This is a genomic window from Zestomonas ipomoeae (genome assembly GCF_057128665.1).
Map to the genome: position 1 here is coordinate 1 of NZ_JBSKHQ010000008.1, position 113447 is coordinate 113447.

The 113447-nt window shown below is 62.8% G+C and carries 100 protein-coding genes, 4 tRNA genes, 1 pseudogene and 1 riboswitch (1 of these 106 running past the window's edge); of the genes and pseudogenes, 55 read left to right on the plus strand and 50 right to left on the minus strand.

The window, feature by feature from the left end; genetic code table 11:
• Positions 1-43: 43 nt before the first annotated feature.
• The 7 genes from ACWKV7_RS10830 to ACWKV7_RS10860 all read right to left on the minus strand — a co-directional run bounded on the left by ACWKV7_RS10830 (position 44) and on the right by ACWKV7_RS10860 (position 8283).
• Positions 44-619, minus strand: coding sequence for a LysE family translocator (locus ACWKV7_RS10830; RefSeq protein ID WP_483857676.1), 576 nt, complete (start codon positions 617-619; stop codon positions 44-46).
• Positions 620-710: 91 nt separating this feature from the next.
• Positions 711-1547: an AraC family ligand binding domain-containing protein gene (locus ACWKV7_RS10835; protein WP_483857677.1), complete on the minus strand. Its 837-nt coding sequence runs from the start codon at positions 1545-1547 to the stop codon at positions 711-713.
• A gap of 94 nt (positions 1548-1641) precedes the next feature.
• The gene (locus tag ACWKV7_RS10840) at positions 1642-1854 is read right to left on the minus strand and encodes a VF530 family protein (RefSeq protein WP_483857678.1); all 213 of its coding nucleotides are present in this window, start codon (positions 1852-1854) and stop codon (positions 1642-1644) included.
• A gap of 40 nt (positions 1855-1894) precedes the next feature.
• Positions 1895-2824: a hypothetical protein gene (locus ACWKV7_RS10845; RefSeq protein WP_483857679.1), complete on the minus strand. Its 930-nt coding sequence runs from the start codon at positions 2822-2824 to the stop codon at positions 1895-1897.
• The gene (locus ACWKV7_RS10850; RefSeq protein WP_483857680.1) at positions 2821-4917 is read right to left on the minus strand and encodes an NACHT domain-containing protein; all 2097 of its coding nucleotides are present in this window, start codon (positions 4915-4917) and stop codon (positions 2821-2823) included. The genes ACWKV7_RS10845 and ACWKV7_RS10850 overlap by 4 nt, the downstream gene beginning before the upstream one ends.
• Before the next feature lie 702 nt (positions 4918-5619).
• Positions 5620-7515: a hypothetical protein gene (locus tag ACWKV7_RS10855; RefSeq protein WP_483857681.1), complete on the minus strand. Its 1896-nt coding sequence runs from the start codon at positions 7513-7515 to the stop codon at positions 5620-5622.
• Between the two features lie 330 nt (positions 7516-7845).
• Positions 7846-8283 (minus strand): Lrp/AsnC family transcriptional regulator, encoded by a 438-nt coding sequence (locus tag ACWKV7_RS10860; RefSeq protein WP_483857682.1) that lies wholly within the window; start codon positions 8281-8283, stop codon positions 7846-7848.
• Between the two features lie 133 nt (positions 8284-8416).
• On the opposite strand from ACWKV7_RS10860, the gene ACWKV7_RS10865 reads away from it, so the two are divergent.
• Entirely contained in the window at positions 8417-9319 is a 903-nt protein-coding gene (locus ACWKV7_RS10865) for a DMT family transporter (RefSeq protein WP_483857683.1), read from the plus strand.
• Positions 9320-9324: 5 nt separating this feature from the next.
• Here the strand turns inward: ACWKV7_RS10865 and ACWKV7_RS10870 are convergent, their stop codons facing one another.
• On the minus strand, positions 9325-10215 hold the full coding sequence (locus ACWKV7_RS10870; protein WP_483857684.1) for a LysR family transcriptional regulator: 891 nt from the start codon (positions 10213-10215) through the stop codon (positions 9325-9327).
• A 98-nt stretch (positions 10216-10313) separates the two neighbouring features.
• Between ACWKV7_RS10870 and ACWKV7_RS10875 the strand changes: the two genes are divergently transcribed.
• The 3 genes from ACWKV7_RS10875 (at position 10314) to ACWKV7_RS10885 (ending at position 14306) form a co-directional block, all read left to right on the plus strand.
• A complete protein-coding gene (locus ACWKV7_RS10875) occupies positions 10314-11195 on the plus strand; it encodes a pirin family protein (protein WP_483857685.1) in 882 nt (293 codons plus the stop codon).
• Between the two features lie 109 nt (positions 11196-11304).
• Positions 11305-11925, plus strand: coding sequence for an isochorismate family cysteine hydrolase YcaC (gene ycaC, locus ACWKV7_RS10880; protein ID WP_483857686.1), 621 nt, complete (start codon positions 11305-11307; stop codon positions 11923-11925).
• A 194-nt stretch (positions 11926-12119) separates the two neighbouring features.
• Positions 12120-14306, plus strand: coding sequence for a response regulator (locus ACWKV7_RS10885; RefSeq protein ID WP_483857687.1), 2187 nt, complete (start codon positions 12120-12122; stop codon positions 14304-14306).
• 103 nt (positions 14307-14409) lie between these two features.
• On the opposite strand, the gene ACWKV7_RS10890 is transcribed toward ACWKV7_RS10885, so the two are convergent.
• Positions 14410-14901, minus strand: a complete 492-nt coding sequence (locus tag ACWKV7_RS10890; RefSeq protein ID WP_483857688.1) for a GNAT family N-acetyltransferase — start codon at positions 14899-14901, stop codon at positions 14410-14412.
• A 275-nt stretch (positions 14902-15176) separates the two neighbouring features.
• On the opposite strand from ACWKV7_RS10890, the gene ACWKV7_RS10895 reads away from it, so the two are divergent.
• Positions 15177-15539, plus strand: coding sequence for a YgaP family membrane protein (locus ACWKV7_RS10895; RefSeq protein WP_483857689.1), 363 nt, complete (start codon positions 15177-15179; stop codon positions 15537-15539).
• Positions 15540-15612: 73 nt separating this feature from the next.
• Here the strand turns inward: ACWKV7_RS10895 and ACWKV7_RS10900 are convergent, their stop codons facing one another.
• From ACWKV7_RS10900 to ACWKV7_RS10920, 5 genes are all read right to left on the minus strand, one after another.
• Positions 15613-16692 (minus strand): ABC transporter permease, encoded by a 1080-nt coding sequence (locus tag ACWKV7_RS10900; RefSeq protein WP_483857690.1) that lies wholly within the window; start codon positions 16690-16692, stop codon positions 15613-15615.
• Positions 16689-17627, minus strand: a complete 939-nt coding sequence (locus ACWKV7_RS10905) for an ABC transporter ATP-binding protein (protein ID WP_483857691.1) — start codon at positions 17625-17627, stop codon at positions 16689-16691. The genes ACWKV7_RS10900 and ACWKV7_RS10905 overlap by 4 nt, the downstream gene beginning before the upstream one ends.
• Positions 17617-18573: an HlyD family secretion protein gene (locus tag ACWKV7_RS10910; RefSeq protein WP_483857692.1), complete on the minus strand. Its 957-nt coding sequence runs from the start codon at positions 18571-18573 to the stop codon at positions 17617-17619. Before ACWKV7_RS10910 ends, ACWKV7_RS10905 begins: the two co-directional genes overlap by 11 nt.
• 1 nt (position 18574) lies before the next feature.
• Positions 18575-19219, minus strand: a complete 645-nt coding sequence (locus ACWKV7_RS10915; RefSeq protein ID WP_483857693.1) for a TetR/AcrR family transcriptional regulator — start codon at positions 19217-19219, stop codon at positions 18575-18577.
• A 105-nt stretch (positions 19220-19324) separates the two neighbouring features.
• Positions 19325-21178, minus strand: coding sequence for a sigma-54-dependent Fis family transcriptional regulator (locus ACWKV7_RS10920; protein ID WP_483857694.1), 1854 nt, complete (start codon positions 21176-21178; stop codon positions 19325-19327).
• A 308-nt stretch (positions 21179-21486) separates the two neighbouring features.
• Here ACWKV7_RS10920 and ACWKV7_RS10925 point away from each other — a divergent pair, with 308 nt between their 5' ends.
• From ACWKV7_RS10925 to ACWKV7_RS10950, 6 genes are all read left to right on the plus strand, one after another.
• Positions 21487-22569: an ABC transporter ATP-binding protein gene (locus ACWKV7_RS10925; protein WP_483857695.1), complete on the plus strand. Its 1083-nt coding sequence runs from the start codon at positions 21487-21489 to the stop codon at positions 22567-22569.
• A 10-nt stretch (positions 22570-22579) separates the two neighbouring features.
• On the plus strand, positions 22580-23677 hold the full coding sequence (locus tag ACWKV7_RS10930; RefSeq protein ID WP_483857696.1) for an ABC transporter ATP-binding protein: 1098 nt from the start codon (positions 22580-22582) through the stop codon (positions 23675-23677).
• Positions 23674-24540 (plus strand): carbohydrate ABC transporter permease, encoded by an 867-nt coding sequence (locus tag ACWKV7_RS10935; RefSeq protein WP_483857697.1) that lies wholly within the window; start codon positions 23674-23676, stop codon positions 24538-24540. The genes ACWKV7_RS10930 and ACWKV7_RS10935 overlap by 4 nt, the downstream gene beginning before the upstream one ends.
• Positions 24541-24548: 8 nt before the next feature.
• Entirely contained in the window at positions 24549-25349 is an 801-nt protein-coding gene (locus ACWKV7_RS10940) for a carbohydrate ABC transporter permease (RefSeq protein WP_483857698.1), read from the plus strand.
• A gap of 10 nt (positions 25350-25359) precedes the next feature.
• Positions 25360-25632, plus strand: a complete 273-nt coding sequence (locus ACWKV7_RS10945; protein ID WP_483857699.1) for a DUF2160 domain-containing protein — start codon at positions 25360-25362, stop codon at positions 25630-25632.
• A gap of 78 nt (positions 25633-25710) precedes the next feature.
• Complete coding sequence (locus tag ACWKV7_RS10950) at positions 25711-27453, plus strand: ABC transporter substrate-binding protein (RefSeq protein ID WP_483857700.1); 1743 nt, start codon at positions 25711-25713, stop codon at positions 27451-27453.
• Positions 27454-27512: 59 nt separating this feature from the next.
• Here ACWKV7_RS10950 and folD read toward each other — a convergent pair whose 3' ends face one another.
• Positions 27513-28367 carry a bifunctional methylenetetrahydrofolate dehydrogenase/methenyltetrahydrofolate cyclohydrolase FolD gene (gene folD / locus ACWKV7_RS10955; RefSeq protein WP_483857701.1) on the minus strand — a complete coding sequence of 285 codons (855 nt, stop codon included), beginning with the start codon at positions 28365-28367 and terminating at the stop codon, positions 27513-27515.
• Between the two features lie 268 nt (positions 28368-28635).
• Between folD and ACWKV7_RS10960 the strand changes: the two genes are divergently transcribed.
• The 10 genes from ACWKV7_RS10960 (at position 28636) to ACWKV7_RS11005 (ending at position 37550) form a co-directional block, all read left to right on the plus strand.
• A tRNA-Arg gene (locus ACWKV7_RS10960) sits at positions 28636-28712 on the plus strand.
• Between the two features lie 29 nt (positions 28713-28741).
• Positions 28742-28817, plus strand: a tRNA-His gene (locus ACWKV7_RS10965).
• Positions 28818-28872: 55 nt separating this feature from the next.
• A tRNA-Leu gene (locus tag ACWKV7_RS10970) sits at positions 28873-28957 on the plus strand.
• A gap of 126 nt (positions 28958-29083) precedes the next feature.
• Entirely contained in the window at positions 29084-30394 is a 1311-nt protein-coding gene (tig, locus tag ACWKV7_RS10975) for a trigger factor (RefSeq protein ID WP_483857702.1), read from the plus strand.
• 90 nt (positions 30395-30484) lie between these two features.
• Positions 30485-31123, plus strand: a complete 639-nt coding sequence (gene clpP / locus ACWKV7_RS10980) for an ATP-dependent Clp endopeptidase proteolytic subunit ClpP (RefSeq protein WP_483857703.1) — start codon at positions 30485-30487, stop codon at positions 31121-31123.
• Positions 31124-31231: 108 nt separating this feature from the next.
• Entirely contained in the window at positions 31232-32512 is a 1281-nt protein-coding gene (clpX, locus tag ACWKV7_RS10985) for an ATP-dependent Clp protease ATP-binding subunit ClpX (protein WP_483857704.1), read from the plus strand.
• A 144-nt stretch (positions 32513-32656) separates the two neighbouring features.
• Positions 32657-35053, plus strand: a complete 2397-nt coding sequence (gene lon, locus ACWKV7_RS10990) for an endopeptidase La (protein WP_483857705.1) — start codon at positions 32657-32659, stop codon at positions 35051-35053.
• Between the two features lie 135 nt (positions 35054-35188).
• On the plus strand, positions 35189-35461 hold the full coding sequence (hupB, locus tag ACWKV7_RS10995) for a nucleoid-associated protein HU-beta (protein WP_003282502.1): 273 nt from the start codon (positions 35189-35191) through the stop codon (positions 35459-35461).
• Between the two features lie 53 nt (positions 35462-35514).
• Positions 35515-35591 (plus strand) — tRNA-Asp (locus tag ACWKV7_RS11000).
• A 99-nt stretch (positions 35592-35690) separates the two neighbouring features.
• Positions 35691-37550, plus strand: coding sequence for a SurA N-terminal domain-containing protein (locus tag ACWKV7_RS11005; RefSeq protein ID WP_483857706.1), 1860 nt, complete (start codon positions 35691-35693; stop codon positions 37548-37550).
• Between the two features lie 66 nt (positions 37551-37616).
• Here ACWKV7_RS11005 and fabI read toward each other — a convergent pair whose 3' ends face one another.
• The 6 genes from fabI to ACWKV7_RS11035 are packed head-to-tail and all read right to left on the minus strand — an operon-like array spanning position 37617 to position 46142.
• Entirely contained in the window at positions 37617-38411 is a 795-nt protein-coding gene (gene fabI, locus ACWKV7_RS11010) for an enoyl-ACP reductase FabI (protein ID WP_483857707.1), read from the minus strand.
• A 21-nt stretch (positions 38412-38432) separates the two neighbouring features.
• Complete coding sequence (locus tag ACWKV7_RS11015; RefSeq protein WP_483857708.1) at positions 38433-40040, minus strand: ABC transporter ATP-binding protein; 1608 nt, start codon at positions 40038-40040, stop codon at positions 38433-38435.
• A gap of 1 nt (position 40041) precedes the next feature.
• The gene (locus tag ACWKV7_RS11020) at positions 40042-41061 is read right to left on the minus strand and encodes an ABC transporter permease (RefSeq protein ID WP_483857709.1); all 1020 of its coding nucleotides are present in this window, start codon (positions 41059-41061) and stop codon (positions 40042-40044) included.
• A gap of 2 nt (positions 41062-41063) precedes the next feature.
• Positions 41064-42152 carry a microcin C ABC transporter permease YejB gene (locus tag ACWKV7_RS11025; RefSeq protein WP_483857710.1) on the minus strand — a complete coding sequence of 363 codons (1089 nt, stop codon included), beginning with the start codon at positions 42150-42152 and terminating at the stop codon, positions 41064-41066.
• A 1-nt stretch (position 42153) separates the two neighbouring features.
• On the minus strand, positions 42154-44316 hold the full coding sequence (locus ACWKV7_RS11030; RefSeq protein ID WP_483857711.1) for an extracellular solute-binding protein: 2163 nt from the start codon (positions 44314-44316) through the stop codon (positions 42154-42156).
• Positions 44313-46142 carry an extracellular solute-binding protein gene (locus ACWKV7_RS11035; protein WP_483857712.1) on the minus strand — a complete coding sequence of 610 codons (1830 nt, stop codon included), beginning with the start codon at positions 46140-46142 and terminating at the stop codon, positions 44313-44315. The genes ACWKV7_RS11030 and ACWKV7_RS11035 overlap by 4 nt, the downstream gene beginning before the upstream one ends.
• Before the next feature lie 179 nt (positions 46143-46321).
• Between ACWKV7_RS11035 and ACWKV7_RS11040 the strand changes: the two genes are divergently transcribed.
• Positions 46322-47764, plus strand: coding sequence for an HDOD domain-containing protein (locus tag ACWKV7_RS11040; protein ID WP_483857713.1), 1443 nt, complete (start codon positions 46322-46324; stop codon positions 47762-47764).
• 10 nt (positions 47765-47774) lie between these two features.
• Here ACWKV7_RS11040 and ACWKV7_RS11045 read toward each other — a convergent pair whose 3' ends face one another.
• Positions 47775-49346: a LysM peptidoglycan-binding domain-containing protein gene (locus ACWKV7_RS11045; protein ID WP_483857714.1), complete on the minus strand. Its 1572-nt coding sequence runs from the start codon at positions 49344-49346 to the stop codon at positions 47775-47777.
• Positions 49347-49447: 101 nt separating this feature from the next.
• Positions 49448-50227 (minus strand): hydroxyacylglutathione hydrolase, encoded by a 780-nt coding sequence (gloB, locus tag ACWKV7_RS11050; protein ID WP_483857715.1) that lies wholly within the window; start codon positions 50225-50227, stop codon positions 49448-49450.
• A gap of 83 nt (positions 50228-50310) precedes the next feature.
• Here gloB and ACWKV7_RS11055 point away from each other — a divergent pair, with 83 nt between their 5' ends.
• From ACWKV7_RS11055 to nudC, 7 genes are all read left to right on the plus strand, one after another.
• A complete protein-coding gene (locus ACWKV7_RS11055; RefSeq protein WP_483857716.1) occupies positions 50311-51069 on the plus strand; it encodes a class I SAM-dependent methyltransferase in 759 nt (252 codons plus the stop codon).
• 5 nt (positions 51070-51074) lie between these two features.
• A complete protein-coding gene (rnhA, locus tag ACWKV7_RS11060; protein ID WP_483857717.1) occupies positions 51075-51524 on the plus strand; it encodes a ribonuclease HI in 450 nt (149 codons plus the stop codon).
• Between the two features lie 15 nt (positions 51525-51539).
• The gene (dnaQ, locus tag ACWKV7_RS11065) at positions 51540-52286 is read left to right on the plus strand and encodes a DNA polymerase III subunit epsilon (RefSeq protein WP_483857718.1); all 747 of its coding nucleotides are present in this window, start codon (positions 51540-51542) and stop codon (positions 52284-52286) included.
• 117 nt (positions 52287-52403) lie between these two features.
• The gene (locus ACWKV7_RS11070; protein ID WP_483857719.1) at positions 52404-54656 is read left to right on the plus strand and encodes an Orn/Lys/Arg family decarboxylase; all 2253 of its coding nucleotides are present in this window, start codon (positions 52404-52406) and stop codon (positions 54654-54656) included.
• A gap of 297 nt (positions 54657-54953) precedes the next feature.
• A complete protein-coding gene (locus ACWKV7_RS11075; protein ID WP_483857720.1) occupies positions 54954-55766 on the plus strand; it encodes a crotonase/enoyl-CoA hydratase family protein in 813 nt (270 codons plus the stop codon).
• 37 nt (positions 55767-55803) lie between these two features.
• Complete coding sequence (locus tag ACWKV7_RS11080; RefSeq protein WP_483857721.1) at positions 55804-57483, plus strand: FimL-related protein; 1680 nt, start codon at positions 55804-55806, stop codon at positions 57481-57483.
• On the plus strand, positions 57483-58307 hold the full coding sequence (nudC, locus tag ACWKV7_RS11085) for an NAD(+) diphosphatase (protein ID WP_483857722.1): 825 nt from the start codon (positions 57483-57485) through the stop codon (positions 58305-58307). The genes ACWKV7_RS11080 and nudC overlap by 1 nt, the downstream gene beginning before the upstream one ends.
• Here the strand turns inward: nudC and ACWKV7_RS11090 are convergent.
• The gene (locus tag ACWKV7_RS11090) at positions 58275-59060 is read right to left on the minus strand and encodes a TSUP family transporter (RefSeq protein ID WP_483857723.1); all 786 of its coding nucleotides are present in this window, start codon (positions 59058-59060) and stop codon (positions 58275-58277) included. The genes nudC and ACWKV7_RS11090 overlap by 33 nt on opposite strands.
• Before the next feature lie 101 nt (positions 59061-59161).
• Between ACWKV7_RS11090 and ACWKV7_RS11095 the strand changes: the two genes are divergently transcribed.
• Entirely contained in the window at positions 59162-59812 is a 651-nt protein-coding gene (locus ACWKV7_RS11095; RefSeq protein WP_483857724.1) for a hypothetical protein, read from the plus strand.
• 61 nt (positions 59813-59873) lie between these two features.
• Here ACWKV7_RS11095 and ACWKV7_RS11100 read toward each other — a convergent pair whose 3' ends face one another.
• From ACWKV7_RS11100 to ACWKV7_RS11115, 4 genes are all read right to left on the minus strand, one after another.
• Entirely contained in the window at positions 59874-60641 is a 768-nt protein-coding gene (locus ACWKV7_RS11100) for an SDR family oxidoreductase (RefSeq protein ID WP_483857725.1), read from the minus strand.
• Between the two features lie 26 nt (positions 60642-60667).
• The gene (locus tag ACWKV7_RS11105; protein WP_483857726.1) at positions 60668-61735 is read right to left on the minus strand and encodes a phosphotransferase family protein; all 1068 of its coding nucleotides are present in this window, start codon (positions 61733-61735) and stop codon (positions 60668-60670) included.
• Positions 61736-62047: 312 nt separating this feature from the next.
• A complete protein-coding gene (locus tag ACWKV7_RS11110) occupies positions 62048-62362 on the minus strand; it encodes an SCP2 sterol-binding domain-containing protein (RefSeq protein WP_483857727.1) in 315 nt (104 codons plus the stop codon).
• Positions 62363-62421: 59 nt separating this feature from the next.
• On the minus strand, positions 62422-63132 hold the full coding sequence (locus ACWKV7_RS11115; RefSeq protein WP_483857728.1) for a histidine phosphatase family protein: 711 nt from the start codon (positions 63130-63132) through the stop codon (positions 62422-62424).
• 256 nt (positions 63133-63388) lie between these two features.
• Between ACWKV7_RS11115 and sohB the strand changes: the two genes are divergently transcribed.
• Positions 63389-64414, plus strand: coding sequence for a protease SohB (gene sohB / locus ACWKV7_RS11120; RefSeq protein ID WP_483857729.1), 1026 nt, complete (start codon positions 63389-63391; stop codon positions 64412-64414).
• 9 nt (positions 64415-64423) lie between these two features.
• Positions 64424-65416, plus strand: a complete 993-nt coding sequence (locus tag ACWKV7_RS11125; protein WP_483857730.1) for a YhdH/YhfP family quinone oxidoreductase — start codon at positions 64424-64426, stop codon at positions 65414-65416.
• Here ACWKV7_RS11125 and ACWKV7_RS11130 read toward each other — a convergent pair whose 3' ends face one another.
• Together ACWKV7_RS11130 and ACWKV7_RS11135 are read right to left on the minus strand one after the other, a co-directional pair.
• Positions 65417-66271 carry an alpha/beta hydrolase family protein gene (locus ACWKV7_RS11130; protein ID WP_483857731.1) on the minus strand — a complete coding sequence of 285 codons (855 nt, stop codon included), beginning with the start codon at positions 66269-66271 and terminating at the stop codon, positions 65417-65419. It abuts the gene before it with no gap.
• Between the two features lie 42 nt (positions 66272-66313).
• Positions 66314-66751, minus strand: a complete 438-nt coding sequence (locus ACWKV7_RS11135; protein WP_483857732.1) for a hotdog fold domain-containing protein — start codon at positions 66749-66751, stop codon at positions 66314-66316.
• A 264-nt stretch (positions 66752-67015) separates the two neighbouring features.
• Here ACWKV7_RS11135 and ACWKV7_RS11140 point away from each other — a divergent pair, with 264 nt between their 5' ends.
• Complete coding sequence (locus tag ACWKV7_RS11140; protein ID WP_483857733.1) at positions 67016-67597, plus strand: TetR/AcrR family transcriptional regulator; 582 nt, start codon at positions 67016-67018, stop codon at positions 67595-67597.
• A gap of 125 nt (positions 67598-67722) precedes the next feature.
• On the opposite strand, the gene ACWKV7_RS11145 is transcribed toward ACWKV7_RS11140, so the two are convergent.
• From ACWKV7_RS11145 to ACWKV7_RS11160, 4 genes are all read right to left on the minus strand, one after another.
• Positions 67723-68223: a DUF934 domain-containing protein gene (locus tag ACWKV7_RS11145; protein WP_483857734.1), complete on the minus strand. Its 501-nt coding sequence runs from the start codon at positions 68221-68223 to the stop codon at positions 67723-67725.
• Positions 68207-69865 carry a nitrite/sulfite reductase gene (locus ACWKV7_RS11150; RefSeq protein WP_483857735.1) on the minus strand — a complete coding sequence of 553 codons (1659 nt, stop codon included), beginning with the start codon at positions 69863-69865 and terminating at the stop codon, positions 68207-68209. Before ACWKV7_RS11150 ends, ACWKV7_RS11145 begins: the two co-directional genes overlap by 17 nt.
• 406 nt (positions 69866-70271) lie before the next feature.
• Positions 70272-70502: a DUF2970 domain-containing protein gene (locus tag ACWKV7_RS11155; protein WP_483857736.1), complete on the minus strand. Its 231-nt coding sequence runs from the start codon at positions 70500-70502 to the stop codon at positions 70272-70274.
• Between the two features lie 42 nt (positions 70503-70544).
• A complete protein-coding gene (locus ACWKV7_RS11160) occupies positions 70545-71870 on the minus strand; it encodes an MATE family efflux transporter (RefSeq protein ID WP_483857737.1) in 1326 nt (441 codons plus the stop codon).
• Between the two features lie 200 nt (positions 71871-72070).
• A riboswitch (cobalamin riboswitch) is annotated at positions 72071-72204 on the plus strand.
• A gap of 96 nt (positions 72205-72300) precedes the next feature.
• Here ACWKV7_RS11160 and ACWKV7_RS11165 point away from each other — a divergent pair.
• The 8 genes from ACWKV7_RS11165 to ACWKV7_RS11200 all read left to right on the plus strand — a co-directional run bounded on the left by ACWKV7_RS11165 (position 72301) and on the right by ACWKV7_RS11200 (position 81726).
• Positions 72301-76581, plus strand: a complete 4281-nt coding sequence (locus tag ACWKV7_RS11165) for a cobaltochelatase subunit CobN (RefSeq protein ID WP_483857738.1) — start codon at positions 72301-72303, stop codon at positions 76579-76581.
• A complete protein-coding gene (locus ACWKV7_RS11170; protein ID WP_483857739.1) occupies positions 76571-77047 on the plus strand; it encodes a MotA/TolQ/ExbB proton channel family protein in 477 nt (158 codons plus the stop codon). Before ACWKV7_RS11165 ends, ACWKV7_RS11170 begins: the two co-directional genes overlap by 11 nt.
• Positions 77025-77324: a DUF2149 domain-containing protein gene (locus ACWKV7_RS11175; RefSeq protein WP_483857740.1), complete on the plus strand. Its 300-nt coding sequence runs from the start codon at positions 77025-77027 to the stop codon at positions 77322-77324. The genes ACWKV7_RS11170 and ACWKV7_RS11175 overlap by 23 nt, the downstream gene beginning before the upstream one ends.
• Positions 77325-77711: 387 nt before the next feature.
• The gene (locus ACWKV7_RS11180; RefSeq protein ID WP_483857741.1) at positions 77712-78743 is read left to right on the plus strand and encodes a potassium channel family protein; all 1032 of its coding nucleotides are present in this window, start codon (positions 77712-77714) and stop codon (positions 78741-78743) included.
• Positions 78740-79393, plus strand: coding sequence for a DUF2491 family protein (locus tag ACWKV7_RS11185; protein WP_483857742.1), 654 nt, complete (start codon positions 78740-78742; stop codon positions 79391-79393). Before ACWKV7_RS11180 ends, ACWKV7_RS11185 begins: the two co-directional genes overlap by 4 nt.
• 16 nt (positions 79394-79409) lie before the next feature.
• Positions 79410-79832: a DUF350 domain-containing protein gene (locus tag ACWKV7_RS11190; RefSeq protein WP_483857743.1), complete on the plus strand. Its 423-nt coding sequence runs from the start codon at positions 79410-79412 to the stop codon at positions 79830-79832.
• A gap of 10 nt (positions 79833-79842) precedes the next feature.
• Positions 79843-80553: a DUF1190 domain-containing protein gene (locus tag ACWKV7_RS11195; RefSeq protein WP_483857744.1), complete on the plus strand. Its 711-nt coding sequence runs from the start codon at positions 79843-79845 to the stop codon at positions 80551-80553.
• Between the two features lie 9 nt (positions 80554-80562).
• Entirely contained in the window at positions 80563-81726 is a 1164-nt protein-coding gene (locus ACWKV7_RS11200) for a glutathionylspermidine synthase family protein (protein WP_483857745.1), read from the plus strand.
• Between the two features lie 47 nt (positions 81727-81773).
• Here ACWKV7_RS11200 and ACWKV7_RS11205 read toward each other — a convergent pair whose 3' ends face one another.
• The 5 genes and pseudogenes from ACWKV7_RS11205 to ACWKV7_RS11225 form a co-directional block, all read right to left on the minus strand.
• Positions 81774-84641: a M48 family metallopeptidase gene (locus tag ACWKV7_RS11205; protein ID WP_483857746.1), complete on the minus strand. Its 2868-nt coding sequence runs from the start codon at positions 84639-84641 to the stop codon at positions 81774-81776.
• Positions 84642-84810: 169 nt separating this feature from the next.
• Positions 84811-85137, minus strand: coding sequence for a thioredoxin family protein (locus ACWKV7_RS11210; RefSeq protein ID WP_483857747.1), 327 nt, complete (start codon positions 85135-85137; stop codon positions 84811-84813).
• Between the two features lie 30 nt (positions 85138-85167).
• On the minus strand, positions 85168-86121 hold the full coding sequence (locus ACWKV7_RS11215) for an endonuclease/exonuclease/phosphatase family protein (protein WP_483857748.1): 954 nt from the start codon (positions 86119-86121) through the stop codon (positions 85168-85170).
• A 51-nt stretch (positions 86122-86172) separates the two neighbouring features.
• Positions 86173-87210, minus strand: a complete 1038-nt coding sequence (locus tag ACWKV7_RS11220; protein WP_483857749.1) for an RNA methyltransferase — start codon at positions 87208-87210, stop codon at positions 86173-86175.
• A 43-nt stretch (positions 87211-87253) separates the two neighbouring features.
• A pseudogene (locus tag ACWKV7_RS11225) lies at positions 87254-87397 on the minus strand (IS3 family transposase); the annotation flags it as partial.
• A 159-nt stretch (positions 87398-87556) separates the two neighbouring features.
• Between ACWKV7_RS11225 and ACWKV7_RS11230 the strand changes: the two are divergent.
• A complete protein-coding gene (locus tag ACWKV7_RS11230) occupies positions 87557-87859 on the plus strand; it encodes a DUF1883 domain-containing protein (protein WP_483857750.1) in 303 nt (100 codons plus the stop codon).
• Here the strand turns inward: ACWKV7_RS11230 and ACWKV7_RS11235 are convergent.
• The 3 genes from ACWKV7_RS11235 to metH all read right to left on the minus strand — a co-directional run bounded on the left by ACWKV7_RS11235 (position 87822) and on the right by metH (position 92651).
• Positions 87822-88376, minus strand: coding sequence for a DUF421 domain-containing protein (locus ACWKV7_RS11235; RefSeq protein ID WP_483857751.1), 555 nt, complete (start codon positions 88374-88376; stop codon positions 87822-87824). The two genes, ACWKV7_RS11230 and ACWKV7_RS11235, sit on opposite strands and share 38 nt — an antisense overlap.
• 133 nt (positions 88377-88509) lie before the next feature.
• A complete protein-coding gene (locus ACWKV7_RS11240) occupies positions 88510-88845 on the minus strand; it encodes a DUF5629 family protein (RefSeq protein WP_483857752.1) in 336 nt (111 codons plus the stop codon).
• A gap of 95 nt (positions 88846-88940) precedes the next feature.
• Complete coding sequence (gene metH, locus ACWKV7_RS11245; protein ID WP_483857753.1) at positions 88941-92651, minus strand: methionine synthase; 3711 nt, start codon at positions 92649-92651, stop codon at positions 88941-88943.
• Positions 92652-92815: 164 nt separating this feature from the next.
• Here metH and ACWKV7_RS11250 point away from each other — a divergent pair, with 164 nt between their 5' ends.
• The 4 genes from ACWKV7_RS11250 to ACWKV7_RS11265 all read left to right on the plus strand — a co-directional run bounded on the left by ACWKV7_RS11250 (position 92816) and on the right by ACWKV7_RS11265 (position 98123).
• The gene (locus tag ACWKV7_RS11250) at positions 92816-95095 is read left to right on the plus strand and encodes a fatty acid cis/trans isomerase (protein WP_483857754.1); all 2280 of its coding nucleotides are present in this window, start codon (positions 92816-92818) and stop codon (positions 95093-95095) included.
• Positions 95096-95184: 89 nt separating this feature from the next.
• Entirely contained in the window at positions 95185-95769 is a 585-nt protein-coding gene (gene nfuA / locus ACWKV7_RS11255) for a Fe-S biogenesis protein NfuA (protein ID WP_483857755.1), read from the plus strand.
• 393 nt (positions 95770-96162) lie between these two features.
• On the plus strand, positions 96163-97161 hold the full coding sequence (locus ACWKV7_RS11260) for a response regulator (protein ID WP_483857756.1): 999 nt from the start codon (positions 96163-96165) through the stop codon (positions 97159-97161).
• Between the two features lie 2 nt (positions 97162-97163).
• Positions 97164-98123: a sensor domain-containing diguanylate cyclase gene (locus ACWKV7_RS11265; RefSeq protein WP_483857757.1), complete on the plus strand. Its 960-nt coding sequence runs from the start codon at positions 97164-97166 to the stop codon at positions 98121-98123.
• Between the two features lie 730 nt (positions 98124-98853).
• Here ACWKV7_RS11265 and sph read toward each other — a convergent pair.
• Together sph and ACWKV7_RS11275 are read right to left on the minus strand one after the other, a co-directional pair.
• The gene (gene sph / locus ACWKV7_RS11270; protein ID WP_483857758.1) at positions 98854-100365 is read right to left on the minus strand and encodes a sphingomyelin phosphodiesterase; all 1512 of its coding nucleotides are present in this window, start codon (positions 100363-100365) and stop codon (positions 98854-98856) included.
• A 152-nt stretch (positions 100366-100517) separates the two neighbouring features.
• On the minus strand, positions 100518-100796 hold the full coding sequence (locus ACWKV7_RS11275; RefSeq protein WP_483857759.1) for a peptidylprolyl isomerase: 279 nt from the start codon (positions 100794-100796) through the stop codon (positions 100518-100520).
• Positions 100797-100884: 88 nt separating this feature from the next.
• Here ACWKV7_RS11275 and ACWKV7_RS11280 point away from each other — a divergent pair, with 88 nt between their 5' ends.
• Positions 100885-102078, plus strand: coding sequence for a PilT/PilU family type 4a pilus ATPase (locus ACWKV7_RS11280; RefSeq protein WP_483857760.1), 1194 nt, complete (start codon positions 100885-100887; stop codon positions 102076-102078).
• Between the two features lie 178 nt (positions 102079-102256).
• Here the strand turns inward: ACWKV7_RS11280 and ACWKV7_RS11285 are convergent, their stop codons facing one another.
• The 5 genes from ACWKV7_RS11285 to cadR form a co-directional block, all read right to left on the minus strand.
• The gene (locus ACWKV7_RS11285) at positions 102257-102832 is read right to left on the minus strand and encodes a hypothetical protein (RefSeq protein WP_483857761.1); all 576 of its coding nucleotides are present in this window, start codon (positions 102830-102832) and stop codon (positions 102257-102259) included.
• Positions 102833-103035: 203 nt separating this feature from the next.
• Positions 103036-104325 carry a glycoside hydrolase family 3 N-terminal domain-containing protein gene (locus ACWKV7_RS11290; protein WP_483857762.1) on the minus strand — a complete coding sequence of 430 codons (1290 nt, stop codon included), beginning with the start codon at positions 104323-104325 and terminating at the stop codon, positions 103036-103038.
• Between the two features lie 83 nt (positions 104326-104408).
• Positions 104409-104612: a hypothetical protein gene (locus ACWKV7_RS11295; RefSeq protein ID WP_483857763.1), complete on the minus strand. Its 204-nt coding sequence runs from the start codon at positions 104610-104612 to the stop codon at positions 104409-104411.
• A gap of 103 nt (positions 104613-104715) precedes the next feature.
• Positions 104716-105066 (minus strand): hypothetical protein, encoded by a 351-nt coding sequence (locus tag ACWKV7_RS11300; protein WP_483857764.1) that lies wholly within the window; start codon positions 105064-105066, stop codon positions 104716-104718.
• 96 nt (positions 105067-105162) lie between these two features.
• The gene (gene cadR / locus ACWKV7_RS11305) at positions 105163-105576 is read right to left on the minus strand and encodes a Cd(II)/Pb(II)-responsive transcriptional regulator (RefSeq protein WP_483857765.1); all 414 of its coding nucleotides are present in this window, start codon (positions 105574-105576) and stop codon (positions 105163-105165) included.
• 100 nt (positions 105577-105676) lie between these two features.
• Here cadR and ACWKV7_RS11310 point away from each other — a divergent pair, with 100 nt between their 5' ends.
• From ACWKV7_RS11310 to ACWKV7_RS11345, 8 genes are all read left to right on the plus strand, one after another.
• Positions 105677-106297, plus strand: a complete 621-nt coding sequence (locus tag ACWKV7_RS11310) for a cation efflux transmembrane domain-containing protein (RefSeq protein WP_483857766.1) — start codon at positions 105677-105679, stop codon at positions 106295-106297.
• A 370-nt stretch (positions 106298-106667) separates the two neighbouring features.
• Complete coding sequence (locus ACWKV7_RS11315; RefSeq protein ID WP_483857767.1) at positions 106668-108206, plus strand: hypothetical protein; 1539 nt, start codon at positions 106668-106670, stop codon at positions 108204-108206.
• Between the two features lie 8 nt (positions 108207-108214).
• On the plus strand, positions 108215-109309 hold the full coding sequence (locus tag ACWKV7_RS11320) for a caspase family protein (RefSeq protein WP_483857768.1): 1095 nt from the start codon (positions 108215-108217) through the stop codon (positions 109307-109309).
• Between the two features lie 67 nt (positions 109310-109376).
• Positions 109377-110945, plus strand: a complete 1569-nt coding sequence (locus tag ACWKV7_RS11325; protein ID WP_483857769.1) for a hypothetical protein — start codon at positions 109377-109379, stop codon at positions 110943-110945.
• A 64-nt stretch (positions 110946-111009) separates the two neighbouring features.
• A complete protein-coding gene (locus ACWKV7_RS11330) occupies positions 111010-111552 on the plus strand; it encodes a hypothetical protein (protein WP_483857770.1) in 543 nt (180 codons plus the stop codon).
• A 220-nt stretch (positions 111553-111772) separates the two neighbouring features.
• Positions 111773-112444 carry a phytanoyl-CoA dioxygenase family protein gene (locus ACWKV7_RS11335; RefSeq protein ID WP_483857771.1) on the plus strand — a complete coding sequence of 224 codons (672 nt, stop codon included), beginning with the start codon at positions 111773-111775 and terminating at the stop codon, positions 112442-112444.
• 64 nt (positions 112445-112508) lie between these two features.
• Positions 112509-112901, plus strand: coding sequence for a GFA family protein (locus tag ACWKV7_RS11340; protein WP_483857772.1), 393 nt, complete (start codon positions 112509-112511; stop codon positions 112899-112901).
• 232 nt (positions 112902-113133) lie between these two features.
• Positions 113134-113343 (plus strand): cold-shock protein, encoded by a 210-nt coding sequence (locus tag ACWKV7_RS11345; protein WP_483857773.1) that lies wholly within the window; start codon positions 113134-113136, stop codon positions 113341-113343.
• Positions 113344-113412: 69 nt separating this feature from the next.
• On the opposite strand, the gene ACWKV7_RS11350 is transcribed toward ACWKV7_RS11345, so the two are convergent.
• A protein-coding gene (locus ACWKV7_RS11350; protein ID WP_483857774.1) for an acetoacetate--CoA ligase crosses the window boundary here: on the minus strand, positions 113413-113447 show its 3' portion. It continues 1921 nt past the right edge of the window; only the last 35 of its 1956 coding nucleotides appear in the window; its start codon lies off the right edge, out of view — the gene reads right to left on this strand; its stop codon occupies positions 113413-113415.

Sequence of the window (113447 nt, forward strand, 5' to 3'; positions counted from 1 at the left end):
GGTTGCTGGTCTTGCCATGGTTCACCTCGTTAGAGTTTATCGCTTAACGGGGTGTCCACGATTGCTGGGCAAGATCAAAGCGCTGCATGCGCCTGGGCGATTGCAGCAGGCGGGCGCTGCCTGTGCCGAGCAGGGCCCAGGCGCTCATGCAGGGCAGGGCCATGAGCAGGAAGATCAGCGACAGCTGCACCACCCGCGCCGTCTTGTCCGCGCTGTCGGCGGCGAACACGCTGATCACCGCGACCGCCATCATCCACACCTTGGGGTTCACCAGCTGCAGCGCCGCCGCACCCAGCGGGCCCAGCTCACGCGGGTTGGTCGCGCCGGTGTCCAGCGGCGCGGCCGCGCTGCGCAGCAACTGCCAGGCGAGCCAGCTCAGCCACAGGGCGCCGAGCCAGGCCATCGCTTGCTGCACACGCGGGTAGCGCAGCAACGTCTCGCCGAGGCCCAGGCCCACCAACAGCACGATCGACGCCGCCGCCAGGCAGGCGCCGAGCACCAGCGGCCAAGTGGCGCGCAGGCCGAAGCGCGCGCCGTGGCTGAGCACCAGGATATTGGTCGGCCCCGGCGTGATGCTGGCGACGAAGGCGAACAGCAGGAAGGGCAGCAGAGACTGCATGGCTCAGGCCCTCCCACCGCGGGTTCGAGGGAAATGACGCATGGCAGGGTTCTCCTGGGTTGGGAGGCCCATGCTGCGGCGCGGCGGCGGATCAGTCTGGAAGCTTTGAGCAGCGGCGACGGTAGTCGGCGGGGGTGAGCTGGTAGGCGCGGCGGAACCAGCGGCCCAGGTGGCTCTGGTCGGCGAAGCCCAGGGCGCTGGCCACATTGGCCGGGGTTTCGCCGCGGGCCAGCCGCTGGCGGGCCTTGGCCAGGCGCAGCTGGATCAGGTAGGCATGCGGCGCGATACCGAAGGCACTCTTGAAGGCGCGGCTGAGGCGGAAGCGATCCACCCCGCAGGCGGCCGCGATATCGTCCAGTCCGATGTCGCGGTCGAAGTGCATATGCAGGTAGTCGCGGGCACGCTGCGCCACCAGTGGCAGGCGCGGGTCCGGGTTCTCCCGTTTGCGCCATTGCAGCCGGCTGGTCATGGTGCCGAGCAGATCGTCGATGGCGGTCTGCCGCACGATGCGCAGGTCGCCCTCGTGCAGCGCCTGGAATGCGCGGAAGATGGCGCCGGCCAGGCGGCTGTCGGTGTTCAGGATATTGGCGAAGCTCGGCGTGCTGTCCGCCGGCGCATGCTCGAACAGCGCGTGCAGTTCGCGCTCCAGCCACTGCGGGTCGAGGTAGAGCATCGAGTAGGTGAAGCCTTCCTCGGTCGGCGCATGGCCGTCATGGATCTCGCCCGGCTCCAGCAGGATCACCTTGCCCGGCGTGCTCAGGTGCTTCTCGCGCCGGCAGTGGAACTGCTGCACGCCCTGTTCGGTAACACCCACCAGATAGCTCTCGTGCCAGTGCGGGTCGTAGGCGTGGCCCTTGAAATGGGCCCGGATCGACTCGATACCGGTGTCGGCATCCTGGGCGAGGTCGATCCAGTTACGTGTATCCACGGAGGCATCCCGGCGGGCGTGATGGGGCAGTGCAGACCTTAGCGTGTTTGCCCTGGCGGGTTTAGAAGATTTGTGCAAGGCGCCGGGCCGCGGCTCAGCGGTCGGCGATGTCCTTGATATACAGCGCCTCCACCTTCTCCCGCGCCCAGGGCGTCTTGCGCAGGAACTTGAGGCTGGAGTCGATGCTGGGCTCGTGCTGGAAGCAGCGGATGGCGATGAGCTGGCCAAGGCGCTCCCAGCCATGCTTGTCGACCAGGGCCTGGAGGATGGCTTTCAGGGTCAGGCCGTGGAGGGGGTCGTTGTTCATTGGTTGGGCTCAGGGCTTATTGAAGTCGGAGAAAAAGTTATTATTTTTTATCCCGTTCAGGGGGGGGCGGGACTGTGTGAGAGGAAACGATAAGGTACTCTGGAGTTGAGTCAAATAGTTGAAGTATCGGTGCGGGGATGTTGCTTTCGTCATAGGCTAATATGTTTTGGGTGATGCTTAATATCCAAAGTATGTTGTTCGCTGTAAGGGGGATTGATGAGTTTGATGAAATCAAGAACATTAATAGTTTTTTTCTGTTGCATCGAAGTATTTTTTTTAAAAATTCTTTATCTCTGCTGATTTCCGAAAAAGGTGAGTATATTTCGAGTGTTTGCAGTCGCAGCTTCATTTTGTTTAATATTAGCGACTGGATGTCAAGATTCCTATAAGAGTTATATGCCATGTCGTTTACAAGGTTCGATATTCCCCAGTCACACATCTCTAAAGTTGCAATTATGGAATTTAACCCGCGGGACTGGGCCGGATATTTTTCCCATTGCGCATGATTTTTGTATCGCAGATCATGCTCAATTTCATGCCAGCCTTCAGAGAATATCGTTCTAATCTGTACCTCGAAAGTGTTGTCTATTATTTCTGGGGCAGGGTTATTTAAGAATGAGTCTTTTGGAAAGTTGAATACTAAGTTATATTTCTTTGGTGAGAAGCTCGCTGTGTCAGGTGCGTCGACTGATTCCGAGTTGAAGGTGAAGAGGCTTTTTAGTGTTTGGGAAACAATACTTATATCCTCCTCAAAGTAGACGGTGACTCGAACGCCTAGGAAATCCTGCATTTTCTTGTCTAATTTCTCATATTCTGCTTTTTTCTTTGAGAGTTTTTGGTGAAGGGATTGAGGGGATTTTATGCGGGAGAATATTCTGAAAAATATGCCGAGGTTATTGAGCTTTAATTCAATTTTAGTCTGTATATCGCGTCGCGCCGTCTCAAAGGTTGTAGGGCTGTACGGGATCATTGCGCTCTCCCGAGGAGTTCTTTGATTAGTTTAATTTTTGAAAGATTTACCAAGATCGAAGTGTTTTCGATTTCAAGGATTTCTCTTTTTTTCAATGAAATAATTGCTTCTTCTACATAAGGTGCTTGGTCCGGTGCTATTCCCATCTTAATAGTTGTTATTGCTCTTCTAGAAAAAAGTCTGGCGGCTCCCGGAGGCCAGATTTTTGTTAATACGTGGCGTTCCCACTCTGAACATTGAAACTCTATGCCGCCTAGCACTTCGATAGTGGAGTCGAATCCGCTGCATCTATCCCAAGAGCATCCAAAAAAGATATCCCCATTAGTAAGATTGAGGGCTTGGCAGTCATAAAACTTGCAGCCTAGAAAATATGATTGGCTGATATTATTGAAGTTGAAGGTGCATGATCGAAAAATGCTATTAGAAAAGGAGGTTGTGGCTATTTCGCTGTTTTCTCCAAAATTGCAGTTGCTGAAATTTTCTTCTTCGAAAACCTCGTTGTGATAATTTCTCAGGATTTCTCCTCGTAAATAATAATCTGCCTGATACTTTCGTCTTGAAGAGAGCAGGTCGATGTAGAAGTTAAAGGTCTCCCAAAGAAGTTTTCTGGACTCTTGGCTCCTATTTCTGAATGAGGTTATTGCGTAATCTGCGAATCGTTCGTCTTCTACTATCCATTCCTTATTGTTGTTTGTTATTGCGCTTTCGCCAATAAAAAAGCCAAATACAAAATCGTTTACAAAGCCAATGGCTCCATTTGCCTTTCTATCCAGTAGCGCATGAAGAGACAGCTTCTCTACAATTTGTTCTTCAGTTGGTTTGGCTTCGGCGGGGTAACGCTGTCTAAGTGACTTTATTAGGTCGGAAGATCTGAAAGATATCTGCTGCTCAATGTTTTCTTTGGAGTCTGTCGTGGACTCTTGTTCTATAAGATGGTTTGCGAGCCCGATGAACACTGTTTTTTGTTCGTCGGGAGTGGCGGGGAGTTCTTGTCTGCCCTTTTCTCTTTCAAGGAGTTGCCTGAAATAGTTTTCTATTATTTTTTCTGTGTTTTGTATTATGGAGTCAAACTCTTCATCCTTTAGTCCTCGCAGCCAAGAAAGAAGTACTGGATTGGGGACGATTGATAGATCAAATCCTGCATCTAACAATTTAGATTTCCTTTCTTTTCCTACCCACTTCTCAATGTTTGGTTCTTGCAAGGTGAATCTGCGAACGTTGAATTGCAGTGAGTGATTTTCCTCCCAGCAATGGAATCCGTCTCCGGAGAATAATGCGGTTTTACGAGTGGTGAGAATAATTTTTGCGTTGTCATTTAATAGATGGCTGATCGTTTCAAGCATTGGTTCGGTGCTGTCGAGGAGCGCACTATCTTCACTGTTTTCAGTTTTTTTTAGGAGTTCATCGAAGCCGTCGATTATGAGGATGATGTTACCCTTTCTTATTTCATTTGTTATTATGCTTAGATTTAGGGTTGGGAATTGTCTGTTGATCTCATCAAGTAGAACGTATTTGAATATCTGGGCTTGTCTGTTTTTTGAGAGTTCGGCTAGAAACGGGATGGTCTTCTGGTTGCTGCTGGCGATTGTCTTTAGCACTTCATAGACAGTGGTTGTTTTACCAAAACCGGCAGCTGCTTCAACAACTATAAGGTGCGGTCCGGGTTGTTTGAGGATTTTGAATATTTCTTCCGTGACAGCTGTGTCGCCATCTGTGTCTTTGATAGCGGAATCTATAAAATCTCCTGGAATATAAATGTATTCAGCACCTGTGGTGAGCTTGTGCTTTTGGCAGTATTCTTTGTACTGATTGAGTAAGTTGCATTTTGTTTCATCTATTGCGAAAAAGCCATCAAATAGGGCGTCTTCGGCGTCGCTGTAGGAACGATATATTCTTATTTTGCTTGAATATCCAGCGGCCTCGAATTCTTTCTTTGCTTCTTCTGCTTCAAGTTCATTTTCGGGATCTGTAACAATGTCTGCATTGTGAAAATAACCTGTATCGTAAGTGTAAACACTGACGTGATTGTATTTTGTGGGGACCTTTTTGAAGCCGTAGGCCTGGTATGCTCTGTCAAATGCATTATTTTGCATATTGTTGTCTCTTGAAAGTGTGTGAACTTTGTTGCAACTTAAGCTTTTGCGGGGGCTTAAGTGTAGAGGTTTTGTTCTGTTGTCGTTGTTGTTGCGGAAAAGCCAGATGGGAATTGTGTGATGGAGTAATGATTGCACTTCGAATTCCCTCTCGAGTCATATAGCATGCGCGATGCAAGTTTTTCGCCGCTGTAGGGTGCTTACACTCTGTAATTCAGACGCCTCGAAGTTGTTGCTATTTCTAAGTCTCTCTTAAGCGTGGGCATTACCCCATCGGCGACAACCACCGTGCTATCGATGTCTTCTTGACGATGGCAGGATTGGTCTAAGCATAGCCGCTGTTTCGGTTGAGCAGTGTCAAGCTATTGCATTGACAGAACGTGCAGACCGGCGATGGGCGGTCTTCACCGATGACTTGTCGCATTTGCTGTATTCGGGACTGGCCTGGATCAGCCGTTGATCTCATGCGGCTTTGCCCGGTTGCGGCTGTACTGGGACGATGGCTTGCAGTTGGTGCCCAAAGTGGCGCGGATTGATCTCCAGCACGCTGTGCTCTTCCAGGCAGCACAGGCTTCGGCACCGCCCGCTGCTTTGCGCCAGTACCTTGGGCTCACGCCGAGTCTTCCTTTGGGGGGAGCCAGGGCGGATGTAGCCCTCCCGACGGCAGAAACCTGCCGTCGGGAGGGCACGGGTCAGGCTGTTTCAGCGCGTGCAGGGGCCTTGCAAGCTGAACTCTTCATCGACACTCAAGGCGGACCAGCCGAACCAGGCCGCGATGCCTAGCCAGGGGTCGGTACGCGCGACGATGTCCATGAAGTTCACGTTCAGCGTCTGTGTGAGGTCGTTCATCATGGCTTGGGTCGGGTAGCTTTTGATGGCGCCGCTGTCGTGCCAGATGATCGCGAACTCGTAGTACGGACCCTCGACATAGGTGCCGTCGGGCGCTTCGGGGATCGTAAGTCCGTCGTACTCGCCATACAGCGCCTGGTTGCCTTCGCTCCCTATAGGCGCTCCACAGCCGATCGCCCAGAACAGGGGCATCAGGGTCTGGTAGGTCTGCAGCATCAGGCCGTTCGCCATTGCGGTGGCAGTATCGCTGTCGGAGGCGGGGGCCGTGGGGTTGCTGGCGGGAATCGGCAGGTTGCCGCTGTCGGTGTAGATGTAGAAGGCGAGCAGGCGGCCGTGGTCGCTGGCGATGGTCTGGTAGAACTGGTCGAGTGCGTCGTAGCTGGACCCGAACGCCTTTGCGACGTTCTCCCAGTACTTACCGATGGTGACCGAGGAAGATGACCCACCGAGAGCACCGGTGACTATCTTGACGACATCGGTGACCGCCGTAACGGCGAGATTGGCCCACGCGGCGCCGGTACCGGAGAAGAACCACACCAGCGAGTAGCCGATGTCCTTGAGCATCTGACCGAAGTCCATCAGTACGCTGCTGCCGGTCTTGGCCTGCATGTTGAGGATGGCGCCGGTGATCAGCGAGTTCGCCGTGCTCTGCGCCGAGGTCAAGGTGCCCTTGGTATAGCTGTAGAGCGCCTGCAACTGCGCCACCGCATTCAGCTCCTGCCAGACGCTGTGAATGATCTGCAGCCAGTCGTCGGCATCGACGCCCGCCGGTGCGCTGGGGGCGGCAGGGGAGAGGCTGTAGTCGCCACTCGAATCGAACTGCAGCCACCCGCCGAGCAGGGCGTCGATGGTTCCCGAGGACCATAACGGAGACGCGGCCAGGCTACGCGGGTCGATGGATTGCCCTGAGCCGGGGGTGTTGTAGATGTTGCCCAGTACGCTACAGAGAGCGGAATAGGCATCGCCATAATCGGGCCAATCAACTGCCGGCTGATCCACGATGGCTTGCAGCAGGTCCATGGTCGGCTGCTGGGGCGCAAAACAAATGACGATATCGTGGGTGTAGTAGAACAGTTCATTCCCCTCGGAATCTCGATAGGGGCTGTAGCAGTAGCCGAAGGTGCCTGCGCCGCAGACCGCACCGTAGCGCATGGCCCAGCGATTGCCGGCCACGGCGAGGGTACGCATGTCGGTATCCATCAGGTTCGCATTGCCGGCGGGTTCGAGGATGCCGTCGATGATCTGGTCCATGAGCGCGGCGCGCCCGGCCTTGAGCACCTGGATGCCGCTGGTGGCGCTGAAGGCGAAGACGCCGCGGTAGGTCTGGCCTCCTTCGATAGCCATTTCCCAGCTCGGAATGCCGGCAATGTACGGGTTGCCGTTGGCGTCGGTCTGCGACACGGCGTAGGCGTGGGCAGCCGCGGCCCAGCGGCGTTCGTCGGGGTCGCCCGTTTGGCTGTCTGTCAGGGTCAGGGCAGGTTCGTTTCGATAGGCCGTGGCCAGTGCCGTGTTCAGTTCATCGTCGGTGGGTTGCAGCACGGTGACTTGAGTGCCCACCGGGAACAGGAAGGCGCCAACCACCGGATTGCCGTTGTCATCGAAGCCCGTCTCCCATGACGGGATGGCGAAGGCGTAGAGAGGGTTGCCGTTGTCGTCCTGCTGGCTGAGGGCCCAGCGGAGAACGCCGTTGGCCCAGTAGCGGTAGTCGATGAAGGGGCCGGTTTGCGGCACGTCGATACCTGCGAGCATTTGCAGGACTTCGCTTTGAAGAATGTTTGTCCAGGCGATCGCAACGTTGGCGTTCTGGATACTGCTCATAGCGGGAGGGGGCGAGGCAGGGCTGGTGGCGAGGGGGGATTGGTCCAGGCCGCTGACATGGGCAGGGTTGTACACGATAGATCTCCGTATCTTCATGGGTGATTAGGCGCGATGCTTTGCAGGTGCAAAGTCATAGCGCCTGGAGTTTAGCCAGGCGGGGTTGCCTTTCCACCGCCTGGGCTCTCCGTGCGGTGCTCACCGGGCAGGCGCCGGTTTCTGCCGCGCTCAACCATTCCACTCGGCATCGGCGTGTCCCGTCGCTCAGCCCATCGGCGGCAATCGCCGCGCTACCGAGGTTTTCTTGACGATGGCGGTGTTGGTCTCGGCGTAGCCGTTGATGCGGTCGAGCACTTCGTCCAGCTGTTCCATGGAGCGCACGTGCAGGCGGGCGATGAAGCAGTCTTCGCCGGTGACCTTGTCGCATTCGGTGAATTCGGGGGTGGCCTGGATCAGCCGTTCCACTTCGTGCAGCTTGCCCGGTAGCGGGCGTACCCGGACGATGGCTTGCAACTGGTAGCCGAAGTGGCGTGGGTCGATTTCCACGGTGTAGCCCTTGAGCACGCCGCGTTCTTCGAGGCGACGCAGGCGTTCGGCGACGCTGGGGGAGGAGAGGCCGCTGATCTGCGCCAGTGCCTTGAGCGAGCGGCGGGAGTCTTCCATCAGGGCGGCGATCAGGGCTTGGTCGATTTCGTCGGTCATTTTCAGGCTCGTTAGGTAAATTGCAGCGAATGCCTTTGCAATAAAGGCATCGGCCAGGTTTCGCCTAAGATTAGCCCTGGAGTGGCTGGGTGTGTATTCGAATAATGATGACTCCTCTCTCGGAGTCCGAATCATGGATAACGCACTCAAGCGCGGCTCGCTGGAAATGGTCGTGGCGATGCTGATTTCCGGCACCATCGGCTGGTTCGTGCTGGTTTCCGGCCAGGCGGTGGTGGATGTGGTGTTCTGGCGCTGCGCCATCGGCGCGGTGGTGCTGTTAGTGGTCTGCCGGGCGCTTGGCATGCTGCGGCGCGATCTGCTGGGGCGGCGCGTGCTGGCGCTGGCGGTGCTCAGCGGGGTGGCCATCGTCGGCAACTGGCTGTTGTTGTTCGCCTCTTATTCCAAGGCGTCCATCGCCATCAGCACGGCGGTGTACAACGTGCAGCCGTTCATGCTGGTGGGGCTGGCGGCGCTGTTCCTCGGCGAGCGGGTGACCCTGGTCAAGTTGGCCTGGCTGGGGCTGGCGTTTCTCGGCATGTTGGCCATCGTCAGTGCCCATGGTGGCGCGGGCAGTGGCGACAATTACCTGCTGGGCATTGCGCTGGCGCTGGGCGCGGCGCTGCTGTATGCGGTCGCGGCGCTGATCGTCAAGCGCCTGACTGGCACGCCGCCCCATGTGATTGCGCTGATCCAACTGCTGACCGGCACCCTGATGCTGGCGCCGCTGTCCAGCCTGGAGTTCCCCGAACAGCCGGTGGCCTGGGGCAGCCTGCTGGCGCTGGGCGTGCTGCATACCGGGGTGATGTACCTGCTGCTCTACGATGCGATCCAGAAGCTGCCGACCAGCCTGACCGGTACGCTGTCTTTCGTGTACCCGATTGCCGCGATCTTCGTCGACTGGCTGGCCTTCGATCACCGCCTGAGTCCGCTGCAATGGCTGGGCGTGGCGGCCATTCTGCTGGCGGTGGCTGGCATGCAGCGGGGCTGGAGCCTCGGCGGGCGCTGGCGTGCAGCACTGGTTGAGCGGGTCAGGTAGGGGGCTCACACCTCGATGTGCTCGGCCAGGTAGTCGATCAGCTTGCGCACGCTGGGAATCAGGCCGCGGCGCGAGGGAAACACGGCGTGCACGATGCCGCTGCGGGGCACCCAGTGGGGCAGGATGTCGATCAGCCGACCTTGGGCGAGGTCCTGGTCGACCACCATGTGCGGCAGTTGCACGATGCCGATGCCGCGCAAGGCGGCCTGGCGCAGCGCGGTCATGTCGTCGGTGATGTAGCGCGGTTTGTGCTGCACCCGGGCGCTGGCGCCGTCCGGGCCTTCCAGGCACCAGGCGTGGTCGCGCACCGGGCCCCAGTCGAGGCTGGGCAGCGTCGCGAGGTCCGCTGGCGAGAGGGGGCGTTCGAGGGTGCGCAGGATTTCCGGGCTGGCGACCAGGCGTTGCGGGCTCGGGCTGAGAATGCGCATCACCAGGTCGCTGTTTTCCAGGGGTGGGAAGCGTACCCGCAGGGCCAAGTCCAGCCCTTCGCTGATGACGTCCACCCGACGGTTGGTGGCTTCCAGCTGGATCTGCACCCTGGGGTGCTCGTCCATGAAGCGGCTGAGCAGGTCGCCGATGCGGTAGTGCAGCAGGGTGGTGGGGCAACTCATGCGCACCACGCCCTGCGGCTCTGCGCGGTGACGCTCGATCACCTCGCGTGCGGCTTCGGCTTCCACCAGCATGGCGACGCAGTGGCGGTAGTACTCCTGGCCCATTTCGGTGACCGAAAAGTGCCGGGTGGAGCGTTGCAGCAGGCGTACCCCCAGGCGTTCCTCGAGCAGGGCGATACGCCGGCTGAGTTTGGACTTGGGCATGTTCAGTGCCCGCCCGGCCGGGGAGAAACCACCGTGCTCGACAACGCGGGCGAAGAAGTAGAGGTCGTTCAGATCGTCCATCAGTGTTCACCAAATAGAACGCTGAGAGCAATTTAGCGCATCTACTGGCCTCTGCGATGCTGATTCATGATGGCTCCATGTCTTGGAGGAGCCATTCCATGAAACAGAGCCTCGGTGTTTACGGTGCCCCGCAGTCCCACTGGGTCGGCGATGGTTTCCCGGTGCGCACGCTGTTTTCCTACGACAGCCTGGGCAAGCACGTCAGCCCGTTCCTGTTGCTCGACTACGCCGGCCCGGCCGACTTCGGCCCGGCGCAGCGCCCGCGTGGTGTCGGGCAGCATCCGCACCGGGGGTTCGAGACGGTCACCATCGTTTACCAGGGCGAATTGCAGCACCGCGACTCGGCCGGCAATGGCGGGCTGATCGGTCCCGGGGATGTTCAGTGGATGACCGCGGGTGCCGGGATCTTGCATGAGGAGTTTCATTCCGAGGCGTTCACCCGCACGGGCGGCACCCTGGAGATGGTGCAGCTGTGGGTCAACCTGCCGGCCCGCGACAAATCGGCCGCGCCCGGTTATCAGACCCTGCTCGCGAGCGACATTCCGCAGCTACCGTTGGGGAACAACGCCGGCACGGTGCGCGTGATCGCTGGCGAATTCGCCGGGAGTCGCGGACCGGCCCGCACATTCACGCCCATGGACGTCTGGGACATGCGCCTGATCGCCGGCAAACAGGTGGCTCTCGACATTCGGGAGGGGCGCAATGCCGTCCTGCTGGTGTTGCGCGGCTCGGTGCGCATGGAGGGAGGCGCCCCGGTAGTGGCCGGCGAGTTCGCCTTGTTCGACCGCGCCGGTGCCGGGTTGCTACTGGAGGCGGACAGCGACGCCGTGGTGCTGCTGCTGAGCGGGGAGGCCATCGACGAGCCACTGGTCGGTCGCGGCCCTTTCGTGATGAACAGCGAGGCCGAACTCAGCCAGGCATTCCGTGATTACCGCAACGGCGCATTCGGCGAGATGGCCGGCCGGCCACACGACCTCTGACCCCCACAGCCCCGGCGCCGCGTGCATGTGGCCCTTCGGGGCGGTTTTCGAGACGTTTCCCCCGGTCTGGCCGCCCTTGGCCTGGCCTCAACCCGCAAGGAGATTCACCATGACTACCTATAAGCGCCTCGACAAGAACCAGGCCGCCGTCCTGCTGGTCGATCACCAGGCCGGTCTGTTGTCCCTGGTCCGGGACATCGAGCCGGATCGCTTCAAGAACAACGTGCTGGCGCTCGGCGATCTGGCCAAGTACTTCGACCTGCCGACCATCCTCACCACCAGCTTCGAGAACGGGCCCAACGGCCCGCTGGTGCCAGAGCTGAAAGAGCAGTTCCCCGCTGCGCCCTACATTGCCCGTCCCGGCCAGATCAATGCCTGGGACAACGAAGCGTTCGTCGAGGCGGTCAAGTCGACCGGCAGGAAGCAACTGATCATCGCCGGCGTGGTGACTGAGGTGTGCGTGGCTTTTCCGGCGCTATCGGCCTTGGAGGAAGGCTACGAGGTGTTCGTCGTCACCGACGCCTCCGGCACCTTCAACGCCCTTACCCGGGACGCGGCCTGGAACCGCATGGCCGCTGCCGGCGCGCAGTTGATGACTTGGTTCGGTGTCGCCTGCGAGCTGCACCGCGACTGGCGCAATGATGTAGAGGGCCTGGGCGCGCTGTTCTCCAATCACATTCCGGACTACCGCAATCTGATCACCAGCTACAGCACGCTCACCGCCGCCTGACCCTTCTGGCGCGGGCACGTCGGCGCTGCATCCAGGTCGTTGGCGCGCCCGCGCCGCGCCACCCGCTCTACCCCAAGCCCGCGCGCTGGCGAGCCAGCCTTCATGAATGCCGCAAAATCACGAAGGTTCGTGAAACGAAGCATGACGTTGCATACTCGAATGCCGCGACAAGCTGGCCGAAGGTATCGAGGCGCATGACGGATTGGCTGCAAGGCGAAGGAACGATGGTCGAGCAGGTTCGGCTGTACGATTGGGCTGGCACGCCCCTGGGGCCGATGCACAGCTGGCCCGACGTGCTGAAGACAACGGTGGCGCTAACGCTCGGTTCACGCTTCCCGCAGGCGATCGTCTGGGGAGAGGAACTGATCACCATTCACAACGACGCATTCGTTCCCATCCTCGGCAACAAACCTCCCGCGCTCGGCCGCTCCTTCAGCGATATATGGAAGGAAGCCTGGGAAGAAATCCGCCCCATCGCCGATGACACCTTTGCCGGCCAGGCGACCTATATCGAGGACTTTCCGCTGATCGTCGAGCGCGGCGGCCATCCGGAGCAGGCTTACTTCACCTTCTGCTACAGCCCGGTTCGCGACCATCACGGACGCGTCGTCGGCATGCTGGATACGGTGACCGAAACGACCAAGACCGTACTCGCCAACCGGCGCCTGGCGTTTCTCGATGCCCTTGGACGCGCGGTGGCCCATGCCACCAACGCCGACGCCATCATGGCGATGACCACGCGCATGGTCACCGAGCACCTGCACCTGGCGAACTGCGCCTATGCGGACATGGACGCCGACCAAGAGCACTTCACTGTCCGCGGCGACTGGGCGGAGACCGGTGCGGCGAGCATCGTCGGCCACTACCGCCTCCGCGATTTCGGCACCCGAATGGTCGATCAGTTGCGCGCCGGCCGGCCGCTGGTCATCGACGACACCCGGGTCGACCTGGCAGCTCCGGACGCCGCGGCGTTCCAGGCGATCGGCATGCGCGCCACGCTCTGCATCCCGCTGGTCAAGCAGGGCCACCTGACCGCGCTGATGGTGGTCTACGACAGCAAGCCCCGTCATTGGTCGAGCTACGAAGTGGCGCTGGTGCAGGAGGTGACAGAGCGCTCCTGGGCTCATATCGAGCGGGTGCGTGCCGATGCGGTGGTGCATGAGGCGGTCGATGCGCTTGCCGAGCTGAATGCCACCCTGGAAGCGCGGGTCGAGGAGCGCACGGCGCGCCTGGTGCAGACCGAGGCGGCGCTGCGCCAGTCGCAGAAGCTCGAAGCGATCGGCCAACTGACCGGAGGCGTGGCCCACGACTTCAACAACCTGCTGACGATCATCCGCTCGTCCGTCGACTTCTTGCAGCGGCCGGGCCTGTCCAGCGAGCGTCGAGAGCGCTATCTCACCGCGGTCTCCGATACCGTGGAGCGCGCCACCAAGCTGACCAGCCAGCTGCTTGCCTTCGCCAGGCGCCAGCCGCTCAAGCCGGAGGTCTTCGACGTGGGGCAACGGCTGGCGGGCATAGCCGACATCTTCGAGGCGGTGACGGGTGCCTGCGTTCGCGTGGCGCTCGATCTGTCCGAGCGGGCCTGCTACATCAAGGCGGACCTGAGCCAGTTCGAAACGTCGCTGATCAATATCGCGCTGAATGCTCGCGACGCCATGGGTGGCGAGGGCACGCTGACGTTGCGACTGCGTTGCGACGAGCCCCTGCCTCCCGTGCGTGGCCATGCCGGTTCCCAGGGGCCCTTCGTGGCCATATCGCTGAGCGATACCGGCACCGGCATTTCCCCGGAGATACTCGCCCGCATCTTCGAGCCGTTCTTCACCACCAAGGCGGTAGGCAAGGGCACCGGGCTCGGCCTGTCCCAGGCCTTTGGGTTCGCCAAACAGTCAGGCGGCAACATCGACGTTTCCAGCACTGTGGGCCAGGGCACCACTTTCACGCTCTATCTTCCCCAGGTGGCGCCGGGGCCCGAGCGCTGTGGGCCCTCGGAAGAGCCCGTAACGTTTTCCAGCGATGGCGCCAGGCGCCGGGTTCTGGTGGTGGAGGACAACCTGGAGGTCGGCCGGTTCGCCACCCAGATCCTGCAGGACCTCGGCTACGAGACGGCCTGGGCGACCAGCGCCGAAGAGGCGCTGGACCGGGTGGGCCGGGATGCGATGGAGTTCGATGCGGTGTTTTCGGATGTCATGATGCCCGGCATGGGTGGCCTCGACCTTGCCAAGGAGCTGCGCTGCCGGCGCCCGGAGCTACCTGTGATCCTGACCACCGGCTACAGCCATGCGCTGGCCCAGGAGGGTTACGAGGGCTTCGACTTCCTGCGCAAACCCTACTCGGCCGACCAGGTCTCGCACATCCTCAGCCGGGCGATGCGCAAGGACTGACCGGCGGTCACGCCCAGGCTAAGCCGGGAAAGAGCGGGGTGGGGCGCCCCACGTTAGGGGCTGTTGACGCGTCGGCGCCACCTCGGCGAAGCATCCACAGGCCCTAGTCAATCGACTTGGCCATTTCCGAGGTGGCAGTCCAGCCCAGCGCCTCGTACACCGGCTTGCCGGCCCGCGTCGCGTGCAGGATGGCAAAGCCCAGGCCGCGCCGGGCGAACTCGGCTTCCGCCCGCTTCATCAGCACCGAAGCCAGGCCTCGACGGCGATAGGCCGGCTCGACGAAAACATTGAGCACATAGCCGCGCTGGTCGAGGTCCGCATGGTTGGGGTGGGGTGGCCAGTCGATGCTCATCAGGCCAATCGCCGCCACCGGTTGGCTGTCGTCTATCAGGGCAAAGCCGTAGTAGCGGCCATCGGCCAGGCGCGGCTGCAACCAGGGCCGGAAGTGCTCGGTCATTACTCGCAGCTGCGCGGGGGCTGCCCCGGCTTCGAGGAACATGGCCTCGCGATGCCGACACACCATCTCCAGGTCGCCCGGAACCAGCCGGCGCACCGTCAAGCCTGAACAGTCGATTTCAGCGAGCGTTTCTTCCATCGCGAGGGTCTCGGGCGGAGCGGTCGATGCTAGGGCGCCCGCCCTGCAGGCCATAGATGCAGTCGACGGAAAAATGCGCCATACAGCACCGGATCGACGCCGACACGGCAGTGGGCCCGGCCGGGCCCTGCCTGCAGGGCGGCGCCGCACAATCGCGCGACGCCGTAAAACTCTCCGTGCCGTTGCCGGTCACTCTTCTATCCCGCCTTGATCGCCGCATGCTGCGGCGGCTGCCGAGAGGCGTGGCATCCGTCAGACATCCTGGAGATATCGCCATGAATCGATTGTTCAACCCCAGTGCCCCGCAAAATGTCCATGGCTGGGAGCGCGCCGCCTCGGTGGCCGGTGGCCTGATGATGCTGGGCAAGGGGATGCGCCGCGGAGGCGTGTTCGGCTTGCTCGAAGCCGCGGCCGGCGGCGCCGTGCTGCTGCGCGGGCTGACCGGGCGTTGCGAAGCCAAGCGCATCCTCGGCGAAATGCGCAGCGAGTCGCAGCCACTGTTGCCGGCGCGCTACAGCCACATGCCGCTGGACTCGGAGGTGCACAGCCCGGACTTCGAAAACCGCTCGGCCAAGATGCCGGATGCCACGCCCATGGGCCACGAAGCCCAGGCAGGGCAGGAAGATACCAAGCACTGAGCACGCCCGGGACGGTTCGGCAGGGCCCTGCCTGCCGCGCGCAAGCGGGCAGCACGAGCCGGGGGCGGTGCGTTCAGTCCAGGCGTTTCTGGATGCGCGTCACCGACAGCCCCAGCAGGATGACGCAGAACACCATGAGCACCAGTACCTCCGGCCAGAGTTCCAGCATGCCCGCCTGGCGCAGCATGATGCCGCGGGTGACGCGCAAGTAGTGGGTGAGCGGCAACAGTTCGGCGATCCACTGGGCGGCCTTGGGCATGCCGGCGAAAGGGAACATGAAACCCGACAGCAGGATCTGCGGCAGGAAGGTGAAGAACGCCATCTGCATGGCCTGGAACTGGGTGCTGGCCATGGTCGAAAGGAACACGCCAAGGGACAGGCTGGCGACGATGAACAGCAGCGAGGCGCCGTAGAGTTCCACTAGCGAACCGCGAACCGGTACCGCGAACAGCCAGTGGCCAACCAGCAGGATGACGGTGACCTGCACCAGGCCGATGCCTACGAAGGGCAACACCTTGCCGATGGTCAATTCCCAGGGCGAGACCGGGGTGGCGATCAGCAGCTCGAGATTGCCGCGCTCGCGTTCGCGCACCAGGGCGACGGCGGTGAACAGCACCATGGTCATGGTCAGGATCACCCCCAGCAGCCCCGGCACGGTATTCAGCGGCGCCAGGCGCTCCGGGTTGTAGAAGTTGACCACCTGTACCGCGGCGGGGCTGCCCCAACCAGGCAGCGGGTAGGCCGCCAACTGGCGGGCCGAGGCCTGCACGCTCTGGTCGGAGCCGTCGACGATCAGTTGCAGGGCGGCGCGGTCCTTGCGCTGCACACGTTGGTCGAAGTCCGCCGGGACGACCAGCGCGGCGCTGATTCGCCCCTCGCGCAGCAACCGCTCGATCTGCTGCGGGGCGTGCAGGCGATAGCGCAGGTCGATGACCTGGCTGGAGGCCAGTTCCGCGATCGCCTCCCGGGAGCTGGCGGTGTTGGCCTGGTCGAGTACCGCCGCCTCGATGCCGCGCACGTCCATGTTGATGGCGTAGCCGAACAGGATCAGTTGCAGCAGCGGGATGCCGGCGATCATGGCGAAGGTCAGCTTGTCCCGGCGCAGCTGGCGAAGCTCCTTGAGTACGATTGCCCCGAGCCGGCGCAGGTTCATGGTGTGTTCTCCACCGGCCGACGGGTGACGCTGACGAACACGTCCTCGAGGTTGGCCTCGCTGTCCTGCAGCTCTGCCGCGATACCGGCCCGCTGCAAGGTGGCGTAAAGGTCGTCGCGGGCACCGTCGTCGGCGCACAGGACCCGCAGCGCCGCGCCGATCTGCGCCATGGCCAGCACCTGCGGATGCCCTTCAAGGGCGTGCTGGGCCTGCCGTGGCTGCGCGCAGGTGATCAGCAGGGGGTGGCCGGGCAGGGCGTCCATCAGTTCGCGCGGGCTGCCGTCGGCCACCAGGCGACCGGCATCGAGAATGCCCAGGCGGGTGCAGCGCTCGGCTTCGTCCATGTAGTGGGTCGAGACGAGCAGGGTGGTGCCGGCATCGGCCAGTTCGAACAGCGAGCCCCAGAATTCCCGGCGCGATTGCGGGTCCACCGCGCTGGTGGGTTCGTCGAGCAACAGCAGGTCGGGCTTGTGCAAAACGGCGCCAGCCAGCGCCAGGCGCTGTTTTTGCCCACCGCTCATGGTGCCGGCCATCTGCGAGCGGCGGTCGGTGAGCCAGTAGCGCTCAAGCAGTTCCTCGATCCGCTGGCGCGTCTCCCGACGACCCAGTCCTTGCACGGCGGCGAGAAACTCCAGGTTCTCCTGGACGGTGAGGTCCTCGTAGAGCGAGAACTTCTGCGTCATGTAGCCGATGCGGCGCTTAAGCGCCTCGGCGTCGCGGGGGATCTGATAGCCCAGCACCTCGACGTCGCCCTCGCTGGGCTGCAGCAGCCCGCAAAGCATGCGAATGGTAGTGGACTTGCCGCAGCCATTGGGGCCGAGAAAGCCGAACACCTCGGCTTGACGGACGCTCAGGTCGAGGTGGTCGACGGCCGTCAGCTTGCCGAAGCGCTTGCTCAGCCCGCGTGCGCGGATCACCAGTTCGTCATTGCCCATCGCGCGGTCGCTCGGCTTGCAACGGCAGGCCCGCCGGTAGTTGTCGCGCCGCGCTCCCTTCCAGCACCAGCTCGGCGCGATAGGACAGCCGGCTGGCGTCGTCACCGGCGAGTGCATAGTAGGGCGTGAAGCTCGCTTCGCTGCGAAGGCTGCGGACATGCGCGGTGAACGGGCGCTCGATTCCCTCGACCGATACCTGCAGCCTGTCGCCGATGTGAAGCTGCGCGCGCTGGCTGGCGGGAACGAAAACCCGTGCATAGGGTGCTTCGCCCACCAGCAGGCGGACCAGCTCGGCTCCGTTGGGCGGCTGGTCGCCGGTCTTGAATGGCAGCGCGTCCACCACGCCGGCGCGCGGGGCGCGCACGGACAGGCGCTCCCGGCTGATCCGGAGCTGTTCCAGGTTGCTTCGCGCGGCTTCCAGGGCGGCGGCTGCCTGTTCGATGCGCTCCGGTCGGGTGCCGTTGGTCAATTCGAGCAGTTGTGCGTCGGCGCTGCGTACCGCTGCCCGGGCTTGGTCACGGGCGGTACGGGCTCGATCCAACTCGGCCGTGGCCACCTGCTTGCGTTGGTGTAGCGCGGCCATGCGTTGGAACTGGCGTTCAGCGTCTGTCTGTTCCGCCTGGCTTTTTGCCAGTGCCGCCCGTGCCGACTCGATGGTTTCAGTGCGAGCCCCGTTGCTGAGTTCCGCCAGCCGGGCGGATGCCTCGGTAACCTGGGCGCGGGCCTGGGCGAGTAGGGCCTCCTGGCGCCGCGGGTCCAGTTCCACCAGCAGTTGGCCGGCTTCCACACGATCGCCCTCGGCGACGCTCACCTGGAGGATCACCTCGGAAGCCTCGGCCGGAAGGCTGATGGTGTCCCATTCGAGAGTGCCGAGAAGTCTCTCTCGGTCCGCGTCGCAGGCGGGCAGGGCAAGCAGCAACAGGCTGACCAGCATCCAGCGCTTCATCTCAGGCCTCCAGTCCGCGTTCGAGCAACGCCAGGGTATGCGCAATCATGGCGTCGTCGCCGATCTGCGGGTTGGCGAACAGGTCGCGCCAGATGGGCGCCGCCGCGTAGGGCAGCATGGTCAATCCGATCAACGACACCACCAGCAGGCGCGGGTCGAGTGCCGGGTTGAGGGCCCCGCGCGCCTGGGCGGCGGCGAAGCGCTGGGCGAGTACCAGTGGCACCATCGGGGCGATGCGGGTCGTGAGCTGGGCGCGCAGCAGGCCGCCTTCGCAGAGGATTTCCCGCACCCACAAGGGCGGTATCCACGAATGGCGACTCACCATCTGGCTCATGCTGCGGACGAAGGTGCGGACCAGGGCCTGCGGTTCGTCGCCGGCCTGCTGGAGCTGCTCGGCGACTCCCCGGACCAGCGGCAGGAAGCGCTCCTCGACCATGGCTTCGACGAGCTGCTGCTTGTTGCCGAAGTAGTAGTTGAGCAAGGCGGGAGTGACCCCGGCCGCCTCGGCGATGGTGCGCAAGCTGCTGGCCTGGATGCCGGCGCTGGCGAATACCTGGGTCGCCACATCCAGGAGCTGGTCGCGCTGGACCTGCTTGTGCGCGGCGGGGCGGCCAGCGGCGCGGCGGGTGCGGGGCTTGTCGGTCATATTTAATTAACCGGGTAATTAATTAAATGCGATGACACCACGCTTTCGTGCCTCGGGCAAGTCCGGCGTGCGGAGGAGGCAAGGCCGCGCTTGGCGGCCTGCCGGTTACACCTTCAGGCCTTGCTCCCGCAACCGCTTGTAGAGCGTATTGCGACTGATACCCAGGCTGCGAGCCAGGTGCGAGATGTTGCCGCCGCAGGCGTGGTACTGGCCGGCCAGGTCGTTGCCGGGCTCGACGATGGCTTGGACGTCGGGCATCGGCTCGTCCCGGGTGTATTCCAGATCGGCGAAGAAGTCGTCAGGCAGGTGCTCGGGGCGGATCGGTTGGTCGTCGGCCATGGCCAGCGCCACTTGCAGCACGCTGCTCAGCTGGCGCAGGTTGCCCGGCCAGGGGTGGCGATGGAACAGCTGCAGTACCTCGTTGCTGATGCCGGCCCACTGGTGGGGCTCGCGGTGGTATTCCCAGATGCGCTGGAACATGGCGCTCTTGTCGGTGCGTTCGCGCAGGGGCGGCAGCTCCAGGTTCAGGCCGCTGATGCGGTAATAGAGGTCCTGGCGGAACTCGCCGCTTTCCACATCCTGGCGCAGCGAGCGGTTGGTGGCCGACACGAGGTGGATGTCTACCGGGTACAGGTCGGCGCTGCCCAGCGGCTGCACGCAGCGCTCCTGCAGCACGCGCAGCAGGCGTGCCTGGACCTTGAGCGGCATGTCGCCGATCTCGTCGAGGAACAGGATGCCTTTGTTGGCCTTGCGGATCAGGCCGATGCTGCCTTTCTGGCTGGCGCCGGTGAAGGCGCCTTTCTCGTAGCCGAACAGCTCCGATTCCACCAGCTCGGCGGGGATCGCCGCGCAGTTCACCGCCACCAGCGGCTGTCCGGCGCGGCTGCTGGAGCGGTGCAGGGCCTTGACGAAGACCTCCTTGCCGACGCCGGTCTCGCCGTGGATCAGGATCGGGATGTCCTTCTCCAGCAGTCGCTCGGCCTGGCGCACCGCCTTGTCGACCCGCGGGTCGCCGAGGTTGATCGACGCCAGGGTGAATTCCTCGGCCTTGGGCTTGCGTTCGCTGGGCGCCTGCGGGCGGAAGTCCCGTGGCTGGATGGTGACCTTCTGCGGGCGCTTGAGCAGGCCGTGGAAGCGATAGCGGCCGGACGCTCGCAGGGCGAAGGGCAGGCCCTCCGGCTGGCTGAGCAGTTGCAGCAGCGGCAGGTCGAACAGGCTTTCCACGTTGACCCGCGATAGGCCGACGCCGAGCAGGTTGTCCGCGCGGCGGTTGGCCGAGACGATCTGCCCGGTCTCGTCGAAGATCAGCAGCCCTGCCCACTGGCTGTCGAGGTTGTCCAGGCCGGTGTTGAAGGTCAGCTGGAAGTAATCGCCCTTGAACAGGCTGAGGATCAGCCGGTTCTCCACCGACTGGCTCATCATCTTGACCATGCCCAGGGTGTGGGTTGGCGGCAGGTAGCTGTCGCTGGAGACGTCGAGCACGCCGATCATCTGCCGGGTGGCGTCGAAGATCGGCGAGGCGGCGCCAGTCATGAAGCGGTTGGCCTTGAGGAAGTGCTCGTCGCGCTGGATGTGCACGGCTTGGCCGCAGGCCAGCGCGGTGCCGATGGCATTGGTGCCGGTCTGCCGCTCCAGCCAGCCAGCGCCTGGGGCGAAGCCGCGGGACTGCGCGGGATCGACGAAGCGCTGGTCGCCCCAGGACTGCAGCAGTTGCCCCTGGCTGTCCGCCAGCAGGATCAGGCAGTTGGAGTTGGAAAGAATGTTCTCGTAGTAGGGCAGCACTTCCTGCTGGGTGGTGCGCACCAGCAGGTGCTGGCTGTCGAGCAGCGCCGACACTTCGCCTTGCGGCGGCAGGCTGAAGGAGGGTTGGCTCTGGTGGGTCAGGCCGAAGTCCCGGCAGCGGGTCCAGGAGTCGCGAATGATGGTGTCGTGGGAGAGCACCTGGGCGGGTTCGGCCATGGCTGTGAAATCCACTCGTCGCTTCTTGTTTTTATCGCCCGTCCGGGCGATCGGGCGGGCTGATGAACAGCAAGAGTGTTGTTCATTACTGTTCAATGTCAACGGTCAAGGTGTTCAGTTGTTCATTCCGGACTGTTCATTTCTGACCACTGCCTGTGTTCAGCGGCATCCTTATAAAACAGTAAATCCCTTTATTATCAAATAGATGGATGGCTTGTAGGGCAATGTGACAGGCGTTGGCACGGTAATCGCTGTAGCAGGGAAACGGTTACGGCCGTAATGGCACACAACAATCACAAGGACACGCCATGTCGTTAACGCTGCAGCACGTCAGCCGCATCGTCGACAACCAGGTCTACATCGAGGATGCCTGCCTGAGCTTCGAGCCAGGTTCCTTCAATGTGCTGGTCGGTCGCACGCTATCCGGCAAGACTTCCCTCATGCGCCTGATGGCTGGGCTGGACAAGCCGAGCAGTGGGCGAATTCTGATGAACGGCGCCGATGTCACCCATGTCCCGGTGCGTCGCCGCAACGTCTCGATGGTCTACCAGCAGTTCATCAACTACCCGACCATGACGGTCTTCGACAACATCGCCTCGCCGCTTCGCCAGGCCGGCGTCGGCAAGGCGGAGATCGAGCGCCGGGTGCGCGAGACCGCCGAGATGTTGCACATCGAGGGCTTTCTCAAGCGCTACCCGCTGGAGTTGTCCGGCGGCCAGCAACAGCGCACGGCGATGGCCCGCGCGCTGGTCAAGGATGCCGACCTGATCCTGTTCGACGAGCCGCTGGTCAATCTCGACTACAAGCTGCGCGAAGAGCTGCGCCAGGAGATGCGCGAGCTGTTCAAGACGCGCAACACCATCGCCGTCTACGCCACCACCGAGCCCAACGAAGCGCTGGCCCTCGGCGGCACCTCCACCATCCTGCACGAAGGCCGGGTGATCCAGAGCGGCAAGACCGCCGAGGTCTACCACCGGCCGCAGCAGGTGCTGGCCGCCGAGCTGTTCTCCGAGCCGTCGATCAACCTGCTGCACGGGCGCATTAGCGGCAGCGAGGTGAGCTTCGAGGACTGCGTGCATTTCCCGCTCAATTCCGACCTGCGCAACTTGGCCGAGGGCGCCTACCGTTTCGGCGTGCGCCCCAGTCATATCGGACTGGTGCCGTCCAACGACGACGACCTCGAACTGGCGGTGACCGTGGAGTTGGCCGAGATCAGCGGCTCGGAAACCTTCCTGCATGTGTGCAACGAGCATTTCACGCTGGTGATGCACCTGCAGGGCGTGCACGAGTACGACGTGGACGCCCCGATCCGCATCTTCATCCCGACGCACAAGTTGTTCGTCTTCGATCCCCAAGGCAGCCTGGTCCAGGCGCCCAGTCGCCGGTTGTGAGGAGCGCGTAATGGCAGAGATACGCTTGCAGAACCTGGCGCACAGCTACAGCAGCCAGCCCAAGGGCCCGGACGACTACGCCATCCGCGCCATGACCCACGTCTGGGAGCAGGGCGGGGCCTATGCCTTGCTCGGCCCGTCCGGTTGCGGCAAGTCGACCTTGCTCAACATCATTTCGGGCTTGCTCAAGCCGTCCGAAGGGCAGGTGCTGTTCGACCTCAAGGAGGTCAACGAGCTGCCGCCGGAGAAACGCAACATCGCCCAGGTTTTCCAGTTCCCGGTCATCTACGACACCATGACGGTGTTCGACAACCTGGCCTTCCCGCTGCGCAACCAGGGTCTGCCCGAGGCCAAGGTAATGAGCAAGGTGCACGAGATCGCCGAGGTGCTCGACCTGCATCCGCTGCTGAAGAAGAAAGCGCGCAATCTGACCGCCGACGAGAAGCAGAAGGTCTCCATGGGGCGCGGTCTGGTGCGCGACGACGTGTCGGCGATCCTCTTCGACGAGCCGCTGACGGTGATCGACCCGCATCTGAAATGGAAGCTGCGACGCAAGCTCAAGCAGATCCATGAGCAGTTCAATATCACCATGGTCTACGTCACCCACGATCAGTTGGAGGCCTCCACCTTCGCCGACAAGATCGCGGTGATGTACGGCGGGCAGATCGTGCAGTTCGGCACGCCGCGCGAGCTGTTCGAGCGACCCAGCCACACCTTCGTCGGCTTTTTCATCGGCAGCCCCGGCATGAACCTGATCGACGTGGTGCCGGAGGCCGGTGGCGTGCGCTTCGGCGATACCCACCTGCCGTTGGAGCCCGCGCTCAACGAGCGCCTGTCGCAGATGCAGGGCAGCAGCCTGAAGGTGGGCATCCGCCCGGAGTTCGTCCACGTCTGGGATGCGCCGTACGCCGATGCGATGAAGGCCGAGGTGCTGCACCTCGAAGACCTGGGCACCTACAAGATCCTCACCCTGCGGCTGGATGGCCAGGTGATCAAGGCGCGCTTGCAGGAAGATCAACAGATACCGCAGAAGCAGGCCTACATCAGCTTCCCCGCGCAGTGGCTGATGGTCTATGCCGATGAATTCCTGGTGGAGGCGAACGCATGAACAAGGTGCAGAACAACAAGGCCTGGTGGCTGGTTCTCCCGGTCTTCCTGCTGGTGGCCTTCAGTGCCATCGTGCCGATGATGACGGTGGTCAACTACTCGGTGCAGGACATCTTCGACGCCTCGACGCGCACCTTCGTCGGCTTCGAGTGGTATCAGCAGGTGCTGCAGAACGAGCGCTTGCACGACTCGTTGCTGCGCCAGTTCATCTTCTCCGGCTGCGTGCTGCTGATCGAGATCCCACTGGGCATCGCCATCGCCCTGACCATGCCGACCAAGGGGCGCTGGACCTCGCTGTGCCTGATCGTCATGGCCATTCCGCTGCTGATCCCGTGGAACGTGGTGGGTACCATCTGGCAGATCTTCGGCCGAGCCGATATCGGCCTGCTGGGCTGGGCGCTGACCAAGCTGGGCATCAGCTACAACTATGCGTCGAACACCTCGGATGCCTGGGTGACCGTGCTGGTGATGGACGTCTGGCACTGGACTTCGCTGGTGGCGCTGCTGTGCTACTCGGGGTTGCGGGCGATCCCCGATGTGTACTACCAGGCGGCGCGCATCGACCGTGCCTCGGCCTGGGCGGTGTTCCGCTACATCCAGCTGCCGAAGATGAAGAGCGTGCTGCTGATCGCCGTGATGCTGCGCTTCATGGACAGCTTCATGATCTACACAGAGCCGTTCGTGCTCACCGGCGGCGGCCCTGGCAACTCCACCACCTTCCTCAGCCAGACGCTGACCAAGATGGCGGTCGGCCAGTTCGACCTGGGGCCGGCGGCGGCGTTCTCGCTGGTGTACTTCCTGATCATCCTGCTCGTGTCCTGGCTGTTCTACACCGCCATGACCCATGCCGATAAGACCCGTTGAGGCCGACCATGAGCAAACGCAAACTGCTGGTACTGGTGCTCTACGTGCTGTTCCTGCTGGTGCCGATCTACTGGCTGCTGAACATGTCGTTCAAGAGCAATACCGAGATCCTCGGCGGACTCTCGCTGTGGCCGCGGGATTTCACCCTGGCCAACTACAAGGTGATCTTCACCGACCCGAGCTGGTACCAGGGCTATCTCAACTCGATGTACTACGTGGTGCTGAACACGCTGATCTCGCTTTCGGTCGCGCTGCCGGCTGCCTATGCCTTCTCGCGCTACCGCTTTCTCGGCGACAAGCACCTGTTCTTCTGGCTGTTGACCAACCGCATGGCACCGCCGGCGGTGTTCCTGCTGCCCTTCTTCCAGCTGTATTCGTCGATCGGCCTGTTCGACACCCATATCGCCGTGGCGCTTGCGCATTGCCTGTTCAATGTGCCGCTGGCGGTGTGGATCCTCGAAGGATTCATGTCCGGCGTACCGAAGGAGATCGACGAAACCGCCTATATCGATGGCTACAGCTTCCCGAAATTCTTCGTGAAGATCTTCATCCCGCTGATCGGCTCCGGCATCGGCGTCACCGCGTTCTTCTGCTTCATGTTCTCCTGGGTCGAGCTGCTGCTGGCGCGCACGCTGACCTCGGTGGACGCCAAGCCGATCGCCGCCGTGATGACCCGTACCGTCTCGGCTTCCGGTATTGATTGGGGCGTGCTGGCGGCTGCCGGCGTGCTCACCATCCTGCCGGGCATGCTGGTGATCTGGTTCGTCCGCAACCACGTGGCCAAGGGCTTTGCCCTGGGCCGGGTATAAGGAGTACGACATGGATTGGATGGCTTGGACTCTGCCCACCGCCGTGTTCTTCGGTGCAATTGCCCTGATGCTCGCCGGCATGACGGTCTGGGAGATTCGCTCTCCTTGTGCCGAACGCAAGGGCTTCCTGCCGATCGCCACCACCCGCGGTGATCGGTTATTCATCGGCTTGCTCGGTAGCGCCTACCTGCACCTGCTGGTAGTGGGCGCCACCGACTGGAGCGTCTGGATCGCCTCAGGGCTGTCCTTCGTATGGTTGCTTGCGGTGATGCGTTGGGGTTGAGCGCGTTGGGGCGAGTTGAACTACGGTTTGGCTTGCCCACCCCCTTTGAAAAAACCAGAAAAAGAAAAGGAGATGTCTATGTTCGAGAATAACAATAAGACCCGACATGGCATGGCGCTGGCCGCCTTGCTGGCGTTGTCCGGTCTGAGCGGCGCGGCCTGGGCCGATGCCTACGAGGAGGCGGCGAAGAAGTGGGTCGAGTCCGAGTTCAACCCCTCGACGCTCTCCAAGGAGGAGCAGCTCAAGGAACTGAAATGGTTCATCAAGGCCGCCGAGCCTTTCCGTGGAATGGACATCAACGTCGCCTCGGAGACCATCGCCACCCACGAATACGAGTCCAAGGTGCTGGCCAAGGCCTTCAGCGAAATCACCGGGATCAACATCAAGCATGACCTGATCCAGGAAGGCGATGTGGTCGAGAAACTGCAGACCCAGATGCAGTCCGACAAGAACATCTACGACGGCTACATCAACGACTCCGACCTGATCGGCACCCACTTCCGCTATGGCAAGGTGGTGCCGATCAGCGACATGATCGCTGGCGACGGCAAGGACTATACCCTGCCGACCCTGGACCTGGATGACTTCATCGGCCTGTCCTTCACCACCGGTCCGGATGGCAAGCTCTATCAGCTGCCCGACCAGCAATTCGCCAACCTCTACTGGTTCCGTGCCGACTGGTTCGAGCGTCCGGAACTGAAGGCCAAGTTCAAGGAAATCTACGGCTATGAGCTGGGCGTGCCGGTGAATTGGTCCGCCTACGAGGACATCGCCGAGTTCTTCAGCAAGCACGTCAAGGAAATCGACGGCCAGCCGGTGTACGGCCATATGGACTACGGCAAGAAGGATCCGTCGCTCGGCTGGCGCTTCACCGACGCCTGGTTCTCCATGGCCGGTGCGGGCGACAAGGGTTTGCCCAACGGCTTGCCGGTGGATGAGTGGGGGATTCGAGTCGAAGGCTGCCGCCCGGTGGGTTCCAGTGTCGCCCGCGGCGGCGCCACCAACGGCCCGGCTGCGGTCTATGCCACCACCAAGTACGTCGACTGGCTGCGCGAGTACGCCCCGCGCGAAGCCCAGGGCATGACTTTCTCCGAGGCAGGTCCGGTACCGGCGCAGGGCAACATCGCCCAGCAGATCTTCTGGTACACCGCCTTCACCGCCGACATGACCAAGCCCGGCCTGCCGGTGGTCAACGCTGACGGCACGCCGAAGTGGCGCATGGCGCCGTCGCCGAAGGGGCCGTACTGGCAGGAAGGCATGAAGCTCGGTTACCAGGACGCCGGTTCCTGGACCTTCCTCAAGTCGACCCCGGAGCAGCGCCGTCTGGCCGCCTGGCTGTACGCGCAGTTCACCGTGTCGAAGACCGTTTCGCTGAAGAAGACCTTGGTTGGTCTGACGCCGATTCGCGAATCCGACATCAACTCGCAAGCCATGACCGATGCCGCGCCGAAGCTGGGTGGCCTGGTCGAGTTCTATCGCAGCCCGGCCCGGGTACAGTGGACCCCGACCGGTACCAACGTCCCGGACTATCCGCGCCTGGCGCAGCTCTGGTGGCAGTTCATCGCCGAGGCCGCAAGCGGCGACAAGACCCCGCAGGAAGCGCTGGACGGCCTCGCTGCCGCGCAGGACACCATGCTCGGCCGTATCGAGCGCTCTGGAGTGCAGGGAGAGTGCGGGCCGAAGCTGAACGAGCCGAAGGATCCGGAGTACTGGCTGAGCCAGCCGGGTGCGCCGAAGCCGAAGCTGGCCAACGAAAAGCCCAAGGGTGAAACGGTCAACTACAACGACCTGCTGAAATCCTGGGAGCAAGCGAAGAAATAACGCTGGCTGAGAAAGCGAAAACGGCACCCTCGGGTGCCGTTTTTCATTCCTGCATGGGCTCAGGCGTGCAGGTGTTCCGCTGCGTAGAGCGTGTTTTCCAGCAGGCAGGCACGGGTCATCGGGCCGACGCCGCCCGGCACGGGGGTGATCCAGCCAGCGCGGGGCAGGGCGGTCTCGTAGACCACATCGCCCACCAGCTTGCCGTCTTCCTGCCGGTTGATGCCGACGTCGATGACGATTGCACCGGGCTTGATCCACTCGCCCTTGACCAGGCCGGGCTTGCCGGCGGCGACCACGACCAGGTCCGCATTGCTCAGATGCGACGCCAGGTCCTTGGTGAACCGATGGGTGACTGTCACGGTGCAGCCCGCCAGCAGCAGCTCCAGCGCCATCGGCCGGCCGACGATGTTCGATGCCCCGACCACCACGGCGTGCAGTCCATATGGATCGACGCCGGTGCTGCGCAGCAGCGTCATGATGCCTTTGGGCGTGCAAGGGCGAAGCAAGGGGATGCGCTGGGCCAGGCGGCCGACGTTATAAGGATGGAAGCCGTCCACGTCCTTGTCCGGGCGAATGCGTTCCAACAACTGCGAGGCGTCCAGGTGCTCCGGGAGCGGCAGCTGCACCAGGATGCCATCGATGCTCGGCTCGTCATTGAGGCGGTCGATCAGTGCCAGGAGCTCTTCCTGGCTGGTGTCGGCCGGTAGATCGTAGGCTTGGGAAAGAAAGCCGACTTCCTCGCAATCCTTGCGTTTATGAGAGACATAGACCTGGGAGGCGGGATCGTTGCCCACCAGGATCACCGCTAGGCCGGGCGCGCGCAGGCCCTGTTGGCGACGCTCGGCGACCCGTTGGGCGACCTGCTGGCGGAGGCTGGCGGCGATCGCTTTGCCGTCGATCAGTTGTGCGGTCATGACGCTTGGTTAACCATCGGAAAGAGTGGGAAAAGAGCGTGCATTCTCGCATGGCAAGGCGAAGGGGCAAAGGCGCAAGCCCCGTATTTTCCCGTAACTCCTTTTCCCCACTGAATTTTTTCGATTTTGCTGTTGACGGTATTAAAACCTCTCTATAAGATTCGCCCCGCTTGTCGAGCACAGTCAGTCGCTGGGTAAGACGGCGCGGCGAGCCGCTAGTCGGTTCCGCCTAAGCCGAAGCTTTGAGTCTGCGCTCGCAGATGGATAAGCGCCCGTAGCTCAGCTGGATAGAGCATCCGCCTTCTAAGCGGATGGTCGCAGGTTCGAGTCCTGCCGGGCGTGCCACTTGGCGTTCGGCGCAAGCATGCAATATGGTGGGCGTAGCTCAGTTGGTAGAGCACAGGATTGTGGCTCCTGGTGTCGTGGGTTCGATTCCCATCGTCCACCCCATATTCCAGAACGCCAGGCCAAAAGCCTGGCGTTTTTGTTTTGAAGGTCTTGCCACGCGGACGTGGTGAAATTGGTAGACACGCTGGATTTAGGTTCCAGTGCCGCAAGGTGTGAGAGTTCGAGTCTCTCCGTCCGCACCATCTCTATTTCCCGCCGTATGCCGCCTGCGTTCAGTAGGGTGACTTCTCTTATTCGACCCTCTAGAATGCATGCCCTTGATTCTGGGGCCGGAACGGCCGGCTATGTCTGTGCAACGAGGAATATCCATGCAAGTTTCTGTTGAAAGCACCTCCGCTCTCGAGCGCCGCATGACTATCGGCGTACCGGCCGAGCGCATCGAGAACGAAGTCAACAAGCGTCTGCAGCAGACCGCCCGTCGCGCCAAGATCCCTGGCTTCCGCCCCGGCAAGGTGCCGATGAGCGTCATCCGCCAGCGTTACGAAGACGCGGCTCGCCAGGAAGCGCTGGGCGATGTGATCCAGGCCACCTTCTATGAAGCCGTGGTCGAGCAGAAGCTGAACCCGGCTGGTGCCCCGGCCGTCGAGCCGAAGGTGTTCGAGAAGGGCAAGGATCTGGAATACATCGCCACCTTCGAAGTATTCCCCGAGTTCCAGGTCGGCGGCTTCGAGAGCCTGGCTGTCGAGCGTCTGCAGGCTGAGGTGAGCGAAGCGGATGTCGACAACATGCTGGATATTCTGCGCAAGCAGAATACCCGCTTCGAGCAGGTCGAGCGCGAAGCGCAGAATGGCGACCAGCTCAACATCGACTTTGTCGGCAAGATCGACGGTGAGGCCTTTGCTGGCGGTTCCGCCAAGGGTACCGCCCTTGTGCTGGGCTCCGGTCGCATGATTCCGGGCTTCGAGGATGCGTTGGTGGGCGCCAAGGCGGGTGAAGAGCGTGTAATCAACCCGACCTTCCCCGAGGACTACCAGAACCTCGATCTGGCCGGCAAGACCGCCGAGTTCACCGTGACCGTGAATAGCGTTTCCGAGCCCAAGCTGCCTGAGCTGAACGAAGAGTTCTTTGCTCAGTTCGGCATCAAGGAAAGCGGACTGGAAGGTTTCCGCGCCGAAGTGAAGAAGAATATGGAGCGCGAGCTTCGCCAGGCCATCAAGTCCAAGGTGAAAAGCCAGGTAATGGACGGCCTGATCGAAAGCAACCCGGTCGAAGTGCCGAAAGCGCTGATCGACAGCGAGATCGATCGCCTGCGTGTCCAGGCTGTGCAGCAGTTCGGCGGCAACATCAAGCCGGACCAGTTGCCTGCGGAGCTGTTCACCGAGCAAGCCAAGCGTCGCGTAATGCTCGGCCTGATCGTTGCCGAGGTGGTCAAGCAGTTCGAGCTGAAGCCTGACGAGGCCCGTGTGCGTGAGCTGATCCAGGAAATGGCTTCGGCCTACCAGGAGCCGGAACAGGTCGTGGCTTGGTACTACAAGAACGACCAGCAGCTCAACGAGGTGCGTTCGGTTGTACTGGAAGAACAAGTTGTAGATACTGTCCTGCAGAAGGCCAAAGTGACCGACAAATCGGTCTCCTACGAAGAAGCGGTCAAGCCGGCGGAAGCTTCGCAAGCCGCCTGATTTCTTCACCTCGTTCGAGCACACCATAAGCCAGCCTTTGTGCTGGCTTATGCGTTTATGTGATATGACCATAGGGAGCGATCGCCGGACATGTCCCGCAATCCAATGATGCAAGTACCTGATATCCAAGCAGCCGGCGGCCTAGTGCCGGTAGTGATCGAGCAGTCCGCCCGCGGTGAGCGCGCCTACGACATCTACTCCCGCCTGTTGAAGGAACGGGTGATTTTTATGGTCGGCCAGGTCGAGGACTACATGGCCAACCTGATCGTGGCGCAGCTGCTGTTCCTTGAGGCTGAGAACCCGGACAAGGACATCCATCTGTATATCAACTCGCCGGGTGGTTCGGTGACTGCGGGCATGTCTATTTACGACACCATGCAGTTCATCAAGCCGGACGTGTCGACCATCTGTATCGGCCAGGCCTGCAGCATGGGCGCGCTGTTGCTGGCCGGTGGCGCGGCAGGCAAGCGCCATTGCCTGCCGCACTCGCGCATGATGATCCATCAGCCCCTCGGTGGCTTCCAGGGGCAGGCTTCGGACATCGAGATCCATGCCCGTGAAATTCTTACCATTCGCGAGCGTCTGAACAAGATATTGGCTGCTCATACCGGTCAGCCGATTGATGTGATTGCCCGCGACACAGATCGTGACAACTTCATGAGTGCCGAAGAAGCCGTCAAGTATGGCCTCATCGACCAGGTCCTCAGCCAGCGCCAACTGGCGGGTTGACGCGTTTCGTCTTGGCTGGCCGGGCGATGCCAGGCTAGACCGCGGGCTTGAAAATACCCGCATTTGCCTTCATCTTGTGTTGCAAGCCTACCGGATTGGATCGATCGAATGACTGACACCCGCAACGGCGAGGACAACGGCAAGCTGCTTTATTGCTCCTTCTGCGGCAAGAGCCAGCATGAAGTGCGCAAATTGATTGCCGGCCCCTCGGTTTTTATTTGTGACGAGTGCGTCGACCTGTGCAATGACATCATCCGCGAGGAGGTGCAGGAAGCCCAGGCCGAGAGCAGTGCGCACAAGCTGCCTGCACCGAAAGAGATCAGCACCATCCTCGACCAGTATGTGATCGGTCAGGAGCGTGCGAAAAAGGTGCTGGCGGTCGCTGTATACAACCACTACAAGCGCCTCAATCAACGTGACAAGAAAGACGATGTGGAGCTTGGCAAAAGCAACATCCTGCTGATCGGCCCCACCGGCTCCGGCAAGACCTTGCTGGCCGAGACGCTTGCGCGACTGCTCAATGTGCCGTTCACCATCGCCGATGCTACGACCCTGACCGAAGCCGGGTACGTGGGCGAAGACGTCGAGAACATCATCCAGAAGCTGCTGCAGAAGTGCGACTACGACGTCGAGAAGGCCCAGATGGGCATCGTCTATATCGATGAAATCGACAAGATCTCGCGCAAATCCGATAACCCGTCGATTACCCGCGACGTCTCGGGCGAGGGCGTACAGCAGGCACTGCTGAAACTCATCGAAGGCACCGTGGCCTCTGTTCCGCCGCAAGGCGGGCGCAAGCATCCGCAGCAGGAGTTCCTGCAAGTGGATACGCGCAACATCCTGTTCATCTGCGGCGGAGCATTCTCTGGTCTGGAGAAAGTCATTCAGAACCGTTCCACCAAAGGTGGCATTGGCTTCAGTGCGGAAGTGCGGAGCAAGGAGCTTGGCAAGCGCGTCGGCGAGGCGCTGCGCGAGGTGGAGCCGGATGATTTGGTCAAGTTTGGCCTGATTCCCGAGTTCGTTGGTCGCCTGCCGGTCATTGCCACGCTTGACGAGCTGGATGAGGCGGCACTGATGCAAATCCTCACCGAACCGAAGAACGCGCTGACCAAGCAGTACTACAAACTGTTCGAAATGGAAGGCGTGGACTTGGAGTTCCGTCCTGACGCCCTCAAGGCGGTTGCCCACCGTGCGCTGGAGCGCAAGACCGGTGCCCGCGGATTGCGTTCGATCCTCGAAGGCATTCTGCTCGATACCATGTATGAGATTCCGTCGCAGACGGAAGTCAGCAAGGTGGTTATCGATGAAGGCGTTATCGAAGGCACCTCAAAGCCGCTGTTGATCTACGAAAACAACGAGCCGCAAGCGAAGGCAGCGCCGGACGCTTGATCGTTTTGTGCGACACAGCAAGGGGCCTGCGGGCCCCTTTGCTTTTGCTGCCCTCAATGCTTGTTTTTTCCGGGAGCTACCCCCATCTTAGGGTGAAGGGTAATCCCATCTGTTTACGGTCGTATGGCCGCTAGAGCCGAAAACATGAAGACAACCATCGAATTGCCTCTCCTGCCGCTGCGCGACGTGGTGGTCTATCCGCATATGGTTATCCCGCTGTTCGTCGGGCGGGAAAAATCAATCGAAGCGCTTGAAGCTGCCATGACTGGCGACAAGCAAATTCTTCTGTTGGCACAAAAGAACCCCGCCGATGACGATCCGGGCGAGGATGCCCTTTATCGCATGGGCACCGTCGCGACCGTGTTGCAGTTGCTGAAGCTGCCTGATGGCACTGTGAAAGTGCTGGTGGAAGGCGAGCAGCGGGGCGATATCCAGCGTTTCATCGAAGTGGATGGACACTGTCGGGCCGAAGTCGCGCTGATCGTAGAGGTGGAAGCGGCCGATCGCGAGGCGGAGGTGTTTGTCCGCAGCCTGCTCAGCCAGTTCGAGCAATACGTGCAGCTCGGCAAGAAGGTTCCGGCCGAAGTACTGTCTTCGCTGAACAGCATCGATGAACCGAGCCGGTTGGTCGATACCATGGCTGCACATATGGCGCTGAAGATCGAGCAGAAGCAGGAAATCCTCGAGATTACCGATCTGGCGGCGCGTGTGGAGCACGTGCTGGCTTTGCTGGACGCTGAGATCGACCTGCTTCAGGTCGAGAAGCGGATTCGCGGGCGGGTCAAGAAGCAGATGGAGCGCAGCCAGCGTGAGTACTATCTGAATGAGCAGATGAAGGCCATTCAGAAGGAGTTGGGCGACATCGATGAGGGGCACAACGAACTCGATGACCTGAAAAAGCGCATCGAAAATGCGGGCCTCAGCAAAGAGGCGCATACCAAGGCTACCGCGGAGCTGAACAAGCTCAAGCAGATGTCACCGATGTCTGCCGAGGCGACGGTAGTGCGCTCGTATATCGACTGGCTGGTGAATGTGCCGTGGAAAGCCGAGAGCAAGGTTCGTCTCGACCTGGCGAAGGCGGAGGCCATACTCGACGCCGACCACTACGGTCTGGAAGAGGTCAAGGAGCGCATCCTCGAATATCTCGCCGTGCAAAAGCGAGTGAAGAAGATCAAGGGCCCGGTCCTTTGTCTGGTGGGTCCTCCCGGGGTCGGTAAGACTTCTCTCGCCGAGTCGATTGCCCATGCGACCAACCGCAAGTTCGTGCGCATGGCTCTCGGCGGTGTGCGTGACGAGGCCGAGATTCGTGGCCATCGGCGGACCTACATTGGCTCGATGCCCGGACGGCTGATCCAGCGCATGACCAAGGTCGGCGTGCGCAATCCGCTGTTCCTGTTGGACGAAATCGACAAGATGGGCAGCGATATGCGTGGCGATCCCGCGTCGGCCCTGCTCGAGGTCCTGGATCCGGAGCAGAACCACAATTTCAACGATCACTACCTTGAGGTCGACTACGATCTTTCCGATGTGATGTTCCTCTGTACGGCGAACTCGATGAACATTCCGGCACCACTGCTGGATCGCATGGAGGTCATCAGGCTCCCTGGCTACACCGAGGATGAAAAGGTCAATATCGCGGTCAAATATCTGGCCCCCAAGCAGACCCAGACCAATGGCCTGAAGAAGGGCGAGTTAGAGTTCGAAGAAGGCGCGATCCGCGACATGATTCGCTACTACACCCGTGAGGCCGGTGTGCGCGGGCTGGAGCGTCAGATTGCCAAGGTATGTCGTCGGGCAGTGAAGGAGCATGCGCGCGAGAAGCGGTTCAAGGTCATGGTGACGGCGGATTCGCTGGAGCACTTCCTTGGTGTACGCAAGTATCGCTACGGTCTGGCGGAACAGCAGGACCAGATCGGCCAGGTGACCGGGTTGGCCTGGACCGAGGTGGGTGGTGAATTGCTGACCATCGAGGCGGCGGTCGTGCCTGGCAAAGGGCAACTGACCAAGACCGGCTCCCTCGGCGACGTCATGGCGGAGTCCATTACCGCGGCGCTTACGGTGGTGCGCAGCCGAGCCAAGAGTCTGGGTATTCCTCTGGATTTCCATGAGAAGCGAGACATCCATATTCACATGCCCGAAGGGGCCACGCCCAAGGACGGCCCGAGTGCCGGGGTTGGCATGTGTACTGCGCTGGTGTCAGCACTGACGCAGATTCCAGTGCGTGCTGATGTGGCCATGACCGGGGAGATAACACTGCGTGGTCAGGTATTGGCCATTGGCGGCCTGAAGGAAAAATTATTGGCGGCTCACCGCGGTGGAATCAAAACCGTGATCATTCCCGAAGAGAATGTTCGTGATTTGAAAGAGATTCCTGAGAATATTAAGCAGGACCTGCAGATTAAACCGGTTAAATGGATTGACGAGATCCTGCAAATTGCGCTGCAATACGCGCCGGAGCCCTTGCCTGACGCGGCTCCGGAGATGGTTGCAAAGGATGACACGCGCGAGTCTGACTCCAAGGAGCGAATCAGCACGCATTAGCCGGGGGGCTTCCTTGACACATTTTTCGAGCCCTTGTTATAAAGCGGCTCTTTGTGTGTCGGCAGGCCAACCAGCACCCGCTTTGCTTACACCAAAAACTAAGAAACATACTCATCAGAAATAAGGGGACTTAGAGTGAACAAGTCGGAACTGATCGATGCAATCGCCGCATCTGCTGATATCCCGAAAGCTGTTGCCGGCCGTGCGCTGGACGCTGTGATCGAATCCGTCACTGGCGCTCTCAAGGCTGGTGATTCCGTGGTGCTGGTTGGCTTCGGTACTTTCGCCGTTAAAGAGCGCGCTGCGCGCACTGGTCGCAACCCGCAGACCGGCAAGCCGATCAACATCGCTGCTGCCAAGATCCCGGGCTTCAAAGCTGGCAAGGCCCTGAAAGACGCCGTTAACTAAGCGCCTTCCGGACCTTGTCCTACCAGGTCGGGCACCACGCCTGCCCTGGCTGCGGAGCGGTAGTTCAGTCGGTTAGAATACCGGCCTGTCACGCCGGGGGTCGCGGGTTCGAGTCCCGTCCGCTCCGCCAGTTACTAGAAGGCGCATCCAGTGGATGCGCCTTCTTCTTTTCAGACACTCTACCCGCGCTGCGCGGCCGTCAATTCCTACGGCCGTTTCTGGGGGACGCATGCTGCAGAACATCAGGGACAATTCACAGAGCTGGATTGCCAAGACCATCATCGGCGTTATCGTCGTGCTGCTGGCTTTTACCGGCTTCGATGCCATCTTCAAGGCCACCAGCAACAAGCAGAGCGCCGCTGAGGTAAATGGAGAGGAGATCAGCCTCAACGAACTGAGCCAGGCGGTGGATATGCAACGCCGGCAGTTGATGCAGCAGTTCGGCAAAGACTTCGACGCTTCGCTGCTGGATGACAAGCTGCTGCGCGAGGGCGCGCTGAAAGGGCTGATCGAGCGCCAGCTGCTGTTGCAGAGCGCCCACGAAGCCGGCTTTGGCTTTTCCCAGGCAGCAGTCGATCAGTTGATCCTGCAGACCCCTGAGTTCCAGGTCGACGGCAAGTTCAGCGCCGAACGCTTCGATCAGGTCATTCGCCAGATGGGCTACACCCGCATGCAGTTCCGCCGCATGCTCGAGCAAGAGATGCTGATGGGGCAGGTGCGTGCTGGTATCGCCGGCAGCGGCTTTGTCACCGATGAGGAGGTGGAAGCCTTCGCTCGCCTGGAACGGCAGACCCGCGATTTCGCCACCCTCAAGGTGCCGGCCGACACTGCGTCGGTCGAGGTAAGCGATGAGGACGTCAAGGCCTATTACGATAAGCATGCCGAGCAGTTCATGAGCCCGGAGCAGGTGGTCCTTGAGTATGTCGAACTGAAGAAGGACGCGTTCTTCGACAAGGTCGAGGTAGACGAGGCGGCCTTGAAGGAGATGTATCAGAACGAAGTCGCCAACCTGGCTGAACAGCGCCAGGCTGCTCACATCCTTATCGAAGTGGGTGACGACCTGAACGAGGACCAAGCCAAGGCAAAGATCGATGAGATCGCCAAACGGCTGGAGCAGGGTGAGGATTTCGCCGCGCTGGCCAAGGAGTTTTCCCAGGATACCGGTTCTGCTGCCGAAGGCGGCGATTTGGGTTTTGCCGGCCCTGGCGTCTACGACCCGGCGTTCGAAGAGACTCTGTATGCCCTGAAGCAGGATGAAGTATCGAAGCCAGTGCGCAGCGCCTATGGCTGGCATCTGATCAAGCTGCTGGGGGTTCAGGCGCCTGAGGTTCCGTCGTTTGCCAATATGCGTGACAAACTTGAGCGCGAGCTGAAGGCGCAGCAGGTCGAGCAACGCTTCGTAGAGGCTGCCAAGGACCTGGAGAACGCCGCTTTCGAAGCGTCCGATCTTGCCCAGCCGGCCCAGGAATTGGGGCTCGAGGTCAAGGTCAGCAAGGCATTCGGCCGCGAGGGCGGCGAAGGGCTTGCTGCTAATCGCCAGGTTCTGCAGGCTGCGTTCAGTCCGGAAGTGCTGGAAGACGGCGCCAACAGTGGCGCTATCGAACTCGACCCGGAAACCGTGGTGGTGGTTCGCGTGAAGGAGCATCACAAGCCAGAGCAGTTGCCGCTGGATCAGGTCGCGGCGAGCATTCGCGAACAGTTGGTGAAGCAGCGCGCGAGCGAGGCGGCCGAAGCCAAGGGAGAGGCGCTGCTGGCTGACCTGCGCAAGGGCGAGGAGCAAGGCAAGGATTGGCAGGTGGTTGAGGCGGCCACGCGCAACCAGGAAGGCCTGGAGCCTGTGGTGCTGCAAGAGCTTTTCCGCATGCCCAAGCCGGAGTCCGCCGAGCAGCCGAGCTATGCCGGGGTGGCCTTGGCCAATGGGGACTACGTGGTGATTCGTCTGAGCGGGGTCAGCGAGCCTGAGAAGGTTCTGGCCAGCGAGGAGGAGAAGATCATGTATCGTCGTTTCCTGGCTTCGCGCATGGGGCAGCAGGATTTTGCTGCCTTCCGCCGCTATCTGGAAGCCCACGCCGAGATCGAGCGCTTCTGATAAGCGCGCTGCCTCAAGCAATAAAAAACCCGCACTAGGCGGGTTTTTTATTATCTGCTTGCTGGATCAGTCGTTCAGTGCACCCATGGCGGTGGTGTTGAAGCCGCCATCGACGTAAAGAATCTCGCCGCTGATGCCAGAAGCCAGGTCGGAGCAGAGGAAGGCGCCAGCATTGCCGACTTCTTCGATGGTCACGTTCCGGCGCAGCGGAGTCTGCTGCTCGTTGGCGGCCAGCATTTTGCGGAAGCTCTTGATGCCCGAGGCCGCGAGTGTGCGAATGGGGCCTGCGGATATGGCGTTGACTCGAGTGCCCTCCGGTCCGAGGCTGCCTGCCAGGTAGCGCACGCCGGATTCCAGGCTGGCCTTGGCCATGCCCATTACGTTGTAGTTGGGCATGGTGCGCTCGGCGCCCAGGTAGGACAGCGTCAGCAGATTGCCGTTGCGGCCCTTCATCATGGGGCGGCCGGCCTTGGCCAGGGCTACGAAACTGTAGGCACTGATATCGTGGGCGATGCGGAAGCCCTCGCGGGTGGTCACCTCGGTGAAGTCACCATCGAGCTGGTCGCCCGGCGCGAAACCGACCGAGTGCACGATGATGTCCAGGCCGTCCCACTTCTTGCCCAGCTCCTCGAAGACCTTTGCGATCTCTTCATCGCTGGCGACGTCGCAGGGAAAACACAGCTCGGGCCCCGAGCCCCAGCCGGCGGCGAACTCTTCCACACGCCCCTTGAGCTTTTCATTCTGGTAGGTGAAGGCCAGTTCGGCGCCTTCCCGATGCATAGCCGCGGCGATGCCGGAGGCGATAGACAATTTGCTGGCGACGCCTACGATCAGCGCGCGCTTACCGGCGAGAAAACCCATGTGCGTTCCTTCCTCTTCTAGTTAATCGACAGCCCCTGGCGCCATGAAGGCGGCTTCCAGCAACTGCTGTGTATAGCTGTGCTGCGGCGCGGCGAATATCGCCTGGGCCGGCCCCTGTTCGACTGCCCGACCTTCCTTGACCACCAGCAATTGGTGGCTTAGTGCCCTGACCACCGCCAGGTCATGACTGATGAACAGGTAGGTCAGGTTGTACTTGGCCTGTAGGCCCCGCAGCAACTCCACTACTTGTCGCTGTACCGTGCGGTCGAGCGCCGAGGTGGGCTCGTCCAGCAGAATCAGCGCCGGTTTCAGTACCAATGCCCGGGCAATGGCAATTCGCTGCCGCTGCCCGCCGGAAAACTCATGGGGATAGCGGTGCCGGGTTTCCGGGTCCAGACCTACCTCCAGGAGCGCGTCGATGATTGCCTGTTCCTGCTCCGCTTTCGTACCCATGCGGTGGATGCGCAGACCTTCTCCGACGATCTCAGCCACTGACATGCGCGGGCTCAGACTGCCGTAGGGGTCCTGGAATACCACCTGCATTTGCCTGCGCAGCGGGCGCACCCGCCGCTGATCCAGGTTGTCCAGCGCCTGCCCCTGAAAACGGATGGCGCCCTTACTGCCAAGCAGTCGCAGGATCGCCAATCCCATGGTGGACTTGCCGGAGCCGCTTTCGCCAACGATGCCGAGGGTCTGGCCCTGGGGGAGGCTGAAGCGTATACCGTCCACCGCTTTCACGTAGTCGACGGTACGGCGGAGCAGACCCTTCTTGATGGGAAACCACACGCGTAGATCGTCGACTTCCAACAAGGGGTCACCCGGCGGGCTCGCCACCGGGTCACCGCTGGGTTCGGCACCGAGCAATTCCTGGGTGTAGGGATGCTGCGGTGCATGGAACAGTTCCTCACACGACGCTTGTTCGACGATGCGACCTTGCTGCATGACACATACGCGATGGGCAATTCGCCGGACGAGGTTCAGATCATGGGTGATCAGCAACAGCGCCATACCCATGCGGGCCTGCAAATCCTTCAATAGTTCGAGGATTTTCAGTTGCACGGTGACGTCCAGTGCGGTGGTGGGTTCATCGGCAATAAGAAGCTCGGGCTCGTTGGCCAGCGCCATGGCGATCATCACGCGTTGCCGTTGCCCGCCGGACAGTTCATGGGGATAGGCCCGGAGCCGCTTGCGCGGTTCGGGAATGCCCACCAGTTCGAGCAGCTCGAGGGTACGTTCGGTGGCGGCCTTGCCGGTCAGCCCCTTGTGCAGCGCCAGCACTTCGTTGATCTGCTTCTGAATGGTGTGCAGTGGATTCAGCGAGGTCATCGGTTCCTGGAAAACCATGGCGATGCGGTTGCCGCGGATAGCACGTAGTTGGGATTCATTGCCTCTGAGCAGGTCCTGGCCCTGGTAGACGATACTGCCGGACGGATGACGGGCCGCAGGGTAGGGCAATAGACGTAGAAAGGAATGGGCGGTAACCGACTTTCCCGAGCCGCTTTCCCCTACGAGGGCCAGTGTTTCGCCTTTGCGAATGTCGAAGCTGACGCTGTCCACCGCCCGCTGCACCTGCCCGCCGGCGACGAACTCGACCGACAGATCACGCACTTCGATCAGGTTTTCGCTCATTTCATTTCCTCGGATCGAAGGCGTCGCGTGTGGCTTCGCCGATGAACACCAGCAGCATCAGCATCAGTGCCAGCGCGGAGAAAGCGGTGATGCCCAGCCAGGGTGCCTGGAGGTTGGATTTGCCCTGATGGACCAGCTCGCCCAGGGAGGGGGCGCCGGCCGGCAAGCCGAACCCTAGGTAATCCAGGGAAGTAAGCGTGCCGATGGCGCCGGTCAGGATGAAAGGCATGAAGGTGATGGTCGAGACCATGGCATTGGGCAGGATGTGGCGGAACATGATCGCTCCGTTCTGCATGCCCAAGGCTCGCGCGGCCCTCACGTACTCCAGGTTGCGCCCGCGCAGGAACTCGGCACGCACCACATCCACCAGCGTCATCCAGGAGAACAACAGCATGATGCCGAGCAGCCACCAGAAGTTCGGCTGCACGAAGCTGGAAAGAATGATCAGCAGGAACAGCACCGGTAGCCCTGACCAGATTTCCATGAAGCGTTGCCCGGTCAGGTCGATCCAGCCGCCGTAGAAGCCCTGCAGCGCGCCCGCGAAGATGCCGATGATCGAACTGAAGAGCGTAAGGGTAAGGGCGAACAGGATGGATATGCGAAAGCCGTAGATCACCCGCGAGAGCACATCCCGCGCCTGGTCGTCGGTGCCCAGCCAGTTCTCCGCGGAAGGTGGTGCTGGGGCAGGCACTTTCAGCTCGTAGTTGATGCTGTCATAGCTGAAAGGTATGAGCGGCCAGTACATGGCGCCGCCTTTCTCGCTGATCAGCTCGCGGATGTAGGGGCTCTTGTAGTTGGCCTCGAGCGGAAACTCGCCGCCGAAGGTGGTCTCGGGGTAGCGCTGGAATACCGGAAAGTACCAATGACCGTCGTACCGGATGGCCAGCGGCTTGTCGTTGGCGATCAATTCGGCGCCGAGGCTCAGGGTGAATAGCAGGAGGAATAGCCATAGCGACCACCAGCCGCGCTTGTGGGCTTTGAAGCGGTCGAGGCGTCGACGATTGATGGGAGAGAGCGCCATGGTCAACCCTCCCGGCTTTCGAAGTCGATGCGTGGATCGACCAGTGTGTAGGAAAGGTCGCTGAGCAACTTGGTCAGCAATCCGATCAGGGAAAAGATGAAGAGCGTGCCGAACACCACCGGGTAGTCGCGATTGACGATCGACTCGAAGCCCAGCAATCCGAGACCATCGAGGGAGAAGATGACTTCGATCAGGATGGAGCCTGAAAAGAAGATACCGGTGAAGGCGGCGGGGAAGCCGGCAATGATGATCAGCATGGCGTTGCGAAACACGTGGCCGTAAAGCACACGATTTTCGGTGAGCCCCTTGGCTCGTGCCGTGACCACGTACTGCTTGTTGATCTCGTCGAGGAAGCTGTTCTTGGTCAGGAGGGTGAGGGTGGCGAAGTTGCCGATCACCAGGGCGGTGACCGGAAGCGCAAGGTGCCAGAAATAGTCGATGACTTTGCCGAAGAAGCTGAGCTCATCGAAATTATTCGACGTCAGGCCCTGGAGAGGAAATATGTTCCAGTAGCTGCCGCCCGCGAACAGCACGATCAGCAGGATGGCGAACAGGAACGCCGGAATGGCGTAGCCGACCACGATGGCTATGCTGCTCCAGACATCGAAGCGGCTGCCGTGCCGGGTGGCCTTGAGGATCCCCAGCGGAATGGACACCAGGTAGGTGATCAGCGTGCTCCACAGCCCCAGGGAAATCGACACCGGCATCTTTTCCAGGATCAGGTCGGTGACCTTGGCGTCGCGGAAGAAGCTTTTGCCGAAGTTCCAGTGCAGATAGTTCTTCAGCATGATCCAGAAGCGCTCTGGTGCCGGCTTGTCGAAGCCGTACATTTTTTCCAGCTCATCGATCATTGCCGGGTCCAGGCCCTGTGCGCCGCGGTAACTGGACGAGCCGGCGACGGAAACCTCTGCGCCGCCACCGGAGATCCTCCCGGTGGCACCGCCGGCGGCGGCGTCGAAGCCTTCCAGCTTGGCGATCATCTGTTCCACCGGGCCGCCGGGGGCGGCCTGGATGATCGCGAAGTTGATCAGCAGAATGCCGAGAATGGTGGGGATGATGAGAAACAGGCGACGGAGAATGTAGGACAGCATGTCAGTGCTCCGAGTCTGTCGCAGGGATCTCAGCCGGCTGCTCTACTGCGGCGGGCTTGCTCCACCAAGTCATCAGGCCGATATCGTACTGGGGCGACTGCGGTGGGCGCTGCAGGTGATCCCAGTAGGCCACGCGCCAGGTCTTGATATGCCAGTTCGGTACCACGTAGTGCCCCCAGAGCAGCACACGGTCGAGGGCGTGGGTATGGATCACCAGGCTGCCCCGTGAATCGGCGTTGATCAGCCCCTCGGCCAGTACGTCGATCGCCGGGTCCTTCAGGCCGATGTAGTTGCGGCTGCCCGGATTGTCGGCGCTGGAAGAGTGCCAGTATTCACGCTGCTCGTTGCCCGGTGAGTTCGACTGGCCGAAGCCAGAGACGATCATGTCGAAGTCCCGCGAGCGCAAGCGGGTGATGTACTGCGACACATCCACCCGGCGGATCTGCAGATCGATTCCCAACTCGCTCAGGTTGCGCTTGTACGGCAGGAGCACACGCTCGAACTCCGTCTGAGCCAAGAGGAACTCGATCACCACCGGTTTGCCTTGGCTGTCTACCATGCGGTCGGCTTCGATGCGCCAGCCGGCCTCCTGCAACAGCTGATAGGCGCGGCGCTTCTGCTCACGGATGATGCCGCTGCCGTCGCTGACCGGTACGCGGAATTCCTCGACGAAAACTTGTGGCGGAATCTGCTCGCGCAGCGGTTCGAGAAGTTTCAGCTCCTCCGGGTCCGGCAGGCCCGACGAAGCCAGTTCGGAGTTGTCGAAGTAGCTTTCGGTGCGCGTATAGGCGCCGTTAAAGAGCTGCCGATTGGTCCATTCGAAGTCGAACAGCAAACCCAGGGCCTCGCGAACCCGGCGGTCCTGGAACAGCGGACGGCGAATGTTGAAGATGAACCCCTGCATGCCGACCGGGTTGTGGTTGACGATTTCGTCCTTGATCAATCGGCCCTGCTGCACGGCCGGGGTTTCATAGGCGGTTGCCCAGTTCTTGGCGCTGGTCTCCAGCCAGTAGTCGAACTGGCCGGCCTTGAGGGCCTCGAGGGCCACGGTGTTGTCGCGGTAATAGTCGATGCGGATCTTGTCGAAGTTGTAGAAGCCGCGGGTGACCGGCAGGTCCTTGGCCCACCAGTCCTTGACTCGCTGGTAGCGGATCGAGCGGCCGGCCCTGACCTCGGCGATCTGGTAGGGGCCGCTACCCAGTGGGACTTCGAGGTTGGCGCTGTTGAACTTGCGCTTCTGCGGAAGCAAGCGAAGTTGCTTCAACGCGCCGAGCAGTTCTTCGTGGCCACTGCCGCGCAGCACCAGTTTCAACGTGTTCTCGCCGTCCTGGCGATAGTCCTCGATCAGTTTGAAGGGGGCGCTTGTCGCTTCTGCGGAGCGTGCCGCGGCCCGGAGGTTGAGTGCCAGCGCCTCGGCGGTAATCGGGTCTCCATCGTGGAACTGCGCCTCTTCGTCGAGCTTGATTGTCAGCTCCCTGTCTTCGCTCGCTTCGATGCTTTCGGCAACGCCGTCGTCGCCGAGCCGCGGTTGTTGTGCCGCGTGGCTGTCATCCAGCGCGGTCCACCAGTGCTGCGGCAGAATGGAGAGCTGTCCCAGGATCAGCGGTAGTTCGCGGTTGTCGGTGTGCTTGAAGTCGAAACGCACCCGGTGCTCATCCTCCGCGATGACCTTGGCGATGTCGGCATAGTAGGCGCGATACAGCGGGGCGCCATATTTCATCAGCATGTCGAAGGTGAACACCACGTCCTGTGCGGTCACCGGCTGGCCGTCATGGAAGCGGGCCTGGGGGCGGAGATAGAAGCGGACCCAGGTGTTGTCCGCTGCCTTCTCCATTTTTTCCGCGAGCAGGCCGTATTCGGTGAAGGGCTCGTCCGGGCTGTGGTAGGTCAGGGTGTCGTAGATCAGCCCGATATCGTCGGCGGCAACCCCCTTGTTGATGAACGGATTGAAGCTGTCGAAGCTGCCGAAACCCGCCTGGCGCAGGGTGCCGCCCTTTGGCGCGTCGGGATTGACGAAGCTGAAATGTTCGAAGTCGGCGGGATATTTCGGTGGCTCGTCGTAAAGAGTCAAAGCGTGCTTGGGCGCGGCCGCGGCCAGGCCGCTCAGGCACAGCAGCATGGCGGCGCTGCCGTTGAACAGAAAGGAGCGCAGGGGGCGGATCATCGAGTGTTCTCCGTGGGCTTCAGCCACCAGGCGCGCAGACCCAGCGTGTAGGGCGGCGTGGTAACGAAGGCGAACCGGTTGCGGTATGCCAGGCGGTGGTGATTGATGTACCAGTTGGGTATCGAGTAGTGCTGCCAGAGCAGTATTCGGTCCAGGGCGCGGGTGGCGGCCACCTGTTCGTCGCGGGTCTGTGCCGCCAGCAGTTTCTCCAGCATCGCATCGATCACCGGATGGGCGATGCCCGCATAGTTTTTGCCACCCTTGACGTTCGCCTGGCTGGAATGGAAATACAGCCATTGCTCCAGGCCCGGACTCAGCGATTGTGGCAGGGTCAGCAGAATCATGTCGAAATCGAACTGGTCGAGGCGCTGCTTGTACTGGGCGCGATCGACCGTGCGCAGGCTGACGTCTATGCCGATGCTCTCCAGGTTTTCCCGATACGGCTGGAGGATGCGCTCCAGGCTTGGGTTGACCAGCATGATCTCGAAATGCAGCGGCTGCCCACGCTCGTTCAGCAAGCGCTGACCGGATGGCTTCCAGCCGGCCTCGGCGAGCAGGGTCAAGGCGCGCCGCAGGGTTTCGCGCGGGATGCCCTTGCCGTTGGTTTCCGGCATGCTGAACGGCTCGTTGAACAGGCGTGTCGGCAATTGCTTGCGGTAGGGCGACAGCAGCAGCCATTCATGCCCCTCCGGCTTGCCGGCGGCAGAAAACTCGCTGTTCGGGTAATAGCTCTTGGCGCGGGTGTAGGCGCTGTTGAACAGAGTGCGATTGGTCCATTCGAAGTCGAACATCAGCCCCATCGCCTCGCGCACCTTGCGTTCCGCGAACAGGGGGCGGCGGGTATTCATGAACAGTGCCTGGGTCTGCGTGGGGATCTGGTGGGGAATTTCCGCCCGGATCACCTCGCCGCGGGTAACGGCCGGAAAGCGGTAGCCATTGGCCCAATTCTTCGCCTGATGCTCGATATAGAAATCGAACTCACCGGCTTTGAACGCCTCGAAGGCGACATGATTGTCGCGGTAGAACTCGACCTCGACCCGATCGAAATTGTACTTGCCGCGGTTGACCGGCAGATTCTCGCCCCACCAGTCCTTGACCCGCTCGTAGACCAGGCGGCGACCCGGTACCACCTCGATGATTCGATAGGGGCCGCTGCCCAGCGGCGGCTCGAAGGTGGTCGCCTTGAAATCGCGGCCCTGCCAGTAGTGCTGGGGCAGCACCGGCAGTTCGCCGAGGCGCAGGATCAGCAGGGCATTGTCCGCACGCTTGAAGACGAAGCGAATACGGTGGCGGCCGAGGATATCGACCCGCTTGACTTCCTGCAGGGTGGTGCGGAACTGCGGATGGCCGTCCTGCAAGAGCAGCCGGTAGGAAAAGGCAACGTCATAGGCGGTGATCGGTTGGCCGTCATGGAAGCGTGCCTCCGGCCGCAGGTTGAAGACCACCCAGCTCCGTTCGTCGCTGTATTCGATGCTGCCGGCAATCAGGCCGTAGCTGGACGCCGGCTCGTCGCCTGACGGATCGTATGAGCCGGTTCCCACCATCAGCGGTTCGTTGAAGCCGTTGACGCCGTATTGCAGGAAGTTGGCAGTCGCCTCCGGGCTGGTGCCCTTGAGCGTGTACGGATTGAGCGTATCGAAGGTGCCATAGCCCATGATGCGCAGGGTGCCGCCCTTGGGGGCGTCCGGGTTCACCCAGTCGAAGTGGGTGAAACTGGCCGGATATTTGAGCGTGCCGAACTGTGCATAGCCATGGCTCTCGCTAACCACGGCGAAGGTGGGAAAGCTGATGACCAGGCTGAGGAGCAGCAGGAACAGGGGACGCATCAGGCGGGAGATCCGGTCCGTGGCGGCTTTCGGGCTTCTATGCTGGTACAGTAACAGCTTGTATCGGCAGGAAAAAGCTTGGCTTGGGCGCGGCCCTGCCGTGCTTTCGCGAGCAAGGAGTTCCACAGCCATGGCGGCGATTTGACTACACTCGAACAAAACATGGCGAGGTTTATATTTTGGGCGAACGCAGTCATGGCTTGCAGGCCTGGATCGAACGATTGAACCAGGCCGAATTGCCCGCTTTGGCCGCAGTGGTGCAGGATTTGCACCGCCTTTCCCAGGAAGAGAAAGCTTCGGTGCATCAATTGGCCGATGTGTTGCTGCGAGACGCCTCGCTCACCTCGAAGGTGCTGCGGGTCGGCAATAGCGTGTATTACAACCCCTCCCAGGAGAACATCCGTACGATTTCCCGGGCCATCGTGCTGATCGGCTTCGAAAATGTGCGCCTGATCGGCTTGTCGGTCAGTCTGATCGACAGCCTGCTAGCCAATGCACCGCGGGAACAACTGCAGGAACTCCTGGCGCGCTCCTTTCATGCTGCCGTGCAGGCCCGCAATATCGCCGGCTACGTGCTTTCCAAGCACCAGGAAGAGGTGTTCATCGCGGCCTTGCTGCACAGTGTCGGCGAGCTGGCATTCTGGGGGTGCGGCGGCGACCAGGCCGACGAGCTGGTAAGTGCCCTGGCGCAGCCCGGCGTAATCGCGGAGGAGGCGGTGCGCGAAGTGCTCGGAACCAGCTTCCGCCAGCTGACCCAGGGTCTGGTGAAGAGCTGGAACCTCGGTGACATCGCCAGCCTGGCCCACAGCAGTAGCCTGGGCGACCCGGCGGTGCGTTCGGTGAGTCTTGGCGTGCGCATCAGCGAGGCGGCGCTGGATGGCTGGGACTCGCCTGAGATGGAGAGCCTGGTCGCGGAATTGGCCGAGTTCATCGGCGTCAGTCACGAGGATGCGATGCAGCAAGTGCTGGCCAGTGCCGACGAAACCGTGAAGGTTGCCACCACCTTTGGTGCCAGCAAGCTTTGCAAGCTGATACCCAATACCGACCCCGAGCAGGTTCGCTTGCAGCAGACTCAGCGCAAGGCGCGGTTGCTGCAACCCAATCTGCTGATATTGCAGCAGGCTCTGCAGGACCTGGGCATGATGGTCTCCAAGCGCGGCGACGTCACCATGATCCTCGATACGCTGCTCAAGGGTTTGCACCAGGGAGCTGGCCTCGAGCGGGTGATGCTCTGCGTGCTGGCCGACGGGCAGACGAGTTTTCGAGCCAAGCGGGTGGTGGGAGAGGGTACCGAGCAGTGGCTGGAGAATTTCGTCCTGCCCGCCGAGCAGGCCGAACAACCGCACATATTCAGCTATGTGCTGCGCGATAAAGAAGCGCTGTGGATGGGCGTGCCGGCCAGCTATAGCCTCAACGAGCTGGTGACCCAGCCGATGCGCCAGTTGCTGGGGCAGGGTATGTTCTTCATCGCGCCGCTGATCGCTGAACGAAGAAAGATCGGAGTGCTCTACGCCGACTGCCGGCTTTCCGGTCGGGCGCTCAAGCATGAGCAATTCGTGGCCTTCCAGCGTTTCACCCAACTGACCGGACGTTGCCTGGCGGCGTTGAGCAAGCGCGACTGACGCGACTGAATCACTCGCCGAGGTAGAGAGTCAGCGTTTGTCCTGGCTTGAGCAGGGTGCGGTTGCGCGGGTTCCAGCGCTGCAGCTTTTGCATGTCGACCTTGAAGCGCTTGGCGATCAGGTAGAGCGAGTCGCCTTTTTGCACTTTGTAGTAGGTCACTGCCTGGCGCTCCTCGGTATTGACGCTGGCGAGGCGGCCGGTGGCACCGTCGCCGTTCAGGCGCAATACCTGGCCGACCTTCAGGGCGTTGCCCGACAGCCGGTTCCAGCGCTTCAGGTTGTTGACGCTGACATTGTTGGCCTTGGCAATCTGCCAGAGATTGTCGCCGCTACGCACGCGATAGTTGTGCGGCTGCACAGCGCTTGCCCTGGCGATGTCCTGGGTCAACGTCTGCGGCTTGACGCCCGGTAAGGCCGGAATGCTCAACAACTGGCCCACCCGTAGGTTGTTGCTACGCAGCTTGTTGATTTCCTTGATGGTATTCACGGTCAGCTGGTAGCGGTTGGCGATGGCATGCAGGCTATCGCCTGGACGCACCTGGTATTCCTGCCAGTCGACCAGCTCCTGGGGTGACATCAGGGCGAGGTTGGCGGCCAGCAGTTCCGCCTTGTCGGTAGGGACCAGCAGGAATTGCGGCCCATCCAGGGTTATGCGTTTCTTGAAGGCGGGATTCAGCTGGTACAGTTCGTCCTCATCGACTTCCGCCATTTTCGCCGCTCTCGACAGGTCGAGGCTGTGTTTGACCTCGACGACTTCGAAATAGGGTTCGTTGGCTATCGGGTCGAGGTTCATGCCGTAGGCATCCGGCGCCATCACGATCTGCGAAAGGGCCAGCAGTTTGGGCACGTAGTCCTGGGTTTCCTTGGGAAGCGGCAGGTTCCAGTAGTCGGTGGGCAAGCCCAGTCGCTCGTTGCGCTCGATGGCGCGGCTGACCGTGCCTTCTCCGGCGTTGTAGGCGGCCAGGGCCAGCAGCCAGTCGCCATTGAACATGTCATGCAGGCGCGAGAGGTAGTTGAGGGCCGCGTTGGTCGAGGCGGTGACGTCGCGCCGGCCGTCGTACCAGTTGGTCTGCCGCAGGTTGAAATGGCGTCCCGTCGAAGGAATGAACTGCCAGAGGCCCACCGCGTTGGCGTGTGAATAGGCGAAGGGGTTGTAGGCGCTCTCGATCATCGGCAGCAGGGCCAGTTCGAGCGGCATGTCGCGCTCTTCCAGGCGTTCGACGATGTAGTGCATGTACAGGCTGCCGCGCTCGGAGGCCTTTTCGATGAAGCTGGGGTTGCTGACGAACCACAGCCGCTGGTGTTCGATGCGCGGGTTGATGCTGATTTCGTCTTGCAGCTTGAAGCCGCTGCGCATGCGCTCCCAGATATCTTCGGGGGCGTCTGGCTTGATCGGCAGGGTCAGCCACTCCGGTTGTTGATCGAGGCTGACGGCGAGGTCGGTCTCCTTGCCGGGTGGCTCCTGGTCAAGGCCGCCGAACCCCTGGCAACCGGCCAGGCTGACGGCTAGTGTCGCGACGAGAACTCTGCTGGCCCGTGTCAATGCGTCTCGGATAATGGCTTTTCTAGTTGGCGACGACATTGGCTGGGGAACTGCTCCAGACGTTAAAAGTCGGGCGATTCTAGGAACGCACCCCGGGGTGGTCAAGTTTTCGCCAGACTTACAGTGACCCGGCGCACGTTTTAAAAGTGGTCCTTCCATCGTCTCAGGCTGGCAAAAACCTCTTCGGCAGACTGCGGCGACTCGTCGAAATGCTCGGCTACCCGCTCCCGCACCGCCGGTACCTCCGTGCGCAGGAAGGGGTTGGTCGCCCGCTCCAGGGCCAGTTGCGAAGGCAGGCTCATCCGGCCTTCGGCGCGCCATGCGCCGACCTCGTCGAGGCGGCGCGCGATGGCCTGGTTCTGCGGCTCGACCGCCTGTGCAAAGCGCAGGTTGCTCAGGGTGTATTCGTGGGTACAGTAGATCAGTGTCGCATCGGGAAGCGCGGCCAGGCGACTCAGGGAACGGTGCATCTGCTGCGGGGCACCCTCGAACAGCCGGCCGCAGCCGGCGGCAAACAGTGTGTCGCCACAGAACAGCAAGGGGCGTTGCGAGTCATCAAGGTAGTAGGCGATGTGGCCGAGGGTATGCCCGGGCACTTCCATGATCTGGAACTGCAGGCCGAGCACGTCGATGTGATCGCCTTCGCCCAAGGCGATGTCGCGCACCGGGATATCTTCCCGCGCCGGACCGATGACCCGGGCGCCACAGGCGCTCTTCAACTGCCGTACCCCGCCGATGTGGTCCGGGTGATGGTGGGTGATCAGGATGTCCGACAATTGCCAGCCGTCATGCTCGGCGAGCCAGGCCAGTACCGGGCCGGCATCGCCGGGATCGACCACTGCGCAGCGCCGTGTTTCGCCGTCCTGCAACAGCCAGAGGTAGTTGTCGGTGAAGGCGGGCAGGGCGTCGATCTGTATCATGGCTTGGCTCCGTTGGTCGCTTACGCCACAAGAGCGTATCGCTAAGCTGTAATCAAAGGCACGTCGCACCTTGGAGATTTCTGATGAACGACAAGGCGTTTGCCCAGGCCGATCCGGAATGGCTGGCACTTATCGGTGCAGCCCGGGAGTGGTTTGCCGGCTCGCTCGGCCAGCAATTGCTGGCCGAGGAACGGATCATGCTGGAGGATGAACTGGGCAGCCACTTCGGCGGCTACCTGGTGCACTACGGATTGCCGACCGAGTTGCCGCCCGGCATCGGCCAGATACAGCGCGGGGTCTGCCTGGGTGCGCCGATCGCGGGAGTGGAAGTCGTCTGCGACGAGCAGGCCTGGCCGCTTGGCGAACACGCCGCGGACGTCGTGCTGCTGCAGCACGGCCTGGACTTCTGCCTTTCCCCGCACCGCCTGTTGCGTGAAGCGGCACGCAGTGTCCGTCCCGGCGGGCATCTGATCATTGTCGGAATCAACCCGCTGAGCAGTTGGGGACTCAGGCATTATTTCGCCCGCGATGTGCTGCGTCGGGCACGTTGCATCTCGCCGCGCCGGGTCGGCGACTGGCTGAACCTGCTCGGTTTCGCGCTGGAGAAACGCCGCTACGGATGCTATCGTCCGCCGCTTGCTTCCAGCGCCTGGCAGGCCCGCCTGGCGCGCATGGAAGCCTGGGGCGGTGCCTTCCAGCCACCGGGGGCGGGTTTCTATCTGCTGGTGGCGCGCAAGCTGGTGGTAGGCCTGCGTCCACTGCGCCAGACCCGTCGCGAGCCGGTCGGCAAGCTGGTGCCGATGCCCCTGGCCAAGGTCAGTAGAAGTAGACACGAGCATTGAATTGAATGGCTGATCAGGTCGAGATTTACACCGATGGCGCCTGCAAGGGCAATCCCGGTCCCGGTGGGTGGGGGGCCTTGCTGGTGTGCAAGGGCGTCGAACGCGAACTCTGGGGTGGCGAGGCCGAGACCACCAACAACCGCATGGAGCTGACCGCGGCGATCCGCGCCCTGGCGGAACTCAAGCGTCCTTGCGACGTGCAGCTGGTCACCGACTCCGAGTACGTCATGCGTGGCATCCAGGAATGGATGCCCAACTGGAAGAAGCGTGGCTGGAAGACCGCCGCCCGGCAGCCGGTGAAGAATGCCGATCTATGGATGGCCCTGGACGAGCAGGTGCAGCGTCATCAGGTGAAATGGCAGTGGGTGCGCGGGCATACCGGGCATCCCGGCAACGAGCGCGCCGACCTTCTGGCCAATCGCGGCGTGGTCGCGGCCAAACGTACCCCCGTATAGATACACAGGATTAGCATGCGCAGCGTCGTACTGGATACTGAAACCACCGGCATGCCGGTGACCGACGGTCACCGGATTATCGAAATCGGTTGTGTGGAGCTGATGGGGCGGCGCCTGACCGGGCGCCATTACCACGTGTACCTGCAGCCGGATCGGGAGGTCGACGAGGGCGCCATCGCGGTCCACGGCATCACCAACGAGTTCCTGCTCGACAAGCCGCGTTTCAAGGATGTCGCTGATGAATTCTTCGAGTTCATCAAGGGCGCCCAGTTGGTCATTCACAACGCGGCGTTCGACGTTGGCTTCATCAATAACGAATTCGCCTTGCTTGGCCAGCAGGATCGCTCCGATATCGTCGAGCACTGCAGTGTGCTCGACACCCTGCTGATGGCCCGTGAGCGCCATCCGGGCCAGCGCAACAACCTCGATGCACTGTGTAAGCGCTATGGCGTGGACAACTCCGGTCGCGACCTGCACGGCGCCTTGCTCGATGCCGAGATCCTCGCCGACGTCTATCTGGCGATGACCGGCGGGCAAACGCACCTGTCGTTGGCTGGAGAAGCGGGCGAGGGCGACAGCGGCGGCCGGGCACAGCCGAGTCCGATTCGTCGCCTGGCAGCCGATAGGCCGCGCACCCGCCTGGTCCGGGCGAGCGAGGCCGAGGTGGCGGCCCATGTCGCGCGCCTGGCCGCCATCGAGAAGGCCGCTGGCGGCGCATCGCTGTGGACGCAGTTGGAATCGCCCGTCGAAGCGGAAGCCTGAAGCCGTCTTTGCGACCTTTTCTTACAGCTTGCGGCACTGGGGGTTCCGCCCGTTCGGGCGAGACTCTACCCTGAGCGGATAGGTGGACCGGGGGTCCACCGCCTTCAGGACGCCACAATGTATAAAGATCTCAACTTCCCCGTCCTTATCGTTCACCGCGACATCAAGGCCGACACCGTGGCCGGCGATCGCGTGCGGGCCATTGCCGAAGAGTTGGCCAAGGACGGTTTCAGCATCCTTTCCACTGCCAGTTCTGCCGAAGGGCGCATCGTCGCTTCGACCCATCATGGTCTTGCCTGCATCCTGGTTGCTGCGGAGGGGGCGGGGGAAAACCGCCATTTGCTCCAGGACATGGTCGAGCTGATTCGCGTCGCCCGTGCGCGTGCGCCACAACTACCGATCTTCGCCCTCGGCGAGCAGGTGACCATCGAAAACGCGCCGGCCGAGGCCATGGCCGACCTCAATCAGTTGCGCGGCATCCTCTACCTGTTCGAAGATACCGTGCCGTTCCTTGCCCGGCAGGTTGCCCGGGCCGCGCGCAATTACCTCGACGGCTTGCTGCCGCCATTCTTCAAGGCCCTGGTGCAGCACACCGCGCAATCCAACTATTCCTGGCACACCCCCGGCCATGGCGGCGGCGTGGCTTATCGCAAGAGCCCGGTTGGGCAGGCTTTCCACCAGTTCTTCGGCGAAAACACCTTGCGCTCCGATCTCTCGGTCTCGGTGCCGGAGCTGGGATCGCTGCTCGATCACACCGGCCCGCTGGCCGAAGCCGAAGGCCGCGCCGCGCGCAATTTTGGCGCTGACCACACCTTCTTCGTGATCAATGGCACCTCGACGGCCAACAAGATCGTCTGGCACTCGATGGTCGGCCGCGATGACCTCGTGCTGGTCGATCGCAACTGCCACAAATCGATCCTGCATTCGATCATCATGACCGGGGCCATCCCGCTGTATCTCTCCCCCGAGCGCAACGAACTGGGCATCATCGGGCCGATCCCGCTGTCGGAGTTCTCCCGCGAGTCGATCCAGGCGAAGATCGATGCGAGCCCGCTGGCCAGGGGCAGGGCGCCCAAGGTCAAGCTCGCGGTGGTGACCAACTCCACCTATGACGGCCTCTGCTACAACGCGGAGCTGATCAAGCAGGCCCTGGGCGACAGCGTCGAGGTCCTGCACTTCGACGAGGCCTGGTATGCCTATGCGGCGTTCCATGAGTTCTACGAGGGGCGCTATGGCATGGGGACCAGTCGCGACGACAACGGCGCACTGGTGTTTTCCACCCATTCCACCCACAAGCTGCTGGCGGCCTTCAGCCAGGCCTCGATGATCCACGTGCAGGACGGCGGCGCTCGCCAGCTGGATCGGCACCGCTTCAACGAAGCCTTCATGATGCATATTTCCACATCGCCCCAGTACGGCATCCTGGCTTCGCTGGATGTGGCTTCCGCGATGATGGAGGGGCCCGCCGGGCGTTCGTTGATCCAGGAAACCTTCGATGAAGCCCTGAGCTTCCGCCGCGCCCTGGCCAATCTGCGGCAAAACCTGGCGGCGGACGACTGGTGGTTCGGCATCTGGCAGCCACCGCAGGCAGAAGGCGCGGACAGCGTCGCCACCGGCGACTGGTTGCTGCAGCCGCAGGCCGACTGGCATGGTTTCGGCGACGTGGCCGAGGACTACGTGCTGCTCGATCCGATCAAGGTGACCCTGACCATGCCGGGCCTGACGGCCGGCGGCAAGCTGGATGAGCGGGGCATTCCCGCCGCGGTGGTCAGCAAGTTCCTCTGGGAGCGTGGGTTGGTGGTGGAGAAGACCGGCCTGTACTCCTTCCTGGTGCTGTTTTCCATGGGCATCACCAAGGGCAAGTGGAGTACGCTGCTGACCGAATTGCTGGAGTTCAAGCGCCACTACGACGCCAACCTGCCGTTGACCGAGGCGCTGCCTTCCATTGCCCAGGCCGGCGGGGCGCGCTATGCGGGCATGGGCTTGCGCGACCTGTGCGACGAGCTGCATGGCTGCTACCGCGACAACGCCACGGCCAAGTCGATGAAGCGCATGTACACCGTGCTGCCGGAAGTCGCGATCAAGCCGGCCGACGCCTACGACAAGCTGGTGCGCGGCGAGGTCGAGGCCGTGCCCGTCGATCAGCTGCAGGGTCGCATCGCTGCGGTGATGCTGGTGCCGTATCCGCCGGGTATCCCGTTGATCATGCCGGGAGAGCGCTTCACCGAGGCGACCCGGTCGATCATCGACTATCTGGAGTTCGCCAATACCTTCGACCATGGCTTCCCTGGCTTCGACTCGGACGTGCACGGGCTGCAATACCAGGACGGCCCCGAGGGGCGGGTATATACCGTCGACTGCATCAAGTAGCTCGGCTGAGGCGGTCGTCGGGGCGCTTCTGTCGTATGCTAATGACATTTCGCCAGCCGCGTCTCGACATCGCCGCGTGGTAGAGCGCGGCGGCCTTATCGAACGAATACGGCTTGTCGGCTAGACTCCAGGCAGATCAAACGGTTAACGCTGCATATAAAAGTTGTACTGAAGTACAGCCCCGTGCCTTGCGTCACAATGGGTAGGTTCGACTTTTATGCCGTGCTTGTTATAGTTGACCGGTTATATAACTATAATCTTCGCGCCTATGCGCATCTGCTATCGAGGACGACTGCCGTGTCCGACTACAAAGCCTTTCGTGTCGAGTTGGCAGACAAGATCGCCCACGTGACGATCAATCGCCCGGAAAAGGTCAACGCCATGAACGCTGACTTCTGGTGCGAGATCATCGACATCTTCGCCTGGATCGATACCACCGATGAGGCGCGGGTCGTTGTACTGTCGGGCGCAGGCAAGCACTTCTCTTCAGGCATAGACCTGATGCTGCTGGCCCAGGCCGGTAGCCAGATGGGCAAGGACGTCGGCCGTAATGCCGACGCCTTGCGCCGCAAGATTCTTGAGTTGCAGGCTTCCTTCAACGCCGTTGATCGCTGCCGCAAGCCGGTGCTGGCGGCCATCCAGGGCTACTGCCTGGGTGGAGCCATCGACCTGGTCGCTGCCTGCGACATGCGCTATGCCACCCAGGATGCGCAGTTCTCCATCAAGGAGATCGACATGGGCATGGCGGCGGACGTCGGTACCTTGCAGCGCCTGCCGCGCATCATCGGCGACGGCATGATGCGCGAGCTGGCATTCACCGGGCGCACCATCGACGGCGAGGAAGCGCAACGCATCGGTCTGGTCAACCGCACCTACGCCGACCAGCAGGCGCTGCTCGACGGCGTCATGGGTATCGCCCGCGAGATTGCCGCCAAGTCGCCGATCGCCATACGTGGCACCAAGGAAATGATTCGCTATATGCGCGACCATCGCGTCGACGATGGTCTGGAGTACGTCGCCACCTGGAACGCGGCCATGCTGCAGTCGGCCGACCTGCGGGTTGCCATGGCGGCGCATATGAGCAAGCAGAAGCCGGAATTCGCCGACTGATGCAGGTCTTAAAACTAATGGATAACAGGCCCTAACTATGGCTACCGGAGCCACGTCTCTCAATCTGGTACGCGATGAGCTGTTCGCCACCATGGAGGAGGCCGAACAGAGCCTTGAGCAGTTCATCGCCGAGCGCAACAATGGCAGTCTGCTGCAGCAAGCAGTGGAAAACCTGCAACAGGTGCGCGGCACGCTCAACCTGATCGAACTGGCGGGCGCCGAATTGCTCGCTCAGGAAGTCTTGCAGCAGGCCACCGACATTCCTGCCGGCGCCGGGGAAGAGCGCGACGGGCAACTGGCTGCGCTGAGCAATGCGCTCTATGTGCTGCGCCGTTATCTGGAGAACGTCGACAACCATCGGCAGGAAATGCCCGAGTTGTTGCTTCCGGCCATCAACGACCTGCGCCAGGCCGGCGGCCAACCGCCATTGCCGGAGAGCTTCTTCTTCAGCGTGCGTCTCGACCAGGCGCGCCCGCGCACGGCCGCGCCGACGCTGGATGCTGCGGCGCGTGCCAGCGAAGCCCGGCGTCTGCGGCACATGTACCAGGTCGGCCTGCTGGGCTTCATTCGCGAGCAGAACCCCCATGCCAGCTTGAAGCTGATGGGGCGCGCACTCAGCCGCATGGATGGCCTGTTCGCCAACGATCCCCGCGGTCGCCTGTGCTGGATCGGCGCTGCAGCCGTCGAGGCGCAGGCGGATGGCCAACTGCTGTCCCGCAAGTCACGCAAGCAGCTGTTTTCGCGCATCGATCGCGAATTGAAGCAACTGATCAGCAACCCCCAATACGAAGCACCGCGCAGCTTGCTGAAGGAGCTGCTGTATCTGATCGCGCTGGCCGACAGCAACGGACCTCTGGCGACGCAGCTGCGCCAGGTATTCGGCCTCAACTCCATGCCGTTCACCGACCACCTGCTGGAAGAGGAATACCAGCGCCTGGCAGGTCCGGGACAGGCGGTGATGCGTTCGCTGTCCTCGGCGATCCGCGAGGAGCTGGCCAGTGTCAAGGACTCCCTCGACCTGATCGAGCGAGGCAATGTTCAGGCAGAGAGCCTGAGCGGTTTGCATGCCTTGCTCGGCAAGCTGTCGAAAACCCTGGGCATGGTAGGCCTGACCTCGGCGGGTAACGCGCTGCAGGCACAACTGCCGGTCATCGCCGGTTGGAGCGAGAGCCTACAAGTGGAGCCGCCAGCGCTGCACAGGCTGGCTGAGGCCGTGCTCTACGTGGAAAGCATGGTGGCCAGTCTGGAGCGCGACGGCGGACGCGAGAGCCGCCCGGCTGCCGCACAGCCTGGTCAGGAGGCGGAATCTTTCGCCAATCACCAGCTGACCGAGGCACGCATCGTGGTAATCGGCGAGGCGCAGGCGGGGCTGGCATTGGCCAAGCGCGCCATCACCGCCTACCTGGAATCCAATGGCGAGAAACTGCACCTGGCCAACGTACCGATCAGCCTGCAAGCGGTTCGCGGTGGGCTCTGGTTCCTCGGTCAGGAGCGGGCGGCGCTGCTGGTCGGCTCTTGCGCCGAATATATCGAGAAGCAAATGCTGGAAACCCAGCAGATGCCTTCCGAGCAGATGCTGGAAACCCTCGCCGATGCGCTGACCAGTCTGGAGTACTACTTGGAAGGCGGTGCGGTGCTGCGTCCGGAAACCCAGCCGAGCGTGCTCGATCTGGCCGCCGAGAGCGTGCGCGCCCTCGGTTTGCCGGTCGCTGCGTGATGCGCTGGCAGCCCGGTCCGAGCGATATCGCGCAGCCCGGTGGCTGGGTGTTGGCGCACTGCCGCCAGCAGTTCCTCGCCGACAGCAATGGCGTGCTCTTTCCGCGCGAATGGCTGAAGCGACAGGAGTTGCCGATCCTTGCCGAGCATGGGCTCGGCAGGTTCGATGGCGAGGCGGTCTACCTGCTCGAGCTGGAATATCCCGCCGAGGTACCGGGTGCGGCCTGGCAGGGGTTGCGGCAGTTCCTTCTGCAAGCGGATGCCGATACGTTCAAGATGCTTGGCTATGCCACTCAGATTGGTACCTGGGCCAGGCATCATCGCTTCTGTGGTAGTTGCGGTGGCGCCATGCAACTGTTGCCCGGCGAGCGGGCCATGCATTGCCCTCGTTGCGAGGTGCCGCACTATCCGCGCCTGTCGCCAAGCATGATCGTGCTGGTGACCCGGGGCGACGAAATCCTGTTGGCCCGTTCGCCACGCTTTGTCAGCGGCGTCTACAGCACCTTGGCCGGATTCGTCGAGCCGGGCGAGTCGGTGGAGGAGTGTGTTGCGCGGGAAGTACGTGAAGAGGTCAGTGTCGAAGTGCGCAACCTGCAATACATCGGCAGCCAGGGCTGGCCGTTCCCGCATTCGCTGATGCTTGGCTTTCACGCCGAATACGCGGGCGGAGACATCGTTCCGCAACCCGGTGAAATCGAGGATGCGCGATGGTTCTCCCTCGATGCCTTGCCGCCGTTGCCGGCACAGCGTTCCATCGCGCGCTACCTGATTGACCTCTATCTGGCTCGCCGCCTAGGCCATGCCGAACCAGTGCTGCCAAGCTAGGCGCGCGGTCAGGGTCAACACCACCAGGATAAATACCGGACGAATGAACTTGGCGCCGCCGCTGATGGCCGTGCGTGCGCCGAGGAACGCACCGGCCATCAATGCCAGCCCCATGCCGATACCGAGCAGCCAGGCCACATTGCCCGAGACGCTGAATACTGCCAGGGCCGCCGCGTTGCTGACGAAGTTCATGGTGCGTGCCACGCCGCTGGCCCGGACCAGGTCGAGCGGGTAGAGCAGCAGGCTGCTCACCGTCCAGAAGGCTCCGGTGCCGGGGCCTGCCACGCCGTCGTAGAAACCCAGCCCCAACCCCTGGGGCCATTGCCGGCCCTGCGCGACAGGCGCGTCGGCCAATAGCGGTGCCTCTGGTGTCTTGCCGAACAGCAGATAGAGGCCGCAGCCGAATACCACCGCTGGCAGCATTCGATTCAGCCACTCCGCTGGTAGCCACTGGGCCAATACGGCACCGAGCAGGGCGCCTATGCCGGTGGCCAGCAGTGCGTTTCGCCACTGCCGGGGATGGAACAGCTTGCGCTTGTAGAAGGTGTAGCTGGCGGTTGCCGAGCCGAAGGTGGCGCACAGCTTGTTGGTACCCAGCACCAGGTGCGGCGGTAAACCGGCGGTCAGGAGTGCGGGGATGGTCAGCAGGCCGCCGCCGCCGGCGATGGCGTCGATGAATCCGGCGAGAAAGGCCACCAGGGCAAGAATGAGCAGAACCGAGGGATCGACACCGAACTCTAGGGGAAAGGGCATGAAAAAAGACGACCTGTGTCCAATTGTGCAGCGCCACGACTGGCCGGCTGCGAGGCTGCTGAGCATAATGCCGGCATTTTTACGCATAAGGAATTGAGTTCATGCAGTATGACGGTCTGGCCTGGTTCATAGCGCTGCTGGCTCTGCTGGTGGCGCTGGTCGCGGCCCGTATCCTCTTGGGGCGCAACTGGCTGCTCGGTTGGTTGCGCGGCACACTGGGCCTGGCTTTCCTGGCGGTTGCCGGGCTCGGTGGGCTGGTTGCCTACGACCTGGCCAGCTACAAGCCATTGCCTGCGGCCGAACCGCTGGTGACCCTGAGTTTCCGCGCCGATGGTCCGCAGCGCTATAGCGTCAGCCTGACGGAAAAGGGCCGGGAGCGTACCGAGATTCTCGAAGGCGACCTGTGGCAACTGGACGTACGAATGCTGCAGTGGAAGGGGTTGGCCGCGCTGATCGGGCTGGAGCCGGGATATCGTCTGGAGCGGCTCTCGGGGCGCTTCCTGGCCATCGAACAGCAAGAGCTGGCCCAGCACACCCAGGTGAGCCTGGCTGAGAGCAAATACGGCGTCGACTTGTGGCGCTGGCTGCGGCTGAGCCAGCGTGACTTGTTCCTGTTCGATCCCCAGGCGCAACGCGTGACCTACCTGCCCACCGCCGATGGCGCGACCTATGCCGTCAGCCTGTCGCCCACCGGCCTGCTGGCGCAGCCGATGAATGCGGCGGCGACCAAGGCGCTGGAGGAATGGCAATAGCGCCTCTGTCGGAAACGAAAAAGGGAGCCAGCGGGCTCCCTTTCTCATGGGGTATGGCTACTCAGGAAAGGTAGCCACCGTCCACATTCAGCGACACGCCTGTGGTGTAGCTGGAGGCATCGCTGGCCAGGTACAACACGGCACCGGCCATCTCGCTCGGGTCGGCCACGCGCTTGAGCGGGATATGCTGCAGCGCGCTGTTGAGGATGGCGTCGTTCTTCACCAGGGCCGAGGCGAACTTGGTATCGGTCAGGCCGGGCAGCAGGGCGTTGCAGCGAATGCCGAACTGCGCGCATTCCTTGGCGAAGACCTTGGTCATGTTGATGACCGCAGCCTTGGTCACCGAGTAGATGCCTTGGAACATGCCCGGCGAGACGCCGTTGATCGAAGCGACATTGATGATGCTGCCGCCGCCGTGCTCGCGCATCAGCTTGCCGGCCTCGATGGACATGAAGAAGTAGCCGCGGATGTTCACGTCGACGGTCTTCTGGAAGGCAGACAGGTCGGTGTCCAGCACGTTGCCGAATTGCGGGTTGGTGGCGGCGTTGTTGACCAGGATGTCCAGGCGGCCGAATTGCTCGCGAATCTGCGCGAAGACCTGCTGGATCTGCTCCATCTCGCCGATATGGCAGGCAATCGCGGTGGCCTTGCCTCCAGCGGCGGTGATCGCGTCGGCGACGCCTTGGCAGCCATCGATCTTGCGGCTGGAGACGATGACATGGGCGCCTTGCTGGGCGAGCAGCTTGGCGATGGCTTCGCCGATGCCGCGGCTGGCGCCGGAAACGAAGGCGATCTTGCCGTCGAGGTCGAACAGGGTGGTTTTGGACATGGGAAATCCCCTTGTGATGAGCCGGTTTACAGCCGAGATTTGTCGATGACCTGCAGGGACATCATCTCCAGCAGCTTGTTCATCTGAACGAACTGGGCGAAGCGCTTGTCCTGGGTCTGGCCGTGGAAATAGCGGTAGTAGATCTGCTGCACGATGCCGGCCAGGCGGAACAGGCCGTAGGTGTAGTAGAAGTCGAAGTTGGCGATCTCGATGCCGGCGCGTTCGGCGTAGTAGTCGACGAACTCCTGGCGGGTCAGCATGCCCGGCGCGTTGCTCGGCTGGCGGCGCATCAGCTGTACCGGTGGCGGATCGTTGGCTTCGATCCAGTAGGCCAGGGTATTGCCCAGGTCCATCAGCGGGTCGCCGATGGTGGTCAGTTCCCAGTCCAGCACGCCGATGATTTCCATCGGGTTGTCGGGATTGAGGATGACGTTGTCGAAGCGATAGTCGTTGTGCACGATGCTGGGCTTGGTATGGTCGGCCGGCATCTTGTCCTTGAGCCAGGCTTTCACCGGCTCCCAGTTCGGCGCGTCGGGGGTCAGGGCTTTCTCGTAGCGATCGCTCCAGCCGCCGATCTGGCGCTGCACGTAGCCTTCCGGCTTGCCCAGGTCGGCCAGGCCGCAGGCCTGGTAGTCAACGTTGTGCAGGTCGACGAACTTGTCGATGAAGCTCTTGCACAGGGCGCGGGTGCTGGCTTCGTCCAGATTCAACTCGGCCGGCAGGTCGGCGCGCAGGATGATGCCATTGACCCGCTCCATGACGTAGAACTCGGCGCCGATCACTGACTCGTCCGTGCAGTGCATATAGGCCTTCGGACAGTAGGGAAAGCCGGCGTTGAGCTGGTTAAGGATGCGGAATTCGCGCCCCATGTCGTGGGCCGACTTGGCCTTGTGGCCGAACGGTGGGCGGCGCAGGACGAACTCCTGGCCGGGATACTGCAACAGATAGGTCAGGTTCGAGGCGCCGCCGGGAAACTGGCTGATGCGCGGGGTGCCTTCGAGGCCGGGGATATGGGCCTTGAGGTAGCGGTCGATGGTCTCGGCGTCGAGTTCCTCGCCTTCGCGGATGCGAATGGTCTGATCGGTAAGCGCCATGTTTATCCCTTCTGTTTATGATGGGGGCCCTAGACTATTGGCTAATCTAATGTGGCTGCCGGGTAGCCACAAGCATTGACAGCCGTTATAGGCTAGCGTGTTGCCTCATGATCAGGCTGCCTGATTCGGCTCGTGGCGTGATCCCGCGGCGGCCTGGTGATAGCTGTTTGCAGGCGGGACGAAGCCGGCGAACGCCTGCGCAGCACCGGGCTTCGGGCCTCATGCAGCAGGCTGCCAGTTGCTCCGGCCGGGCATAAAAAAACCGGAGCCCTGGGGCTCCGGTTTTCAGACAGGTTGGCATGTCGCCACGGCTTAGGCCGGGAACAGTTCGCCCAGCTTCATGGCCAGCATCATGTCGCCTTCAGCGCGCAGCTTGCCGCCCATGAAGGCCTGCATGCCGTCGGTCTCGCCGCTCATGATGCCCATCATGGTGTCGCTGCTCATGATCAGGGTGACGTTCGGGTTGGCCGCGTCGCCCTGCTGGATGTCGCAGGTGCCGTCCTTCACGGCCACGTAGTAGTTCTCGCCATCTTCGATGTTGAACTGGAACACCAGGTCCAGACCAGCTGCGGCGCTGGGGTTGAACTTGGCTTGCATGGTTTTGATGATTTCAGCAGCGGTGGTCATGGGTTTCTTCCTTTATTTTCAGAGTTTCTTACGGCTTGGACGCCGCAATGAGCCGGTTCTCAGCGATAGGTGATGAGTTCCGGGGCCTTCATCAGTTCCAGATGCACATGACTGTTGAAGGAAGCCAGGGCCACCTCGCGGCCGCGGAATTTAAGCAGGCTGAGCGAGGTGTTGACGATTTGCCAGTTGAGTTCGAATGCGCGTATGGCCGGCACCCCGATGATCAGCTGGAGTAGCGCGGTGATGGTGCCGCCAGAGGTGAAGATGGCGATGCGGTCTTTCTTGCCGGCCTGCGCAAGGACTCGCTGCAGGCCGCCTTCGACCCGTTCGCGAAAACTCTGCCAGCTTTCCAGGTCGTCCTTTTCGTGCTCGCCCGAAACCCAGCGGCCGATGATGAGGGAGAACAGGCGCTGAAATTCGGCACGATGGTCGGCGGCGTTGCGCAGGATATGCAGGGCCTCGGGTTCCAGTTTCAGCAGGTCAGGCAGGTGGGCTCGGATGACTTCGTCGGCCTCGAACTCGTTGAAGGCGGCGTCGATCTCGATATCCGGGGCATGCAGGCCGGCCTCGCGCAACTTGGCCAGGGTAGCCTGCCCGGTGTCTTGCTGGCGGCGCAGGTCGCCACTCAGGCAGCGGTCGAAGGCGATACCGAGATGGCCGAGATGCTGGCCCAATACTTCGGCCTGGCGAATTCCGAGCGGCGATAGCACATCGTAGTCGTCGGCGCCGAACGAGGCCTGGCCATGTCGAATCAGGTAGATGCTGCCCACGTTCGCTGTAACCCAGGGACGGTGAAAGTCAGGCGAGGGTATGAGCACAGGCGGTGAGCTGTCAACGAAAAAACATACGCTTGTTTGAATTCATAACTGCGATTGATCGGCTCGTCTGCCGCAGCTGGACTGCAAGCGGTCTCTGTCCATCCTCACCGTGCCAGATGGGTTCGCTGGCCCGCGAAGGGGGGCGTCGGTATGCTTGTCCGACATGGACGCCAGAGGTTGGCGTAGTTGAAGCGAAGGAGGGGATGGCGTGGAGTTTTTTGTCGAGTACGCAAGTTTTCTGGCCAAGACGGTCACCCTGCTGGTGGCCGTATTGGTGGTGCTGGCGGCGATCGTCGCGGCACGCAGCAAGGGGCGCGGCAAGGCCAGCGGCCATCTGGACGTGCACAAGCTCAATGACTTCTATAAGGAACTGCATGAGCGCCTGGAGCAGTCGGTGTTGGACAAGGACAGCCTGAAGGCCCAGCGCAAGGCCGAGGCGAAGGCGGCGAAGCAGGCGAAGAAGGCCGGGGAGAAGAAGCCCCGGGTTTTCGTGCTGGATTTCGACGGCGATATCAAGGCGTCGGCCAACGAGCACCTGCGTCATGAGGTCACCGCGCTGCTGGGCATGGCCAACCCTGAAGACGAGGTGGTCCTGCGCCTGGAAAGCGGCGGCGGCATGGTGCACAGCTACGGCCTGGCCTCGTCGCAACTGGCGCGTATCCGCCAGGCCGGTATTCCGTTGACCGTTTGCGTCGACAAGGTGGCCGCCAGTGGTGGCTACATGATGGCCTGCATCGGCGAGAAGATTCTCAGTGCGCCCTTTGCCATCCTCGGTTCTATCGGCGTGGTGGCGCAATTGCCCAATGTGCATCGGTTGTTGAAGAAGCACAGCATCGACTTCGAGGTGCTGACCGCTGGCGAGTACAAGCGCACCCTGACCGTGTTCGGCGAGAACACCGAGAAGGGCCGGGAAAAATTCCAGGAAGACCTGGAAACCACTCATCAGTTGTTCAAGGACTTCGTCGCCGGCTACCGTCCTCAACTGAACATGGAGGAGATCGCCACCGGGGAAGTCTGGCTGGGTGTCACCGCGCTCGAGAAGAAGCTGGTCGATGAACTGAAAACCAGCGATGAATACCTGGCCGAGCGGGCAAAGGGCGCCGAGCTGTTCCACCTGCGGTACGCCGAGAAGAAGAGCCTGCAAGAGCGCTTCGGCGTTGCGGCCAGCCTGGCGCTGGACCGTGTGCTGCTGACCTGGTGGGATCGTCTGAATCAGCAACGTTTCTGGCAGTAGGAGAAATCCATGAACACATTCAAGGCATTGCTAGTGAGCGAAGGCGCCGCTGGCGGTTTCGAGAGGAAGGTAATCGAGCGTGATGTCGCCGAGCTGCCCGCTGGCGAGGTCCTGATTCGCGTGCAATATTCCTCGCTGAACTACAAGGATGCGCTGTCGGCCAGCGGCAATCGTGGCGTTACCAAGCGCTACCCGCATACGCCGGGAATCGATGCAGCCGGTGTGGTCAGCGAATCGAGCGTCTCCGAATTCGCAGCCGGCGATGAGGTCATCGTTACTGGCTACGATCTGGGCATGAATACCGCAGGCGGTTTCGGCCAATACATCCGAGTGCCGGCTGCCTGGGTGATCAAGCGCCCCAAGGGCCTGTCCCTGCGCGAAGCCATGGTGCTCGGCACCGCCGGGCTGACCGCGGCGCTGTGCGTCGACAAGCTGGAGCAGGCCGGGCTCACGCCTTCGGCCGGTCCGGTATTGGTCACCGGCGCCACTGGTGGCGTGGGCAGCGTCGCCGTGGCCCTGCTGGCCAGCCTCGGTTATGAAGTGGCGGCGGCTACCGGCAAGGCGGAGCAGGGAGCATTCCTGCAAAAACTCGGCGCCAATCGCATCGTGCCTCGCGAGGAATTGCTGGAGGGCACCGAGAAGCCGCTGCTTAAGGAGCAGTGGGGCGCGGCGGTGGACTGTGTGGGAGGCGACATTCTCTTCAACGTGGTCAAGTCGCTGCGCTACGGCGCCAGTGTGGCCTGTTGCGGTCTGACGGCCGGCACCGCTTTCCAGGCCAATGTGCTGCCGTTCATCCTGCGCGGGGTCAACCTGCTTGGGGTCGATTCGGTGGAACTGCCGCTGGTGGTCAAGGCATCCATGTGGGATCGCCTGTCGCTGCAGTGGAAACTCGGCAACCTGCAGGATCTGGCGCAGGAAATAGGCCTGGACGAGCTGCCCCAGGCGATCGAGCGAATCCTTGCCGGCCGGCAGGTCGGGCGGATGCTGGTGAAGCTGGGCTGATCAACCCAGCTCGGGCAGCAGCAGATCGCGCCACAGCGATTCTTCGAAATGCGGTTTGAAGAAACCGAAGTGGCCGATGCGTTTCGCGCCGACCTGTTGCGGCGCGATGCGCTTGAAGGTTTTCGGCGCCTGCCTGTAGAAGCCGTGCAATGACTCGGTGTTGCGCCTGGACATCATCTCGTCGTCGGTAAACGAGATCGACACGATCGGCGTCGCCACCGCGGCATAGGCCTGGCGGGCATAGGAGCCCTCGGCGCCCACCGCATATTCCGGATCCAGGCACCAGCGCCGCCATTGCTCGATCACGCCCTTGGGCAGGTCGCCGACCATGCCCAGCCGCTTGCCGGGAAAGTAGCCCGCCAGCGGCGTCAGCAGCGGGGTGAGCAGATACCAGAACAACCAGACGTAGCGCCGTAGCTGCACGCTGTTTTCCCGCCAGTAGCCGCTGCCTGTGGCGATGGTCAGGACCTTGCTGATGCGCTCATGCCGCTCGACGAAGGGCAGGATCTGCCCGCCCAGGCTGTGGCCAAGCCAGTACAGTGGCTTGTTCCCGGCTTCGTTGGCTATGGCTCTGAGTGCCGCGCTGCAATCGAAGCGTGCCCAATCGAGGATATCCACCTCCAGCTCCCGTAACGGTCGGCTGCGCGACTGGCCCATGCCCAGGTAATCGAACGTGACGACCAGATAGCCTCGATCCGCCAGCCACTGGGCGAGCGGGGCGTAGTAGCGCTGCGGGACTCCCATGGCCGGCACGATCAGGACTGCCGAGTGGGCCTCCCCGGAGGGGCGGAACCAGGATGAGTGCAGGGTGTGGCCATTGCCGTTATCGATGGAGAGGACTTCAGGTTGGGTCATGATGCTCTGCTCGCTGTAAAGGGACTCGGCGGGCCAGTGCGGCTACGCCTGGCTGACGTACATGGTGATCTCGGCACGGAACACGGGCTTGTCGCCTACATACGCCATCACTGGCACTTTGATGTCTCCAGTCTGGCTCCAATCCAGTGCGGCGCCATCGGCCACGGCGCGGACGTCTCCGTCGGCCTTGGCCAGGTATTCCACGGCCATGCTGCGGGGAATCCACCGGCAGCCCTTGGCAATGGACGCATCGGTCATGGCACCGGCCGCCAGTTCGGCAGCGTTGCACAGGGCAATGGCATGCACGGTGCCGATATGGTTGAGCACCTCGCGACGCTTGGCGAAGGAAACCTCTGCATAGCCGGGCCGCAGTTCGACCATCTGCGGGGCAATGCTGGCGAAGTAGGGGGCGAATTGACCGATCATGGCGCTGAACTGGGTGGCGCCGACCTGGTTGAACATTTGCAGCATCTGACTCATGGGGAAGATTCCTGGCAGTGAGGGTTGAGCAAGCGTGCGCACCGGGCCAGTATACGAATGTTAGAAATTAATTCTAGAGAATTATTCTAGGTCGCATCGGGCATCGCGATCACGTCGTTCCTGCCAGTCAACGCCGGAACACGCGCTTCGCCAAGCTCGCCCTGCGCCGGGTTGCGTCGGTGCTTGTTCGGGGCAGCGAGACCCGGCAGACTTGCTCGCCGCGCAAGCCAGGTGTGCTTCCGTCACCGCTCACAAGGACGCCCCATGGGCCGTAATTCCCGCAAGCAAGAGATACTCCAGGCCGCATTGGCCTGCATTACCGAGGTGGGCGTGGATGCCACGACCATCGAAATGATCCGCGACCGCTCCGGCGCCAGCATCGGCAGCCTGTATCACCACTTCGGCAATAAGGAGCGCATCATCGGTGCGCTCTACCTGGCCGGAACCGCGGACTATGCCGAGCTGCTGGAGCGTGGATTCGCCGAGGCGAAGACGGCCGAGGCCTGTATCAGGCTGATGGTGACCAGCTATGTCGACTGGGTGGTGGCCCACCCGGATTGGGCACGCTTCATCCTGCACAGCCGCGGCCGGGTCGAGGCCAGCGAGCTGGGTGAGCAATTGCGCACTGCCAACCGCGAGCACTTCCGCCGACTGCTCGAGGTGCTGCGGGAATATCGCGAGGCAGGTGTGTTCAAGGCGATGCCCAACGATTGCTTCGCGTCTATCGTGATCGGACCGACCCAGGAGTTTGCCCGCAACTGGCTCGCGGGACGCACCCAGACCCATCTGGCCGACTGCCGGGACCTGTTGGCGCAGGTGGCGTGGGACAGCGTGCGGGCGCAGTGAGCTTCGCGCCGTTGAACCACCATGGGGCAGGGCGGCGGCCCAGCAGCTAGCACTGTCGCTGGCAGCGGGAATGCCAATATAAGAAAGCCCCGCGGTGCAGGGCTTTCGCTTCCAGGTCTACTGGCTCAGGCCGGGCGGCGGCGGAACAGCGGCAGCGGCTGGTCGGTGGCGGCCTGGTAGGTCTCGGAGAAGTCCTTCAGGCTTTCCAGCGCCTCATAGGGGTCGCGGTCGGCGCGAATGGCGTAGGCGTCGAAGCCACAGCGCTGCATGAAGAACAGCTGGTCGCGCAGTACGTCGCCGATGGCGCGCACTTCACCCTTGTAGCCGTAGCGCTCGCGCAGCAGGCGCGCACTGGAGAAGTGGCGGCCGTCGGTGAATACCGGGAAGTTCAGCGCGATGACCTGGAAGTACTGGAGGTCGTCGGCGATCTCTTCGACTTCCTCGTCGCTGTCCAGCCACACACCGAGGCCGCCATCGCGGGCTTTCAGCGCGTGGGCGTGGTCGCGCCACAAGGCCAGCGGCACGATCAGGTCGTCGCTGTTGGAGAGGCCATCGAGGGTTTCGTCCTTGGGTAGCAGGTGCCAGGTTTCGTCGACCACCTGGCCGTTCTTAATGATTCGCTGCATAGACGCGCTCCTTGAAGGGGGCGATGCCGATGCGGCGGAAGGTGTCGATAAACTGTTCATCTTCTGCGCGTTTCTCCACGTAAACGGCGATGACCTTTTCGATCACGTCGGGCATTGCATCCTGGGCGAAGGCTGGGCCGAGAATCTGGCCGATGCTGGCATCGCGACCGGCGCTGCCGCCGATGGATACCTGGTAGAACTCCTCGCCACGCTTGTCCACGCCAAGAATGCCGATGTGGCCGACGTGATGGTGGCCGCAGGCGTTCATGCAGCCGGAAATGTTCAGGTCCACTTCGCCGATATCGAACAGGTAGTCGAGATCATCGAAGCGGCGCTGGATGGCCTCCGCGATCGGAATCGACTTGGCATTGGCCAGGGAACAGAAATCGCCGCCGGGGCAGCAGATGATGTCGGTCAGCAGGCCGACGTTCGGCGTGGCGAAACCCAGTTCGCGCAGTTCCCCCCAGAGCGCGAACAGCTGTGCCTGCTCGACGTCGGCGAGAATGATGTTCTGCTCGTGGGAATTGCGCACTTCGCCGAAGCTGTAGCGGTCGGCGAGGTCGGCGATGGCATCGAGCTGCTTGTCGGTGACATCTCCCGGCGCGGTGCCGGTGGGTTTGAGCGACAGGGTGACCGCCGCATAGCCGGGCTTCTTGTGGGCGACCACGTTGCGCGCGCGCCAGCGGGCGAAGCCAGGGTGCTCGGCGTCCAGCTGGGCCAGGGCGCCGTCCTGGTCCTCCAGCGCCTTGTAGGCCGGGTCGACGAAGAAGCGAGCGACGCGCTGGACTTCCGCTTCGGTCAAGGTGGTCGGGCCATCCTTCAGGTGTGCCCATTCGGCGTTGACGCGCTCGGCGAAGACTTCCGGCGTCAGTGCCTTGACCAGGATCTTGATGCGCGCCTTGAACTTGTTGTCGCGGCGGCCATAGCGGTTGTACACGCGCAGGATGGCATCGAGGTAGCTCAGCAGGTGCTGCCAGGGCAGGAACTCGTTGATGAAGCTGCCGACGATCGGGGTACGGCCCAGGCCGCCGCCGACGGAAACGCGGAAGCCCAGTTCGTCGCGCTCGTTGCGTACTGCTTCGAGGCCGATGTCATGCACTTCGATGGCTGCGCGGTCGCTGACGGCGCCGTTGACGGCGATCTTGAACTTGCGCGGCAGGTGGGCGAACTCGGGATGGAAGGTCGACCACTGGCGGATGATCTCGCACCAGGGGCGCGGATCGACCAACTCGTCGCGGGCGACGCCGGCGAACTGGTCGGTGGTGGTGTTGCGAATGCAGTTGCCGCTGGTCTGGATCGCATGCATCTGCACGGTCGCCAGCTCGGCGAGGATGTCCGGCACGTCTTCCAGCTCCGGCCAGTTGAACTGCACGTTCTGGCGGGTACTGATATGGGCGTAGCCCTTGTCGTAGTCGCGGGCGATCTGCGCCAGCTTGCGCAGTTGGGTAGAAGCGAGCAGGCCGTAGGGCACGGCAATGCGCAGCATGGGTGCGTAACGCTGGATATACAGGCCGTTCTGCAGGCGCAGCGGGCGGAATTCTTCGCCCGTCAACTCGCCGGCCAGATAACGGCGGGTCTGATCGCGGAACTGCTTGACGCGGTCCTCGACGATCCGTTGATCGTACTCGTCGTATACGTACATAAATGTCCTGTCGTCAGGCTGCTTACAGCTTTATCTGCGCGCACGGCCGCGCACCCCTACGGAGTCGGGGGAAGATACCAGCTCATGGTTATGCGCAAAAGTGATGTTTGAGTATATGGTAAGAACGTTAAAGCCTAAGCAAACGGCAATGCATAACTCCCGGCTTGAGGGAGCGGCGGGCTTGGTCTTAACTGCTCAAGGACGTGCAACTCATAACCACAACAACAGGGGAAGCCATGAACGATCAGATCGAGCCGGACAACCGAGACAGCGTGGTCGATGCCTTTGCCATTCTGGCGTTGATCGTGTTGGTGGTGTCGACCGCGGTATTCTGGGTCAGCCAGCAGTAGCCACTATTCACGCCGAACGCCGGAGCGGTTACCCACCGCCTCCGGCGTTCCTGCGTCTACAGCCCGGATAAATGCAGGACCAGCTTGACCACGCCGAAGATCGTCAGCACGAACAGCCCGGTGAACAGTACACCGAGAATGACGAAATGGCTGGGTTTGCCGCGAGAGAAGTCCCGCGCGCGGTTCTTTCCGCTCTGCACGCCAAGGGCGGCGGCCAGCACGCTTTGCAGCATTTCCCCGAAGCTCAGTGGTTGGTCCTGATGGTCATTGTCGCGTTCTTCACTCATGGGTGCCTCCTGTAAGCCACCCTGAGCCTAGCTGCTCTTGGGCTAAAGCTCGATGTGAATCCAGCCGCGCTTCTGCCACATGAAGGCGAAAATAGCCGATGCCAGCCCACGCTGCAGGATCTGCAGGCTCCAGATCGCCAGCAAGCCATAGCCCAGCACCGGGCCGATCAGGTACGCCAGCGGCAAGAAGAACAGCCACTGATTGCCCAGGCTTACCGCCATCACCGTGCGGTTGGCCCCGGCACCGAGCAAGGCCTGGGTGAGCACCAGGGCGGTGGCGTCGATGACCATGCCCAGGCCGGTCAGGCGCAGGGGCCAGGTACCTAGTTCGAGCAGGTGCGGATCGCTGACGAACAGCCGCAGGATCAGGTCGGGAAACAGCCAGAACGGCGTGCCCAGCAGCGCCAGGCCCAGCGCTGCCACCTTGACCACGTCCCAACCCCAGCGATGCGCGGCGGCGAAGTCCCTCTCGCCCATGCTCTGGCTGACGAGGGTGGTGGCGGCCATGCCCAGGCCGATGCCGGGCAGGATCAGGAACAGCGCCAGGTTGATCAGCACATGGGCCACCGCCAGTTCGGCGGTACCGATCTGGCCGATGATCCAGAACAGCGTGGTGATGCCGGTGGCGAAGAAGAACTGCTGCAACGAGTTGGGCAGCGACAGGCGGAGCAGCACGCGCAGGTCGATTTCCTTCGGGCGACGACTGAGAAAACCCTGGTCGCGGGCGCTGCGCCAGGTCTGCATGGCGTAAATCAGCGAGCCCAGGTACAGCGCGATGCTGGTGCCCAGTCCGGAACCTGGCGCACCCATCGCCGGCAGGCCGAACAGACCGTGGATCAGGCTGTAGCTGATGCCGACGTTGGCCAGGTGCATGACCACCAGGGTGCGCATGTATACCCCGGAACGGTGGCTGCCGTTCCAGTAACCGCGAAAGGAGAAATTCAGCCCGACGGCGAAGATCGCCAGGGTGCGCCACTCGAAGTAATCGATGCCGATGCGAAGTACTTCTGGATCGTCGGACAGCACTCCAATGATGGCGGCGGCCTGCCACCAGCAGAACAGCGTCAGTGGCAGGGCCAGGCCGAGGGCGATCAGCAGGCCCGCGTTGAGCGGCGCTGCCAGTTCCGCGACGCGGCCTTCGCCGCGCCGGCGTGCCACCAGGGCTTGCACCCCGGCGCCGAGGCCCATCACCAGGGCGATGGCCATGAAGTTGGCATAGCTGCCGATGCCGACGCCGGCAAGGGATTTTTCCCCCAGGTGGCCAACCATGGCTGCGTCGATCAGGTTCAGCAGGCTTTGGCTTAGCATGCCGCCGATGATCGGCAGGCCGAGGGTGAGGATGTGCTTGAGTCGCTGTCGTTCGAACATCAAAACGGACCGGCAGTGAAGGAGTGGCGATCAGGTCGCACCGGGCTATTGGGCTCGACGAAAATGCCGGCGCCCGCTGCCGCCGGTACAGCGGGCCGGCCATCTTACCAGCCGGCAGGCGCTTCGTGCGGCTGCCATTCAAGGCTCGCTTGAACTTGGCATGGACGGCGCGTAAGGTGGCGCCCGGTCCAGCCCTGGCGGCTGGCGAATGGAGAGCGCGGTGCCCGGATCAAGGTCCGGGGTAAATGGGAATCCAGTCCAAGCTGGAGCTGCCCCCGCAACGGTGAGTCGATTGTCGACCAAGCCCGACACCAGCCCGCTCTCCCAAGGACAGTCGCGGTGGGCGGCTTGCCCGGCATTCCGTTGCCAGCCGCGTCCTGCGGCTGGCCTGCCGTGCTGTCTGCCACTCGCCCCATTAACTGGAGAGGGCATGACAGCTCGTATCGCGCGCGTCACGCTGTTGGTACTGCTGGCGCTGGCGCCGTCCCTGACCCGGGCGGCGCAGATCAACGCCATCGTTTCGCAATACAGTGCCGCGGAATTCGCTGCGGCCGCCGCGCTGTTTCAGCGGCAGCATCCGCAGCAGCGCATCAGTGCGCGCACATCGGAACAGCTCAACGAACTGGACGACCGTGCCCTGGCCGAGTGGCTCGGCACTGCCCAGGTGGTGTTCGGCGCGGGTGTCTTCGGTAGCGAGGTGGAGCGCCTGCGACCGCTGCTGGCGGGCGCGCCAACGGCCGACCTGTTCATTCTGCACAGCGACCATGACCTGGTGCGTCTGAGCCGTGGCCATGGACAGCCACTGTTCGCTTCCCGTGAGCAGGCCGAGCGTCTCGGGGCGCAGAAGCCGGATGGCGATCTGGGCGAGTGGTTGCAGCGCCAGCGCACTCGCTATCCGCAGCAGGCCGACTGGCTCGATGCGCGTGGCTACTGGCTGGCGGGCGGGGTGGAGAACATGGCCGCCTTGCTCGGCTGGCTGGCGGCGCGGGCAGATGCCTCGGTGACGGTTGCGCCGCCGCAAGCGCGGGCGAGCCTGCGCTTCTATCAGGATGGGCAGGTCCGCCAGGCCGACCAGTTGCAGTGGCAGGGGGACGCGTTGGTGGCCGTCGTCGACCATGGGCGTGCCGACCGGGCCGGCGACCAAACCCTGAACGACGCACTGTGCCAGGCCTTGCAGGGAGCCGGGCTGGCGTGTGTCAGCCTGTTCGCCGACTGGGGGAAGGGCTCGCTGGAGGCGGTGCGCTGGCTGCAGCAGGCCGAGCATCCGCCCCTGGCGGCGGTCGTCGTGCTGCAGGACTTCGTGATCGGCGGTGGCGAGCACCGCGAGCAGGTGACCAACCTGCTGGGCCAGTTGGACGTGCCTGTGCTCAAGGGCGTGCGCCTGGAAGATCGCAGCGAAGTCGCCTGGCAACTCTCCAGCGACGGACTGCCGCGGGACAAGGTGCACTACCAGATCGCCATGCCGGAGCTGCAGGGCACCAGCCAGGCCATGGTGCTGTCGGCCTGGCGTGATCAGCAGAGCGATCCGGTGACCGGCATACGCTTCGCCATCGGCGAGCCTTTGGCGGCCCAGGTAGCGGCGATGACCGCGCGCATCCAACGCTGGCAGCGCCTGCAGCGCATGGCCAATGCCGACAAACGGGTGGCGCTGATCTACTACAACCATCCGCCGGGTCGCCACAACATCGGCGCCGATAATCTCGATGTGCCGCAGTCGCTGTTCGAAATCCTCCAGCGCCTGCGGGCTGAAGGCTATGACACCGGGCCGTTGCCGGAATCGCCCACCGCGCTGCTCGAGCTGTTGCAGGCGCGCGGGGTGAACCTGCCGGAACAGGGCGACGCCCTGGCCGAAATGAGCCGTAAGGTGCAAACCATGGATGGGGCGGCTTACCGCGCATGGTTCAAGACACTGCCGGCGGCCTTGCAGGCGGAAATGGTCCAGGGCCCGCTCGGCTATTGGAATGCGCAGTTGCGGCGCGCTTTGCACGCCTCGCAGATCGAGGTCGCGGCGGACATCTTGGCCAACGGTTCCAGTGAGTTGCACCACGTGCTGGATGGCGTCGTGCATCCGGCGCGGGCACGTGCCCTCGACCTGCTGGCGCAACTGGAGGCGCTCTACCGGCGTGCCCTGGCGCAGCCCGGCGAAGCCGACTGGGCGCAGGCGCAGCAACTGGTGGCCGCCCTGGCGGCCACCGGCATCGAGGGGCTGCGCGGCTGGGGCGAGGGACCGGGCTATGTGATGGTGCACGATGGCAAGCTGGTGCTGCCGGGCATTCGCTTCGGCAACATATTCGTCGGCCCGCAGCCGCCACGTGGCTGGGAGGTGGATGAGGAGCTGCTGCATGCCAATCTGGTATTCCCTCCACCGCACCAGTACCTGGCGTTCTACCACTGGCTGCGCGACGACTTCAAAGCCGATGCGCTGGTCCACCTGGGGCGCCATTCCACCTATGAATTCCTGCCGCGGCGGCGGGTCGGCCTTACCGACGAGGACTACTCCACCCAGGTGCTCGGCGACCTGCCGAGCATCTACCCGTACATCGTCGATGGCGTCGGCGAGGGTATCCAGGCCAAGCGCCGCGGCATGGCGGTGATGATCGACCACCTGACCCCACCACTGGTGGCGACGCCGCTGTACGACGACCTGCTCAAGCTGCGGCAGTTGGTCGAGAGCTTCGAGAGCGGCGCCGGACAGGGCGAAGGGCCGGCGCGGCGCGCGACCATTGCCGAGATCAAGCGGCTGGTGGGCAGCAGCGGCCTGGAACCCGAGCTGCGTGAATCGATGGCCGAGCCGCTGGCCGCCCGGGGCATCGATTTCGAGCAGGTGGACGACGATCTGCTGGTGCACGAAGTCGGCCACTACCTGACCAACATCCAGGAACGCTTCATGCCCATGGGGCTGCACGTGTTCGGCAAGCCCTGGCAACGGGACGCGGTGGACACGCTGTTGCAGTCGATGGGCGACGATCGGCACCGGCAGGCGCTGGTGGATTCACCGGCCGCCGAGATGACCGCCTTGCTGCATGCCCTCGAGGGCGGTTTCGTTGCCCCCGGCAAGGGCAACGATCCGATTCGCACGCCCGAGGCCTTGCCCACCGGGCGCAACTTCCATGCGCTGGACAGCAGTCTGCTGCCGAGCCGCATCGGTTGGAGCATCGGTCGCGAGATGGCGGCCCAGGCGCGGCAACGGCCCATGGCGGCCGACGGCCGTGAGGCAATGGTGCTGTGGGCCTCCGATACGGTGCGTGACGAGGGGGCGATGATCGCCTTCGGTCTCGACCTGCTGGGTGTCGAACCGCAATGGAACAGCCGCGGCATCGTCCAGGGCATCGCGCGGCGTCCGCTGGCCGCCGGCGAGCAGCGCCGCGACCTGCTGTTCACCACCTCCGGCTTGTTCCGCGATCTGTATGCCGATCAGCTGGCACTGCTGGAGCGCGCCGTGCTGCTCTCGCTGGATGGCGCCAGCGCAACCATTCGTCGCGACTTTCCGGCGTTGCGCCCGGCGCTCGCGGCTGCCCTGACGCCGCTCGGTGCGCAGACTGCGGGCGGCACGGAAAGCCTCGAGGTCAATCGGGTCGCCGCTCACTGGGTGGAAGACGCGGCCCGTCGCCTGAGCGCCGGCATAGCGCCGGAGCAGGCGGGCGAGTTGTCCGCCCTGCGCCTGTTCGGCGTCGCACCCGGCGCCTACGGTGCCGGCATCAATAATCTGGTGGAGCGCTCCGGCAGTTGGCAGCAGCGTAGCGAGCTGGGAGATGCCTATGTGCGACGCATGGGCCATGCTTACGGCTTGCGCAACCAAGGCCGCGCGGTTCAGGCGGTGTTCGCCGAAAACCTCAAGCAGGTGCGGCGCACTTACCTCGGCCGCTCCAGCAACCTCTACGGGTTGCTGGATAACAACGATGCCTTCGACTACCTCGGCGGCCTGAGCCTGGCGGTCGAGCAACTCGCCGGGCAGCCGCCGGAAAGTTTCGTCAGCTGGCACAACGATCCTACCCGGGTGCGCCTGGAGCCGCTGCAGCAGGCGCTGCTGTCCGAGTTGCGCGGGCGCTTCCTCAATCCTGCGTGGATCAAGGCGCTGATGGAGCACGACTACGCCGGCGCACGCACGATGGGCAGCGAATTCCTCGAATACCTGTGGGGTTGGCAGGTGACCAACCCGGACATCATCAAGGACAGCGCCTGGGAAGAGGTGAAGGCCGTGTACGTCGACGATCGCTACGAGATCGGTCTGGATCGCTTCCTCGAGCAGGGGCAGAACGTTCACGTGAAGAGCAACATGCTGGCGATCATGCTGGTCGCCATTCAAAAGGACTTCTGGAAGGCCGACCAGGCCACCACCCGTCAGCTCGGCGAAGCCTTCGCCCGCCTGGTGATCGAGCACGGCTTGCCGGGCAGCGGCCATACCCGGTCGGATCACCCGATGTTCCAGTGGTTGCTGCCGCAACTGCCGGAAGAGCTGCGCAGTGCTCTGCAGCAACGCTTGCAGGCTGCGCAAATCCAGGCCGCGCCGAACCCCGTGGCCAGCAGCATCAGTGAAATCCAGGCGCCGACGACGGCCCCCGAGCCGACTACCGGCACCGACGAGGGCGTGGCGCAGGCACTGAGCGATCATCTGTGGCTGGTCCTGCTGATGCTTGGCGGGCTGCTGTCCCTGGGTGTCTGGCGCGGCCGTGGCCCATCCATTAGAGGAGACCTTGAGCATGTTCGATAGCGCGCTTTTCAGCGGGCTGCACCAGTTGGTCGGCTGGTTGCTGCAGCCGGTCACCTTGGGGCTCTTTGCCCTGTTGGCCCTGGCGATCTGGGATAGCGGTGTGGCTGTCGGCGAACGTTTCGGCGGGTTGCGGCGCTGGAGCCGGCTACCGCTCGACGAAATCGAGCGCCGTGCCCGCGGTCGACTGGATCGCTCCGACCTGATCGCCCGCGTCGGGCCGATGCTGGGGCTGATGGGAACCCTGATACCCCTGGGCCCTGGCCTGGCGGCGCTGGGCGAAGGCAATGTGCAGATCCTCAGCGTAGCCATGCGCGTGGCGTTCGACACCACCGTGCTCGGCCTGCTGGCCGGCGTGGTCGGCTTCGCCCTGGGGCGCTTGCGCCGGCGCTGGTACGACGAGCTGCTGGATCGTCTGGAGACCGAATCAGCGGAGGAACCGGGCGATGGCTCGACGCTGGCGCTCTAGCCGTTTCGCCGCAGGCGACGACGATCCCCTCGGCCCCCTGGCCAACATGGTGGACGTGGTGCTGGTGTTCGCCTGTGGCCTGGTCGCCGCGCTGGTGGCGAAGACCGACCTGCTGGAGCAACTCAAGGTCCAGCAGGAGCCGGTGAGCGTAGAGCAGGGGCGGGAGCTGCCGAGCCTGCCGGCAAGCCTGCAGGGGCGCAACGGCGAGGGGTTGGAGAGCGTCGGCCAGGTCTATCGCGATCCGCAGACGGGCAAGCTGATCCTGATCGGCGAGTGACGTCAGCCCTGGGGCGAGAGGCCGCCTCCGTCGATGCTCGTTTCCCACGGCCTGCGTTGCAGACTCCGCCGACGCTTGTCCATAAGGGTGATGCGCATCACAAGTGATCCTTGCGATGAGGCGTCGACGACATTAAGGTGACGCCCCCTTGGAATGCTGTCGTAAAGCCAGCCCCAGGCACGGCCCTGCCGCGCACGTTTCATCAGGAAGGGACGTCGCCGTCCCCACAGCATCGGATGCGAAATCGTGAAGCCTTGTATCCCCGCCAGAACACGCGCTGCCCAGACCAGGGCGTGCATCCCCGCCCGACCCTCTGTCGTCGGTTGGTGCCGCCCCGTCCGTGTCCGGACATGAGCTGAATCACCCTTACTTCGCACGAGTCTGCCCATGGGAATCATCAATTCACTGCTTCAGGTGCTTGCACAGGTTTTCGTGCGCGTCGGCTGGGGCGGCCTGTTGCTGGCGATTGCTGGCCACGCGGCGATCACCTTCATCGTCCTGGGGCTCGCCAACGAGCAGCACCTGCTCGCGCCGGACACGTTCGTCTACTGGTACGTCACCACGGCATCCACCGTGGGATATGGCGACCTGTCCCCGCAGACCAGCATCGGCCGGTTGTTCGTGGCCTTCTGGGTCATGCTCGGCGGCATCGCCCTGATGACCACCGTCATCGGCAAGGTCACCAACAGCGTCATCGATCTATGGAGACTCAAGTTGAAAGGCAAAGGCAACTTCACCGATCACCGCGACCACACCGTAGTGGTGGGCTGGAACGGCGAGCAGAGCGAGCGCATCGTCGAGCTGCTGCTGCAGGACGACACCTCCAATGACGACCGCATCGTGCTCTGCGACGACGTGCTGGCGGAGAACCCGATGCCTGACCGCATCAGCTTCGTGCGCGGCGAGTCGCTCTCTTCCGAGGCGCTGCTCACCCGCGCCGGAGTGGTCGGCGCCGAGCGGGTTCTGGTGATGGGCAAGAGCGACGACCAGACCCTGGCAGCGGTGCTCACGCTCAACCGGCTGTCGCCCAGCGGCCATGTGGTCGCCCACTTCGACTCCTCGGAAACCGCCCAGCTGGCTCGCGCCTATGCCCCGCGCCTGGAGTGCACCAGCAACCTGGCGATCGAGATGCTGGTTCGCTCGTCCCAGGACCCGGGCTCGTCCCGCGTGATCAATGAATTGCTGATGCTCGGCGAAGGAGCCACCCAGTACAGCCTGCGGCTGGGGGCCAGCTTTTCCGCGAGCTACGACGAGCTGCTGATCCGCCTGAAGAAGATGCACAGGGCTACCCTGATCGGCTTCCGCCCGGCGGGCTCGGAAAACGTGCATATCAATCCCGAGGGCGATGTCGCCGTCGAAGGCGGCGCGGAGATTTTCTACATCGCCAGCAAGCGCCTGGCCGACGAGGTGCTGGCATGAGCCGGCTGCGCGAATTCCTGGGCTTGAAGGCCCCGAGGGCCAAGGGCGATGCGGTGGAGAAGGAGCGTCCTTGCGGCTTGCAGCGCGGGCGCATGGTCGATTTCGACTCGAGCCTGGCGATGCTGCTGGCGTCTGAGACGGCGGTCAAGGTGCCGGCGGCCGAAAGCGTGTTCAGCGAAGGCAGTATCGACCTTGGTGCCAGCAACTACCTGAGCCGCTTCTATCTGGCCGACAACGACACCTGGATACAGGTCCACACTACCGGTAGCCCGGCTGGCCAGGTGGAGTCGGTGATTCTGTTCAACTACCTGGAGTGCCAGACACTGCATTCCGAGGCCGAGCTGGCGCGGCTGGCCGGCCCGCAAAGCCCGATCGGGCTGCCGCAATACCTGCATGAAGGCGTCGCCTACCAGCGCCAATGGGGCACCGAGCCCGGGCAGACCGAACTGGTGCCCTACGAGGAAACGGTGACTTCCCCCGAAGGCACCTACCGGGTCATGCACCACGCCATGCTCTATGCCCGCGAGATCGCCCTCGGCGATCGACGCGAGTTCCTGCTGTTCGCCGTCGAGGAAGACGAAGAGGGCTGCATCAGCCTCAGCACCTCGCTGGGCGTCAGCCTGTCGACCGCCGATTTCACCACGTTGTAGCTACAAGGAGTCGTAAATGCTCGATGCAATCAAGATGTCCCTCGATCCCCAGGCGCTGCTGGCCTTTGCGCTCTATCTGCTGGGCGCGGTGGTGATATTCAGTGTGTTCGCGCTGATCTACACCCGTGTCACGCCGCACAAGGAGTTCCAGCTGATCCGTGACGGCAATCCGGCCGCCGCCATCGCGCTGGGTGGCGCACTGATCGGTTTTGCCTTGCCGTTGAGCAGCGTGATCGAGCACTCCTCGTTCCTGCTGGACTTCGTGGTCTGGGCGGTGATCGCGGCGGTGGTCCAGTTGCTCACGTTCTTCGTCATCTCCATCACCGTCAGGGGCCTGCACCAGCGCATCCAGAACGGCGAAATCGCGGCGTCGGTATTCATGGCGTCCGTGGCCATCTCCATGGGGCTGATCAACGCAGCCTGCATGACCCCGGCGTGAGGATCGACCCATGAAAAGATCCCGCAAGGTACAGCTGGCGCTGGTTTCGTCGGTGCCGATCGTCCTGACCGCCTGCAACGGCAGCTCCACCCGCACGATCAGCGAATCCCGATCCTACGAGAGCGTGCAGACCTGCGTCGACGCGAAGGTGCCGGCGGATATCTGTGCCGACAGCTATATGGCGGCGCTGGCCGAGCACAAGCGCGTTGCGCCGGTCTATGGCTCGCGTGGCGACTGCGAGGCCGATTTCCTGAAGGACTATTGTGCGGAAACCTCCGAGGGCAAATGGATGCCCCGGCTGGGCGGTTTCCAGATCACCTCCAATTATCAGGAGAAGATCAATCCGGACGGCAGCTCGGGGGGCATCTACGGTGCCGATCGGGTTCATCACCATTCGAGCGACAACTTCCTGACCGGCTTGCTGATCGGACAGGCGATGGGCGGCAACCGTTACTACAGCGAGCCGATCTACACCTACCGCGACAGCCGCGGCAGCTATGCCAAGTCGACTTTGTCCAAGCAGATTTCCGCCGGCAAGCACTTCCAGAAATCGGAACAGGTGCGCAGCGGCATGTCCTACGCCACCAGCGGCAGCAACAGCGCCTTGCGCCGTAGCAGCACCCTGAGCTCCCGGGCGACATCGGTCGGCTCCAGCACCAGCCGCGGCGGCTTCGGTTCGCAAAGTTCGGCTCGTTCCGGCTGGGGCGGCTTCGGTGGCTGAGTCCGCAACATGAAGCGCATCAGCACGCCCGAGCGGGTCAACTGGAAAGCCACCGCCGAAGCGCTGGGCTTTCACTTCCATACCATCGACGGTGAGCGCTACTGGGACGAGTCGGCGTACTACCAGTTCACGCTCAGGCAGATCGAGCAGGACCTGGAGGAGCCGACGCGAGAACTGCATCAGATGTGCCTGGATATGGTCGATCTGGTGGTGCGTTCCGAAGCCTTGCTCAAGCAACTGGCGATTCCGGAGGCGTACTTCGACCTGGTGCGCACCTCGTGGCTGGAGGGGCATCCGCACCTGTATGGGCGCATGGACTTCGCCTATGCCGGGGATGGCCCGGCCAAGCTGCTGGAACTCAACTACGACACGCCGACCAGTCTCTACGAGAGTTCGGCGTTCCAGTGGATCTGGCTGGAACAGCAGCAGGCTTCGGGGGCGCTGCCGCAGGCGGCGGACCAGTACAACTCGATAGACGAGAAGCTGGCCCAGGTTTTCGCCGAGCTGCGTCGGGACGGTCTCGACGGGCCCTTGTATTTCTCTTCGGTGAAAGGGCATCTGGAAGATCGCGCCACCACCGACTTCCTGCGTGACATCGCCCACCAGCAAGGCATCGTCACCGGGCATATCGATATCGAGGACATCGGTCTGCGCGACGGCCGCATGGTGGACCTGCAAGACCGCTGGATACCGCACCTGTTCAAGCTGTATCCCTGGGAGTTCATGTTCCAGGAGGATTTCGGCAAGGCGCTGCCCTGCTGCGATACGCAGTTCCTCGAGCCCGCCTGGAAGGCGATCCTCAGCAACAAGGGCATCCTGCCGTTGCTGTGGGAGAAGCACAATGGTCATCCCAATCTGTTGCCCAGCTTCTTCGATAGCGACCCGCGCCAGGCTCTGACGCCCGGTTGGGTGCGCAAGCCGTTCTTTTCCCGCGAGGGTTCTAATATCGAGCTGGTGGCCAACGATGGCGAATGCCTGAAGGTGGATGGCCCCTATACCGATGCGCCCTATGTGCGCCAGGCCTTCAACCCGCTGCCGCGCTTTGCGGACAGCTACACCATGATCGGCAGTTGGGTGATTGGCGATGCGCCGGCGGGAATCGGCATTCGCGAGGACGACAGTCTGATCACCAAGGACAGCAGCCGCTTCCTGCCGCACATCATCCTCGATTGAGAACGCAGTGGGCGGATGCCCGCCACTGCGTTCCTCGCTGCCTCGGTCTACTCGGTCGTGCCGCCGAGCTGCCGTGCGTAGGTTTTCCATTGCTCGGTGTGGAAGGCGCCGGGTGCGTCCCAGCGGGCGTGGCTCTGTGCCATTTGCAAGGCCTCTTCCTTGCTGGCGGCCAGCTCCAGCACTTCCTTCGGGGCGCTGTCGCCCATGCCGATCAGCACGCTGCGCGACCCACCGTTGCCGCGGCTGCTGATGGATTGCGGCGGCTCGGCGAAATACACATCGACATGGGCGTCGAGCCAGCGCGAGGTGCCGAGCAAAACGGGATCGCGTTCCGCGACGTTGCCGTACACGGCAGTCACCTGGAGCAGCGGGCTGGCGCCGGCCACGTTGTAGACGTAATGACGGCGCAGGCTGGGCATCTCCGGCGTGAACTGCTCGATCAGCTGGCCGTTGGCGGTGCGTGCGCTGACCAGTGGATGTTCGCCGAACTGAACGTCCACATCGCTCGCCGAAAAGGGCGGCACGGTCACTCGGTTGCCGCCGACCTCCACGACCACGGCAGTGCCGAGGCCGTTGTAGACCGAGACGGTGGTGAACACGCCGGTGAGACTGCCGAAACCGAGCACGGCACCGACGATACTGCCTGCCACCAGCAGACGGGCAAGGGTGGCCGCCGTGCCATCGGCGATCTGGAAGCGGTCCCACAAGCCGAGCTTCTTCTGGCGCTTGCGCTCGCGCCCCGGTAGCAGCACCGGATAGTGAGTCGGAAGGGTGGACGGCGCAGGCGCCGTGCCCGGCTGCTCGCCCTCGCGCACCTGGCGGGCCAGTTCCGTCTCGGTATGCAGGAGCTGCTCGAGCGTTGCCGAGCCCAAGGCGGCCAACGAGCTGGCGAGGGCGTTCACCCAGCCATCGATTACCTGCATCCACTCGTTGATGTTGCCATTGGTGGCGGCCGGCAAGGTGAAGTCACCCAGCGCGGCGGCCCAGGAGTCCAGCTCAAGGCGAGCGCGTAGCGTCGTATCGAGCACCAGGTCGGTCTTTTGCTCGTAGATGCCCTGCAGCACCCGGTGCAACATGTTGGCGGTGTTCAACAGGCGCTTGAGTTCGCGGGCGCTGACCTTGCCGTCGGCAGTCACCACGGCGGTGACATTGCTGAGCAAGCCCTGGGCGTCGCGCAGGTCGGCGAGGGTGTGCTCGGCATAGTGCAGTACGCCGATCAGGCAGATCATGAAGCGATCCCAGCCCTGTCCCACGCGGGTCGCCGCAGCCAGGTGAGTGCTGCGGCACTGCCGGTCGTGGTCGAGAATGCGCTCGCGCACCCTGTCGGCCTCGGCGCCGACCTGCTCGATCAGGCGCGGCAGGTCACGGCGAGAAACGGCATTGCCGCGGAACATGATGCTGCCGCCGGAGGCCTTGTAGTGCTTGTCGCGCAGCGCCTCCAGCATGCCTTTCTCTTCTTCGAGCTCACGCAGCTGGTTGAGGTCCTGGCTCAGCGACGCGGGGTAGAGCGCAGCCAGCGCGTTCTGCAGATCGCCCAGCGAGGCATCGAGCGAATACAGCTCGTGATGCTGCTCGGCATGACGGGTCAGCGAGCGGCCGAGATAGCTGCCGTGGTAGTGCGGCGCGTACTGCAGCATGTCGTAGCGCGCGTCCAGTGCCTGCATGGACTGCTCCAGCGGCACGGCCTGCAGCTCGGCATCGGCGAACAGCGACTGAGTCAACCGCAGGCGCAGGGCTTCGGCATCCTGGAACAACACCCAGGCGCTGCGGGCATCGTGGGGCGCGGGCAGGTAGGTGCGCTTGGCGTTTTCTTCCCGGTCGCTGTTGGCCGGGTGAGTGGACCACATCTGCGGCGGCTGCGCGAAGCTGGTGCTGAAGACGCGGTGCTGGTCCGGCGACGCGGCGACGCAGATGGGAACCGCGCCATAGATTGGGTCGTTGAGGATCTGTTTCACGCGCTCGATGATGCGGCTCTGCACGGCGAACAGGTCCTGCACGGAACGGCCCTGCTGGTATTCGGCATTGGCGAATGACAGTGCGCGGTCCCAGGCTTCGTCGGCGGCCTGCAGCTTGTGCAGGGCATGCACCAGTTCATCGCTGCCGGTCAGGGAGACGGCCACCAGGTCGGCCTGGAATTCCATTTGCCGCGATAGCGCACGCTGCGCCAGCACTACCAGGCGGAACACCGTATCGAGCAGGGAGCGGATCGACCAGACGATCAGCGAAAGCAGCCAGCCCAGCCAGGCGACGCGCAGGTCGATACCCGAGAGGAACTTGAGGAAAGAGTCCAGCGCATCGCGTTTGGCAACCACGTGCGCGGCGATCTGCTGGGCAATGTAGACCCAACTGCCGATGGCCATCGAGCGCTGGGCGAAGTGACCGAACTCGTGGGCCAGCACGGCCTTGAACTCGCTCAGGGTGAGCACGTTCACCAGTGAGAGACCGATTTCCAGGTTCTTGCGAGACGGGAAGATCAGGTTGAGGATCGACAGGTCGTAGAACACCGCCGCATTCACTCGGGCCGACACGTAGACCCGATGGGGGCGCGGCGCTCCGGCCTCGTCGGCCAGCTGGTTGAGGAAGGCGAACAGCCTAGGCTGTTCCTCTGCCTTGATTTCCACATGGTCCGGCGTGCCGCCACGTTGGACGAAAAACAGTGCCTTGAACATGAACACGGCCAGGAAGGCCGCGCAGCACCCCACGGCGATATCCAGCAGTGACGCATCGCCGCCGGCCATGACCGGGTTGATCAAACGCCAGGCGGTCCAGCCGAACCAGCCGGCGAGTGCGAAATAGAGTGTGACGAACAGGGCGAGACTGGCGACCGCCAGCCAGGCTTGGCGCTTGTAGGCAGCGGTGGGGCGGGTCAGTTGGGCGGGCACAGCTAAGGGGCCGGCGGGGTAAAGATCATCCATTACCATTCCTCGTCGTGGAGCGTGTCGTTGGTTGTTTTCGTGTGGGCACGGGCGTCTTGGCGCCCTTGGGGGATTTGTTTCGAGAAGTTTCAGCTACTTTGTTGGCAGAATCTAGCTGAACTTATGTGCGGCGGCGAAGTCGTGATCGGCTTGGCGTTCCTTGCCAGGTTCAACCGTCGATCTGTGCCAGTGCCTGCTCAATGGTCGCCGTCTCGCGCGGCCTCACCAGCCGGGCGACTTCCCGGCCCTGTTCGAGAAAGATCAGGGTCGGCCACAAGGTGACACGGAAAGAACGGCCCAAGGGGCGGCCCTTGCCGTCCTCGATCTTCAAATGGCGCAGCCGAGGGTGCTTGGCGAACGCCTCGCGGAGCAGCGGTTGTGCTGCCTGGCAATGCCCGCACCAGCCGGTGCCGAATTCCAGTACCGTGGGTTCGGTGAAGGCGTCCACCTGCTTTCTGCTCGGCTCGCGCCGCTCATAGTCGGTTGCCATGCCCATGGGTTCTCCCGTACTCGTGCCTGGGTTGGTTCATTGGAGGGCGGAGCGCGCGGTCGGGTTTCCGCTGTTCGACGAGTCGGGCAGGCGCAAGTGCAAGAGGATCGGCAGGTGATCCGAGCCGAGATCGGCGCCTTGCTCCCGGGCCTCCAGCCGCCATTCGGCCGATGCCAGGACGTGGTCGATGGGAACCCCAACCAGTCCCAGCCCCAGCGCCGGCCAGGTCGGGCGCAGGCCGCTGGCGCGCCGCCAACCCCGTTCGGCCAGGCCGGAAAACGCGTGCGACCACGGGCTGGCGTTGAAGTCGCCCAGCACTAGGCCGGGCTGCTTGCTGTCGGCGACCAGCCCGCGTAGCTGGCTTTCGAGACGCTTCTGCAAAGCGGGCGACAGCGGTGGCATCGGGTGGAGCGCGATGACCTGAACGTTGCGCCCGGCAACGCTCAACACTGCCTGGAGGGATGGGATGCCGCTTGCGTCCCGCTGGACGGTTGGGTTCTCCAGGGGCCAGCGGGACAGCATGGCGATGCCGAATGGCGAATCATCGGCCAGCACCACGCGATAGGGATAGCCCCCGATCCGGGACAGCGCCGCGGCCATGCCGGGCGAGACTTCCAGCAACACCAGCAGGTCCGGCCCTTTCCGCTTCAGCCAGCGCTCCAGGGGCGCTACGTCGCTATTGCCGACGTGCAGATTGGCGCTGGCCACGCTGAAGCGGTGGCCCTGGCTGCTCCCGGGCAGGGCCGGCGCCGCGCTGATCAGGGGCAAGGGCGCAGCCAGCAACAACCAGAGCCAGCGCCGATCCGCCCCTGCGCCGATCACTGCGACCAGCGCCAGGCCGGCCAGATATACCCACTGCCAATGGCTGGCCAGATCGAGCAACCAGAGGGCACGGCCGGTGCCGTCGCCGACGTTCTGGGTCAGCCAGGGAGTCAGCAGCCCGAGCAGGCAAGGTAGGGCGAGGAGTTTCAGGTGGCGAGTCGGTTTCATGAGCTGCAGCCTAGGGCCATCAGACGGCTCGTGCCGCCAGGAATCGCTGCCTCAGCCCCTCGGGTGCAGGCGCCGGGTATTCACCACGTCGACGGCTCGAGCTCGCAACTGGCCGCACCCGCCGTCGATGTCCTGGCCCGCCGAGTTGCGTACCTTGGTCAGGATGCCGCGGCTGTGCAGGTAGCGAACCATGTGCACGATGCGCTCGCCCGTCGGGCGTTGGTATTCGTCGACTTCCAGGCTGTTGTAGGGGATCAGGTTGAGCACCGCGTACTTGCCCTTGAGCAGGCGCAGAATGCCGTCCATTTCCTCCTGGCTGTCGTTGATACCGGCGAGCAGGGTCCACTGGTACTGGATCGGGAAGCCCACCTGCCGGGCATAGGTCTCGCCCAACTCGACCAGTTCCTCGGGGTCTATACGCGGTGCGCGCGGCAGTAAGTGCTGGCGAAGCGCGGCGTCGGTGGTATGCAGCGATAGAGCGAGGGCGGGCTTGACCCGCTCTTGTGGCAGGCGCTCGAACACCCGCATGTCGCCGACCGTGGAGAACACCAGGTTCTTGTGGCCAATGCCGCCGTCGGTGCCGAGCAGATCGATGGCTTCCAACACGTTGTCGAGGTTGTGTGCCGGCTCGCCCATGCCCATGAACACGACTTTCTTCACTGGGCGAAAGCGCCGGGCGAGGGCAACCTGGGCGACGATCTCGGCGCTGCCGAGCTGGCGCAGCAGGCCGCTCTTGCCGGTCATGCAGAACACGCAGCCCACCGCGCAACCGACCTGGCTCGATACGCACAAGCCGTCGCGGGGCAACAGCACGCTCTCCACCATCTGCTTGTCGGCCAACTCCACCAGCAGACGCGCCGAGCCGTCGGCGGCGGGGTGCTCCGAACGCAACCTGGCCAGCCCGGCGATTTCCTCGCTCAACGCCGGCAAGCCCTCGCGCACGCTGAGCGGCAGGAAGTCCTGGGCCTGTTGCTGGCGGCGGCCGATATCCAGCGGCAAGCCCTTCAGCCAGGCACGGGTCATGCGCCCGATATGCCGCTCTTTGGCACCGAGGTCGATCAGGCGTTGGTGGAAGTCATGGATGCGCATGGGGCGCGCATGCTACCACTGGCCGAGGCGGGCGCGTAGAGCGGCTGGTCTGGCTCTGCTGCTTGCTGCGCCAGTTGTAGGGCTGGGAAGCACGGAGGCCGAGTTGTTCGGCAGCCTTATTGACTTCGATTCGTTCGGCCAAGGCCCGTGCCTCGTTCTTGTAGGCTTGGGAATGGTGGGTGCGGGTTCATGTCTACGCTCCGCGCTTCGCCAATTTTTCGACGTTCTGGGTCAGGCAGTTCAGGCATTCTTCAGCGTCTCGCGGTGTACGTGGGAAATGGGATGAGCACGGCGTACTTCGGTGCTATCGTGCGCGCCCTGCTGAACCTGCGCTGCGGAGCAGTCAATGAAGTTCATACACCAGCGCGAGCATCTGAACGAAGGCGATCTGGTCGTCATCGAGTGCTCGCAGACCTGCAATATCCGGCTGATGACCGATGCAAACTTTCGCAGTTTCAAGAATGGCGGTCGGCATAGCTACCACGGTGGCGCGTTCGACAAGTTTCCGGTACGCATCACGGTGCCCAGTACTGGTTTCTGGAATGTCACCATCGACACCGTCACCCGTCGCGCTATCAGTGTGACGCGCAAGCCTAACCTCAAGCATTCCATCAAGTTCGTCCGGCGCTCGGGCTCCCGTCCAAGTTGATGCGCTTGACCCCGTGCAGGCTGGAGAGGCCGGCCGAGCCGGAGTTGCGCTGAATCACGCTGAACGAGCCGTCGGTTTCCAGCACTACCGCTTCGGCGTCTTCCAACGTCCCCAGGCCATGGGAGCGCACAGCCGCGAGTACCTCGGCCTCGGTAACCCGCGCCCGCAGCAGCGCCTCGGGTAGCAGGGTGCCCCGGTAGAGCAGCATCAGCGGCTCGCCGGTGACCAAACGGCGAACCCAGGGGACCCGCACGCTGGTCCAGGTGACGGCGTACTGCATGGCGATAAGCAAAGCGAAGGCCAGGCAACCCTGGGCAAGGCTCACGTCCTTGGCGAGCAGCACGGTGGCCAGCGTGGAGCCCAGGGAGACGGTCACCACCAGGTCGAAGGCGTTCATCTTGGAGAGCGTGCGGCGTCCGGAAATGCGCAGGAGGAATACCAGGCTGACGTAGGCCAACAGGCCGATCACCAAGGTGCGCAGCAGCGCCGTAGCGTTATCGAAGAAAAAGGACTCCATGCAAACCTCGCGAGGCGGTTGGTCTGCATGGGACAAGCGCAAGCGCTCGAATGTGCCCGACCGGGTTCGATAGCCGCTCGTTATCCCATCGACGGAGAGGCCATTCGCGGGGAGTGCCCGAGCTGCCCGTTGCTCAAGCCTCGTCCTCAGCTTCGTCTTCGGCGGTGACGGCGCTCAGGCAGGTAAGCCGATGTTGCCCCTCGATCAGCCAGCTATCGCTGGCCGGCTCGTATTGGGCTTCCATGATCTGGTTGTAGCTGAAGCGCCATTCCCGGCGATCACGGCCGTCCAGGGCCTCGATAGTCAGCACGACATCTTCGCTGGCGAATGGCTGGCCGGCTTCGGCAGCCATCTCGGCCTGGTCCAGCAAGGGATCGTTGAGGGAGAACTGCCAGGCATGCAAGCCGTCGATGTCCAGCATGTCTGCGGTTTCGAGCTGGTCCAGGAGGTAAGGCGTTTCGGTTGTCATGGGCATTCCAATTGAGGGGTTCGAGTGAAGCAGGACGGTTAGCCGCAGGCTCTGTTGGGTAGCGCCTGCGGGGCACAACCCAACGATGGCACTACCTAGTTGTCATACCCCAGGTTCGGTGCCAGCCAGCGTTCGGTCGCCGACAGTTCCTGGCCCTTGCGTGCGGTGTAGCTCTCCACCTGGTCCTTGTCCACCTTGCCGACGGCGAAGTACTGGGCCTGCGGGTGGGCGAAGTACCAACCGCTGACTGCGGCGGCCGGGAACATGGCGTAGTGCTCGGTGAGAAACACGCCACTGCGGCCGGCCTTGTCGAACTCGGCTTCGGGGTCGAGCAGGGTGAACAGGGTCTTCTTCTCGGTGTGGTCCGGGCAGGCCGGGTAGCCGGGGGCGGGGCGGATGCCGACGTACTGCTCCTTGATCAGCGCCTCGTTGTCCAGGTGCTCGTCCGGCTGGTAACCCCACCAGTGCTTGCGCACCTCGGCGTGCAGCCATTCGGCGCAGGCCTCGGCCAGGCGGTCGGCGAGGGCTTTGACCATGATCGAGTTATAGTCGTCGCCCTTGTCCTGATAGGCCTTGGCCACTTCCTCGGCGCCGATACCGGCGGTGGTGATGAAGCCGCCCACGTAGTCGGTCTTGCCGCTGTCCTTGGGCGCGACGAAATCGGCCAGGGAGAAATTCGGCTTGCCGTCCGGCTTGATGGTCTGCTGGCGCAGGTGGTGCAGCCTGGCGAGCGGCTGGCCGTCGTCGCCATAGACTTCGATGTCGTCGTCCTGCACCTGGTTGGCCGGCCAGAAACCGAACAGGGCGCGGGCCTTGATCAGTTTCTCGTCGATCAGCTTCTTGAGCATCGCCTGGGCGTCGTTGAACAGCGAAGTGGCGGCCTCGCCAACCACTTCGTCGGTGAGGATGCGCGGGTATTTGCCGGCCAGGTCCCAGGAAATGAAGAACGGCGTCCAGTCGATGTACTCGGCGAGCACCTTGAGGTCGATATCGTCGAGCAGCTTGACGCCGGTGAAGGAGGGCACCGGCGGCTGGTAGCCGGCCCAGTCGAATTGCGGTTTGTTGGCCACCGCCTGGGCATAGGGCAGGCGCTCGGTGCGGGCGCTGCGATTGGCGGTGCGTTCGCGAACCTCGACGTAGTCGGCGCGTGTGCGCTCGACGAAGCCGGCCTTCAGCTCCTTGGACAGCAACTGGGTGGCCACGCCCACGGCGCGAGAAGCGTCCGTGACATAGACCACCGCATCGTTCTGGTACTTGGGCTCGATCTTCACCGCGGTATGGGCCTTGGACGTGGTGGCACCGCCGATCATCAGGGGCAGGGTGAAGCCCTGGCGCTGCATTTCGCGGGCCACGTGCACCATTTCGTCCAGCGACGGGGTGATCAGCCCGGACAGGCCGATGATGTCGCACTTCTCATCCTTGGCGGTCTGCAGGATTTTCTCCGCCGGCACCATCACGCCCAGGTCGACCACGTCGTAGCCATTGCAGCCGAGCACCACGCCGACGATGTTCTTGCCGATGTCGTGCACGTCGCCCTTGACCGTGGCCATGAGGATCTTGCCCTTGGCTTCCGGCTTGTCGCCTTTCTCCGCTTCGATGAAGGGGATCAGGTGGGCCACGGCCTGCTTCATCACGCGGGCGGATTTCACCACCTGCGGTAGGAACATCTTGCCCGAGCCGAACAGGTCGCCCACGATGTTCATGCCGCTCATCAGCGGCCCCTCGATGACCTCGATCGGCCGCGCGCACTGTTGGCGGCATTCCTCGGTGTCCTCGACGATGAAGGCGGTGATGCCCTTGACCAGGGCATGCTCCAGGCGCTGGTTGACCGGCAGCGAGCGCCATTCCTCGTTCTCCACTTCCTTGACGCTACCGTCGCCCTTGTACTGGTCGGCGATGGCCAGCAAGGCCTCGGTGGCGCCGGCGTTGCGGTTGAGCACCACGTCTTCCACCGCGTCGCGCAACTGCTTGGGAATCTCGTCGTAGATTTCCAGCTGACCGGCATTGACGATGCCCATGGTCAGGCCGTTCTGGATGGCGTAGTAGAGGAACACCGAGTGGATGGCCTCGCGCACCGGGTTGTTGCCGCGGAACGAGAAGGAGACGTTGGAGACCCCGCCCGAACTCAGGGCATAGGGCAGGTGGTCGCGGATGTAGGCGCAGGCGTTGATGAAGTCGACCGCGTAGTTGTTGTGTTCCTCGATGCCGGTGGCCACGGCGAAGATGTTCGGGTCGAAGATGATGTCTTCCGGCGGGAAGCCGACTTCGTTGACCAGGATGTCGTAGCTGCGCTGGCAGATTTCTTCCTTGCGCGCCTGGGTGTCGGCCTGGCCGGCTTCGTCGAAGGCCATCACCACCACGGCGGCGCCGTAGCGCTTGCATAGCTTGGCGTGGTGCTTGAACTGCTCGACGCCTTCCTTCATGGAGATCGAGTTGACGATGCCCTTGCCCTGGATGCACTTGAGGCCGGCCTCGATCACCTCCCATTTGGAGGAGTCGATCATGATCGGCACGCGGGAAATGTCCGGCTCGCCGGCGATCAGGTTGAGGAAGGTGACCATGGCCTTCTTCGAATCGAGCATGCCCTCATCCATGTTGATGTCGATCACCTGGGCGCCGGCTTCCACCTGCTGCAGGGCGACTTCGAGGGCTTCGCTGTAGTTTTCCTCGCGGATCAGCCGGGCGAACTTGGCGCTACCGGTGATGTTGGTGCGCTCGCCGACGTTGACGAACAGCGAGTTGCGGTCGATGGTGAAGGGCTCCAGGCCAGACAGGCGGCAGGCTTTGGGAATGTCCGGGATCACCCGCGGCGGGTACTTGGCCACCGCCTCGGCGATCGCCTGGATGTGCCCAGGGGTGGTACCGCAGCAACCACCGACGATGTTGAGGAAGCCCGAGGCGGCGAACTCTTCGACCACCGCAGCCATTTCTGCCGGGGTTTCGTCGTATTCGCCGAAGGCATTCGGCAGGCCGGCGTTGGGGTGGGCAGAGACATGGGTCTCGGCCTTGGTCGACAGCTCTTCCAGGTACGGGCGCAAGTCCTTGGCACCGAGGGCGCAGTTCAACCCCACGGAAATCGGCTTGGCGTGGCGCACCGAATTCCAGAAAGCCTCGGTGGTCTGCCCGGACAGGGTACGGCCGGAGGCGTCGGTGATGGTGCCGGAAATCATGATCGGCAATTCGGTGCCGAGCTGCTCGAACACCTCCTGCACGGCGAAAATCGCCGCCTTGGCGTTGAGGGTGTCGAAGATGGTCTCGATCAGGATCAGGTCGGCGCCGCCCTCGATCAGGCCGCGGGTGGCCTCGGTGTAATTCTCCACCAGCTCGTCGAAGGTGACGTTGCGGTAGCCGGGGTTGTTCACATCCGGAGAGATCGAGCAGGTGCGGCTGGTCGGGCCGAGCACCCCGGCGACGAAACGCGGGCGATCCGGGGTCTCGGCGGTCTTGGCATCGGCCACGCTGCGCGCCAGACGCGCGCCTTCGACGTTCAGCTCGTAGACCAACTCCTCCATGCCATAGTCGGCCTGGGACACGCGGGTGGCGTTAAACGTGTTGGTTTCCAGAATATCGGCGCCAGCGTCCAGGTAGGCCTTTTCGATGGCGCCGATCACATCCGGACGGCTGAGGATCAGCAGGTCGTTGTTGCCCTTGACGTCCTGCGGCCAATCGGCGAAGCGCGCCCCCCGATAGTCTTCCTCTTCCAGCTTGTAGCTCTGGATCATGGTGCCCATGCCGCCGTCGAGGATCAGGATGCGCTCCTTGAGGGCTTGCTGGAGGGCGGCGAGACGTGCGCTGCGGTCGGACATGGGAGGTTACCTGGGAAAGCGGACAACAAGAGGGTGGCGATAATAGCAAAGCTGCGTGGTTTTGGAGGCTTGCGCGGTTTTGCATGAATGCTGCTCATGTTTAGCCGTCGCGCTGACGTCTCGTCAGGGGTAGAATCGCCGCCCCAGTCCCAGGTTCTCTGCCCATGCTGTTGCGAGCCGTCGTTGGTGCTTTGCTTTTACTGGCCGGAAACCTGGTCGCCGCCGCGGACATTTCCTATACCCGCGACGTTCAACCCATCTTTGCTGCCAAGTGCGTCGCCTGCCACGCCTGCTACGACTCGCCTTGCCAGCTCAACCTGGGCAGCGCCGAGGGGGCTGTGCGAGGTGCAAGCAAGGCAAAGGTGTACGACGGCACGCGGATCAAGGTCCAGGCACCCACGCGCTTGTATTTCGATGCGCAGGGAGAGGCGGCCTGGCGACGCCAGTCCTTCTACTCGGTGCTTGAACCCCAGGGCGGCCAGGCGGCGTTGATGGCACGCATGCTGGATTTGGGGCACCGCCAGACCTACCCGGCCAATGCCCGGCTGCCGGCCGATCTGGATATCGCTATCGACCGCGACAACCAATGCCCGGCGCCGGACGAATTCGCGGCCTATGGGCGCGAGTATCCGCGGGCCGGCATGCCGTTCGCGGTGACCGGCCTGGACGACCGGGAATACCAGACCCTGCAGGATTGGCTGGCCGAGGGCGCGCCTATTGACGAACAGCCCCTGCAGCCAAGCGCGGCCGAGGCCGTGCAGATCGCCCAGTGGGAAGCGCTGCTGAATGCCCCCGGTGCCCGCGAGAGCCTGGTGGCGCGCTGGCTGTTCGAGCACTTGTTCCTCGCCCATCTGCATTTCGAGGGAGGGGAACCGGGGCACTTCTTCCAACTGGTACGCTCACGCACGCCCAGCGGCCAGCCGATCGACCCCATCGCCACGCGGCGGCCGAACGATGCGCCGGGGACCACGGTGCACTACCGCCTCTGGCCGATCCAGGGTGTGATCGTGCACAAGACCCACATCACGTACCCGCTGAGCCCGAAGAAGCTGGCGCGGGTACGCGAACTGTTCTACAGCGGCGACTGGCAGGTGGAGGCCGTGCCCGGCTATGGGCCGCAGCGGCGGGCCAACCCGTTCGAGACCTTCGCGGCGATCCCCGCTCAGGCGCGCTATCAGTTCATGCTGGATAACGCCGAGTATTTCGTGCGTACCTTCATTCGCGGCCCGGTATGCCGTGGGCAGATCGCCACGGACGTGATTCGGGACAACTTCTGGGTGGTGTTCCAGGCCCCAGACCACGATCTCTATCTCACCGACGCCGACTATCGTGCCAAGGCCACGCCGTTGTTGGCCATGCCCGGCCAGTTCGATGACATCGGCAACCTGCTCACGCTCTGGCGCTCCTATCGCAACAAGCGCAACGACTACGAGGCGCTGCGTCGAGTGGCCTATGCCAGGGCTCCCGCCCCCAGTTGGTCGCATCTCTGGGCCGGCAATCAGGATGCGTTACTGTCCATCTTCCGCCAGCACGACAGCGCCTCGGTGCGCAAGGGCCTGGTCGGCGAGATTCCCCAGACCTTCTGGTGGATGGACTACCCGCTGCTGGAGCGCTCCTACTACCAGTTGGTGGTGAATTTCGACGTGTTCGGCAACGTATCCCACCAGGCGCAGACCCGGCTGTACTTCGACCTGATCCGCAATGGCGCCGAGCAGAACTTCCTGCGCCTGATGCCACCGCAGGCGCGCCAGCTGCTGCTGGACGACTGGTACCGCCACAGCGGCAGGCTCAAGGTCTGGATGGACTATTACGGGCTGGACAGCCACACGCCCACAGGCTTGCAGCTACCCAGCGACGACCCCAAGGGCGCTTTTGCCCAGGCGCTGATCGAGCGCTACGGGAGTCTCAACGCCAGGCCCGATCCGCTCAATCGCTGCACCAGTGGCCACTGCTATCGCCCGCAGGCGGCGCCCGAATTGCAGGCGGTCGAAGAGGCCCTGAGCCGGTTGGCCGCCCGACCGGCACGGGCCTTGCCGGTGATCAAGCAACTTCCGGAAGCCACGCTGCTGCGCATCGAGTGGGGTGGCGGCCGGCGCGAGATCTACAGCCTGCTGCGCAACCGCGCCCACAGTAATGTGGCCTTCATGCTCGGCGAGGCGCTGCGCTACCAGCCAGAGTTGGATACGCTGACGGTCTACCCCGGCGTGCTGAGCAGCTACCCGAACTTCATGTTCAGCCTCACCGCCACCGAGGTGCCCACATTCGTCGCTGCTTTGGAGCGGGCGAGGGATGCCGACGACTTCGAAGCGTTGACCGCGCGCTGGGGCGTGCGCCGTACCCATCCGCGCTTCTGGGAATACTTCCACGATCTTTCCGCCTACCTTCGCGAGCAGGAGCCAGTGGAAGCGGGGATCCTGGATATGAACCGTTACCAGAACCTCTGAGGTCGAGGGCGCATATCCGACAAAAACACTCGGGCTTTATCGATCCGGGGCGATGGCGTACACTGCGCCCATGTTTGCGAGGAGTTGCCATGAGCGCCATCACCATTACCCAAGCTGCGGAAGACTACCTGGCCGACCTGCTGAGCAAGCAGAACACCACCGGCATCGGCATCCGCATTTTCATCACCCAACCGGGTACCCCTTACGCTGAAACCTGCATTGCCTACTGCAAGCCGGGCGAGCAGAAGCCGGAGGACACGCCACTGGCCCTGGCATCGTTCACCGCCTGGATCGACGCAGTCAGCGAGCCGTTCCTCGAGGATGCTCTGGTGGACTACGCCACCGACCGCATGGGCGGGCAACTGACCATCAAGGCGCCGAACGCCAAGGTGCCGATGGTCAACGAAGACAGCCCGATGAACGAACGCATCAACTACTACCTGCAGACCGAGATCAATCCCGGCCTGGCCAGCCATGGCGGCCAGGTCACGCTGGTGGACGTGGTGGACGAGGGCATCGCCGTGCTGCAGTTCGGCGGCGGTTGCCAGGGTTGCGGCCAGGTCGACCTGACCCTCAAGGAAGGCATCGAGAAAACCCTGATGGAGCGCATTCCGCAGCTCAAGGGCGTGCGCGATGTGACCGACCACAGCAATCGCGAGAACGCCTACTACTGAGGCGTGCAGCACTGAACGAGGCGACCTGCGGGTCGCCTTTTTCATGGGCGAGCCCTTCACGCCGGTGAACGCCTTCCGGCACTTTGCAGGCATTCCATAGTCACAATTTCGCTTGCGCAGATCGGGACGTCGGTTCTCGCAAGCGGTACCGAAGAGCCCATCGCCCAGGCGGCAGCGGCTTCGGACAGCCTATCGGGCGGCACCGGCAACCAGGTTCAGGCCCTATCTGTAGCGTCCCGTCTCCGCCCCGGTCAACCGACGAGCGGCACCAGAATGCGTTATCTTGTATGTCATTTTGATATCAGGCGCACTGCGGCTAGAAACCGATTCGACTATGCTCAAAAGCATGCCTCGGGGGCTTCCTTGCCAGATGAATAAGAAAGAGCATCGGTCATGTCCGTAACATCGCTGGTTGTCTGTGACGATTCAGGCATGGCGCGCAAGCAACTGCTGCGCGCCTTGCCGCAGGAATGGCCGGTTTCCGTCAGCCAGGCCGCCAACGGATTGGAAGGGCTCGAACTCATTCGCCAGGGGCTTGGCGAGGTGGTGCTGCTGGACCTGACCATGCCGGAAATGGACGGCTACCAGGTGCTGGCTGCGGTGCGTGCCGAGGGGTTGTCGAGCAGGATCATCGTGGTGTCCGGCGACGTGCAGGACGAGGCGATTCGCCGGGTCGAGGAGCTCGGCGCGCTGGCCTTCCTGAAGAAGCCGGCCGATCCCCAACTGCTCAAGGAAACCCTGGAGCGCCTGGGCCTCCTGGGGCAGCCGAGTGGCGAGGCTGTCGCCCGGATCGACGCCGACGAGCCGCTGATCAGCTTCCGCGATGCTTTCCGCGAGATCGTCAATATCGCCATGGGCCGGGCCGCCGCCTTGCTGGCCCGCGTGCTGGGCGTATTCGTCGAGTTGCCGATTCCCAATGTGAACATTCTCGAGGTCGGCGAACTGCACATGGCTCTGGCCGATGCGCAGAGCGGCGACCGCCTGACCGCCGTGTGCCAGGGCTATATCGGCGGTGGCATTGCCGGCGAGGCGTTGCTGATCTTCCATGACTCGGAAGTGGAGGACATGGCCCGGCTGATGCGCTGGGGCAACCGCGAGTTTTCCGAGATGGAGATGCTGCTGGACCTGTCCAGCCTGCTGATTGGCGCCTGCCTGGCCGGCATCGCCGAAATGATCGACGTGGTGTTCTCCCAGGGGCACCCGTTGATTCTCGGCGAGCATGCCTCCATCGACGAGCTGATCCGGGTCAACCAGCAACGCTGGAAGAAGACCCTGGCGGTGGAGATCAGCTACAGCCTGGAAGGCCACAACATTCATTTCGACCTATTGCTGCTGTTCACCGAGGATTCGGTGGAGCTGCTGTCGCGCAAACTCGCTTACCTGATGAATTGATCATGACCAACCAGGCGAATCTCAACGAATTTCACTGGCTGCTGGCCATCGTTCAGAGCATCGACGTCGGCGTCGTGGTCTTCGACCGCGAATACCGGGTGGAGGTATGGAACACCTTCATGGAGAACCGCTCGGGCCGGCCGCCGAGCGAAACCCACCAGCAACCCTTCTTCAGCCTGTTCCCGGAAATCGACGAGGAATGGTTCCGCCACAAGGTGGAAAGCGTGGTCACGCTGGGCACGCCTTCGTTCACCATCTGGGAGCAGCGGCCCTATCTGGTGCGCTTCAAGAACTACCAGCCGATCACCGGGCAGGAAGAGTTCATGTACCAGAACACCACCCTGTTGCCGTTGCGGGGGACCACCGGGGAGATCGAGCACCTCTGCCTGATCATCTATGACGTGACCAACGTGGCACTGAACCGGCGCCAATTGCTGACGGTAAACAAGGAACTGCAACGGCTTTCCAGTACCGATCGGCTCACCGGGCTGTACAACCGGGGGCATTGGGAGGAGAGCCTGCAACGCGAATACGCCCGCCACCGCCGCTACGGCAGTCTGGCCGCGCTGGTGATCTTCGATATCGACCACTTCAAGAAGGTCAACGACACCTTCGGCCACCAGGCTGGCGACAAGGTGATCGTGCGCGTCGCCGAAATCGTCCAGGAGCACATCCGCGACGTGGACATCGCCGGTCGCTACGGCGGCGAAGAGTTCGCCGTGCTGATGCCGGATACCGATACCCGTGGTGCGGCAGTTTTCGCGGAACGCCTGCGCCGCTCCATCGAAGCCATCCAGGTGACTCACGAGGACCAGGTCATCACCTTTACCATCAGCCTGGGGGTGGCGGATCTGCAGATGCCGACCAAGGACCACAAGCAACTGATCGAGTGGGCGGACCAGGCGCTGTACGCCTCCAAGCACGGCGGGCGCAATCGGGTCAGCGTGTACACCGGCGGCTGAAGGTCTTCTGTGCGTCGGCGTTTGCGGCAGTGCATTGCCGCAGATGCCGAAGAGGCCCCACTGGGCCCCGGCCTTCGCCGGGGAGACGGTATGGGAGGGCGGGGGCGTTGGTCGGTTTTCTGCTGCTTGGGGGTGGCTTGAGTATTCCGGTCTGGCTCGTCATGGCGGCGAGTCGGCATCCAAGGTGTGAATTTTCCAGACTCCGAAGCTGGCCCCCCTGGGCCCCGGCCTTCGCTGGGGAGACGGTATGGGAGGGCGGGAGCGTTGGTCGGTTTTCTGCTGCTTGGGGGGCTTGAGTATTCCGGTCTGGCTCGTCATGGCGGCGAGTCGGCATCCAAGGTGTGAATTTTCCAGACTCCGAAGCTATCCCACTGGGCCCCGGCCTTCGCCGGGGAGACAGTATGGGAGGGCGGGAGCGTTGGTCGGTTTTCTGCTGCTTGGGGGTGGCTTGAGTATTCCGGTCTGGCTCGTCATGACGGCGAGTCGGCATCCAAGGTGTGAATTTTCCAGACTCCGAAGCTGGCCCCCCCTGGGCCCCGGCTTTAGTCGGGGAGACGGGGTGGGAAAACAGGTGTCGCTGGCAAGCATGCCAAACACCCCGTCATACCGGCGAAGGCCGGTATCCAGTGGCGGGGTTGCGTCGGAAGCGGGTGTCGGTATTCAGCACCACGCTTGCCTGGACCGACAAGCAGCACCACGGCCGGGCACCAGGCCCGGCGTGGCCTTTCCGTCAGTAGCGCAGGCGCGCACTCCAGTCCTCGTAGGTTGGCGTTTGCAGCACCTGCACGCGGAAGCGTTCCGCGCCACCCTGGGTGCTGGACCACAGGTACATATGGTCCTTCCAGCTGCCGGACAGCCAGCGCTGCAGGTAGTAGTCGGTGCCGCTGACGGTATCGCGATCTTTGAACATCACCTCGTCGCCATTCTTCAGGCAGCCGCCGTGGTCGTTGGCCAACACCAGGCGCAACTGGTTGGAAGCGTCATTGGCCTTCGGATAGTAGGCGTAGTTGCCGCCGCCACCGCCCAGCCACCAGTTCAGGTAGTGGCCGGGATGGCGCTGCGATTCGACCTGCAGGTAGTCGCCGGAGCGCAGGCAGAAGCTCACCGGGTAGTACCAGTTGCGCAGGGCGAAGCGGCTCTCCGCTTCGGTCCCGTTGCCGGTCACGGTCAACCAGCCGGTGGCCTGGCTGGCGTTGGCGCGCAGCGTCTTGCCATTGCCCAGGCTCTGCAGGGTCACGCTGCCGTAGAGGTTCTGCTCTGGCTTGTAGGCACGGGTCGGCGTGCTGGCGGTCGCACGGCTGAAAGCGGCGATGGGGTAGTGGTCCGAATAGTCCTGGAACTGGTAGATGGCGCCCAGTTGGTTGACGCTCCAGCGCGGCGAGGGCGCGTCCAGGGCCTGGTTGTGCCAGTAGGACGGCTGCCTGTGGTTGCGCGAGACGAACACGTAGTCCAGGTACTCGGGCGGCAGGTCCGGATACTGGTAGTTGGCGATGCCGTTCTTGCGGGTATCGAAGGAATAACGCGTTCCCGCATAGCTGTCCGGTGCGCTGACCTGCAGACGCTGAAGCATGTCGGCGTATTCGGTGCTGTCCTTGATCACGTTGAAGTCGCCGCCGATGAACACCACCTCGTTCACCGACAGGCCCTTGCCGGCGAGAAACGCCTGCATCTCCTCGAACTGGCTGGCGCGCACGGCGGTGCCTTTCTTGTCCGGGCAGCCGGTGTCTTCCGCCTGGGCGTGTGTGCCGATGACGTGGTAGGGCGCGCCGTTCTTGTTCAGCCGCACATAGACGAACCCCTTGTTCGAGTAGTAGTCCGCGCCGCAGCCTTGGGCGTAGACATACTGGATGCGTTCTTCTATCGGCCAGCGGCTGACGATGGCCACGCCGCCGTCCTCGGGTGTGGTGGAGGAGTAGGCACCGAGGGTGGCGTCCCAGCCGCTGCGGCTGCGACCCAGCACCGGCGTCTGGTGGGGATACTCGCTCTTCAGGCCGTTGAGCAGGGTGTCCGAGGCGGGGTTGTCGAACAGTTCGTTGAGGATTACCGCGTCCTGGCCCTTGATGAAGCCCGCATCGGCAATCAGTGCCGCGCGCTGGGATTGGCCCCAGGTGGGCTTCAGCGTGGTGGGCAGCAGAAAGACGTTGTAGGCCAGCAATTTGAAGTCATCCGCGTATTCGGCGGCCTGGGCGAGGGGGGCGAAGGGCAACAGCAAGGCCGCGAGGCCGGTGAGGGTTCGGTTCATCAGGCTTTCCTTGTTTTTGAAAGGTGAGCCGAAAAACCTAGTAGGGATTTATTGCACGAATGTTCCAGAAGCGTCGCGAGTGACGCTCAGGGGTAAGTCTGGTCGCTTTCCGTAACGGAAACGTGGATTTCGTCACTTTTTGGTGGGGAGGGTCATTCTCGGTAGAACACCTGCACCAAGTGATAGCCGAACTGCGATTTCACCGGGCCATGCACGGTGCGCAGCGGTTTTTTGAAAATCACCTGATCGATGGCGCGCACCATCTGCCCCGGCCGCACTTCGCCGAGATCGCCCCCGCGCTTGCCGGACGGGCAGGTCGAATACTTGCGCGCCAGCACGGCGAAGTCCTCGCCCTTGGCGATGCGCTGCTTGAGCTGTTCGGCTTCGGCTTCGGTCTTCACCAGGATGTGGCGGGCCATGGCCTTGGGCATGACGGTTCTCCTCACTCGACGGGGGCGCGCATTGTGCCATGCTGTCCCATGCACTTCAGCGTATGACCCAAGTTACGGATACGTATCGATGGATATTCAAGCGATGCTGAAAATCCTGGCCAGCCAGGACGGTTCCGACCTCTATCTGTCGACTGGTGCGCCGCCCTGCGCCAAGTTCAACGGGGTGCTCAAACCGCTTTCGGCCGAGCCGTTGAAGTCCGGCGAGGTCGCGAAAATCGCCGACTCGGTAATGGATGCCGCCCAGCGCGAGGAATTCGAGCGCGAACTGGAGATGAACCTGGCCATATCCCTGGCTGGCATCGGCCGATTCCGCATCAATATCTTCAAGCAGCGCAACGAGGTGTCCATCGTCGCACGCAACATCAAGATGGAAATCCCCAAGTTCGAGGACCTCAAGCTACCGGAGGTGCTGCTCAAGGTGGTGATGGAGAAGCGCGGGCTGGTGCTGTTCGTCGGCGGTACCGGTTCGGGCAAGTCGACCTCGTTGGCGGCGTTGATCGACTACCGCAATCGCAACAGCGGCGGCCACATCATCACCATCGAAGATCCGGTGGAATACGTGCATCGGCACAAGAAATCGATCATCAACCAGCGCGAGGTGGGGGTGGATACCCGCAGCTTCCATGCTGCGCTGAAAAACACCCTGCGCCAGGCGCCAGACGTGATCCTGATCGGTGAGATCCGTGACCGGGAGACCATGGAGCATGCCCTGGCCTTTGCCGATACCGGTCACCTGGCCATCTCCACGCTGCACGCCAACAACGCCAACCAGGCGCTGGACCGCATCATCAACTTCTTCCCCGAGGAGCGTCGCCCGCAGCTGCTCAACGACCTGGGCAACAACCTCAAGGCATTCGTTTCCCAGCGCCTGGTCAAGACCGTCGACGGCAAGCGCCGCGCGGCCGTCGAGGTGCTGCTGGGCACTCCGACGGTGCGCGACCTGATCAAGCGCAGCGATCTTTCGGCGATCAAGGAAGTGATGGAGAAATCCAAGAACCTCGGCATGCAGACCTTCGACCAGGCGCTGATCGACCTGGCCAACGAAGGCGCCATCAGCGAGGACGAGGCGATCAAGAACGCGGACTCGGCGAACAACGTGCGGCTCAAACTCAAGCTGTACAAGGACAGTCCTGCCGCGCCCCCGGTGCCCCCACCCAGCAGCCCCGAACCCGCCGCCAAGCCGGCGGAAGCGCCTGGCTGGGGCATGGAGTTGAAGCTGGAGGAGATCGAGGAGGAAAAACCGGACGAACCGGGAGCGTAGGCGGGCAGCTCGCTGGAAGCTGCCGCTCGTTTCAATGGCCCCGGAAATCGATCCGGGGCGCAGCTGGGTTGGTCCACGCCGAACGCAGGAACGGGCCACGCCCGCAATAAATGGGCGACGAGTGGGTATCGCGGGCGTGGCTCCGTGCCGCAAGGAGTCGTGAGTGACGGAGGAATTCCTAGACGTTCAGCTCATGCAGCGCCGCGTACTTCCGGTTCTCTGCCCGCCGGGGTTGTTTGCGGCGGTTCGGGCGACTGGGGTGCGGCCTGGGTTTACGAACGATGCAAGGGGTGGCGCGGGGCTGGGCCGCGGGTAGGCGACGCAAGGGCTTGTCGATTGGTTCGGGATCGAGGTTGATACCGAACTGTTGGAAGTAGCTGCGGATCAGGCGTCGATTGCGCTTGCCAACGTTGAACGGGTTTTCTGCGAAGCATCGGCGGCAGCTCTCGATGTCGACTTCGGCGCCCAACTCCAGAAGCAGGATGACCGTCTCGCAGTGGCCCATTTCCATGGCCTCAACCAGCGCCCATCGCGGGATCGGCGAACCCAGGCTTCTCAGCAGAGCAATCTGCTCGGTGCCGTTTTCCACCGCAAACCAGTGCAGGACGTTTTCGCCGATCCAATTGGTCGCTCGCAGAAGGTTGCGGTCAGTGGTTACCAGTCTGGCAACCCGGTGGGGTTCGAACCATACGGCATCGATCAGCACATCGAAGGCATAGCTTCGGCCGGGTTCAAGGTAATCGTAGGTTTTCATGATGCAGGTCGGCCGTCGCCGACGAACAGGTGCGACAGCTAAGGTCGCGGGAGGATTTGCCATCATCGATGGCATTGGCATGCGCCGGCGAGGGCCGGCGGTCGCGAATGTTAGTGCGGCGCGGCGGGCGTCGCAAGGTTTTACCAACCGTGCTTGGCACAACGGCTTTACAGGGTAGGCGGCCTGGGCGAATGAATTCGCCCCTACAAGGTATGCCGCAAACCGATCAGTCTCCGGCGGCTCTGTTCCAGCTTGCTGCGATCCAGCGCTCCGGCGTCGAGCGCTTCGCCCAGGCAGGCCAGCAGCGGATAAACCTTTTCATGGTCGTAGGACACCAGTAGCAGGTCGACCCCGGCGTTCAGGCCCTTGACTGCCACGTCGCACAGGCCGCGGTTGTACGCGGCGGCCATGCTCAGGTCATCGGTTATCAGTACGCCCTGGTGCTGCCATTCGCCACGGATCAGGCCCTGGACCACCTTGCTGGAGGACGACACCAGCTCGTCCGGATCGATTGCCGGCACTACCACGTGGCCGAGCATGATCAGTGCGTTGCTCTGGCTCGCGACCTGGCGGAAGGGCAGCCAGTCCCGTTGCTCCAGCTGGGCGCGGGGCGTTTCCAGGGTGGCGGAGAAGTGATGGGTATCGCCATCGACTCCGGCGAGGCCCGGGAAGTGCTTGAGCGTCGCCAACACGCCGTGCCGGGCCAGCCCCTGGCTATAGGCCAGGGCGACCGTTGCGGTCTGCTGCGGATCGGCGGAGATCGCCCGCTGCTCGATGCGGCTGTGGAAGTCCAGCGCGCTCCGTTTCCGCGCCGATTTCAGGTCCACCACCGGGCTGAAGTTCACGTTAATACCCAGTTGCGCCAGTTCCTGCCCCTGGGTTTCGCCATAGCGCCTGGCTCGCTCCCGCAGCACGGCCTCGCTCGGCTGCTCCTCGAGCAGGCTCGCCAAGCCGGGGTGCTTGGGCAGGGGCGGGGAGAGATGGGAAACCAGCCCGCCTTCCTGATCGGTCGTCACCAGCAGCGGCGGCAACCCGGCCTCACGGCGCAGCGCTTGTAAACGGGCGATCTCCTGGCGAAGCTGCTCCAGCGACTTGCCGAGCAGGTTGCGCCGAGTAACGAAGATGCCGCCTACCAGGCCCTGGCTGACCAGCGGTTGCAGCTCAGTCGCCGAGGCATAGCCGACCACCAGGTGGTGGCCGAGAGCGCGGGCCGCCTGGGGGGCACCCGTTTGCATCGCATGCTTCTGCCATTGGAAGCGCAGCTCGGTCCCGGCGACCATCAGCACGCAGCCGAGCATCAGGACGACGGCCGCCAGGCGCACTGCGCGGCGCGAGACCTTCAGGAAGCCCACCGCCAGCACCAGGCACAGGCCCGCCACCAGCGCGCTTTCGCAGGCGCGAATGGGCAGCAAGTGGGGATCTTTCAGGTGGAGCGTCCAGAACAGCGCGCCGAGGCCGAGCAGACATAGCAGGCAGGAGAGAGCGGTGCGCAAGGGGCTACCTCGGGTGGTGCGAAAAGGGCGGGACTTTACCGCAAGGGGCCGCCCGGTGCAGCGTCGGCGGCCCAGGGGATCTCTCAGGTGTCGTACTCGTCGGTCGAGCTGTACAGGTCGATCAACAACATCGAGGTGGGAATGCCCAGGCCGAAGGCGAAGTGGATCAGCGGAACCCGCCATGCGATGGCCTGGTCGTTGCGCAACTGATCGATGAGATTGTCCAGTCCGATGATCAGCAGCAGGGCCGCCAGAACAATCAGGGACCAGCGAGTGATTGCATGCATGATGTGCACCTCCTTGCGCTATTTATCTTGCATTTTTCAGCAGGTTAGGCGATCGCCGTGCCCGCGTCAGTGACAGCCGGCACGTCTAGGCCGATCCGTCTTGTCAGACACCTTCCGGTTCGCAGGTGAGAATCGCCAGCGGCCCGCCGGCAGAATATTTGCCCGGGACGCGCATGACCACCTGTTCGTTGGGGTTGATGGATTGCGCCGGGGTCGCAGCCATCACCGTTTCCTCCGGCTCGGCGCGGAACTGGCAGGAGGCGATCTCGTTGCTGCGGTTGGTGACTTTCACTGCCGGCACGCCGACCAGGTCGACCTTGTCCGACTCGGCTTCCGGCACACCGAGCCACTCTACCTCGATATCCATGCCGTTCAGTTGAGTCACGACCTGGATGTCCTGCGCCAACACGTGAGTTGCCAAGGCAAGTGAGCAAGCCATGAGCGTGCGTTTCATCGATTCCTCCGAACTGTAGCTACAGGGCTTAGAAAGAGCCAAGGCCCGAGAGTTCGTTGCGGTCGTTCGGAGCGCGCAAGAAACGCCTGCGGGGCTTCATTCCGCGGAGTCGTGCTGCACAACGCCAACCAGTTCCTGCAGGATGCCGCATTCGCCAGCGACCTTGCCATTCCGGCAGCGACTGCGCAGGGCGATCAATTGCTGCTCCAGCGCTCGCAGGCTCTCCAGCCGCGCTTGAACCCGGGCAAGCTGCTGGTCGATCAGCAGGTTGACGTCGCCGCAGTCCGCATCGGCATGGTCCCGGAATTCCAGCAGCCTGCGCACCTCGGCCAGTGCGATATCCAACGCCCGGCAATGCCGGATGAACGCCAACTGCTCCAGATGCGGCGTGGAATACTCCCGATAACCGTTGATCCCGCGCGTGGGCTCGGGAAGCAGCCCCACTTTCTCGTAGTAGCGGATCGTCTCGACATCCACGCCGGTCGCCCGGCCCAACTCACCTATGCGCATGAGCCATTCGTTCCCCTGGTCAATACCTTGACTGTAAGCCCTTGACCCTGGAGTCGCTACAGGGTGTGCAATGAGCGCAAATCCAGATCGAGGAACTGAGATGTCTTCCGGATGCTGTGAGTCGGGCTGCTCCACCGGCACGGCGGTCAGCCCACGCTTTCGCAAGGCGCTATGGGTTGCGCTGGTCGTGAATGTGCTGATGTTCGCCGTGGAGATCGTCGGTGGGCTGAAGTCCGGCTCGGTGTCGCTGCTGGCGGATGCCGTCGACTTCGCCGGAGATGCCGCCAACTACGGCATCTCCCTGCTGGTGCTGGGCATGGGCACGGTCTGGCGATCCCGTGCGGCCCTGGTCAAGGGCTGGTCGATGAGCGCCTTCGGCCTGTTCGTCATCGGCAAGGCCGCTTGGGCTGGTCTGGCCGGGGCGGCTCCGGAACCCATGACCATGGGAATCATCGCCACCCTGGCCCTGCTGGCCAATGTGTTCGTGGCCCTGATGCTTTATGCCTTCCGCGAAGGCGACGCCAACATGCGCTCGGTCTGGTTGTGCAGCCGCAACGATGCCATCGCCAACATCGCCGTGATGGCGGCCGCGGCGGGCGTCTGGGGCAGCGGCAGCGGCTGGCCAGACCTGGCCGTCGCGTTGATCATCGCCGGGCTGGCGCTGTCTTCGGGAGCGGTCGTGATCAAACAAGCGCGCGGGGAATTGAGCGGCGCACGGTAGGGCTGTCCAGGTGCGGCCAGGGGGGCTTCGGCGCGCGCGGGCTCGAGCGATGGGCAGCGAGCGGACTTGCAGGCCCCGGCAGACCCATTCGTCGGAATCGGGCATGGCGATTGGCTGGCTGCCCCACGGGCTGCTAAACCAAGGACAGGAATCCGATAGTCCATGGACGGCAGAATGAACATCTCCCCGGTTTTCCCTCTTGCCAGTGTGTTCGCCTGGCAGCCGCGCGGCCGCCTTTCGACTCCCAACGCTCAGCTTCCCCCTTAGGGCCAAGGTCCGGGGGCATGGTCGTGCCTCCGCTGTTCATCGTTTCGCTGGGCCGGGTTCCGAGCAGTCGATTGCCCAACTACCTTCATCAAGGAGTTTCGATATGTTCGGCACTGACAAGCACGTGATCCACTTGGCTGACGGCCGCCTGAGCCCCAAGTCCACCACCAGCCGCGAGGACGTCCGTCGCATCGTCAGCCTGGCGCTGCAGGCCAATGCGCCCGCCGGCATCGTCCTGCATTTCCATGGCGGCCTGAACAGCGAGGCCAGCGCCCGCGAGACCGCCGAGCAGCGGCTTTATCCCTTGTACGCAGGCCGATCCGGCGCGTATCCGGTTTTCTTCATCTGGGAGTCGGGATTCTTCGAGGCGCCGCTCAATAACTTGAAGGAAATCGCCAACGAGGCGCTGTTCAGGGAGTTCATGAAGAAAACCGCCGAGTGGGTGCTGAAAAAGCTCCCCAGTGGCATCGGTTTCAAGGGCGCTGGCGGCGCGAGCCTCAACGAGGCCAGGTTGCGCGAGGACTTCGACGACTGGTTCAACGGCAGGCGCAACTCCCCACCTGACCAGCTCGACCGTATCCCAGGAACCTCAGACACGGAGATCGTCAGCAAATCCAGGGAGGCTGCGCTCGATGAGCGCGACCTGGAAGAAAACCTCGCCGAGAGCATCGAAGGCGATCCGGACTTCCAGGACGCCATCCAGCAGACCTTCAATGGCCTGCATCCAGGAGGGCAGCCGCGGCCGATCAATCGCGGTGTCGGAAGCAGCGTGTCGGCCACCTCGCTGGTGAGCAAGGAGGCGGCCGAGCATCTGTTCGAGGTCGAAACGGGCATTACCAAAGGATTCGGTCCCATCAGTTGGCTCAAGGTTGCCAAGGTGGTTGCCGGCATTGTTATCCGGGTCATCCGGCGTTTTCGCAGCGGCCGTGACCATGGGCTCTACGTGACCCTGGTGGAAGAAATCCTGCGCGAACTGTACATCGACAAGATCGGCCGCACCGGCTGGTGGGACCGTATGAAAGGCGACACCGCCGATGCCTTCAAGAGCGGCCAGGAATACGGCGGAACGGCGTTTCTCAGCGAGCTGAAGGCCCAGCTGGAAGGCGTCGCCACGCCGCCCCGGATCACCCTGGTCGGCCACAGCACCGGCGCGATCTACATCTGCCACCTGTTGAAGGCGGCCGCCCAGCACGTCCCGGATCTATATTTCGACGTGATCTTCGAGGCTCCCGCCGTCACCCACTCTCTACTTGCCGAAACCGCCGCCGAGCATGCCAGCCGTATACGGAACTTCCGCCAGTTCGCCATGGGGGACGAGCGCGAGATCGGGGATACGCTGGTCCCGGTGATCTACCGCAGCTCTTTGCTGTACTTCGTCTCCGGCATGCTGGAGCACGAACCGGACGAGCCCCTGGCGGGCATGGGGCGGTACCTCGACAAGGCGCAGATCTATCCTGCCGATGCCTTCCCCAACATTGCCGCCTGCCGACGTTTCTACGCCCGCTACGCCAACAGCCTGGTCTGGGCCCCCAGCAATGCCGGTGCTGGCCTTGGCAGCGACGGCCGGCGTCACGGTGATTTCGATGACGCCGACGAGCTGACCATGGCCAGCGTGCAGCACATCCTCCAGCACGGCTTCTGAGCACGATCATGGCCCAGAACGATCACGCCATTCTGGTCGGCATCAGCCGCTACGCCGACACCGCCCTGCATCGGCTCGACGGGCCGGTGCGAGACGTGCAGCTCATGCAGGAGTGGCTGTTGCGGCCGGGCGGCGGGGGGCTGCCCGAGGCCAATGTCACCCGCATCGTCTCGGACGAGACGGGTCAACTGTCGCCCAATGGCCAGGACATGCCGCCGGTCTTCCAGGATTTCCTCAATGCCTTTCTGCGCCTGGTGCGCAAGCCCGACAAGAGTGGCTACATCCGTCGCGAGGGCAGTCGCCTGTATCTGTATTTCTCCGGCCATGGCTTCTGCGAGAAGCAAAAGCGCGATGCCCATGCCGCGCTGTACGTCGCCAACGCCGACCGGGACGTGAACTGGAACATCTATGGCACCTACTTCGCCCAATGGGTCAAGGACCAGGGGCTGTTCGACGAAGTCGTGCTCATCATGGACTGCTGCCGGGATGCGGAGTTGGCCAAGCAGCCCCTCGTGCCGCCGCTGCGCAAGCCCACCGATGTGGGGACCGGCCGCGACGTCCGGCTGTTCGAGCTGTACGCCGCGCCGCGTGGGGGCAAAGCTCAGGAGCGCCCCATTGCCACGCGCAACAACGAGGTCCATGGCTTGCTGACCCACGCCTTCTTCGATGCCCTCGATCACGCAGGCCCGGGCCTGACGACAGTTTCCACCCAGGCCATCAAGGGTTATCTGGAGGAGCGCTGGCTGGACATCTGCGGCGACCAGCCGGCTGATCCGCCCGAGATCGTCGTGCCTTCCAATGGTGAAATTTCGTTCCAGCGCGGGGCCGCCAACGATCTGGCCCAGCGTTTCAAGCTGAACCAATTGGCCGGGGGAGGGGTGTTCGAACTGATCGACTCCGGCCTGTCGGTGGTCGCACACGTGAACATTGCGGCTGGCGAAGCGCAGATGGAACGCAGCGCGGGCGACACCGTGACCCTGGCCATCGAGCAGGACGTGCTGACACTGCCGCTACCCGCCGGTTTCTACATGGCGGTGGCTCCCACGCCGGAGGGCGTGATCAAACGCAAGTTCCAAGCGGGAGGCAGCGATGTCGAACTCTAAGACCCGCGTGACCATTGCAATCCAGGATCTCCAGGGCGAGCTGGAAATCGTCGACGGCAATTTCCAGGTGCTGCAGCGTGGATTCGGCTCCCTGCAGGGCGAGTTCGCGCCAGGCATCTACAAGGCGCGGGCACGGGCTGGCGATGTGCTGCGCGAGGAGCTGTTCGCTGTCGAGCCGGGCACCGAGTTCCTCGATGTACCGCTGGCATCGCTGGACTTCGCTTCGCCACTACCGCTGCACGGTACCTCCACCAGCCACGAATACCATCAGCAGGCCTTGGAAACCACCTCGACCGGCACCCCGGCCGACCTCGGGCTTGGCACCGGCGGGGGGATGTTGCTGTCCCTTCGCGATCCCTCTGATGCGTGCCTGCGCCAACGCGATGGCACGTCGGGCGAACGCGACAACTACCGTCGCTCCTTCGCCGGCCTCTGTCTGCGCGATGCCGATGGCGACCTGCTACTGGACTTCGACCAGGCGCTCGACCAGCAACCCGACCTGGGGTATGCAGCGCTCAACCTTGACCTGATGCCTGGCAGCTACATGCTCTGCTACGAGCGCGGCGAACCGGTGGCGATGCCGCTTCCCGTCGTTCCCGGCTGGCGGACCTCCGTGTACCTGCGGGTAAACCTGCCCCAGGGGCTGGCGGCCCCGGGTCTCGTCGACCTCACCGACAGGGCCGTGATGATGTCGCCGCTCGGCATGCCATTCTTCCCCGCCGACCAGCATTTCCGCCTGGCGGAAATCGCCCGATACGCGTTGGTGCAGGGCAGGCCCGCACTCGACCGCAGGCAGGTCGAGGAAATGCTGCAGGAGAAGTTTCAAAATCCCATGCTCGGCCTGCTGGTCGCCCACGTCCTGCTGCTCAGGAAAGACCCGCCACAGGCCCTGTTGCGCACCGTCATCGGCAACTTGGCCGGTATGATCGGCGCGGCGTCGCCCGACGTCATGGCTCTCGGCCTGGCTCTGGCCGAACTGGAAGGAAAAAGAGCATTCCTGCCTTCATCGAAGCTGACCTTCCCACCGCTGCTACGCGCCAGCTGGGAAATCCTTGCGCGCTATCCGGCATTACTGGCCGTCGGCTCCCTGCCGCGCACAGTGGCCTCCCGTCTCGTCACCCAAGGGCCCTGGTTGGCCTGGAAACCACAGCAACAGGATGAAGCGGCAGCATCGAGCGAGGTCGGAGCAGGGGCCGCCTTCCTTTCCCTGAGCAACATTCCGGGCTTTTCCTTGAACAAGCTGGAAGGGCTGATCAGCGGAATCGTCTCCGAACGGTTTGCCTCCGTTTTCCCCAAGGCACCCCTGACCGCCAAATCGGAAGCCACCGACACCCTGGACACCTTATTGGAGCTGGCGCGAGACGTCCCCTGGCATGCCCTGACCAAAGGCGTTAGAAGCGCGGTGGCCGAGGGCCACGGGCTCGACCGGCTGACCTCGCTGCAACGAACCCTGATCCCGACGCTGCAACTCATCGCTGAACAGATCGAAGCGGGCGACGACTTCACCGTGGAAGAACTTCGACAGCTCTGCCAAGGCCTGAACATCGCCCTGCCGGTTTTTCGCGAAAGTCTGAACGACCTCGCCCTGACTGTTGCTCAAATAGGCATGGAGTCGCTGGGGGAGGATCGCTTGTAAGAGTGATGCTCGTTGTTCCGCGTTGCCGATTGGCGGTTTCATAACTCAAAGGACGAGGTTAGCTATGCATAGGGAATTGATGGTCTCTGTAGCCAGTTTTCTCCTGGCCGGTTGTTATTCGATTAGCAACGATCCTGCACCCAAGCTGAGCGCATATTCCAAGGCAGTAGAAGGAGATCCGGAGAAGGCGTTGATGGCCAGCGTGCTTGATGATTTGGACAAGGCGGCGGATTGGTGTTGGACACGCTCGAACAACTATGAAATCAGAACCAAGAATGCAGAGGGGTGGAGGCTGGGAGTTGGCGCCGGCGGTGGGATCATGGGTTTTACCGGCGCAATGCTGGCGGCCGCGGGAACGGGTGGATTTGCTGGCGCAATCACTGCCGGCCTGGCAGGGGTGGCAAGCTCCACATTGGCTACCGCAGAAAAGGGGCCATTGAGTCCCAAGGAGTTTGCCGATGAACGGGATGCAATAGCCGCAAGGATTGGTGAGCAAGTGAAAGCCGCCCTGGCGGCTTCCGACCCGTTGGAGATACAGAAAATCGCGATTGGCCTCAAACAAACCTGTCGAGCAGACCTTTCAGGCAAGTCCAAGACTGGGTCGTGACTAGCGTTCCAGGGTGCGGATTGCAGATGTGTCTTGCGATCTCGCTCGAACTTCCAGGCGTCGACACCGCCGTAGTCTGGGAAATGAACATCGGCGCGGCGATGGTTTGGGGCTGGCTGCCGGGCCATGTAGAAAGGCCCGGGTGCCACTCGTCTGCTAGGTTGTCCATCATCAGGCAAGTCGTGCCGTTGCGCTGGGTGACGAAGGGATGGTGGGGACGATGATTGGTCACGAACAACTCCATCGAGAGGGCTATGTGTTGCTCCGAGGGGCTATTCCGGCTTGCTGGCTGGATAAGCTTCGCGTTGCGTTCGATGCGGGTGTGAGATCGTCGGATCAATGGCCGGTGCCGCGTGGCAGGGATTGGCGGCACTCGTTGCTGGATGACGACTCGACGGTTCAGGCGGTCTGCCGTCTGCCGGCGGTGCTGGCGGCGGTGGGCGCGTTGATCGGCGAGCGGTTCTTTCTGTCGCAGGTGGAGGGGCGCGAGCCGCTTGCCGGTGGCGGTCACCAGCAGTTGCATCGCGACCTCTCGGCCCAGCGGCCGGGCGACAGGGTGAATGCCCTGGCGTTTTTCGATGACTATGGTCCCGGTAACGGAGCGACGCGCATCGTCCCCGGCAGCCACCGGCCGGCGCCGGAAGAACCGCCGTTCGACGAATCCCACGCAGTACAGTTGTCGGGCGACGCCGGCGATATCCTGGTGTTCGATGTCGATCTCGTGCATGCGGGCTGCCTGAATACGACCGGGGAACGCCGGCGCTCCATCCTGGTCAGCTATTTCTCCCAGGTGCTGTACCCGTCGCACCTGGAGACAGCGAGCCTGCGAGGGGTTCGCATGGATACCAGCGAGCGCTTCGACCCTGTGGACTTCGCCTTGCGGCCCGGCTAGTGGCGCGCTCGAACGCTTCCACGTGTCGTGGTGTCGGCCATGGCTGCTCGAGAAGGAGGTACAGATGGACCGATTCGCCGGCGGCTGCCTATGCGGCGACGTTCGCATCGTGGCGTCCGGGCGCCCCTACCGGGTTGGGCTTTGCCATTGTCTCGACTGCCGCAAGCACCATGGCGCGCTCTTTCATGCTTCGGCGGTGTTTCCCGCAGAGGCTGTGACGGTCGAGGGCGAGACACGCGAGTACGCCGGGCGGTTCTTCTGTCCCCGCTGTGGCTCGTCGGTGTTCCTGCGCAGCGCGGACGAGGTGGAAGTGAACCTGGGGGCCCTGGATGCCCCTGACCAACTGACGCCGACCTACGAACTCTGGACGATTCGCCGCGAGGCCTGGTTGCCGCCGTTTCCGCTGCTCCGGCGCTACGAGCGCGATCGCGAGGGGACGGGGCGCACCGAGGAATGAGGCGGCCAACCGATGCCGCGCAACCGGGGCGACGGCGTCAGGCCCAAAATAAAGCTATACATCCCGGGCAAAGCGCGTATGGTGTGCCCCACTGCTTTGCAATTGTCACTTCGATATCCGCTTGATGTTTTGATTCATCTCTTTCATCTCCTCGGTTCGTTTTACTTTTCGCACCTCAGTCTCGGCCTGAATGTCTCAGCGCCGCAGTCCCGTTCTACCTTGGAGATACATCATGTCTAATCGCGAAAGTGGCACCGTCAAGTGGTTCAACGATGAGAAAGGCTTCGGCTTCATCACTCCCCAGCAGGGCGCCGACCTCTTCGTTCACTACCGTTCGATCGAAAGCACCGGCTTCAAGAGCCTGAGCGAAGGCCAAGCCGTTACCTTCGTGGTCGTGAAGGGCCAGAAAGGTCTGCAAGCCGACCAGGTTCAAGTCGCCTAAGACTTCGGATCGAAAAAAGCCCCGCGATGCGGGGCTTTTTCATGCCTGGAATTCGCCTTTGCCGGCCGCTCAGCCTTGCAGCTCCGGCAGGTTGCGATACAGCT

Bases quoted from the DNA above. Each gene is read 5' to 3' on its own strand.
- ACWKV7_RS10830 (WP_483857676.1), bottom strand. From the start codon at position 619: ATGCAGTCTCTGCTGCCCTTCCTGCTGTTCGCCTTCGTCGCCAGCATC.
- ACWKV7_RS10840 (WP_483857678.1), bottom strand. From the start codon at position 1,854: ATGAACAACGACCCCCTCCACGGCCTGACCCTGAAAGCCATCCTCCAG.
- ACWKV7_RS10845 (WP_483857679.1), bottom strand. From the start codon at position 2,824: ATGATCCCGTACAGCCCTACAACCTTTGAGACGGCGCGACGCGATATA.
- ACWKV7_RS10850 (WP_483857680.1), bottom strand. From the start codon at position 4,917: ATGCAAAATAATGCATTTGACAGAGCATACCAGGCCTACGGCTTCAAA.
- ACWKV7_RS10855 (WP_483857681.1), bottom strand. From the start codon at position 7,515: ATGCTCGCAGGTATCGACGTGCCGCAAACCGGCCCCTTCATCGACTAC.
- ACWKV7_RS10860 (WP_483857682.1), bottom strand. From the start codon at position 8,283: ATGACCGACGAAATCGACCAAGCCCTGATCGCCGCCCTGATGGAAGAC.
- ACWKV7_RS10865 (WP_483857683.1), top strand. From the start codon at position 8,417: ATGGATAACGCACTCAAGCGCGGCTCGCTGGAAATGGTCGTGGCGATG.
- ACWKV7_RS10870 (WP_483857684.1), bottom strand. From the start codon at position 10,215: ATGGACGATCTGAACGACCTCTACTTCTTCGCCCGCGTTGTCGAGCAC.
- ACWKV7_RS10875 (WP_483857685.1), top strand. From the start codon at position 10,314: ATGAAACAGAGCCTCGGTGTTTACGGTGCCCCGCAGTCCCACTGGGTC.
- ycaC (WP_483857686.1), top strand. From the start codon at position 11,305: ATGACTACCTATAAGCGCCTCGACAAGAACCAGGCCGCCGTCCTGCTG.
- ACWKV7_RS10885 (WP_483857687.1), top strand. From the start codon at position 12,120: ATGACGGATTGGCTGCAAGGCGAAGGAACGATGGTCGAGCAGGTTCGG.
- ACWKV7_RS10890 (WP_483857688.1), bottom strand. From the start codon at position 14,901: ATGGAAGAAACGCTCGCTGAAATCGACTGTTCAGGCTTGACGGTGCGC.
- ACWKV7_RS10895 (WP_483857689.1), top strand. From the start codon at position 15,177: ATGAATCGATTGTTCAACCCCAGTGCCCCGCAAAATGTCCATGGCTGG.
- ACWKV7_RS10900 (WP_483857690.1), bottom strand. From the start codon at position 16,692: ATGAACCTGCGCCGGCTCGGGGCAATCGTACTCAAGGAGCTTCGCCAG.
- ACWKV7_RS10905 (WP_483857691.1), bottom strand. From the start codon at position 17,627: ATGGGCAATGACGAACTGGTGATCCGCGCACGCGGGCTGAGCAAGCGC.
- ACWKV7_RS10910 (WP_483857692.1), bottom strand. From the start codon at position 18,573: ATGAAGCGCTGGATGCTGGTCAGCCTGTTGCTGCTTGCCCTGCCCGCC.
- ACWKV7_RS10915 (WP_483857693.1), bottom strand. From the start codon at position 19,219: ATGACCGACAAGCCCCGCACCCGCCGCGCCGCTGGCCGCCCCGCCGCG.
- ACWKV7_RS10920 (WP_483857694.1), bottom strand. From the start codon at position 21,178: ATGGCCGAACCCGCCCAGGTGCTCTCCCACGACACCATCATTCGCGAC.
- ACWKV7_RS10925 (WP_483857695.1), top strand. From the start codon at position 21,487: ATGTCGTTAACGCTGCAGCACGTCAGCCGCATCGTCGACAACCAGGTC.
- ACWKV7_RS10930 (WP_483857696.1), top strand. From the start codon at position 22,580: ATGGCAGAGATACGCTTGCAGAACCTGGCGCACAGCTACAGCAGCCAG.
- ACWKV7_RS10935 (WP_483857697.1), top strand. From the start codon at position 23,674: ATGAACAAGGTGCAGAACAACAAGGCCTGGTGGCTGGTTCTCCCGGTC.
- ACWKV7_RS10940 (WP_483857698.1), top strand. From the start codon at position 24,549: ATGAGCAAACGCAAACTGCTGGTACTGGTGCTCTACGTGCTGTTCCTG.
- ACWKV7_RS10945 (WP_483857699.1), top strand. From the start codon at position 25,360: ATGGATTGGATGGCTTGGACTCTGCCCACCGCCGTGTTCTTCGGTGCA.
- ACWKV7_RS10950 (WP_483857700.1), top strand. From the start codon at position 25,711: ATGTTCGAGAATAACAATAAGACCCGACATGGCATGGCGCTGGCCGCC.
- folD (WP_483857701.1), bottom strand. From the start codon at position 28,367: ATGACCGCACAACTGATCGACGGCAAAGCGATCGCCGCCAGCCTCCGC.
- tig (WP_483857702.1), top strand. From the start codon at position 29,084: ATGCAAGTTTCTGTTGAAAGCACCTCCGCTCTCGAGCGCCGCATGACT.
- clpP (WP_483857703.1), top strand. From the start codon at position 30,485: ATGTCCCGCAATCCAATGATGCAAGTACCTGATATCCAAGCAGCCGGC.
- clpX (WP_483857704.1), top strand. From the start codon at position 31,232: ATGACTGACACCCGCAACGGCGAGGACAACGGCAAGCTGCTTTATTGC.
- lon (WP_483857705.1), top strand. From the start codon at position 32,657: ATGAAGACAACCATCGAATTGCCTCTCCTGCCGCTGCGCGACGTGGTG.
- ACWKV7_RS11005 (WP_483857706.1), top strand. From the start codon at position 35,691: ATGCTGCAGAACATCAGGGACAATTCACAGAGCTGGATTGCCAAGACC.
- fabI (WP_483857707.1), bottom strand. From the start codon at position 38,411: ATGGGTTTTCTCGCCGGTAAGCGCGCGCTGATCGTAGGCGTCGCCAGC.
- ACWKV7_RS11015 (WP_483857708.1), bottom strand. From the start codon at position 40,040: ATGAGCGAAAACCTGATCGAAGTGCGTGATCTGTCGGTCGAGTTCGTC.
- ACWKV7_RS11020 (WP_483857709.1), bottom strand. From the start codon at position 41,061: ATGGCGCTCTCTCCCATCAATCGTCGACGCCTCGACCGCTTCAAAGCC.
- ACWKV7_RS11025 (WP_483857710.1), bottom strand. From the start codon at position 42,152: ATGCTGTCCTACATTCTCCGTCGCCTGTTTCTCATCATCCCCACCATT.
- ACWKV7_RS11030 (WP_483857711.1), bottom strand. From the start codon at position 44,316: ATGATCCGCCCCCTGCGCTCCTTTCTGTTCAACGGCAGCGCCGCCATG.
- ACWKV7_RS11035 (WP_483857712.1), bottom strand. From the start codon at position 46,142: ATGCGTCCCCTGTTCCTGCTGCTCCTCAGCCTGGTCATCAGCTTTCCC.
- ACWKV7_RS11045 (WP_483857714.1), bottom strand. From the start codon at position 49,346: ATGTCGTCGCCAACTAGAAAAGCCATTATCCGAGACGCATTGACACGG.
- gloB (WP_483857715.1), bottom strand. From the start codon at position 50,227: ATGATACAGATCGACGCCCTGCCCGCCTTCACCGACAACTACCTCTGG.
- ACWKV7_RS11055 (WP_483857716.1), top strand. From the start codon at position 50,311: ATGAACGACAAGGCGTTTGCCCAGGCCGATCCGGAATGGCTGGCACTT.
- rnhA (WP_483857717.1), top strand. From the start codon at position 51,075: ATGGCTGATCAGGTCGAGATTTACACCGATGGCGCCTGCAAGGGCAAT.
- dnaQ (WP_483857718.1), top strand. From the start codon at position 51,540: ATGCGCAGCGTCGTACTGGATACTGAAACCACCGGCATGCCGGTGACC.
- ACWKV7_RS11070 (WP_483857719.1), top strand. From the start codon at position 52,404: ATGTATAAAGATCTCAACTTCCCCGTCCTTATCGTTCACCGCGACATC.
- ACWKV7_RS11080 (WP_483857721.1), top strand. From the start codon at position 55,804: ATGGCTACCGGAGCCACGTCTCTCAATCTGGTACGCGATGAGCTGTTC.
- nudC (WP_483857722.1), top strand. From the start codon at position 57,483: ATGCGCTGGCAGCCCGGTCCGAGCGATATCGCGCAGCCCGGTGGCTGG.
- ACWKV7_RS11090 (WP_483857723.1), bottom strand. From the start codon at position 59,060: ATGCCCTTTCCCCTAGAGTTCGGTGTCGATCCCTCGGTTCTGCTCATT.
- ACWKV7_RS11095 (WP_483857724.1), top strand. From the start codon at position 59,162: ATGCAGTATGACGGTCTGGCCTGGTTCATAGCGCTGCTGGCTCTGCTG.
- ACWKV7_RS11100 (WP_483857725.1), bottom strand. From the start codon at position 60,641: ATGTCCAAAACCACCCTGTTCGACCTCGACGGCAAGATCGCCTTCGTT.
- ACWKV7_RS11105 (WP_483857726.1), bottom strand. From the start codon at position 61,735: ATGGCGCTTACCGATCAGACCATTCGCATCCGCGAAGGCGAGGAACTC.
- ACWKV7_RS11110 (WP_483857727.1), bottom strand. From the start codon at position 62,362: ATGACCACCGCTGCTGAAATCATCAAAACCATGCAAGCCAAGTTCAAC.
- ACWKV7_RS11125 (WP_483857730.1), top strand. From the start codon at position 64,424: ATGAACACATTCAAGGCATTGCTAGTGAGCGAAGGCGCCGCTGGCGGT.
- ACWKV7_RS11130 (WP_483857731.1), bottom strand. From the start codon at position 66,271: ATGACCCAACCTGAAGTCCTCTCCATCGATAACGGCAATGGCCACACC.
- ACWKV7_RS11135 (WP_483857732.1), bottom strand. From the start codon at position 66,751: ATGAGTCAGATGCTGCAAATGTTCAACCAGGTCGGCGCCACCCAGTTC.
- ACWKV7_RS11140 (WP_483857733.1), top strand. From the start codon at position 67,016: ATGGGCCGTAATTCCCGCAAGCAAGAGATACTCCAGGCCGCATTGGCC.
- ACWKV7_RS11145 (WP_483857734.1), bottom strand. From the start codon at position 68,223: ATGCAGCGAATCATTAAGAACGGCCAGGTGGTCGACGAAACCTGGCAC.
- ACWKV7_RS11150 (WP_483857735.1), bottom strand. From the start codon at position 69,865: ATGTACGTATACGACGAGTACGATCAACGGATCGTCGAGGACCGCGTC.
- ACWKV7_RS11155 (WP_483857736.1), bottom strand. From the start codon at position 70,502: ATGAGTGAAGAACGCGACAATGACCATCAGGACCAACCACTGAGCTTC.
- ACWKV7_RS11160 (WP_483857737.1), bottom strand. From the start codon at position 71,870: ATGTTCGAACGACAGCGACTCAAGCACATCCTCACCCTCGGCCTGCCG.
- ACWKV7_RS11165 (WP_483857738.1), top strand. From the start codon at position 72,301: ATGACAGCTCGTATCGCGCGCGTCACGCTGTTGGTACTGCTGGCGCTG.
- ACWKV7_RS11170 (WP_483857739.1), top strand. From the start codon at position 76,571: ATGTTCGATAGCGCGCTTTTCAGCGGGCTGCACCAGTTGGTCGGCTGG.
- ACWKV7_RS11175 (WP_483857740.1), top strand. From the start codon at position 77,025: ATGGCTCGACGCTGGCGCTCTAGCCGTTTCGCCGCAGGCGACGACGAT.
- ACWKV7_RS11180 (WP_483857741.1), top strand. From the start codon at position 77,712: ATGGGAATCATCAATTCACTGCTTCAGGTGCTTGCACAGGTTTTCGTG.
- ACWKV7_RS11185 (WP_483857742.1), top strand. From the start codon at position 78,740: ATGAGCCGGCTGCGCGAATTCCTGGGCTTGAAGGCCCCGAGGGCCAAG.
- ACWKV7_RS11190 (WP_483857743.1), top strand. From the start codon at position 79,410: ATGCTCGATGCAATCAAGATGTCCCTCGATCCCCAGGCGCTGCTGGCC.
- ACWKV7_RS11195 (WP_483857744.1), top strand. From the start codon at position 79,843: ATGAAAAGATCCCGCAAGGTACAGCTGGCGCTGGTTTCGTCGGTGCCG.
- ACWKV7_RS11200 (WP_483857745.1), top strand. From the start codon at position 80,563: ATGAAGCGCATCAGCACGCCCGAGCGGGTCAACTGGAAAGCCACCGCC.
- ACWKV7_RS11205 (WP_483857746.1), bottom strand. From the start codon at position 84,641: ATGGATGATCTTTACCCCGCCGGCCCCTTAGCTGTGCCCGCCCAACTG.
- ACWKV7_RS11210 (WP_483857747.1), bottom strand. From the start codon at position 85,137: ATGGGCATGGCAACCGACTATGAGCGGCGCGAGCCGAGCAGAAAGCAG.
- ACWKV7_RS11215 (WP_483857748.1), bottom strand. From the start codon at position 86,121: ATGAAACCGACTCGCCACCTGAAACTCCTCGCCCTACCTTGCCTGCTC.
- ACWKV7_RS11220 (WP_483857749.1), bottom strand. From the start codon at position 87,210: ATGCGCATCCATGACTTCCACCAACGCCTGATCGACCTCGGTGCCAAA.
- ACWKV7_RS11230 (WP_483857750.1), top strand. From the start codon at position 87,557: ATGAAGTTCATACACCAGCGCGAGCATCTGAACGAAGGCGATCTGGTC.
- ACWKV7_RS11235 (WP_483857751.1), bottom strand. From the start codon at position 88,376: ATGGAGTCCTTTTTCTTCGATAACGCTACGGCGCTGCTGCGCACCTTG.
- ACWKV7_RS11240 (WP_483857752.1), bottom strand. From the start codon at position 88,845: ATGACAACCGAAACGCCTTACCTCCTGGACCAGCTCGAAACCGCAGAC.
- metH (WP_483857753.1), bottom strand. From the start codon at position 92,651: ATGTCCGACCGCAGCGCACGTCTCGCCGCCCTCCAGCAAGCCCTCAAG.
- ACWKV7_RS11250 (WP_483857754.1), top strand. From the start codon at position 92,816: ATGCTGTTGCGAGCCGTCGTTGGTGCTTTGCTTTTACTGGCCGGAAAC.
- nfuA (WP_483857755.1), top strand. From the start codon at position 95,185: ATGAGCGCCATCACCATTACCCAAGCTGCGGAAGACTACCTGGCCGAC.
- ACWKV7_RS11260 (WP_483857756.1), top strand. From the start codon at position 96,163: ATGTCCGTAACATCGCTGGTTGTCTGTGACGATTCAGGCATGGCGCGC.
- ACWKV7_RS11265 (WP_483857757.1), top strand. From the start codon at position 97,164: ATGACCAACCAGGCGAATCTCAACGAATTTCACTGGCTGCTGGCCATC.
- sph (WP_483857758.1), bottom strand. From the start codon at position 100,365: ATGAACCGAACCCTCACCGGCCTCGCGGCCTTGCTGTTGCCCTTCGCC.
- ACWKV7_RS11275 (WP_483857759.1), bottom strand. From the start codon at position 100,796: ATGCCCAAGGCCATGGCCCGCCACATCCTGGTGAAGACCGAAGCCGAA.
- ACWKV7_RS11280 (WP_483857760.1), top strand. From the start codon at position 100,885: ATGGATATTCAAGCGATGCTGAAAATCCTGGCCAGCCAGGACGGTTCC.
- ACWKV7_RS11285 (WP_483857761.1), bottom strand. From the start codon at position 102,832: ATGAAAACCTACGATTACCTTGAACCCGGCCGAAGCTATGCCTTCGAT.
- ACWKV7_RS11295 (WP_483857763.1), bottom strand. From the start codon at position 104,612: ATGCATGCAATCACTCGCTGGTCCCTGATTGTTCTGGCGGCCCTGCTG.
- ACWKV7_RS11300 (WP_483857764.1), bottom strand. From the start codon at position 105,066: ATGAAACGCACGCTCATGGCTTGCTCACTTGCCTTGGCAACTCACGTG.
- cadR (WP_483857765.1), bottom strand. From the start codon at position 105,576: ATGCGCATAGGTGAGTTGGGCCGGGCGACCGGCGTGGATGTCGAGACG.
- ACWKV7_RS11310 (WP_483857766.1), top strand. From the start codon at position 105,677: ATGTCTTCCGGATGCTGTGAGTCGGGCTGCTCCACCGGCACGGCGGTC.
- ACWKV7_RS11315 (WP_483857767.1), top strand. From the start codon at position 106,668: ATGTTCGGCACTGACAAGCACGTGATCCACTTGGCTGACGGCCGCCTG.
- ACWKV7_RS11320 (WP_483857768.1), top strand. From the start codon at position 108,215: ATGGCCCAGAACGATCACGCCATTCTGGTCGGCATCAGCCGCTACGCC.
- ACWKV7_RS11330 (WP_483857770.1), top strand. From the start codon at position 111,010: ATGCATAGGGAATTGATGGTCTCTGTAGCCAGTTTTCTCCTGGCCGGT.
- ACWKV7_RS11335 (WP_483857771.1), top strand. From the start codon at position 111,773: ATGATTGGTCACGAACAACTCCATCGAGAGGGCTATGTGTTGCTCCGA.
- ACWKV7_RS11340 (WP_483857772.1), top strand. From the start codon at position 112,509: ATGGACCGATTCGCCGGCGGCTGCCTATGCGGCGACGTTCGCATCGTG.
- ACWKV7_RS11345 (WP_483857773.1), top strand. From the start codon at position 113,134: ATGTCTAATCGCGAAAGTGGCACCGTCAAGTGGTTCAACGATGAGAAA.